Origin of the sequence: Winogradskya humida (genome assembly GCF_016862215.1) — a bacterium.
Lineage (GTDB): Bacteria > Actinomycetota > Actinomycetes > Mycobacteriales > Micromonosporaceae > Actinoplanes > Actinoplanes humidus.
The window spans coordinates 1-87,914 of the sequence record NZ_BOMN01000089.1 but is presented as its reverse complement, the minus strand read 5'-3'; the positions used below and the strand labels follow the sequence as shown (position 1 = coordinate 87,914).

Sequence of the window (87,914 nt, the reverse complement as noted above, 5' to 3'; positions counted from 1 at the left end):
CGGCAGGCCCGGCAGGCCCGGCAGGCCCGGCAGGCCCGGCAGGCCCGGCAGGCCCGGCAGGCCCGGCAGGCCCGGCGTGCCTGCCCGGCCCGGCACGCCCGGCGGCAGCCCAGGCTGGACAGGGCGACAGGTTGCCGAGCGGGGGAGTGGCAGATGCGGGAGTTGACGCTGGGGCACGACGGCTATTGACCGGCCGGCGCGGGCGTGTCTAGTGTGTGCGCGTTCACACATCTGACATCGATGTGTCAGCGCGCGGAAATGTGTGCACGTGCACACACGGCCAGAAGGACCTCCATGATCCGGCTCGGGTGCGATTACAACTACGAACAGTGGCCGGCGGATGTGTGGCGCGAGGATATGGCGCTCATGCGTACCGCGGGCATAGATCTTGTGGCTATCAATGTTTTTGGCTGGTCGAGCGTTCAGCCGCGGCCTGGCGATTTTGACTTCACCGCGCTCGACGAGATCGTGGGGCTGCTGCACGACAACGGGATCAAGATCAATATGGGTACGGGCACCGCGTCGCCGCCGCCCTGGTTGACGCATCGCCATCCTGAGGTGTTGCCGGTGACCGCGGACGGGACGACGCGGTTCCCGGGTGGGCGGCAGGCCTGGTGCCCGAGTTCGCCGGTGTTCCGCGAGCACGCGCTGAGCCTGGTCGAGCAGCTGGCCCGCCGCTACGGCAGCCATCCGGCTGTCGACCTGTGGCACATCTCGAACGAGCTGGGCTGCCACAACGCACTCTGCTACTGCGAGGATTCCGCGGCGGCGTTCCGGGAGTGGTTGTCGCAGAAGTACGGCACCGTCGAGAAGCTCAACGAAGCGTGGGGGACCGCGTTCTGGAGCCAGCGGTACAGCGACTTCGCCGAGGTCGGGCCGCCGAGGCTGACGCTATCCGCGCGGAACCCGGCGCAGCTCGTCGACTTTCAGCGGTTCTCCTCCGATGCGCTGCTGGACCACTACCGCGCCGAGGCCGGGGTGCTGCGCCGCCACTCCACCGTGCCGGTCACCACGAACTTCATGGTCACCGCGCACATCCGGAACCTGGACTACTGGTCGTGGGCGCCCGAGATGGACGTGATCGCCAACGACCACTACCTCGATCACCGGCTCGGGGACCCGGTCGCGGAGCTGTCGTTCGCCGCCGATCTGACCCGCGGGCTGGCGAAGGGGCGGCCGTGGATGCTGATGGAGCAGGCGACGAGCGCGGTCAACTGGCAGCCGTACAACGTGGCCAAGGAGCCGGGGCAGCTGCTGCGCAACTCGCTGACCCATGTGGCCCGCGGTGCCGACGCGCTCTGCTTCTTCCAGTGGCGGGCGTCGGCACAGGGCACCGAGAAGTTCCACTCCGCGATCGTGCCGCACGCCGGGACGGACACCGATCTGTGGCGTGAGGTGCTGGAACTGTCGGCCACCGTGGACCGGCTCGCCGACGTCGCCGGGACGACCGTCGAGGCGGACACCGCGCTGATCTTCAGCTGGGAATCCTGGTGGGCGACCGACACGGAGGCACGCCCGTCACAGGACGTCACGTACCTCGATCAGGTGCACACCGCGTACCGTGGCCTGCGCGATCTGGGTGTGACCACCGACGTGGTCGCGCCGGGCGCCGACCTCAGCCGCTATCGCACCGTCGTTGTGCCGTGCCTGCACATGGTCTCCGACGCCGAGGCGACCGCCATCACCGACTTCGTGCGGGCGGGCGGCAACGCGGTCGTCACGTTCTACAGCGGGATCGTCGATCAGGACGACCGGGTCCGGCTCGGCGGTTACCCCGGTGCGTTCCGGGAGCTGCTCGGCGTGGTCACCGAGGAGTTCCAGCCGCTCCTGCCCGGGCAGGAGATTCCCCTGCACGGCGGGGGCAAGGCCACCGTCTGGACCGAGCGCTTACGACTCACGACAGCCGAGCCCCTCCTCGCGTACGCCCAGAGTCCGCTGAAAGACGTCCCCGCCGTAACCAGAAACTCGTACGGCGCGGGCCGGGCCTGGTATGTCGCCACCCACCTCGACCCCGCCGACCTGCGCACGGTCCTGCGCGACGCCGTCGGGGCCACGGCCGAGGCGGGCGAGCTCGAAATCGTCCGGCGCGGGCCGTTCCGCTTCGTCATCAACCACGGCGCCAAGCCGGTCGAGCACCCGGTCACCGGTCACGAGCTCGTCACCGGCGAGCCCGTCGACGGGTCGCTGCTCGTGCCCGCCGGCGCCGTACGCGTCATCCGGCTCGGGGAAGTCGCATGAAGAGTCTCGGGGAAGTGTCATGAAGAACAGAGCCGTACCCATATTCGTCGTGCCCTTCGGGGCGCTCTTCATCGCGTTCTACCTGGTGCCGATCGGGTACGCGATCGTCCAGTCGCTCTACAAGGTCGAGCGCAGCGGCACGTTCGGGCCGGTCCGCGAGGTCTTCGGCGGTCTCGACCAGTACCAGCGGGTGTTCCAGGACGGCCCGTTCTGGGCGTCGCTCGGCCGGGTCGCCGCGTTCGGTGTGGTGCAGGTGCCCGTGATGCTCGGGGTCGCGCTGATCCTGGCGCTGCTGCTCGACTCCGGCCTCGTCAAGGGGCGACGCTTCTTCCGCCTCGCGTTCTTCGTTCCGTATGCGATCCCGGGTGTCATCGCGGCGATCATGTGGGGCTTCCTCTACTCGCCGAACCTGTCCCCGCTCAAGCCGGTCACCGGCGCGATCGACTTCCTCTCCGCCGACCTCGTGCTCTGGTCCATGGCGAACGTCGTGACCTGGGTCTACGTCGGCTACAACATGCTGATCATCTACTCGGCGCTGCTCGCCGTCCCGACCGAGGTCTACGAGGCGGCCCGGATGGACGGCGCCGGGCAGTTCCGGATCGCGTGGTCCATCAAGATCCCGCTGGTGCTGCCGGCGATCGTGCTGACCACGGTCTTCTCCATCATCGGCACCCTGCAGCTGCTCGCCGAGCCGCAGGTGTTCCGCAGCTTCAGCTCGGCGGTCACCAGCACGTACACGCCGAACCTGACCGTCTACTCCACCTCGTCGATCCCCAACTTCAACCTGGCCGCGGCGTTCTCGGTGGTGCTGGCCCTGACGACGTTCGTCCTCTCGTTCGCCTTCCTCAGGGCGACCCAGCGCCGGAGCGCCGAGCAGTGAAAAGTCGCGTCGGCGTCATGGCCGTCATGGGTCTGTGCACGATCTACTTCCTCGCCCCGATCTGGTGGCTGTTCGTCGGGGCCACCAAGAACAACGACCAGTTCACGGGTACGGCGCCCATGTGGTTCGCCGATTTCCATCTGGTCGACAACATCCGCGAGCTGGTGACGTATCGCGACGGCGTGTTCCTGCGCTGGATGCTCAACAGCATCGCGTACACCGGCGGAGCTGCCCTGCTCGGCACGGTGCTGGCAGCGATGTGCGGTTATGCGCTGGCCAAGTACCGGTTCCGCGGCCGGGAGCTGCTCTTCAACATCGTGCTCAGCGGGGTGCTCGTCCCGGCCACCGCGCTCGCACTGCCGCTCTTCCTCATCTTCAGCAAGGCGGGCGCGGCGAACACGTTCTGGGCGGTCTTCCTGCCCAGCCTCGTCAACCCGTTCGGCGTCTACCTGGCGCGGATCTACGCGGCGGCGAGCGTACCCGAGGAATTGCTGGAAGCGGCCCGCATAGATGGCTCCGGCGAGGTCCGGACGTTCTTCACGGTCTCGTCCCGGCTCATGTTCCCGGCCCTCGTCACCATTTTCCTCTTCCATTTCGTCGCGGTCTGGAACAACTTCCTGCTCCCGCTGATCATGCTCAGCGACGAGCGGCTGTTCCCGGTCACGCTCGGCCTCTACACCTGGAACACCCAGGTCAACCAGGTCCCCGAGCTCCGCGGCCTGGTGATCGTCGGCGCCCTGCTCTCGATCACCCCGCTCGTGGTCGCATTCCTTCTCCTCCAACGCTTCTGGCGCAACGGTCTCGGCGCCGGAGCTGTCAAATGAAAGGTGTATCCGTGCGTCGTCTACTCGCCTCGTTAATTGTTCCGGCCCTCTTCCTCACCGCCTGCTCGTCCACCGATTCCGATTCCGGCACCGACGCGTCTGCCGCGGCCTGCGCCCCGTCGTCCGCCGGCCCGGTCACACTGACCTACACGTCGTGGATCCCCGGGATCGAGGACGTCGTCAAGGTCTGGAACGCCAAGAACCCGAACATCCAGGTCAAGGTGCAGACCGGCCCGAACGGCAACGGCGGCACGTACCAGAACTTCTTCAACCAGCTCAAGGCCGGCAACGCCCCCGACCTGGGCCAGATCGAATACGACGCGCTGCCCAGCTTCCGGGTGCAGGACGGCCTGGTCGACGTCGGTGCCTGCGACAACGTGGCCAAGGCGAAGGACCAGTTCATCCCCTGGACGTGGAACCAGGTCAGCTTCGGCGACGCCAAGGGCGCCTGGGGCGTACCCCAGGATGCCGGTCCCATGGCGCTGTTCTACCGCGCCGACCTGTTCGAGAAGAACGGCATCGCGATCCCGACCACCTGGGACGAGTACGCCGCCGCGGCCGAGAAGGTCCGCGCCGCGGGCGGCTACATCACCAACTTCTCGCAGAGCGACATCAACCAGTTCGCCGGCCTCACCTGGCAGGCCGGCGGCCGCTGGTTCGCCAACGACGGCCAGAACTGGACGGTGAACCTCACCGACGACAAGACGAAGAAGGTTGCCGACTACTGGCAGAACCTGATCAGCAAGAAGCTCGTCTCGACCGTCCCGCCGTGGACCACCGAATGGGACAACGCCTACAACTCCAGCTCGGCCTGGACCTGGGTCTCCGCCGTCTGGGGCGCCAACTCCATCGCGAGCGGCGCGCCGAAGACCGCCGGCAAATGGCGCGTCGCCCCGATGCCGCAGTGGTCGGCGGGCGAGAAGTCCGCGGGCAACTGGGGAGGCTCGTCGACGGCGGTCTTCAAGGGCTCGAAGCACCCGTACGAGGCCGCGCAGTTCGCCCTCTGGCTCAACACGGACCAGGAAGCCCTCACCCTGCTCAACGAGAAGGCCAACCTCTACCCGGCCACGACCGCCGGCACGACGCTCCCGGCGCTGTCGAAGGGCGTCGCGTTCTACGGCGACCAGAAGATCTACGAGGTCTTCGCGCAGGCCTCCACCGAGGTCGCCCCCGACTTCACCTGGGGCCCGACCATGACCGCCACCTACGCCAACGCCTCGGACGGCTTCAAGGCCGCGGTGTCGGGCAAGGGCTCCCTCACCGAGGCACTCACGGCCGCCCAGGCCTCCACCATCCAGACCCTGAAGTCGCAGGCCATCCCCGTCAAGGAATAGCTCCTGCGCAACCGGCGGCCCGGCTCACTCCCCGGGCCGCCGGTGCAGCAACTCGCGCAACTCGCCTGTCAGCCGGCGCACCCGCTTATTCTCAGCGGCGGTCCGCTCGGCGTCAGGCCGGACGATGATGAAGTCACCGAAGTTGCGGCCACCGGAGTAGAGCTGGTCGAAGGCGAGACCGGCATACTTCAGCACCTCAGCCGGGTCGTCGTCGGTCTCCAGAATGTCGACCACCTGGCGCAACCGGTCGTACCAGGCCATCCGAAAGCCCCGCTCCGCCTCGCGCAGAACCAGCTCCCGCAGCTCAATCGCGATCGGCACAGCAACAGCTATGCGTTCCCGTGGTTCGAGTGGCGTCGTCATGGCAGGGGTGTGCTTCCGACCACGACGCCGCCGTTCCATGGTGACTCGATGTAGATCTGGTTGCCGCCGCCCACGTGCACCCCACCCATGGAGCCCACCGGCCCGACGTAGACCTTGGTTCCCGCTGGAATTCTGACCGCGAAGACCGAGTCGATCGGCGAGGCACCGTTCCAGCTCCCGTCAGCGTTGAGCCACTGGGGCTTGACTGCCGTGTCGATACGCACCTCCGCCACGCTCTGCGGCGGCTCGGTGGTGAACCACCGGCCGAACCCGTTACCTGTGCTGTCGCCGCCGCGATACAGAATACGGTCCTCGGCCAGGGTTACCTCGTCGTACCGGCCGCCGGCGAAGTTCGCCGCGGGAGGAGCATCGCCCTCGGCCAGAGGCCCAGGGTTCTCCACCATGTTGAACTCGTAGTCCTCGGGCTTCTTGGGCCCAAGGGGATCCTTGACCGGCTTGGGGGATACCGGGTCGGACTTCGCCAGCCGGCGCAGCAGATCGCGCAAGCCGGTGATGCCCTCGCCCAGCTTGTCGAGCATCGGGGACAACCGGCGCAGACTGCCGAGCAACGCCCGCACGAAATGCTGGATCTTGTTGACCCACTTCGCGACCAGTGCCGCTACCTGACCGACCACGACCGGTGTGGCGAGCCCGAGGGTGATGCCCTCCTCGGCCAGCCACTGCGGCAGCCTGGCGGCGAGCGTGCCGACAAAGTCGGCGATGAGATCCCGCACGATTCCGCGGACCAGGCCGACCAGAAGCCCGGCGCCTTCGACCGCGTACGAGATGCCCGACGCGGCGGTCGAGATGCCGTCGAGGGCCGAGAGATGAGCTTCGGCATGACCTCGGTACGCGTCGGCGGACGATCCGAACCACCCGGACACCTCCGTACGCAGCCGAGCGGCGAAATCCGACTGGGCCCGCGCCGTGAAAGTGGCGACGTTCTTCCACGTGGCGGCGTGCGCGGCGATCTCGTCGGCGTTGCCGGCCAGCCAGTCCAGCGCCTCCTTGAGCGGCTTGACATGCTCCATCAGCCACGACACACCCCAGGAGACCAACGTGCCGAGTGGGTCGACAACCATCGAGAGGATGTCGAGCGACGCGCCCACCCCGCCGAGCGTGCCGTCCACCCAGCTGTTGCTGTGGATTCCGTCGGCGACCTGGTGAACGTCGTCGACCAGACCGAGCCCGGTCGACCAGGTTGTGGAGTCCTGCGGGGCTACGACCAGCGCGTTGTCGCTCACAGTGGCAGCTCGATCGCGGGCGTCGCAGCGGAACCCGCGGCCCGGACCCGGATCGCGGTGCCCTGATCGGTGCTCTCGGTCTCGTCGGCGGCGGCACGCAACTTCGTGGCGGTCTCCTGCAGCGCGTCCGCACTCTCGTTCATCGCCTCGAGGGCGAGTCCGAACAGCGGCGAGAGCAGACCGGGCAGGAACTGGCACAACTGGCCGTACGCCCCGGTGTCCATGCTCACCTCGTGGACCGCGCTCCGTGCGGTCTCCACGTCCCCGGCTACCCGATCGACCGTCCCGGCATGCGTCCGCACCTCATCCACCGGAAACCGCACACTCTCGCCACTCATCGCCGACCGCCCCCCGATCCCCCGCAGACCGAGCACCCACGGTAAACGATCATGATTGGGCAGGCCACCCGCGTCCCGCTGCCGCCATGAATGCCTGTCTGGCGGCTACTTCATTGATCGCGAAACTTCGATATGTTGTGGGGACGTCACTCTCCGGAGGGGGTTCGATGACCGAGCACCGTGCGCCTGTGGATTTTCCGTTGCCGCCGCCGGGGTCGATTTTTCATCCGGGGGTTGAGCTCGCCGAGTTGCAGCGGGATCGGCCGGTGGCGGAGTTCCGGCTGGCTGATGGGTCGACCGGGTGGTTGGTGACGCGGTACGAGGATGTGCGGACCGTGCTGGTTGATCCGCGGTTCAGCCGGGCTGAGGCGAACAAGCCGGGCGTGCCCGATCCGGGGCTCGGGCAGGCGACCACCGACTCTATTCTTGGCATGGATCCGCCGGAGCACACGCGGCTGCGGCGGCTGGTGGCCGGGGCGTTCACCGTGCGGCGGGTGGAGGCGTTGCGGCCTCGGGTGGTGGAGATGGTTGACGAGTTGATCGATCGGCTGGTGAAGCTGGGGCAGCCCGCGGATCTGGTGGAGAATTTCTCTCTTCCGCTGCCTGTTCGGGTTATCTGCGAGCTGCTCGGGGTGCCGGCGGAGGATCGGCACGAGTTCCACGGCTGGTCCGATGTCGTGCTGAGCGATTCGACGGCGAAACCGGAGGAGATTCAGGCCGGGTTCGGGCACCTGTCGGCGTACTTTCAGAAGTTGATCGCGGTGAAGCGGGAGCGGCCCGCCGATGATCTGATGACCGCGTTGATCGCCGCCCGCGACGACCGGGACCGGCTCTCCGAGAGTGAGCTGGTGCGGCTGTGCCTGACCGTGCTGATCGCCGGGCATGAGACCACGGCAAACCAGATCAACATGTTTCTGCTTACCCTGCACCAGTTCCCGGACCAGCTGGCCCGGCTGCAGGAGCGACCGGAGAGCATCCCGCAGGCGGTCGAGGAGCTGATGCGGTTCGTGCAGCTCGGCGCGGGCGGCGTCGGCCTGATCCGGGTGGCGACCGAGGAGGTCGAACTGAGCGGCGTACGCCTGCCCGCAGGCTCCGCCATCCTGCCGGTGACCGCTATTGCCAACCGGGACCCCGCGCTGGTGTCCGATCCTGATCGTTTGGACGTGCTGCGGTCGAACGGCGCGCATCTCGGCTTCGGCGCGGGCGTCCACCATTGTCTCGGTGCGCAGCTGGCGCGCATGGAGTTGCAGGAGGCGTTGCGCGGGCTGCTCGGCAGGCTCCCTTCGCTGCGGATCGACGTGCCGGTCGACGAGCTCCACTTCAAGGAAGGCATGATCGTACGGAGCCTGCACGCGCTCCCCGTTCGTTGGTGAGGCTACGATCCCGGCGGTTTTCTCACCGTCCGAGGAGCGTCCACAGTAATGTCCTATGTAGTCTCCCGTCGCTGCGCCGCCGTAGTCGACTCGGCCTGGTTCAATCTCGCGGGCTTCGCCGTGATCGTGGTCAACGCCCTGCTGCTGGGCCTGGAAACCTACGACGGCGTGGTCGGCGCAGCCGGGTCTTTGCTTCAGCTGATTGAGCGTTTCTGCATAGTTCTGTTCGCGGTGGAGCTGCTGGTGCGCTTCGGTGCGCAGCTCGCCACCCCGGGCCGGTTCTTCCGGGACGGCTGGAATCTGTTCGACCTGGCGATCGTCGTGGCGCCGCTGCTGCCGGGCGTGCGCGAGAACGTCACGATCCTGCGGCTGCTGCGGCTGGCGCGCATCCTGCGTACGTTCCGGCTCTTCCCGAGCCTGCGGGTCATCCTGGTCGGCATCCGCAAGGCCCTGCCGGGTCTCGGCAGCTTCGTCCTGATCACGGTCCTGGTCATCTACGGGTACGCGATGCTGGGCTGGATGATGTTCGCGGACGCCTACCCGCAGCGCTACGGCACGGTCGGCCAGGCGATGCTGACGCTGTTCCTGCTGCTGTCACTGGACGGGATCACCGACACGCTGGAGGCCGGGCGCGAAGTCAGTGACTGGGCTGTCCTATACTACGTGTCCTATATGGTCGCCGCCTGCTATCTGCTGACCAATTTGCTTGTCGGACTGGTACTCACCGCCCTGCAGGAGGCGCACGAGGCTGAGCGATCCGGCGTGAAGGTCGCGCACGAGGGTGAGCGATCCGGTGTGCAGGTTGTGCACGAGGGTGGGCGATCTGGTGTGCAGGTCGCGCATGAGGGTGAGCGATCTGGTGTGCGGGTTGTGCACGAGAGTGAGCGATCCGGTGTGGGAGTCGCTGAAGGGGCTGCGCGGTTCGGTTCGGATGGTGCGCCTGAGGGTGAGCGGTTCGGTTCGGGTGCCGGGCGGGGGAGTGAGCGGTTCGGTTCGGATGTGCAGTATGAGTTCGGGCGCGCGCATGTGAATTCGGGGTTGGGGCCGAGCGGAGTGCGCGAGGTTGACCGGGCCGGGTTGAGTGTTGCCGGAGCGGGTGTCGCCGCGCCAGGGGTCGCTCTGTCAGGAGTCGTTCTGTCGGGGGTCGCGGTGCCGGCCGATGTCGCGTTGCCGGTTCGGCATCACATTGCCGAGCTTCGGGCCTCGCTCGACGCATTGGAGCAGCGGCTGGGCCAGGCAGAGGTTGAGCCGGAACGTATCTGAGCCGGACGGGCGACCGGGCCGCAATCCTGACCCGGGTCGGGCCTGGCCGTGACCGTGGCGTTGACTGGGTCGGGCCCCCTACCTGGGTCGGGGCCGAGCCTGGACAGACGCCGTGAGTAGTGACCATGAAAGAGCCGAATCCGTGGTCAGGCTGGGCCGTGACAAGACCGGGCCGTGGTCAGACCGGGCCGTGGTCAGACCGGGCCGTGACAAGAGGGGGCCGTGACAAGAGGGGGCCGTGTCCAGAGCGGGCCGTGTCCAGACCGGGGTCAGGCCGGAACCAGGGCCAGGGCTAGGGCCAGGGCCAGGGCCAGGGCCAGGGCCAGGATCGGGGCCACGGGCGGGATCGGGGGCACGGGCGGATCGGGGGCAGGACCAGGGCGGAGGCACCGGGGCCGAAAGGCCGGGACCGAGGCAGGGGCTGGTTTGGGTTAGCTTGCCGGGCTGAGCGCGGTGAGGGGCCGGGCTCGATCGCGGTGTCATAGCAAGGGCGACTGTCGGTAACACTTCCGTTGACTCGTGGTAACACATCGAGAATAATCACTGCCGTTGTTGTTAACGCTCACAACGGGAGGACACGGATGTCCCATGCCCGGCTGCTGATGACGGCGGCGACGGCGGTGCTGGTGGCCGTCGCGTTGACGGGTGCCGCCCCGGTTCAGGCTCGTGCGGTGGAAGCTGATTACACGATCACGGTGGATCCGCGGGCCAAGGGGCCCGCGATCAGTGATGACATGTATGGCGTCTTCTTCGAGGACATCAACTATGCGGCCGATGGCGGGTTGTACGCCGAGCTTGTGCGCAATCGCTCGTTTGAGTTTCTGCCCGCGGACAACGGGTCGTACAACGGGCTGACCGCCTGGACGCCCACAGCGGACAGTGGGGGCAGCGGGTCGGCGACGACGGTGAACGATGATGCGCGTTTGAATGAGCGTAATCGGACGTACCTCAAGCTTGATCTGACCGGAGTGGCCGGTGGACGGTACGGCGTGACGAATGCCGGGTACAACACCGGATTCGCGGTCAAGGCCGGTGCGCGTTACGACTTCTCCGTCTGGGCGCGTAGCGACAATCCCACCGGGACGGCGTTGACCGTCGGGCTTACCGGGGCGGCCGCGCGGACGCTCATCGTGCGCGGGGACAAGTGGCGGAAGTACAGCGTTTCGCTCAGCTCCGGGCGTACCGTTGATGATGGCAGGCTGTCCGTTCTTGCAGCCGGCGGCGGGACGCTGAGGCTTGATGAGGTTTCGCTCTTCCCGCGGGACACGTTCAAGGGGCGCGCGAACGGTTTGCGTAAGGATCTCGCGCAGAAGGTCGCGGCGCTCAATCCCGGCTTTGTGCGGTTCCCCGGTGGGTGCCTGGTCAATACCGGCAGCATGTACGGGTACGACGCGGCGAGTGGTTTCCCCCGTTCGCGTTCGTACCAGTGGAAGGACACCATCGGGCCGGTCGAGACGCGGGCGACGAACAGCAATTTCTGGGGTTATAACCAGTCCTACGGGCTCGGCTACTACGAGTACTTCCAGTTCGCGGAGGATGTCGGCGCGATGCCGCTGCCCGTGGTGCCGGCGCTGGTGACCGGGTGTGGGCAGAATCGCGCGACCGATGATCCCGCGCTGCTGCGGCGGCATATCCAGGACACGCTGGACCTTATCGAGTTCGCGAACGGGCCGGTCACCTCGACCTGGGGCAGGGTGCGCGCGAAAATGGGCCACCCTCGTCCGTTCGGGCTCACCTCGATCGCGGTCGGGAACGAGGAGAACCTGCCCGACGCCTACTGGGCCAATTTTGTGCAGTTCCGTGCGGCGATCGAGGCCGCGCATCCGGGCTTCACGGTGATCAGCAACTCGGGCCCGGATGACCAGGGGACCACCTTCGACAACCTGTGGGCGAAGAACCGCGCGGCCGGGGTGGCGATGGTGGATGAGCACTATTACAACAGCCCGAGCTGGTTCCTGCAGAACAACAACCGCTATGACACGTACGCCCGCAGCGGCCCGAAGGTCTTCCTGGGTGAATACGCCTCCCAGGACGCGAAACTGTTCAATTCGCTGTCCGAAGCGGCGTACATGACCGGCCTCGAGCGCAACGCCGACGTCGTGAAGATGGCGTCCTACGCCCCGCTGTTCGCGAACATCGACAATGTGCAGTGGCGCCCGGACATGATCTGGTTCGACAACGACGAGTCGTGGGGTTCGACCAGCTATCAGATGCAGAAGCTGTTCATGAACAACGTCGGCGACCGGGTCGTGCCGAGTACCGCCACCGGCGCGGTGGTGCAACCCCAGCCGATCACCGGCGCGATCGGGTTGTCCACATGGGCAACGTCGGCCCGCTACGACGATGTCCGGGTGACCCGTCCGGACGGCACGGTGCTGTACAGCGATGACTTCAACGACGGCGACGCCGACGGCTGGACGCCGGTGCAACCGCGCGGTTCGTGGTCCGTTGTCGACGGCGCCTATGTCCAAAGCGACACATCCGCGCAGGACACGATGGTCAAAGCGGCCACCATCGGCGAGACCGACTACGACCTGAGTGTCACGGCGACCAAATTCGCCGGAGCCGAGGGCTTCCTGGTGGCGTTCGGCGTGCAGGAGACCGGCCAGTTCTACTGGTGGAACCTCGGCGGCTGGAACAACACCCAGGGCGCTGTCGAGAAGGGTTTCACCAGCGCCAAGGAGCAACTGCTCACCAAACCCAACTCAGTGACCACGGGTACGCCGTACGACCTGCGCATCGAGGTTCGCGGCACGCACGTCCGGCTGGTCCTGAACGGCGAGGAATGGGGCAGCTTCGACGACGACAAGGTGACCGAGCCGTTCGCGCAGGTGGTCACGCGCGACGACCGTACCCGTGAACTGATTGTCAAGGTTGTCAACGCCCAGGACACGGCGGCGATCACGAAGGTGGACCTCGGCGGTCTGCGGGTCGCACCGGTCGGTGAGCAGACGGTTATCACCGGCGACCCGGGTGAACAGAACACGCGCACCGCCGAGCCGATCCAACCCGTGACCAGCACCGTGCGCGGGCTCGGGTCCACGTTCACCCGCACGTTCCCGCCGAACTCTGTCACCTTCCTGCGCCTGTCACTTCGTTAGGGGATCGCCATGACGCATCGCATAACCCGCCGCGGCCTCCTCAGCGGGGGCCTGGGTATCGCCGGAGTCGGTGTCCTGAAACTGCCCGTCGCCGCGAACCCGCCGCTGATCAGCCAGCGCGCGGACCCGTTCATCACCAGGCCGGTGGCCGGGCAGTACTACTTCACCGGTTCCGTCCCCGAGTACGACCGGATCATCGTCCGCGGCGCGCCCAGCATCGCGGGGCTCGGCGCGGCAACGGAATCCGTGGTGTGGCGCCGCCCCGGCTCCGGCCGGATGGGTGGGCACATCTGGGCGCCGGAACTGCATCGCATCGACGACAAGTGGTACATCTACTTCGCCGCCGGGGACAGCGATGACGTCTTCCGCGTACGCATGTATGTGCTGGAATCTGCTCTTGCCGACCCGCGCGACCCGGCGGGCTGGACCCTGCGCGGCCAGATCGCCACCGAATGGGACAGCTTCTCGCTGGACGCGACCACGTTCGCGCACCGCGGCCGCCGCTACCTGGTCTGGGCGCAGAGCGAACCGGAGATCGCGGTCAACTCGAGCCTCTACATCGCGGAGCTCAGCAACCCGTGGACCCTGCGCACCAAGCCGGTCCGCATCGCCACCCCGACGCGCAGCTGGGAGATCCAGGGCTACCGCGTCAACGAGGGGCCAGCGGTCATCGTACGCAACGGCAAGGTCTTCATCTCGTTCTCGGCCAGCGCCACCGATGCGCGTTACTGCATCGGCCTGATCTCGGCGAGCGCCACGGCGGACCTGCTCAAGAACGCGTCGTGGACCAAGACCCCGGACCCGATCTTCACCAGCAACCCCGCAACGGAACAGTACGGCCCCGGCCACAACTCGTTCACCGTCGGAGCGGACGGCGTCACCGACGTCCTCGTCTACCACGCCCGCGACTACCGCGACATCACCGGAGACCCCCTCTACGACCCCAACCGGCACACCCGCGTCCAGAAACTCACCTGGAACGCGGACGGCACCCCGCACTTCGGCATCCCCCAGGGTGGTGCCGGCCCGATCTAAGGTCTGCGTATGGCAAACCTCAGTCTGGCGGACGGCCGTACCCTCGAATATCTGGTAGCGGGTCCCGCGGACGGCATGCCCCTGGTTCTGCACAGCGGCACGCCGTCCGCGGCCCGGTTCCACGACCCGATGGTCGCCACCGCGACCAAGCACGGCCTGCGCACGATCGCGATCAGCCGCCCCGGCTACGCGGGATCAACGGCCCAGCCCGGCCGCACGGTCGGGTCGGCTGCGCTCGACGTCGCCGCCGTCCTCGACGCCATCGGCGCCTCGCAGTTCCTGACCGTCGGCTGGTCCGGCGGGGGCCCGCACGCCCTCGCCTGCGCGGCCCTGCTCCCGGAGCGCTGCCTCGGCGCCGCGACGGTCGCCGGCGTCGCCCCCTACACCGCGGCGGATCTCGACTGGCTCGCCGGCATGGGCGCGGAGAACATCGAGGAGTTCGGCGCGGCGGTGGCCGGATCAGTGCCGCTTGGCGACTACCTGACCGCGCAACTCCCCGCCCTGACCGACGTCACCGGCGACCAGGTCGCTGACTCGCTGGGCGACCTCATCTCCGACGTGGACCGCCGGGCGCTGACCGGTGACTTCGCCGATTTCATGGCAACGGCCTTCCGCGCCGCGGTCTCCACCGGCATCAACGGCTGGCGCGACGACGACCTGGCGTTCATCGAGGAATGGGGCTTCGACCTCACCGCCATCACCACCCCGGTGGCCGTCTGGCAGGGAGAACAGGACCGCATGGTTCCGTACGCCCACGGCCGCTGGCTCGCCACCCACGTCCCCGGAGCAACCGTCCACCTGGAGCCGGCCGAGGGCCATTTGTCGCTCATGCTCCTGGCCTTCGACGCCATCCTCGGCGAGCTGAAAGGCTGGGTCTCGAGCCGTTGACGTCCAGCCGGTTTCTTCTCGACCGCCTGCGGGGGGCGGGGATGCGCGATGTCGTCTCGGTGGAGCCGGTGACGGGTGGGCTGGCGGCGGTCGCGGGCATAGCGACCCGCCGGGATGCGCCATCGGTGTTCGTCAAGGCCTTCGCGGACGCACCGGACGACGGTGTCTTCGCCGCGGAGGCCGAAGGGCTGAAGGCTTTGCGGGAGCTCGGCGGCGTGGCGACACCCGACGTGATCCGGGCGGATCGGGACCTGCTCGTGTTGTCGGTGCTGGGACCCCGGCCGCCCAGTGAGAGCTTCTGGGAGCAGTTCGCGCATGAGCTGGCGCGGCTGCATCTGAGTACGGTCCACCCCCACTTCGGGTGGCACAGCGACAACTGGCTGGGCCGTCGGCGGCAGATCAATACGTGGGGTGAGGACGGGTTCGCGTTCTTCGCCGAGCATCGGTTGCTGCGGTGGCTCGGGGAGCCTCGCGTCGAGGCGGCACTCGACGCCGGTGACCGGGTGGCGCTGGAGCGGTTGTGCCGGCGTCTGCCCGAGCTGCTCCCGGATCGGCCGGCCTGCCTGACCCACGGTGACCTGTGGACCCAGAACGTCCTGGCCACCCCGGACGGCCGCCCGGCGCTGATCGATCCGGCGGTGTCGTACACGTGGGCCGAGGTCGATCTCGCTCACGTGTGGTCGACGTCGCCCCCGCCCGAGGCGCAGCGGTTCTTCGCCGTTTATGCCGAGCTGACGTCGCTCGACGCGGGCTGGCCGGCCCGGATGCCGATCGTTCAGCTGCGCCAGCACCTCGCGGTGCTGGCCCAGTTCGACGATGACTGGGGCGCGGCCGACCACATCCGGGCGACTCTTGCGCCGTTCCGGACGCCGGGCTGATTGGCGGGATTCCGTGGGAACGTGGCTCTCAGCGGCCTGTTCGCCGTGGATGTGGCGCTTCTAGGCTTCTCGCGCATTGTCGAATTCAGCGGGAAACGAGTGCCAGATGCTTCGCTATGTCATGCCGGTGGTCATCGGGGTCGTGTGGGTGGCGATCTTCTCGTTCGTCCCCGAACCGCATCGGCGCCGGATCAACGCGGTTGTTGTCGGGGGCGCCGGGGCGGCGTACATAAGTGGGGGCAGTTTCGGGTTTGGGGAACTTGCCTTCACCACGCTGATGACGGTCGTCGCCTATGTGGGGCTGCGGTCGTGGACGTTCATCGGGATCGGGTGGCTGCTGCACACGGTCTGGGACGTGCTGCATCATCGGCGTGGGGCGCCGCTGATCCCTTCGGTGCACGATTCGTCGTTCGGGTGCGCGTTGTGCGATCCGGTGATCGCCCTGTGGTGCTTCACGGGCGGGCGATCACCGTGGCGGAGACGTCAGGACCTGGATTTGGGGGTGTAGAGGGCGAGGGTTCCCTCTTTCATCCGCCAGATCTGCGTCCGGGTGTAGTCCTCGGTCAGCAGATCGCGCAGATCCGTACGCAATTCCAGCGGGTCGCCCTTGGCTTTGTTCGTGAAGAGCCAGAGGCGGGTGGCGGACTCGACGCGGTCGGGGGTGCCCGGCCATTCGGCGGCGTAGAGGCTGTCCACGTCGGCCGCGTCCTTGCGGATCAGGAGATCCTTCGGGGTGTACGGGGCGTCGGCCATGTAGTAGTAAACGCCGGGGCGCAGGATGCGGTTTCCGGGGGAGAAGAGCAGGCCGTCGCCCGGCTGCTGGCGCTTCTTGATGATTTTCGCAGCCGTACGGTAATCGGTGCCGTTCTTCACCGTCTTGCCGCGCACTTCCCACTGCGCCGGGTAGACCAGCGCGGCGATCAGGACAAGCACCGCCGCGATCCGGGCGTAACGACCCCAGGGGCGTGTCTCCGGCTGCGCGCCGGTCTGCGGCTGCACGCGCGTCTCAGGCTGCGCGCCGGTCTGCGGCTGCACGCGGGCCTCTGGCAGGGCGCGGACCAGGCCGACGCCGGCCAGGAGTACGGCGAACGGGAGGACGAACAGCACGTAGCGGGCCACCCAGAACGACGGGCCGTGCCACGAGACCAGGCACACCACGACGAGCGGAACGATCGCCGCGAGCGCGACCACCGCGACGTTGCGGGCGCGGACCCAGGCGGCCGTGACCGCGAGACCGATGATCAGCCAGGCGATCTCGGCCTGACCGGTGAGCCCGGTGGGCATGTAACGCACGGCCTTGACGGTCAGCGGCGGAACCCAGGTCAGCTGCGTGTCGTGCTGTCCCGAACCCATGATCACGATCGGCGCGATGCACGCCGCACCCACGGCGGCGGCTGCGGCCCACCACAGGAACAGTTTACGGCTCGACCAGGACTGCTCGGCCTTTTCCTTGTCCAGGTCGACCGGTGTCCGTTCGGGCTTCCAGACCCGCATCAGCACCACGAAGAAATGCGCGCCGACCGCCGTCAGGGCAATCAACTGCGCAACACCCAGACCCACAACAGATATGGCGTACGCGAGCCAGCGCACCCACCCGGGCTTGTCCAGCGCCATCAGAAGCAGGAGCAGGCTGAGCGCCGCAACGAAGACGGCGAACGCGTACGGGCGGGCCTCGGACGCGTACCGGGAAATGTTGGGAACGGAGCAGAGAATGAGCCCGCCCACGACCCCGGCCAGCGGGCTGAACAAGCGCCGGCCCAACTCCCCGGTCACCGCCGCCGCGGCAGCCATGGCCAGAATGGACGGCACCCGCACGGTGAGCACGGTCTGCCCGAAAACGGCGTCCCAGAAATGCAGGAACATGTAGTACGGACCGAACACACCGTCAACGTTGTTGATCAGATCCCAGATCTGCGGCACCGACCGCCGCGCCACATCAACACTCGCGATCTCATCCCAGCTCAGCACCGACCGCGTCGCACCGAGCAGACCGAGAACGAGCATCGTCAGGCCCGGAATGAGTGCGGGCAGCACACGTCGGACCGGGACAGCCCGGAGCGCTGAGATCATTCGCGGTAAACTACATCAGCTGCCGGACCGTTGTCGGGGCAGCCCCTCGCCGCCACCCGATCGAGCATCGCTCTCCGGCGGTACCCATGTTCTCCCTGTTACGGCCCTCGTGGCGCGCTTCGTGGGGTGCGGGTCTTTCGTCCTGTTTCGGGCGTGCTGGTGCACAGGTTCTTATGTTTTTCATAGAGATCGCCTGTGGGAACCCTTATTCACCGTCGGCAAGCTTGGAGCATCCGATCCCAGCCCCAGGATCCAGTGACAGGGATCCAGCTCCAGGGATCCAGCCCTAGGGATCCAGCTCAGGGATCCAGCCCTAGGGATCCAGCCCCATGATCCGATCGCCATGATCCGATCGCCAGAGGAGACGTTGTGAGCGACGAGAACACGCCGCGGGAAACACCGGCCCAGCATGGCGCCACGGCCCAGCCCAGCGTTCCGGTCGCCCCGGCCGGCGACGCGGCCACGCCCACGGAGCGCATTCCTGCCACCCCGGCAGCACACGACGCACCCACGGAACCGATCCCGCCGGACGCCGTGCCCGCCGCCAGCCCTGCCGCTCCCAGCCCTGCCGCTCCCAGCCCTGCCGCTCCCAGCCCTGCCGCTCCCAGCCCTGCCGCCGCCGGCCCGGGCGTTGGTCCGGCCGCGACTGCCGCTGGGACTGCCGCGCCTGCCGCTCAGACTGCCGCACCTGCTTCGGCAGTTGATGGCTCGGATGCTGCGCCTCATGGGGATGCCGCCCATGCCGCCGCGCCCGGTGGGTGGGCTGCGCCGGGTGGAGTCGCGTCGGGCGGGGGGCCTGGTTACGCGGGCGGTCCTGGTTATGCGGCAGGTCCTGGTTATGCGGCTGGTACGGGTGGTGGGCGGTGGGCTCGGGCGCGGCGTTCGCGGGTGCCGTTGTGGGTGGCTGGAGTGCTGCTGGTGGCGGGATGCCTGGTCGGGTGCGGTATCGCGGCGGTTGGTGCGGTTATCGGCCGGCATGACGGTGGTGGATCGCACCACAGGTTCGACCGGGACGGTGGGGACCGGAACGAGCGGTTCGGGCCGGGCGGGCGTGGGGACCGGGACGGCACCCGGGGTGACAACGGGGGCCGGCCCTTCACCGGTCCGGGCGGTATGAACCCCGGCCGTGGGCCTCGGGGCAACACCAACGGTGATCCCGCACCGAACGGGTCGGCGGCGCCTGCAGCCCCGCCCGCGCCCAACGCCTCGGCGGCCGTTCCCGGCGCACCGGTGCCGACCGCGTCGTCATGACGCGAGCGGCTCCGGCCGGTTCGTTCCAGCGCGGCCGGCCCCGGTCCCGCCTCGCGGCGACGCGGCCAGTATCGGGACCGCCTCGCGGCGACACGGCCGGGACCGCCTTACTGCGACGCGGCGGGTGCCGGGACGGTCTGGTCGTAACACGGGCGGCCGGTGACCGGACCGCATGGTCGCAACCCGGTTGGTCGTGATCCGGCTGGTCGTGATCCGGGCGGTGCCAGGGTCCGCTCGCAGAAGCGCGGCCGGTGCCGGGACAGGTGGGACGTGGTGCGGTCGGTGTACCGGGGCGGGTTCGGCGTGGAACTCTTGGGTGGGGGTGGTGGGCCGTGCGGGTGCTGGTGGTTGACGATGACGCGGCGGTGCGGGATTCGCTGGCTCGGACTTTGCGGTTCGAGGGGCATGAGGTGGAGACGGCGGGGGATGGGCGGGAGGCGTTGGAGCGGGTTCGGGGGCGGGAGCCTGACGCCGTGATCCTGGACGTGAGTATGCCGGTGCTGGATGGGCTTGAGACGTGCCGGGAGTTGCGGGGTGGCGGGGTTCTCGTGCCGATTTTGATGTTGACGGCGCGGGACAGTGTCGGGGACCGGGTGGCGGGGCTGGATGCCGGGGCCGATGACTATCTGGTGAAGCCGTTTGCGTTGCAGGAGTTGCAGGCGCGGTTGCGGGCGTTGCTGCGGCGGTCGTTGATCACGGCGGGGGCGCAGGAGACGGCGGTGGCGCCGGCGGGGGAGTTGCTCACGTTCGAGGATCTGCGGATGGATGCGGGGAGCCGGGAGGTGTGGCGGGGGGAGCGGGCGGTGCGGCTCACGCGTACGGAATTCGCCATTCTTGAGGTTTTTCTGCGGCATCCGCGGCAGGTGCTGTCGCGGGCGGCGCTGTTCGAGAACGTCTGGGGTTACGACTTCGGCGAGACGTCGAACAGCGTGCACGTCTACCTGGGGTATCTGCGGCGCAAGCTGGAGGAGGCGGGTGAGCCCCGGCTTCTGCACACCGTGCGCGGAGTGGGGTTCGTGCTGCGTAGCGAAGGGCCGTGAGAAGGGTGGGGACGTGGTGGGGGCGGCGTACGTTGCATGCCCGGTTGTCGTTGCTGGTGACCGGGGCGGTGGCGCTCGCCGTGCTGGTCGTCGCGGGGCTGGCGTGGGCGACCGTCGCGGAGATTCAGCATCGTCAGCTGCAGAACGATCTGACCTCCGATGCCACCACGATCGCCGCCGACCCGGCGCAATGGCTCGCCACGGGGCCCGTCGTGGAGGAGCACCGGGGTGGGCCTGGGCCGCCGCGACGGTTCCGGCGCGATGCCGGGCCGCGGTGGCAGATCCTTGATGCCCAGGGTGGCGTACGGAACAAAGCTGGCATTGCTCTTCCGGTGACCCCCGGGGCCCGGGAGGTCGCCGCCGGGCGCCGTGTCCGCGCCGAGGAGCAGGTCACCGTCGGGGCGGTCAGCTATCAGATGGTCACGGTGCCGATCGCCGGCGGGGGAGCGGTCCAGGTCGCCGTCAACCGCACCCCCGGGGACCGTACGCTCGTGGTGTTCGCCATCGCGCTGCTCGCCTGTTGCGCGGTCGGCATCGCCGGGGCAGCCGTGCTCGGCCGGACCGTGGCGCGGGCGGGTCTGCGGCCGGTGCAGCGGCTGACCGGCGCCGTCGAAGAGGTCGCGGTCACCATGGACCTGACCCGGCCCATCCCGATCAACGGTGCCGATGAGATCGCGCGGCTGGCCGGCTCGGTCAACACCTTGCTGACGGCGATCGACACCGCCCGGACCGCTCAGCGCACGCTGGTCGAGGACGCGGGGCATGAGCTGCGGACGCCGCTGACCAGCATCCGTACGAACATCGAACTGCTCCTCGAGGTGGAACGTCACCCCGAGCTCGCCCATCGGCTGCCGCCCGAGGATCGCACGAAACTCCTGCACGACCTCGACGCCCAGGTGACCGAGCTGGCCACCCTCACCACCGAACTGGTCGAGCTGGCCCGCGACGAGACCACCCGCGAGGACGTCGAACCCGTCGACCTGACGGCGGTGACGCAGGCTGCCCTGACCCGGGTGCGCATCCGGGCGCCCGGGCTGACGTTCACGACCTCGCTGACGCCGTGCACGGTGCAGGGGCGCCCCGGCGAGCTGGAACGCATGATCCTGAACGTCCTCGACAACGCGGCGAAGTGGAGTCCGGCGGGCGCGACCGTCCACACCGGGCTGCGTACCGACGAGACGGGCCGCTGCGAACTCACCGTGACCGACACCGGCCCCGGCATCGCCGAAGCGGACCGCCCGCACATCTTCGACCGGTTCTACCGCGCGACGGCGGCCCGCTCGATGCCCGGCTCCGGCCTGGGGCTCGCCATCGTCGCGCAGACGGCGGAGCAGCACGGCGGCACCGTCCAGGTCGAGCCGAACGTCCCGCACGGCACCAGGGTCGTGATCCGGTTGCCTGCCACCGACGGGACAGGAGACGCTATATCCTGACCAAGTGGGACAAAAAGGATTGACGTCGGCCCAGGTCGCGGCGCGGGTGCGGGCGGGGGAGGTCAACGTCGCCGCGGGCCGGAGCAGGGGATACGGCGCGATTCTGCGTACCAACGTGTTCTCGTTCTTCAATGTCATTCTGTTTGTCATCGGGGCGGCGCTGCTGGCGCTGGGGCGGTATTCCGACGCGCTGATCAGTGTCGGACTGGGGCTGATCAACGCGCTGATCAGTGCCGGTCAGGAGATCCGGGCCAAGCGCAAGCTCGACGGGCTGCAACTGCTCGACCGCGCCTTCGTACGCGTGATCCGCGACGGCCGCGAGACCGAGGTCGCCCCGGAGCGGGTGGTACGCGGTGACGTGCTGCGCGTCCGCGCCGGTGACCAGATCGTCGTGGACGGCCCGCTGCTCGACGGGGAGCGGGTCGAGGCGGACGAGTCCCTGCTCACCGGGGAGTCGGACCCGGTGGCGAAGGCGGCCGGGGACGAGCTGCGCTCCGGCAGCCTGTGCGTCGCCGGGGACGGGTATCAGCTCGCCCGCGACATCGGCGGGCACAGTTATGCGGGGCGGTTGACCGCGGAGGCTCGGCGGGTGACGACGGACCGCACCCCGCTGCAGCGGCGGATCGAGTTCGTGGTCCGGCTGGTCATGGTGCTGACCGTGCTGATGAGCGGGGCGATCGTCGCGCAGGCGCTGCTCGAGGGGTTCAGCCTGCTGCGGGTCGTGCAGATCACCGCGGTGCTGTCGGGGCTCGTGCCGTACGGGTTGTTCTTCCTCATCGCCGTCGCGTACACCGCCGGGGCCGCCACGCTCGCCGGGCGGGGTGCGCTCGTGCAGCAGGTCAACGCTGTCGAGTCGGTCAGCAATGTGGACGTGGTCTGCACCGACAAGACCGGGACGCTGACCACCGGGCGGCTCACCCTCGACGGGATCGAACCGCTCGGTGGCATGGACCTGGCCGAGGTACGCACGACGCTGGGCGCGCTCGCCCGCACCGCGACCACCCCGAACCTCACCACTACCGCGCTGCTGGAGAGCCTGCCCGGCAACGCGTGGACGGTCAGCGACGAGGTGCCGTTCACGTCCTCGCTGCGCTGGTCCGGCGTGACCACCCGCACCGACACCTGGATCCTCGGCGCCCCCGACGCGCTCACGATCGGCGACCTCCACCAGCGGGTGGCCGCGCACGCGGATCAAGGGCTGCGGGTGCTGCTGCTGGCCCGTTCCAGCGGCGCGCTTCGTGACGATGCCGGGCATCCCGCGCTGCCTCACCTGGAACCGGTGGCGCTGGTCGCGCTCGCCGACGAGCTCCGGCCCGGGGTGGCGCACAGCATCGGACGGTTCCACGCCGACGGCGTGACGATCAAGGTCCTGTCGGGCGATGATCCACGTACGGTCGCAGCGCTGGCCGCCCGCGCCGGCCTCGACGACGGCGGGGGCCCGGTGAGCGGGGCGGGCCTGGACCACCTCGACGACGCGGCGTTCGACGCGCTGGTCGGCCGGACGACGGTGTTCGGCCGGGTCGCCCCCGAGCAGAAGGAACGGATCGTCGCGTCGCTGCGCCGCCAGGGCCACTACGTCGCGATGATCGGCGACGGCGTGAACGACGCCCGCGCGCTCAAGGGCGCCCAGGTCGGCGTCGCGATGCGCAGCGGCAGCGCGGTCACCAGGGACGTCGCCGACATCGTGCTGGTCGACGACTCGTTCGCCGCGCTGCTGCCGGCCCAACGCGAGGGGCGCCGGATCATCGCCGGCATCGGCATCTCCATGTACGTCTTCCTGGCCCGCGTCGCCACCCAGGGACTGGTCATCCTGGCGGTCAGCATGCTCGGCCTCGGGTTCCCGTACTCGCCGACGCAGGTGGGGCTGACGCTGCTGACGGTCGGCGTGCCGACGTTCTTCCTGACGGTGTGGGCCGAGCCGCTGCCCCCGGACAAGCGCCTGCTGACCAATCTGGCGCGCTTCGTGCTCCCGGTGGCGGTGGTGACGGCGGGGTTCGGTACGGCGATCTACGCGTACCTCTACGAGACGGTGAGCCAGGGGTTCAACGACAGCACACCGGCCGAGGTCATCAGCCGGTTCGAGCGTTACACCGGCCTGAGCTACACCGACACCGACTTCACCGCGGCGGCGGCGACGATCGGCGCGCAGACCGGCCTGTCGACGTTCTTCTGCCTGGCGTCGTTCGTGCTCATTCTCTTCCTGGCGCCGCCGCTGCCGCTGTTCGCGGCGTGGACCGCACCGGTGCGCGACCGGCGACCGGCCGCGCTGGTGGGCGTACTCATAGCGGTCTTTGTCGCTGTGCTCTTCGTCCCCGTGCTGTCGGACTATTTCGGGCTGACCGGCCCGGCCGGACCCGTTTTCGAGGTGGTGCTGCCGGCACTGGTGCTGTGGTTCGCCGCGCTCACGGCGGCTTTCCGCTTCCGGCTGCTGGAGAAGGTCCTGGGACTGGGTTAATTCACGGCCATGATGTGCCGGAGACGCTGGTGGGGAACGCCCGCGGCGGCGAGCTGCGCGGCGATCCGGGCCGAGGAGTGGTCCAGGAAGACGACGACGTGATGGTCGTCGCCGAGCGCGCACGCCGCGGTCAGCGTGCCGAGGTTGATGGGGTCGAGCTCGGAGACGTCGTGCAGGTCCAGGATCAGGCGCAGGGGGCGGACGTGCCGGACGGTGTGCACGAGGACCTGACGGAGCTCGACGGCGTCCTCCGGTCCGATGTGGCCGTGCGGGCGCAGCTTGACACTTCCGTCGGGACACGTCTCGACGTCAACTGGCGAGTCGGACATCGGCTGACCTTCCGTAACCCAGGGTTGGTGGAGTCGTAAGGATAAGGTCGCACGCCGATCACGTCGATCGATGCCGGAAGAATTCATCTTCGAGGTGGTGACTTTTCTGACCGGCGCCGACGTTGCCCGGACCCGCCCCGTTTGCCATCCTGAAACGGATGCCGCAACGCGGACATCCCGGACGAGTGTGTGTCGTACCCGGCCTGCCAAGACGACCGCTGTCAAAAGGTGGGTTCGTCATGGCCTGGTTCGTTCTCGTGCTGTCCGGAATGCTGGAAACGGTGTGGGCGGCCGCCCTCGACCGCAGCGCCGGCCTCAGCCGCCCGCTGCCGACCGCTCTGTTCGGCGCCACGCTCGTGCTGAGCATGGCCGGTCTCGGCTATGCGCTGCGCACCATCCCGGTCGGCACCGGGTACGCCGTGTGGGTCGGCATCGGTGTCGTCGTCACCGCGGTCTACGGGATGGTGTCGCTCGGCGAGCCGGCCTCACTACCCCGGATCGTCTGCCTGCTCCTGGTGGTCACCGGGGTCGCCGGTCTCAAGTTCCTCTAGGGCGCGACGCGGCCGTGGGTCTCGAAGGCGGCGTGGGTCAGCGGCATCAGGGCTGCCCACTCCGCTTCCATCCGCTCCGCCACCATCTCGATCTCGCGCTGCGGGAACGACGGGACCTTCGCGTTGTCCCGCTTGGTGCGTAGCGACAGGAAATGCATCAGCGAGCGGGCGTTGCACGTCGCGTACATCGAGGAGAAAAGACCGACCGGGAGCACAGCCCGCGCCACTTCCCGGGCGATCCCCGCAGCCAGCATTTCCTGGTACGCCGCATAGCTGTGCCGGTACGCGGATTCCATCGCCGTGAGCGTCCGCTCGTGCTGCTCCGCGGTGCCCTCGGCGAACTCGTACTTTCCGGGACGCCCGAACTGCACGAGCGGGCGGTCCGCGGCCGGCGTGTAGAACACCGGCTCCAGCTCCCGGTAACGCCCGCTCTCCTCGTTGTAGGACCAGCCCGCGCGGTGCCGGTGGAACTCGCGGAACACGAAGATCGGCGCCTGGACGAGGAACGTCATCGAGTTGTGCTCGAACGGCGTACCGTGCCGATCCCGCATCAGGTAGTTGATCAGGCCCTTGGACTTCCCGGGGTCGGCGTCCAGCTCCGCCAGCGACGCCTCACCCGCGGTCGACACCCGCGCGGCGAACAGCACATCCGCGTCCGCCGCGGCACTCTTCACGAGGGTGACGCTCACGTCGTGGCGGAAGTCAGGCTCGGTCATTGCGGATACGTTACTTGCCCTCGACCCGGCCACCCGTCAGCGAATCGCGCGCGTCCCGCCACGCCTCGGCATCACCCAGAAGCGCATTCCGCAGGTACGCCGAAACGAGCCGGGCCACCGTGGCAACGCGCCCGGGATCCTCGTCGGTGGTCTCGGCCGCGTCGTACCCCGAAATGCCACCGAGGCCGTGCTCCGCTCCGGCCAGGACCACCAGATCTTTGGGCCCGGGCGCCAGCCGGTACGGGTCGGTGTGCCATTCCCAGCCCGCGGTCGTCAGGTGCGGGGAGGCATCCCGGTCACCGGCGACCACCAGCGCGGGCGTGGCCATCCCGGTGAAGTCGGTGGTCGAGAAGAAGGAGTAGTTCTTCGCCGCGAACTCGCTCAGCGCGTCCCCGCCACGACCCGGCGCGGCGAGCAGCACGCCGGCCTTGATCCGCAGCTCGGCCAGGTCGACCAGTCCGCCGTCGAGCGGGTCGGTCAGGCGCGCACCCAGTAGCAGGCTCGCGGTGTGCCCGCCGAGCGAGTGCCCGGCAACGGCGACGTTGTCCCGGTCCAGGCGCCCTTTCAGCTGCGGGACCGCTTCCTCGATCGTGTCGAGCCGGTCGAGGACGCGGGTCATGTCGAGCGCCCGGGTACGCCAGAACAGCGGCGCCTCGGCGTCATCGGGATCCACCTGCTTTGTCAGCGTTTTCGAGTCGAGGTGGGTCGGCTGGATCACGGCGAAACCCTGCTCGGCGAGGAGGGTGACCAGGGGTGCGTATCCGTTGAGTGATGACAGGTTGTTCGACGCGCCGTGACCGTGCGACACCAGAATGATCGGCAGGCGCTCACCGGTTGTCGGCGCGGTCACCTTGACCTGCAGCTCAACAGCGCGGCCGGGAGCCGCCAGAACGATCGGGCTGACCGAGAAGATCATGATGTGCCCTTCCTCAGGGTAAGTGGAACAGTGTTCCGTAATAATGTGGAACGCGGTTCCGCTTTGTCAAGTGTCAGGGAGGCTCTTGCTGGTGCACGCACTGGCGTTTCACCCGGCGTTGCCGCTACTGGCGGTGGGCGCGGGCAGGTACGACGGCGGCTACTTCTTCGAGGGTGACCTTCTGCTGCTGGACCTCGAGACGGGCTCCGGGGTGTCGATGTGGCCGGAGTTGGGCTGGGAGGTGCTGGCCCTGGAGTGGCTCAACGACGAGGAACTTCGCGTGGTGACCGCGCCGCCGAACGACTGGAAGGACAAAGCGGCCTGGACCGAAGGCCATGTGTCCGTGGTACGCCGCCCCGACTGGCGCGCCGTCACCGCCGAGTCGATCACCGGGGAAGACCTCGACGGCCCCCGTGTCCCGGCACCGCGGCCCGACGGACGTGCGGACGCTCGCCGGGCACTCTTTCCGGCACCGGTTCCGCGGCGGGACGTCCGCGCCGTTGAACAGCTCTCCGACGGGCGGATTCTCGCTGCGTCCGACGGGGTTCAGCTGGAGTCGTGGCTGCCCTCGGGAGAGCGGCAGTGGGCAGTTCCCACCGATCGGGGCGCCCGGGGCATCGTCGTCGCCGGGGACGAGCGGTCGGCGTGGGCTGACCAGATGCGGATCTCCCTCGACGACGGCGCGTGCCTCGACCGGTTCGAGGTCCACGGGCCGGTAGCGCTGGTGAGCTGCGCCGACGGCCTGCCCGCTGTCACGCCGGCCAGCGAATTCGGGCCGACTTTTCGCATCCGCCGTGGCAGCCGGATCTACACCCGGGAATTCGCCCGCAAGCGCGACGACGACCTCACACCGAGGTACGCGCGCATCGCGGCCGCCAATCTGCGGGTCCCGTCGGTCGGCGGCCGTCCCCGCCAACCGGGGAGGCGGCGCTTCCATCGGCTGATGCCGTTCTCGTGGGTCCGGGGTGAGACCCATCGTCCCGGCCCGGGCGTGGAGACCTTCGACGGTGATCTTGTGTACGCGGGAACCGTCCACCACGGCCACGGGCTGCAACCCGGCGGCTCGTTCGTGGTCCGGCGCCGGATGCCCGGTGGCGAGCCGCGATGGGTCTTCCGGACCGACCACGCGCCGACGGCCGTCGACGCCGGTCCCCGGACCGCCTACGTCACCTACGCCGACGGCGAGCTCGTGGCGCTCGACCTCGCGGACGGCGCCGTGCGGTGGCGAACCCACGTCACCGTGGCCGGGATCCCCGTCCTGCCCACCGCGGTGACGGTCGCCGCCCGGGGCCGGCTGCTCATCGGGACCAGCGACGGGCGGATCCTGGATTGTGGGGTCGGACTCGGGTGACCCGGGTCCCCGGGGCGCCCCAAAACCCATGGAGCAAGATGGGGTCAGTGGGACAGCACCAACCGGACGACGCCCCGGCGCCGGACCGCGCGATGAAAACGGACGACCGTACGCCACGGTCGCCCGCCGCCGCCCCTGCCCGCACCACGGACTTCGCCGCCCTCGGCCTCCCCGCCATGCCACCTGCCGCCGATCCCGGTGCCCGGGTCCCTGTCGTCCCCGCGCGTCCCGTCCCCGCGCGTTCGGATCTTTCGTCTACCGATCATGGCGCCGAGGGTGCTGATTCCGGGGGTTTTGACTCCGAGGTGCCGGCGGCTTCGGCCACTGATTCGGAAGATGCTGTGCCTCAGTCACCCGGACAGCTGGAGGGTTCTGCGGCGCGGCTTCCGCGGCGAGTTATGGCGGGGTCTCCCCGGCGGCCGGCGCGGGGCGGGCCGAGGGAACTGCAGCCGCATCGGATGGCGCTGGCGTTGGCGCTGGTGTCGGCGGGGCCGCCTTTGATCATTATCAACGGGCTGAAGGGCGTACCTGTCGCTGTTGCGGGTGTGCTCTATGCGGCCTGGCTGTTGATCGGTAAGAAGTTGCCGCGCCGGCGCCGGTGATCGTTCGTCACCGGGGCAGGTAGCCGAGGGCCTTCTCGGCGCAGGCGTCGACGGTTGTCCGGGCGTCCAGGCCGAGGCTCTCGATGGCGACCAGGGCGGTGAACACCACGTCGGCGAGTTCTCCGGCGACGTCCTCGCGGGTGTGGGTGATGCCCTTGCGGGGGTTCTGGCCGAGGACGCCGATCCAGGCCTGGACCGCCTCGCCGGCCTCCTCCGTGATCTTCGCGATCCGCAGCGTCAGCTCCAGATCCTCCGTCCCGTTCCGCTCGTCGAGCGCCGCCCGCCACGTCCGCGCCGCATCCCACACCGTCATGTCGTCATTAGCCATGCCGGTAATCTCGCATCCCGCAACGATCAATCCGGGACAGGGGTGTCATGGGCGCGAAGACAGCGCTGCTGGCTTTCACGCAAGGCGACCTGCGGCCGGTGCTGCTCGGAACCGGCGCGGCCGACCGGGTCAAGGCTGAGCACCTGGTGCGTGAGATCCATCCCGGGTACGCCGTGACGCCGATCGAGGACGGCGTCCTGGGGGACTGGTGCTACCCGCCCGACGATGTCACCTATGTGGCGATGCTGCCCGGTGCTGAGCTGCTGTGCGACCGGAGGCTGATCCTCGATCGCCCGTCCGAGCTGCCCGAAGAGCTGCTGCGGGCCGGTGCGGGGCGACGGATCATCGTGCACGGCATGCATTCGGTGAGTGACTGGCTCTGCTTCGCGGTGTGGGAGGACGGGGTGCTCGTGCGTTCGCTCAGCCTGTCGCCGGACGGCGGGATCGTGGAGAACATCGGCGAGCCGTACGACTTCGAGCGGCCCTACTGGGCGGGCGGGCACCCGGTCGGCTCGACGCTCACCGGGAGCCCGTACCCGCTGCCGTTCCATCCGTTGGAGCTGGGTGAGGACGCGTTGCGTGCCCTGTTCGGTTTCATCCTGGAGGGCCGGCGGGAACCGGATGATGTCGACCCGTTCGACGTGCCGGTGCACGGCTTCCGCGTCGAGGACCCGACGGGGGAGGAGCAGGCGGCCCGCGAGGCGCAGTTCGTGGCCTGGATGGAGGCAGCGGGTCCCCCGCGGACAGTGCGGTGGGGATCCGTTCAGGGGCAGTGAGGGCAGACGGTCGGGCATGGGGTCAGCGGGTCGCGTGCGGCGAGGCCGCTGGTGTGCAGGACGGTGGTGACGGTTTGCTCGAAGGTGCTGGATTCGGGGATGACTGTTTCGCCGGGGGTGGTGAGCAGGTCGCGGGGGGAGTACCAGTCGCGCATCTGGTCGGCGGTTACGGGGATCGGTTCGTCGCGGCGGAAGTGGCGGCGGACGGTTTCGTCGAAGGAGACGTCGAGGTAGTAGACGTGGGTGGGGCCGGGATGGGCGGTGATGAGGTTTTGCAGGGCTGTGGCGTAGCGGTCGGTGTGGAGGATTCCTTCGAGGATGACGTGGTAGCCGAGGTCGAGGGCGGTCCGGGCGGTGGCTGCGATGAACGCCGGGGCGACGGGGCCGATCTGGCCGCTGTCGTGTTCGCGGAGGATGACGCGGCGGAGGTGGTCCTGTTCGAGGAGGGCGCAGCCCCGGCCGTACCGCCGGCGAATCTCCCGCGCAGCAGTGGTTTTGCCGCTTCCCGAATTTCCGCGCATGACCACCAGCGTCGGTTCCTCTGCCATGGGAAACGGTAACAAGAGTCAGAGCCAGGTCGTGGCCAGCCACACCGCGACGGCGGCCAGGGCCAGGGCGCCGGTCCGGCCGTGGGCGGCGCCCCGGACCTGGCGCCGCCGCGAGCGGTTACTGGACCGTGATGCCGGTGGCGACGCAGGTCACGCCGTCCGGCTCGGTTGCGACCTTGGTGGGCTCGGCGCCCGTGTCGTTGCCTTCGAAGATCTCGCAGACGTGGGTGGCCCCGGGGAGGGTGACGTCGGTGATGGTGACCTTGTCGCCGAGGTTGCCGTTGACGCCGGCGAGGACCTTGCCGGTGCCGGTGGCGGTGACGTTCGAGATGGAGACCGTACGCGCGGCCTGCTCGTCGCAGTTGCCGCAGGAGCGGTAGAGCTTGCCGAAGTCGCTGACCGTGAAATTCTTGATGGTGACCGAGCCGCCGGCGAGCCGGTTGTCCTGGAAGACCTTGTCGGTGCCGAGCGCCGCCGAGCCGCCCTCGACCAGGACGGTCGCGTTCGTGCCGAGGAACGTCGCCGCGTCCTCGCCGACGTCCTCCCAGGTGACGTCGCGCAGGGTGCAGCTGCCGAGGCAGTGCACCCCGTCCGCGGCCGGGACGCCGAGGATCACGTTCGTCAGCGTGGCGCCGTCGGCCAGCTCGAACATCGCGTCCTGACCCTCGTCCTGGCCGCCGTCGCCGAGCGCGCCGTCCGCGATGAACCGCTTGCCCGCGCCGTCGAAGACCCCGTCGACCTGGATCGTGGCGGTGACGGTCTCCGCCGACTCGGCCGCCGAGGCGAACTGGGTGGTGACCGTCGCCGCCACGGCTGCCAGTGCGACGGCTCCGGCGGCGATGAGCCGGGTCGTTCTGCGCGATCGTTGTGCCATGTGCTGCCTCCCAGGGTCGGGGCGGTCCACGGAGAGGGGCCGCTGGGGCAGTACACGGGTAGATCGGCTCGGCGGATTAATTAGGACAATTGACTAATCCGCCGGCACTTCCGCGGGTTCGTCCGGGACGGCATCGGGGACCGGGTCGCTCAGCTGCTCGCGTACGTAGATCCAGAAGACCGCGATGAGCGCGGCGATCGGCACCGCCAGGAGGCTGCCCACGATGCCGGCGAGGCTACCGCCGAGCGTCACGGCCAGCAGAACCACCGCGGCGTGCAGGCCCAGGCCGCGGCTCTGCACCATCGGCTGGAAGACGTTGCCCTCGAGCTGCTGCACGGCCACGATGATGGCCAGCACGATCAGCGCGTCGGTCCAGCCGTTCGAGACCAATGCGATGAGTACGGCGACAAAGCCCGCGAACAGCGCCCCGACGATCGGCACGAACGCCGTGACGAACGTCAGCACTGCCAGGGGCAGCACCAGCGGGACACCCACGATCCACAGGCCGAGGCCGATGAAGACGGCGTCGAGCAGGCCGACGAAGGCCTGCGAGCGCACGAACGCGCCCAGCGTGTCCCAGCTGCGCCCGGCGACCGTGGGCACGTCGACGGCGAGCCGGCCGGGCAGCTGGCGGGCCAGCCACGGCAGGAACCGCGGGCCGTCCTTGAGGAAGAAGAACATCAGGAACAGCGCCAGGATGGCCGTGACCAGGCCATTTACGACGGTGCTGACACCGGTCACGGTGTAGTTGACGATGTCGCCGACGCTGTTCTGGATCCGGTCGAGGGCGGTGTCGAGCGCGCTGGTGACCTGATCGTCACCGATGTTCAGCGGCGGCCCCGACGCCCATTCGCGCAGGTGCTGGATGCCGTCGACGACCCCGCTGGCGAGCTCCGGCGACTGCGAGGCCACCGGCACCGCGATCAGCACCACGGTGCCCGCGAGCACGAGCAGGAAGAGCACGGTCACGAGCGCGGCCGCCAGCGCCGGTTTCCAGCCGTGCTTGCGCAGCCACCGTACGGGTGGCCAGGTCAGCGTGGTGAGCAGCAGCGCCACGACGAGCGGCCAGATCACCGACCACATCTGACCGAGGATCCACAGGACCACGCCTGTCATGAGCAGGACGAGCAGCGTCTCCAAGGAGATCCGTGCCGAGGTGCGCAACGCGGTGCGCGTCTTTACTGGGTTAAGCGAGCCGGCCATGTGATCACCCTATGAGCTAAGGCCTGTTTCACAACTGAGGCCGGGCTGCGGCGGGTCCAGTTATGAAACAGGCCTAGGAGCGTTCTTTGAGGTGGGACGCAGGTGCCCGTGAGGTTCGGCGGGCATGCTGCGCGGACATCGGTGGACAAATGTGGTGGAGAGGCTCTTGTGAGTGCGTTTCGCGTAACGGGTCGGCTCATCTTCTGGCGCTCCCCGGAGGGCCAGCCCGGCTGGGCACGCCCGGCGCTGCTGGGCATAGCCCTGGTCGCCGCGGTCCTCTACGGCCTGCGCATCCGCGACAGCGGCTACGCGCTCTACTACTCGGTCGCCGCCAAGAGCATGTCGGTGAGCTGGAAGGCGTTCTTCTACGGCGCCCTGGACCCCGGCGCGACGATCACCATCGACAAACTGGCCGGCTCGTTCGTCCCGCAGGCCCTCTCGGCGCGCATCTTCGGCTACCACGCGTGGTCCCTGACGCTGCCCCAGGTCATCGAGGGCGTCATCGCCGTCCTCGTGATGTACCGGATCGGGCGGCGCTTCGCCGGGCCCGCCGCCGGTCTGCTCGCCGCGGCCCTGTTCGGCTTCACGCCCATCATCGCCTCCATGTTCGGCCACCCGATGGAGGACGGCCTGCTCACCCTCTGCCTCGTCCTCGCCGCCGACGCGTTCCAGCTCGCGCTGATGTCGCGCCGGCTCGGCCCGCTGGTGCTCTCCGGGGTCTGGGTCGGCGTCGGCTTCCAGGCCAAGATGCTGCAGGCCTGGCTCATCCTGCCGGCCATGGGCATCACCTATCTGGTCGCCGCGCACGGCGGGTGGCGGCGCAGGCTCGGCAATCTCGCCGCCGCGGGCGCGGTCGCCCTGGCCGTCTCGATCTCCTGGGTCGCACTGTACGAGATCACGCCCGACTCCGACCGCCCCTATGTGGACGGCAGCACCAACAACACCGCCATCGCCATGGTCTTCGGCTACAACGGCATCGACCGCTTCGGCCTTCACGTCCCCGGCGCGGTCCGATCGATGTTCACCGGCGGCGGCAACCAAGGTCAAAATCCCGCTGCAGGTACGCCCGGAGCTGACCAGAGCAACCAAGCTGTCCCGGGCGGCCAGGGGCTCCCGGGCGGCCAGGGCTATCCGGGCGGCCAGGGGTATTCGGGCGGTGAGGGTGACTCGGCTGGTCAGGCTTATGCGGGTGGCCAGGGTTTCCCGGGTGGTCAGGGTTTCCCGGGCGGTCAGGGGGATTCGGGTGGCCGTGCTGAGCGGGGTGGTGCGGGTGGCGGTGGTGGGCCGGGCGGGGGCGGTGACGGGGCGTCCAAGCTGGTCGGCGAGCGCTACGGCGCGCAGATCGGGTGGCTGTACCCGCTGGCGCTGCTCGGACTGATCTTCGGGCTGATCGCCGCCGGCCGCGCACCCCGGACCGACGCGTCGCGCGCCAACTACCTGTTCTGGGGACTGTGGCTGGTCACGGTGGCGGCGGTGTTCAGCAAGATGTCGATCCCGCACACGGCGTACATGTCGTCGCTCGCCCCGGCTCTGGCCGCGCTGTCCGCCGCCGCGATCGTGCGGGCCTGGCGTGGGCTACGTGACGGCAGCGCGCGCTGGCAGCTTCCGGCCCTGGTGGTGGCGGAGCTCGCGTGGACGGTCTATCTGGCAGGCCAGTTCCCGGATTTCCTCCCGTGGCTGCGATGGACAGTGCTCGGGGTCGGCGTTGTGGCGCTGCTGGTCATGGCCGCGGTGCTCGTGCCGCGGCTGCCCCGGCCCGGCGGTCGCGTGCTGACCGTGGCGATGGCGCTCGCGGTCGCCGCGATGGTCACGGTGCCCAGCGTCTGGGCCGGATCGGTCCTGGACTCCCGCTACTCCGGCAGCGCCTTCGACGCCTCCGCGGGCCCGAGCAGCGGTGGCTTCGGCGGCGGCGGTGGTGGTGGTGGGTTCGGGGGCAGCAGACAGGCGAACGGTGGTGCCGCGAACGGTGGGGTCTTCCCAGGTGGTGGGGCAAGCGGTGGTGGTTTTCCCGGTGGAGGCGCGAACGGTGGAGGCGGGTTCCCCGGTGGGGGCGGTCGTGGTGGGCCGGGTGGGGACACGACGGCGACGCTGACCGCGGAGCAGCAGAAGCTCGACGACTACCTGACGGCGAACCAGGGCAAGGCCCGCTTCGTGGCGGCGACCGCCTCCTGGAACATCGCGTCGCCGTACATCCTGGCGACCGGGCACACGTACATGCCGATGGGTGGCTTCAGCGGCAGTGTGCCCCAGCCGACCCTCGCCGGCGTCCAGAAACTGGTCGGACAGGGCGACCTGCACTACTTCATGCTCGCGGCGTCCGGCGGCAGAGGCTTCGGCGGCCCGGGCGGCGGCAGTGGCGGCACCACCCAGGCCATCTCCGACTGGGTTACCGCCACCTGTGCTGCCGTGTCCGACCCGGCGGTGCCGGCGGATCAGCCGCTCTACCGCTGCGGCTGACCCGGCGCAGTCCGCTCGTTCCGAAGGCCATGATCAGGCCGGCCGGTGGGAACACCGGCCGGCCTGAACCGTGTGGGAACGCCTTCCCGGCGTGGACGGTCCGCCGGGAAGATCCCGTTCTGACTGCAAACAACCTGCAAACGGGTTTGTCTTCACATCGACATCCGTCTGTGTTGTTCTGGAAACAGGTAAGCGCTTGCTTCGGGCAAAGCGGGCGCGGGGATCAGCCCCGTCGGCAGTCATCGGCAGAGAGCCGACCGGTGCCCGGCCGCACGGACAAGGGCAAGGTCCCCTTTCAGGCAATTGAGCCGGCAGCGACTTACCTCCGGGCCGCGATCCCCCGCGCGGCAAAACAGAATCGCTAGGAGAACACCATGCGCAAGAAGATGCGCCATCTCGTGCTGGCCGCTTCCGCCGGTGCGACCGGTCTCGTCCTCATCGCGGCGGCCGGAACAGCGAACGCAGCCGACCGCCCCGCGGCCGGGACCGAAAAGGCCGCAACCGGGCAGGCCGCGGCCCCGCTCGCCGCGGTCGATCAGCTGGTCGGGTGGGCCACCCAGAACGGCGGCACCACCGGCGGCGGTAGTGCGGCGACCACGACCGTGACCAGTGCGTCCGCCCTGACGACCGCCGTCGGTGCGACCGCCGCGTCGGTCATCCGGGTGTCCGGGACGATCAGCTGCAGCGGCATGCTGCGGGTCCGCTCCAACAAGACGATCATCGGCAACGCGGGTTCTGCCATCGTCGGGTGTGGTCTGAACGTCAACGGTGACAAGAACGTCATCATCCGTAATCTGACATTCCGCGGGTGGGATGACGACGCGATCAACGTGCAGACGTCCGCGACGAACATCTGGATCGACCACAACACCTTCAGCGACGGGTACGACGGCGCGGTCGACATCAAGCGTGGGTCGGACTTCGTGACCGTGAGCTGGAACCACGTGTTCGATCACGACAAGTCCATGTTGCTCGGTCACAGTGACAGCAATGCCAGCCAGGACACCGGGCATCTGCGGGTGACCTATCACCACAACTGGTTCGACGCGTCCACCCAGCGTCATCCGCGGGTGCGGTTCGGCAACCCGGTGCACGTCTACAACAACTACTACTACAACAACAGTGGATACGGCGTCGCCTCGACCGAGGGCGCCGGTGTCCTGGTGGAGAACAACTCCTTCGAGGGTGTCGCCGACCCGTACCACCTGGGTGAGGCCGACTCCGGCCCGGGCACGCTGGTCGCGCGGGGCAACCTGCTGGTGAACTCCGGTGCGGGCCAGACGGGTGGCAGTGTCGCGAGTATCCCGTACAGCTACACGGCGGATGCCGCCGGCGCGGTGAAGTCGGCCGTCACGGCGAGCTCCGGCGCGGGGCGCATCACGCTCTGACCGGGATCGGGTGATCGACTGATCGATCGAACGCTGGACCGAGGTCTCCGCCGCACTGTCGCGGCGGGGACCTCCCGTGTCCAATACGCAATGACGTTCATCAATACATATTCGTCATGTGGCAGAAATCGCCGTGACATATTGCGAGGTGGGTTGTGAGCGGTAACAGTGCCTTGATGAGCAGACTCGCAGCATTGGCCGGTGCGGTCACCCTGGCGTTGATCACCACGGGTGCGACCCCGGCGCAGGCCCTGGCGGCCTATCCCAATCCCGGCGCGGTGACCGGCGACACGGGCATCCACGATCCGTCCATGGTGAAGACGCCGGCCGGGACCTACCTGGCCGCGTACACCGGGGCGAACATCCAGTTGAAGACCTCGGCCGACCGCACGGCCTTCCGCAATGCGGGCGCCGTCTTCCCGGGCGGCGCGTCGTGGACGACCGCGTACACCGGGGGCAGTAACAATCTGTGGGCGCCCGACATCTCGTACCGTAACGGCCGTTATTATCTCTACTACTCCGCGTCGACGTTCGGGTCCAACAAGTCGGCGATCTTCCTGGCGACCAGCACCACGGGCGCGTCCGGGAGCTGGACGAACAACGGCCTGGTGATCGAGACGTCGTCGGCGAACGACTACAACGCGATCGACCCGAACCTCTACGTCGACCCGTCGGGGAACTGGTGGCTGACGTTCGGATCGTTCTGGTCGGGCATCAAGATGGTCGCCCTGAACGCGTCCACCGGGAAACGTTCGGATTCGACCGTCCGTTCGCTGGCCGGGCGCGGTGGTGGTGCGATCGAGGCGCCGTACCTGGTCAAGCACGGCTCGTACTACTACCTGTGGGTGTCGTTCGACCGGTGCTGCGCGGGGGCTGCCAGCACCTACCGCATCATGGTCGGTCGTTCGACCAGCGTGACCGGGCCGTTCGTCGACCGTAACGGCACGGCCATGACGTCCGGCGGGGGCACCGAGATGCTCGCCTCGCACGGCTCGATCCACGGCCCCGGTCACCAGGCGGTCTTCACCGACACCGACGCGGATGTGCTCGTCTACCACTACTATGCGGACAGCGGCGCGTCATACCTGGGAATCAACCTGATCGGCTACGACTCGGCGGGATGGCCCTTTGTCTACTGAGGATCTGCGGGTCGGCGATGCGGGGATCGCCACCTACGTCACCGACCCGCCACTCGACATCAGGCTCGGCCCGCGCCCCTACCTGCACCCCGTCCGCACACTCGGCGGGGTGCCGGTCACCGAGGCACTGCCGTTCGATCATCCCTGGCACCTCGGCGCGTCCCTCGCGATGCAGGACGTCAACGGCGTCAACTTCTGGGGCGGGCGCACCTATGTGCGCGACCAGGGTTACACCTGGCTCGACGATCACGGCCGCATCGCCCCGGACGGCGCGGGCTTCCGGTGGCAGGACCAGGCCGGCACCACGCTGCTCACCGAGGAGCGCAAGGTCTCCGCGCGGGTCGCGCCCGGCGGTTGGGAGCTTTCTTTTCAGTACGCCCTGAGCGCACCCGCCACCCGCGACGTCACCCTCGGCAGCCCCGCCACGAACGGACGCCCCGGCGGCGCGGGCTACGGCGGCTTCTTCTGGCGGGCGGCGCCCGGCGACGCGGTGGCGTACACGCAGTCGGCGATCGGTGAGGAAGCGGTCAACGGCAGCGCGGACCCGTGGCTCGCGATCCGCGTAACCCCGGGCGAGGAGCAGCAAACGGCCGATGGCGTGCAGCGAGCGGCCGGCGCCTACACGTTGGTGTTCCGGGGATTGCGGGACGACGACCGGTGGTTCGTCCGCACGGGGGACTACATCGGGGTGTGTGCCGCGCTCGCCTTCGAGCGTCCGCTGGTCATCCCGGCGGGCACCGGCATCACCCGCGAGATCAGTGTTCTAGTGGCCGACGGTGTGGCGGGACCGCCCATGCCACCCCTGCTTCGAAGGGCAGTGCCGACTCCCGCGCGGCCCGCCGCAGCACCTCGTTGATGCCGAGAATGACCCGGACACCGCCGCGCGTCTCGACGTGCGGCGGCCCGAGCAGCGTGGGTGGCGGCAGGTCCGGGGCGGTCAGGGCCTCGATCAGACCCGTGAACGATTCCGTGCGCGACAGCGGCGCGATCAGGGGCACGGCGGGGTCGCTGCGATGCGCGATCAGGTTCTCCAGCAGACCGGTCCGGCCGTCGACCGCTACGAGGCAGGGCTCGCCGGGCAGCATCAGCCGGTCGGTCGGGTATTCGAGGACGGCCCGGCCCGCGCTGCCGTCGACGGTCACCTCACCCGCGATGAAGTCCTCACCCGCGAGCGTCACCGCGACGAGCAGCCGGAGCCCGGTCGCGAACGTGACCCGGGCGAACGCCGTGTCGTCGGCCTCGATCTCCCGGGTGCGGTAACGCTCCACCTCCAGCTCCGTCGCCGGCCCCGCCCCGGCGGCCTCCGCCGTCGCGAGGCACTGCATGAGCGCGTGCGCGAGCGGGTTGACCAGCACGCCGTCCACGACCGCCTGCCCGCCGACGCTGCGGCGCCCGGCCCACGGCGCCCGGGCGTAGTACGCGTCGTCGCGCTGCCAGGACGCCACCGCGGAAAGGCCGGTCACCTTCTCCTGCGCGACGCTGTCCCACAGCCGGGCGGCGGCCCGCGATCCGAGCGCCTGGAACCCGACCTGACAGGCCCGGCCGGTGGCACGCACGGTGCCGGCCAGCCGGCGGTGCTCGGCGAGGGTCCGGACGGGCGGCTTCTCCAGCAGCACATCGGCTCCGGCGTGCAGCGCGTCCTCGGCGATCGCCAGGTGCGTGTGCGGCGGCGTGCAGATGATGACCACGTCGGGTGCGGTCCGCTCCAGCAGCTCCCGGTGGCCGGTGAAAACCCGCGCGCCGTCCGGCACCGGAGGATCGGGCTCGATCGGCTGCGTGTCGGCCAGGCCCACCAGCGCGGTGCTGTCGAGGCCCGCCAGGTAGCGGCGGTGGTGGCGGCCGTGGCCGTTGGCGCCGATCAGCGCGACCCTCGTTGTCACACCGCACCCGCCACTGTTGCCTCCACACCGTGTTTGTCCAGCGTTGCCAGCCATTTCACCAGACCCGCCCGGACGGCGTCGTCCCCGGCCAGCTCCGCCGGGAACACCTCGCGCAGCCCGAGCAGCGAGTCGACCACTGCCTCGGGTGTCGAGCCGCCGTCGGCCAGGCGGGCACGGATCCGGCCGGCGAGGGGGTCGTCGAGCAGCAGGGGCCGGCCGTCGTCGGCGCTGCCCTGGACGAACCGCATCCACGCCGCCACCACGAGCAGCGCCCAGGCCGGCACCGCGCCCGCAGCCCGGCGGTCCTGGATCGTGTGCAGCACCCGCTGGGGGAGCTTCTGCGAGCCGTCCATCGCGACCTGCACCGTGCGGTGACCCATCGCGGGGTTCGCGAATCGTCCGAGCACCGACTCGCCGTACTCCGTCACCGTCACGCCCTCGGGCGGGGTGAGGCTCGGGGCGATGTCCTCGGCGATCAGCCGGCTCATCAGCTCGCGCATCCCGGGGATGGTGAGCGCGTCGGCGATGGTCTCCCGGCCCGCGAGGGCACCGAGATACGCCAGCGCGGAGTGCACGCCGTTGAGCGATCGCAGTTTGAGGCGCTCCCAGGGGCGGGCGTCATCGGTCATGACCGCCCCGGCGAGCTCCCACGCGGGACGCCCGCCCGGGAACGCGTCCTCGATGACCCACTGGCGGTAGGGCTCCGCGGAGACCGCTGCGAGGTCGTCCATGCCGAGGTTGGCTGCCGCCAGGGCCAGCGATCCGGGCGTGGCCGCCGGGACGATGCGGTCGACCATGGTGCCGGGGAAGCTCACCTGGGCGGCCAGCCACTCCCGGGCGCCCGGATCCACGATCCGCTCCATCACGGTGCGCAGATAGCGGCCGTTCGAGGGCAGGTTGTCGCACGTGACCAACGCGATCGGGCCGGCGTCCGCGCGGCACCGCGCGTGCAGGGCGCGAGCGAGCAGTGCCGGAACTGCCGCGCCCTGGGCGTACCCCTTCTCGGTGATCGTGAGGGTGACCACGCGCACGGCCGGGCTCGCGATCAGGGCGACCACGTCGTCCGGCCGGGAGTGAGCGTGCAGCAGGCCGGAGAGCGCGCCCACCACGCGGGTCTCGCTGCCGGCCGCGGACAGACTGGTGACGCTGAACAGGCCGTCCTGCTCGCGCAGGGCGTCGAGGACGCCGGTGGAGTGGGGCGCCACGCCGACCGTGCCCCAGTCGCCGCCGCCCTTCGCCATGGCCTCCTCGGTGTAGACGGCCTGATGCGCGCGATGAAAGGCCCCGAGCCCGAAGTGCACGATCCCGGTCCCGGCGTCACCCGGCGTGATCAGCGGTCGGGTCGCATCGGTGAGATCTGCCAGGCCCAGCCTCATCGCCACACCGGGCCGTCCGGGAAGCCGAACTCCACGATCGATTCCGGTCTCATGGTGGCGCTGTAGCCGGGCTCGGAAGGCAGGACGTATTTGCCGTCGTGGGTGCGGACCGGGTCGGTGAAGTGCTCGTGCAGGTGGTCGACGTACTCGACCATGCGGCCGTCGAGGCTGGTGCCCACGCGCAGATAGTCGAAGGCGAACAGGTGCTGGACCAGCTCGCACAGGCCGACACCGCCGGCGTGCGGGCAGACCGGGATGCCGAACTTGGCTGCCAGCAACAGCTCCGCGAGCACCTCGGGGACCCCGCCGACCCGGCAGGCGTCGATCTGCATGACCCGGACGGCGTCGGCCTGCAGCAGCTGCTTGAAGATGACGCGGTTGGCGGCCACCTCGCCGGTGGCGACCCGGATCGGGGCGACCGCGCGCTGGATCCGGGCGTGGCCCAGGATGTCGTCGGGGTGGGTGGGCTCCTCGATCCAGTACGGGTCGGCCCCGGCCAGCGCCTCCATCCGGGTGATCGCCTCGTCGACGTCCCAGATCTGGTTGGCGTCCATCATCAGCACGGCGTCCGGGCCGATCTCCTCGCGGATGATGCGGGCACGGCGCAGGTCGTCCTCCGGGTCACCGCCGACCTTCATCTTCATCGCGCGCCAGCCCTCGGCGTAGGCGGTCCGCGCCAGCTCCCGCACCTTGTCGTCGGGATACCCGAGCCACCCGACGCTGGTCGTGTATGACGGCAGCCCGTCCGCTTCGAGCTCGGCACGCCGCTCGTCGAGCCCGGTGAGCCCCTTGTCGAGGATCGCGGCCGCGTCCTGGGGCGTCAGCGCGTCGGTGATGTGGTGGAAGTCGACGCAGCCGATCAGCTTCTCGGTGGGCAGCTCGGCCAGGAAGCGCCACAACGGCTTGCCCGCCTCCTTGGCGTGCAGGTCCCAGACGGCGTTGACGATCGCCCCGGTCGCCATGTGGATGACGCCCTTCTCCGGCCCCAGCCACCGCAACTGGACGTCCACGCTCAGCGAACGGGCGAACGCCACCGGATCGGCCCACAGCTCCTCGAGCGTCCTGCCCCGCACGTGATGAGCGAGGGCACGCACGGCGGCGCAGGTGAGCTCGTTACCGCGCCCGTTGGTGAACGTGAACCCGGCGCCGGTGTGGGGGCCGTCGGTGCGCAGCTCGACGTACGTGGCCGAGTAGTCACCCTTGTTGATCGAGTCCGAGCCGTCCCCGGCCGCCGCGGTGGGGAACCGGACATCGTGCACGTCGACGCTGGTGATCGTGGTCATCGGGACTCCGCCTCTTCCGTGGGCTCTTCCGTGGGGGAACGCTGGGCATCCAGGCGGAAGACCCGTTTGGGCAGATGGTAAGCGAGGTCGGCGATCGTCTCCGCGGCCTCGTCGAAGGGCAGGCGGTCCTGGACGACCAGCGACGCCAGGTAGGCCGCGTCGACCCGGCGGGCGATGTCGTGGCGGACCGGGATCGAGCAGAACGCCCGGGTGTCGTCGACAAAACCGGCCGTGTTGTAGAACCCGGCGCTGTCCGTGACCGACTCCCGGAAGCGGCGCAGACCGTCCGGGGTGTCGAGGAACCACCAGGGGGCACCGAGGTAGAGCGCCGCGTATCCGCCGGCCAGCGGTGCCAGCTCGCGGCTGAACGCGGTCTCGTCGAGGGTGTAGAGCACGATCCGGAGCCGGGGATCGTTGCCGTGCAGGTCCAGGAGCGGCTGCAGGGCGCGTACGTAATCCGTTGCCTGCGGGATGTCGCCACCGACGTCGCGGCCGTGCGCGGCATGGAGCCAGGTGTTGTGGTTCCGGACCGCGCCGGGGTGCAGCTGCAGCACCAGACCGTCGTCGAGCGACATGCGCGCGAACTCGATCAGCATGTGCGCGCGGAACGTCTCGGCGTCGGCCGGCGAGGCCTCCCCGCGCAGGGCCCGGGTGAACAGCTCGTTCGCTTCGGTTTCGCTCAGGGCGACCGTACGCGCGGTGGGATGCCCGTGATCCGACGACGTCGCGCCCGCGGCGATGAAAGCCTCGCGCCGGGACCGCAGCGCGGCGAGGAACCCGGGGAACGTCGCAGTGTCCAGGCCGGTGATCTCCCCGAGCCGGGCGACCTTCCCCGCCCAGCCCGCGAACTCCATGTCCACGACCTCGTCCGGCCGGAACGTCGTGATCACCCGCCCGCCGGGCCCGCCCCACCCGTCGGCCTCGAGCTTCGAGTGCCGGGCGAGATCGTCGAGCGGTGACTCGGTGGTGGCCAGCACCTCGATCCCGAACTGCTCGAACAACGCCCGCGGCCGGAACGCGGGCTCGGCGAGGCGCGCCGCGATCGCGTCGTAGACCTCGTCGGCGGTCTCGGCCCGCAGCGGCGTGTCGATGCCGAACACGGTCGAGAACGTGCGCTCCAGCCACAGGCGGGACGGCGTACCCCGGAAAAGATGCCAGTTCGCGGCGAGCAGTCGCCAGATGGTCCGCCCGTCGCTCTCGACCCACTCACCCTCGGCGGACGGTACGCCCAGCCGCGCGGGCGTGATGCCCTGGGACAGCAGCATCCGGGTCACGTAGTGGTCCGGTACGACGAGCAGGCGCGCCGGATCGGGGAACGGCTCGTCGTCGGCCAGGATGCGCGGGTCGACGTGGCCGTGCGGGCAGATCAGCGGCAGCTCGCGAACCGAGGCGTGCAGCTCGGTGGCGATGTCACGCTGCCGTGGATCAATCGCGAAGACGGGACCGGTCACGATCACCCCTTTCGAGGATCGGGAAGGGAGAGCAGGTCGTCCACCCGTACGGGAGCGCCGGTCCGCAGGGACTCGTTGGCGGCGAGACCGGTGAGCAGCGCGAGTGCTCCGTCCCGGGCGGTGGCGGAGCGTTCGAGGGGGTCCACGGCGGTGCCGAGCAGCACCGAGGTCATCCGGGAATCCGCGCCCCCGTGCCCGCCTTTCTCGTACGCGGGGATGGGCACTTCCACGGGTGGCTCCCAGTAGGACCGCAGCGTGAGCGTTCGCCGGCCCTGCTCGGGATTCTCGACGACGCCGTGCACCGCCGCGCCCTTGAGCTCGCCGGCCGCGACGGGGCTGACGTGGTCGCTCTCCACGACCTCGAGCTCGAGGCGGCCCTTGCTGCCGTTGACCATCAGGCGGTAGCCCTCCCAGGGCGCGTACGCCGTCAGGTGGTACGTCATCGTGGCCCCGGTGTCGTACTTGACCAGGACCGCCATGTCGTCCTCGATGGTGACGCCGGGCGCGAACACGTTGCGGTCCCGCTGGTATCCGTCGTCCTTTTCGGCGTCGAGATACAGCGCCTGCAGCCGTGGGTTCGCGTCGAGGTGCAGCGCGAACGGGTCATCCGCGGCGGCGGGGCTGCCGTGCACCCGGTCGTACGGGCGGGCATAGCCGTGGCGGGCGCCGCCGGGGCCGTAGAAGAACAGCTGACCCGCGGCGAACACCGAGACCGGTGCCGCGCCGAGCCACCAGTTGACCAGGTCGAAGTGGTGGCCGGCCTTGTGGACGAGCAGGCCGCCGGAGTGCGCCTTCTCGCGGTGCCAGCGCCGGAAGTAGTCGGCGCCGTGCCGGACGTCGAGCAGCCACTCGAAGTGCACCGAGCCGATCTCACCGATCGCGCCCGAGGCGAGCAGGGACCGTACCTGTTCGTGCAGGGGGTTGAAGCGGTAGTTGAACGCGACGGAAACATTGCCGCCGGTGCGGTCCAGGGCGTCGAGGATGGCGCGGCAGCCGGCGACGTCGACCGTCATCGGCTTCTCCGTGATGACGTCGCAGCCCGCCTCGAGCGCGGTCACGATGTGCCCGGCGTGGGTGTCGTCCACGCTGGTCACGACCAGGGTGTCGACCTTCTCGCGGGCGAGCAGCTCCGGCAGTGACAGGTAGCCGGGCACGGGGGAGTGACCCGCCGCGCGAAGCCAGTCGTTGTGGACGTTCATGCGGTGCTGGTTGGGGTCGCTGATCGCCACCAGGTCGTGCGGTGAGGCGGTGATCGCGGTGACGAACATTTCCGCTCGGGCCCCGGTTCCTACGAGGGCGAAGCGTCGAGGCATGTGGTCCTCCGCTACAAACGTTTGCAGGAAAGTTAGACACGTCGATGTGGCTCGGTCAACGCCAGATCCCATTTGCCCAGAAATAGACGGGATGGGAGCGCGTCCAGTTACGCAGATGAAACAAACTGGCATTGACAGCACTGCAACCGCTTGCATTAATGGCTCACACAGTGACGGACGTCACTATGTCGATCATGAATGGAACAGGGAGGTGCCGACAGTGCCGTCCACCATCCGTGACGTCGCCCGGGCCTCGGGGGTGCACATCTCCACGGTGTCCCGGACCTTCTCCGCCCCGCACCTGGTCAACGTGGAGACCCGCAGCCGCGTGCTGGCCTGCGCCGAGCAGCTCGGCTACCGGCCCAACCGTGCGGCCAGGGCCCTGATCACCGGTCGTACCTGCAACATCGGCCTGATCGTCGCCGACATCGCGAACCCGTTCTTCCCACCCCTGATCAAGGCCGCCGAGGCCCAGGCGCGCCGGCACGACAACCACATCTTCGTCGCGGACACCAACGAGGACGCGATCGTCGAGGAGGAGCTGGTCCGGGCCCTCGCCAAGCAGGTCGACGGCGTGCTGCTGTGCAGCCCCCGGATGAGCAACAGCCTCATCGAGCAGCTGAGCCGCGAGGTGCCGCTCGTCGTCGTCAACCGGCAGATCACCGGCCTGCCCGCGGTGGTCATGGACGTGGCGCAGGGCGCGCGTCTCGCCATGGAGCACCTGATCGGGCTCGGGCACCGCAGGATCGCCCTCGCGGCCGGCCCGCGCGGCTCCTGGACCAGCAAGGAGATCCGGCGCGCCGCGATGCTGGCGGTGCGGGGGCCCGGCCGGGAGCTCGTCATCACCGGCCCCAACGCGCCCACCGAGAACGGCGGTCTCGCCGTCGCCGACCAGATCCAGAAGTCGGGCGCCACCGCGGTGCTCGCCTACAACGACCTCATGGCCATCGGCCTCATCGAGGGGCTCCACACCCGCGGGATCCGGGTGCCGCAGGACATCAGCATCGTCGGCATCGACGACATCACGCTGAGCCGGCTCACCCGCCCCAAGCTGACCACCGTGGCGACCCCCACCGCCGCCGCGGGCCGCGCCGCCGTCGACATGTTGCTCGCCTACGGCGACGACCGGCGTACCACCGCACTCATCAACCTGCAGACCGAACTCGTCATCCGCGACTCCACCGCGCCGCTCTCTTCACAGGGGAGTGGCGCGGCACCCGCAGTTACGCCGAGCACGACCGAAACGCCGAGCTGAAGCTTAGGAGCGATCTGTCATGACAGGCCATATCTCCCGCCGCAAGCTACTCGCCGCCGCCGTGGCGGTCCCCGTCCTGATGGGAACCGCCGCCGCCTGCGGTGACGACGAGGGCGGGGACGACGGCAACGTCGAGCTCTCCGTCTTCTGGTGGGGTGCCGAGGCCCGCGCCGCCCTCACCGAGAAGGCCCTCGCGCTCTACACCAGCAAGCACCCGACCGTGACGTTCAAGAAGACGTGGCAGGCCAACCAGGGCTACTTCGACAAGCTCGCGACGCTCACCGCGGGCGGCAACCCGCCCGACCTGTTCCAGATCGACGACAACTACATCGCCGAGTACGCGTCCCGCAACGTCACCCTCGACCTGACCCCCTACAAGGACGACGGCCGGCTCGACGTGTCGAAGTTCCCCGAGAGTCTCTGGAAGTACGGCGAGGTCGACGGCAAACTCGCCGGGCTCGCGTTCGGGGAGAACACCCAGGGCCTCGTGTTCAACAAGTCGCTGCTCGACAAGTTCCAGCTGCCCTCACCGACGACCGGGATGACCTGGGAACAGCACATCGCCTGGGCCGTCACCGTGTCGAAGACGGCCAAGGTGCCGGGCACGATGGACCCCAGCGGCAGCTACCAGGCGTTCTGGGTGTGGCTGCGCCAGCAGGGCAAGGACCTCTACAACGGCAAGGAACTGGGGTTCACCGCCCAGGACGTGACCGCCTGGTTCGAGCTGTGGAAGGGCGCCCGGGACAAGGGCGCGACCCCACCCGCCGACGTCATCCACGAGGGCAACGTCACCGACATCAGCAAGCAGCTCGTGGTCACGGGCAAGGCCGCCACCTCGTGGGTGTGGGCCAACCAGATGCCGGAGCTGAAGAAGAACACCAAGGACGAGCTCGGCGTGGTCGCCTTCCCCGGTGACCCCAGCGCCCAGTGGGCCCGCGCCTCCATGTACTTCTCGGTGTTCCGCGGCAGCAAGCACAAGGACACCGCGGTCGACGTCGCCAACTTCCTCGCCAACGACCCCGAGGCCGGCAAGATCCTGGGGACCGACCGCGGGCTTCCTTCCAATCTCGATGTACGCAAGGTGGTCGCCGATTCCGTCACCGACCCGGCCATGAAGCAGTCCATCGCGGTCGAGGCGGAGCTGGTGCCCAAGTTCGGGCCGGCGCCCGCGGTGCCGCTGCCGGGGCACAGCAAGGTGAAGACGGAGCTGGTCAAGGCCGCCGAGGAGGCCCAGTACGGGCGGCAGACCCCGGCCCAGGCCGCCGAGGCGTACGTCACCGCCGCCAAGTCCGCGATCGGGCAGGGCTGATCCGTCGTGGCCGTCATGAGTCCCGCACCGCCCAAGGAGCCCGCCGTCGTCCGGCGGGCCCCCGGGCGGCCCCGCCGGCGCGAGAACCTGCCCGGATATCTGTTCCTCAGCCCGTGGCTGCTCGGGCTCGCCGCGATCACGGCGATCCCGATGCTGCTGTCGCTCTACCTGAGCTTCACCGATTACGACGTGCTCACCCCGTTCACCGAGGCGACCTGGGTGGGCTGGGACAACTACCAGCGGATGTTCACCGCTGACCCGTCGTTCTGGCACTCGGTACGCGTGACGGTGACGTTCGCGCTCATCGCCGTACCGTTGAAATTGGCAGCCGCACTGGGGGTTGCCCTGCTGTTGAACCGGGTCTTCCGCGGGGTCGGCATCTTCCGGGGGTTGTTCTACCTGCCGTCGCTGCTGGGCGGCAGCGTCGCGGTGGCGATCGTCTGGGTCAGCATGTTCAACCGGGGCGGCGCGTTCAACTCCCTGCTCGCGGTCTTCGGCATCGAGGGCGCGCCGTGGGTGAGCGACCCGAAGTACGCCCTGCAAACCCTGATGCTGCTGGCGATCTGGCAGTTCGGTGCCCCGATGGTGATCTTCCTGGCGGGGCTCAAGCAGGTGCCCGTCGAGCTGTACGAGGCCGCGTCCGTCGACGGCGCCGGTAAGTGGCGGCAGTTCAAGCACATCACGCTGCCGATGCTCTCCCCGGTCATCTTCTTCAACCTGGTGCTGGAGACCATCCACGGTTTCCAGGGCTTCACCTCCGCCTTCGTGCTGAGCAACGGCACGGGCGGCCCGGTCGACTCTACCCTGATGTACACGCTGAACCTCTACATCAACGGCTTCGTCCAGCTCGACATGGGTTACGCGTCCGCGATGGCCTGGGTGTTCCTGGTCGCGATCGGCTTCATCACCGTCGTGCTGTTCCGCACCGGCCGGTTCTGGGTCCACTACTCCGACAGCGAGGGCGGCTGATGCGCACCTGGATCCGTCCCACGGCCCTGGTCCTGATCGTGGTCGTGGTGCTATACCCGCTCTTCTGGATGGTGGGCACCGCCTTCAAGTCCCCCGAGGAGATCGTCAGCAACATCGGCCTGCTCCCCGAGCACTTCACCCCGTCGAACTTCAGCAGCGGGTGGTCCAAGTTCGACGTCGGCTTCGGCCGCTTCTTCCTCAACAGCGCCATGGTCGCCGGGCTGACGGTCATCGGCAACGTGGTGTCGTGCCTGCTCGCCGCCTACGCCCTGGGCCGGCTCCGCTTCCGGCTGCGCGGCATGTGGTTCGCCGTGATGATCGGGACGCTGCTCCTGCCCGGGCACGTACTGATCATCCCGCAGTACATCCTGTTCCGCAGCCTCGGCTGGGTCGGCGGCGAATGGCCGTACCTCCCGCTGCTCGTGCCGCACTTCCTGGCCACCGAGGCGTTCTTCGTCTTCCTCATGGTGCAGTTCATGCGGGGCATCCCGCGCGAACTGGACGAGGCGGCAACCATCGACGGTGCGTCCCCGTACAGGATCTTCCAGCACGTGATCCTGCCGCTGAGCCGCCCCGCCCTGGTCACCACCGCGATCTTCTCGTTCATCTGGACCTGGAACGACTTCTTCCGCCAGCTCGTCTACCTGTCCGACCTCAAGGACTACACGGTCCCGGTGGCACTGACCCTGTTCATCGACTCGACCAGCGAAACCGCCGTCGGCCCGATGTTCGCCATGAGCCTGCTGTCACTGATCCCGGTGTTCCTGTTCTTCGTCGCCTTCCAGCGCATGCTCGTCGAGGGCATCAACACCAGCGGCCTGAAGGGATAAGCATGGATCCCCGCACCTGGCGCGACACGGCCCGCGCCGCCGCCGACCTCGCCGTACTGGGCTTTCTGGTAACGGGGGCGGCGCTCCCGGTGGTGACCGCGGGCGCGGCGATCACCACCGGAAGCGCCGCGATCCGCCACCACCTCGAGACGGACTCCTGGCCGCCGGCCCGGTCACTGTGGGCGACCTTCCGCCGCTCGCTGCTCCCGGGCCTCGCGGCGACGCTGGTGCTCCTGGCGGTGGCCGGGCTGGTGACTGCGGACGTCTTCGCCGTACGCGCGGGAGTGGTCCCGGGCGGCGTACCGCTGGCTGTGCTCCTGGTTCTGCTCGCTGTGGTGGCGGTCGGCTTCACCGGCCTGCTCGCGGTCGCCGCGCCACAACACCAGCCGATCGCCCGGGCGCGCGCCCTCGCCCGCCGCCCGGGCCGCCTGGCCGCAGCCGCCGGCATCGTCATCCTCGCGACCGCCCTGGCCCTGATGGTCCACCCGGTCCTCGCCCCGGTCATGGTCGGCTACGCCCTCTTCGCCCTCCACGTCGTCGCGAACCGCGAGCGGGTAGAAAGGAGCGGTGCCAGGGAACTCACGAATGAGAGCTGAACCGGTCACCGAGGACACGATTGCCCGGACCCGGTTGCTGGCGCGGGAACAGCCGGGTGCCGGTCTGCCTGAGTTGGGGCGGTGTCTGCTGCGGTTCGGGTGGCAGGTCGATCGGGAGCAGGCGGGGCGGCGTCTCGCGTACTTCGAGGAAGCCTGTGCGATCTACCGGGACCTTGTTGCCGGCGGGGCTGAGGAGCATCTCGATGCTGCCGCGCATGCGGTCTCGTCGCTCGGGTTGCAGTACTCGCTCACCCATGCCGATGATCTTGCTCTGGCTGCACGCCATGAGGCCGCGGCGTTTGCGCGGCGGGTGAATCTCGGCAGGGATGCCGCGCGCAAGGAAACCAAGATCCTCATGGACCTGGCGCACGGGCTTGCCGAGGCCGGACGGTTCGGCGAAGCGGTGACGGTGCAGCTCGAGATCGTGGATCTCTATCGCGCGTCCGGGTCACCGGGCAACTATCCCCTGCCCGACAATGTGGCGTGGTCGCTGCTGGACCTTGCGATCTACCTCGATCTGGCCGGGCGGACCGAGGCGAGCCTGGAGATCGAGCAGGAGATCCTGACGCTGCAGCGCCGCACAGCCGAAGCGGAGCCGCGCCGCGTGACCGGAATGGTGATCTGGATGGCCGGGGCCGCGCTCCGGTTTCTCGACATCGGCGACGGGCTGTCGGCGCGAGGTCTTCTCCGGGAGGCCGTGGCCGCGTGCGATCAGCTTCCGGCCGAGGGCGGCATCGCCAACTTCGGCTTTCATCAGGGTGTCCAAGCCGTTCTCTTCGCTCGATCCGGCAGCCGGGACGAGCGACCCGAAGGCGGCCGGCCTGCCCCGGTCGGCGTCGACCCGGGCCGGAGCCGCCAACCGGTGGCCGGTCGGAGCCTGCATCATTGGGCCTTCAGCGTGCGTGAGGACTACCGCGCCGGGCTCGATGCGATCAATCAAGCGATTGTGGATGCCGGACCAGTCCCGCGCGACCCGGCCGGGTTCGGCACTCTGCTGCGTCGTCGTGCCATCCGTCGGTCGGTGCTCTGCCTTGGTCCGCAGGACTTCACGGAGGAGATCATCCCGGCGCTGGCGAAGGGCGTCGACGTCGAGCGGCGGCTCCTCGACGCTGAGCGGCTGAGCCGGGCGTTGATCGATCAAGCCCTCGGGCACCTCGTCGCCGGTGCCAGCGCCCGGGCTGCCGGTGCTCTGCGTGAGGCGGGTCAGGCGGTGTAGAACGGGGTGGTGTTGGCGAGCATCCAGGCGGTGAGGGGGTCGTTCTCGTCGCGGAGGACGACCGTGTCGACCGGGTAGGGGACGGGGGAGAGCTGGGTCGCGGTGCGGGCCGCGTCGGCGACCGTGCGGGCGATCGACTCGTCCTGGGTGCGGATGCCGATCAGGAGGGCCGGGGGCTCGTCGCCGACCTGGGCGAGCGCGCGGCGGGCCTCGGTCACCGCGGGGATCGCGGTGAACGCGGTGGCGATGGCGGCCAGGAGGTCGGTGGGTTCCTCGACGGGGTCGCCGAGGCGCATGCGGCGGCCGGCGGGGACCTGGCGGGACTCGCCGCGCAGGACGTCGACGCCAGCCGGGTGGATCGGGAGGCCGATCTCGCCGCCGGGGTTGACCGCGAGGCCGAGCTGGGGTGCCATCAGGGCGGCCAGTTCGCGGCCGGTGAGGACCATGTGCGCGGTGTCGGCGGCGGCGCGGGTGAGTTGTTCCGCAGAGGTGTACGCCGCGACGTACGGGCTCTCCTCGATGACCAGCACGGGCAGCTGGGTGTTGCCCTGTGCGTCGGTGCCGCCCGGCAGGGGGACCCACAGCTGGTTGTCGCGCAGGGCGTGCAGAAGCTGGTCGGGGGTGGCGGCACCGGAGCGCGCGCCGGCGAGCACCGATTCGAGCGGGTTGGTGGGGAACTGCATCACGAGATCCTATCCGCCGACGGCTTTCCAGAGGGTGTCCTGCGTGGCGCTGAACCGGCCGGGCGGATCGTCCGGGTCGTCGTTCATCAGGTAGAACTCCGCGAAGCTGTCGCGCGGGGCGGAGTACAGGAAGTCGACGTGCTGCTTGCCGACGGTGAGCGTGTCCTCCGCGGGCCGGTCGGTGCGGGTCAGGTCGGCCTCGAGGTCGAGGAGCCTGGGCAGCCAGAACGCGCCGCGGCGGCCCTCGCCCCGCACGTCGGCGACGAGCTGGGCGACGGCCGCGCGGGCCGTTTCCAGGCGGTCGGTGGGGGACTGGGTCATGGCAGGGGCTCCGATCCGACTACCTTCACCTTGGGTCTGATGTCCCACGGGGTGGGGACGAAGATCTGGTTGCCGCCGCCGACGTAGACGCCGCCCATGTTGCCGACCGGGCCGGGGTAGACCTTGGTGCCGGCCGGGATCTCCACGGCGTACACCGTATTGATGTCCGAGACGCCTGTCAGCAGCTGGGTCTGCGGGTCCACCCATTGGGCCTTGACCGCGCTGTCGATCCGGACGTGCGCGACGCTGTCCGGCGGGTCCGTGGTGAACCACTGGCCCAGCGGGTTGGTCTCGTCGCCGGCACGGTAGAGCACCCTGCTCTCGGGCAGCGTCACCTCGTCGTAGCGGCCGCCGGCGTAGTTCGCCGCCGGGGTGCCCCTGAGGTCGGCGAGCGGGCCGGGGTTCTCCACCATGTTGAACGTGTAGTCGCCGGGGACCTTCGGGGCGAGCGGGTCGACGTCGGCCGCCTTCGCCGCGCGCGGGAGCTTGTTCTTCAGCGAGGTCAGGATCTCGCCCAGCTTGTCGATCATCGGGCTGAGCCGCTTGAGGCTGTTGAGCAGGCCGCGCACGAAATGCTCGATCTTCGCGACCCACTTGGCGACCAGCGAGCTGACCTGACCGATGACGACAGGGGTGGCGAGACCCAGGGTCAGGCCCTCTTCGGCCAGCCACTCCGGCAGCCGGACCGCGAGGGTGGCCACGAAGTCGGCGATCAGGTCGCGGACGATGCCGCGGACCAGCCCGACGAGCAGGCCGGCGCCCTGGACGGCGTACGAGATGCCCTGTGACGAGGTGGCGATGCCTTCGAGCGCGGTCAGGTGGGCCGAGGCGTGCTCGCGGTACGCGTCACCGGACGCGCCGAACCAGCCCGACACCTCCGAGCTGAGCCGGGACGCGTACTCCGCGCGGGCCGAGTCGGTGAACTTGCTGACGTTCGACCAGGTGGCGGCCTGCGCGGCGACCGCGTCGGCGTTGCCGGCCAGCCAGTCGAGGGCCTCCTTGAGCGGTTTGACGTGCTCCATCAGCCAGCCCACGCCCCACGACACCAGGGCGCCGAGCGGGTCCAGGGCCGCGGACAGCAGGTCCAGCGCGCCGCCGACCCCGCCGAGGGTGACGTCGACCCAGCTGTCGTTCTGGATGCCGGTGGTGATCTGGTACGCGTCCTCGACCAGCCCGAGCCCGGTCGACCAGTTCGTCGAGTCCTGCGTCGCGACGACCAGCGGGTTGGCGCTCACAGGGGCAGCTTCAGCGTGGAGCCGACCGACTTCGCGGTGTTCTCATCGGTGACCGACGCGCCGTTGGCGGTGGCCCGCAGCCCGTCGGCCGTCTCGTGCAGCGCGTCGATGCTGCCGTCGAGCGCGTCGACGACCATGCCGAACACGGGCGACAGGATCGCGGGCAGGAACTGGCACAACTGCCCGAACGCCCCCGTATCCATGGTCACCTCGTGCACGGCCCCGCGGGCCTGCTCCATCGCGGCGCCGACGTTGTCGACCGTGGCGGCGTGCCCGCGGACGGCGTCGATCGGCATCTGCACCCCGTCAGCGGCCATCGCGGCGCACCTCGTCCGGCTCCGGCTCCTCCGGGAAGCGGCGGCTGAACGAGTCGACGACCGCGCGCCCGGTCTCGGTGTCGGTGCCGACGGTCTCGCGCACCTGCTCGGCGACCTCCTCGGTCAGCCGGGTCTGCGCTGCCCGCATGACTTTCAGGATCTCCGCGCTGAGCTCGGCGCCGTTGCGGCGCTCGGCAGCCCGGTCGTCCAGGTCGAGACCGACGATCTGCCCCGACGCACCGACCGTCACCGTGATCGTGCCGTCGTCGCTGCGAGCCTTCGCGCTCAGCGCTGCCACCTGCCGGGCCAGCTGCGCGGTCCGTTCGGCCTGGGTGTTGACCCCGGCCACCCAGGAATCCAGCCAGTCCTCCGCCGCGTCCACGTCTCGCACGTCAGCAAACCCCCCGTTGGTCCGTGTGGCAGGTTAGGAGACCGGCCGTTACCTGTGCAACCCCGCTATCCGGCCCGGAGGGCACCCGTACGGCCGCATAGGCTTGCGGCGTGCCGAGGCTGGTTGATCACGAGGAGCGCCGGGCTGAACTGCTGGCGGCGGCGTGGCGGGTGGTGCGCAGCCGCGGCGTCGAGGGGACCACGACCCGGGCGATCGCTGACGAGGCCGGTTGTTCGCTGAGCGTGCTCGCGCACTTCCTAGGTGGCAAGGACGACATTCTGGTGGCGGCACAGACGGCGGTCTACGACCGGATCGTCGCGCGGGCGTTCCTGCTCGGCGGGGAGCTGTCGGGGCTGGCGGCGCTGCGGGCGGCCCTGGACGCGGTGCTGCCCGCGGATGCCGAGCGGGCGGCGGACGCGCACGTCAACGTCGCGTTCGCGGGGGCCGCGCTGTCGCATCCGCGGCTGGCCGAGTCGCGGCGGGCCTCCCACGTGCGGATCCGCGAATTGCTGCGGGTCTGCCTGCGTGAGGCCCGGGAGCTCGACGAGCTGCGCCCCGGTGTCGACGATGACGCTGCGATCGACGACTTCCTCATCCTCGTCGAGGGCAGCACCCTGCTCAGCCTCGTCGACGGCTGGGCGGGCGGGGCCGGGCGCGGCGACCGCCTGGACCGCCTCGCCACGGCCTACATCGACCAGCTGCGGAAGTGATCAGCTCCGTGCGCGTTCCTGACTGATCAGGTCGCGGTACCAGTACCAGGAGTCCTTGCGGGTGCGGGCGAGGGTGTCCGGGTCGACGTACACCAGGCCGAATCGTTCCTGATAGCCCGCGGCCCATTCGAGGTTGTCGAGGGCCGACCACACGTAGTAGCCACGGACGTCGACGCCGTTGGCGATGGCGGTGGCGACCGCTCGGAGGTGGCCGTCGAGGTAGGCGATGCGGCGGGGGTCGTGGACGCGGCCGTCCGGGCCGGGAGGCGAGTCGTGGAACGAGGCGCCGTTCTCCGTGATGATGATCGGGGGGAGGTTGGGGTAGCGCTCGCGGAGGGTGCCGAGGATCTCGGTGAGGGCGGCGGGGACGATGGCCCAGCCGAAGTCGGTGCGGTCGTCGCTGGGGACGGGGACGGGCGAGAACGGCAGTCCTTCGGGTACGTCCACCTCGAGCACGCCGTGGTAGTCCTTGCCCTCGCGGGGTGCCTCGATCATCGTCGGCTCGTAGAAGTTGACGCCGTAGAAGTCGAGGGGCGCGCTGATCAGCTCAAGGTCGGTGGCGAGCGTGTCGTCGTCGACGCCGAGGCCCGCCCGGATCAGGTCGTCGGGGTAGACGCCGCGCAGGATCGGGTCGGAGAACGTCCAGTTGGTGAGGTTGGCGAAGAGCCCGGCTGCTGCCACGTCGGTGGGGTCGTCGCTGGCCGGGTGGACCGGGAAGTGCTGGCCCGCCACGCCGATCGAGCGGGCTCCGAACGCGCGTAGCACCTGGGTCGCGAGGCCGTGGGCGCGCAGCTGGTTGTGGGCTGCGGGCAGCGCCCCGAGGCCGAGGTTGCGGGCGGGGGCGTGGGAGCTCAGGCCGTACCCATAGAGGGTCTGGACGTTCATCTCGTTCATGGTGATCCAGTCGTGGACCCGGTCGCCGAGGCGGGACACGAGCACCGCCGTGTAGTCGGCGAGCGCTGCCGCGGTGTCCCGGTCGAGCCAGCCGCCCTTGTCCTCCAGGGCCTGCGGCAGGTCCCAGTGGTAGAGCGTGGGCACCGGGCGTACGCCCTTGGCCAGCAGTTCGTCGACGAGCCGGTCGTAGAAGTCGAGGCCGCGTTTGTTGACCGGGCCGCGCCCCGACGGCACGACGCGGGGCCAGCTGAACGAGAAGCGGTAGTCGTGGGTGCCGGCGTCGGCGATGTGCGTGACGTCCTCGGCGTACCGGTGGTAGTGGTCGATACCGTCGCGCTGGTCGGTGAAGGTGTCCCAGATGCTCGGGCCCTTGCCGTCGAGCTCGGCCGCGCCCTCGATCTGGAACGCCGAGGTGGCCATGCCGAACCGGAATCCGGGCGGGAACGAGGGCAGGGACACGGATGCAACCTCCTAGGTGACGGATCCGCGCAGGCGCGGCAGACAGGCGAGCCCGAGCAGCGCCACGGCGGCGGTGATCAGGTAGAGCACGGGGTAGCCGCCGGCCCGGGTGACCACGACGCCGGCGATGACCGGGGCGATCAGCTGGGGCAGGGCGGCGGCGATGTTGGCGACGCCGAGCATGGTGGCGCGGGACTCGGCGTCGGGCAGGACGCCGGTGATCACGGCCAGGTCGACGGCGACGAACAGGCCCCAGCCACAGCCGAGCAGCCCCGAAGCGACCAGGACCGCCGGGACCGTGGGGACCAGGGCGAGGACCACGAACCCGGTGGCCAGCAGGACCGCGCCGGCGGCGATGAAGATCCGGCGGCGCCGGTGGCGGTCGGAGAGGATGCCCCCGATCGTGGCGGCGACCGCGGTGAACGCGACGTTGATCAGCGTGGCGATCAGGACCAGGGTGCCCGGGTCGGCGACGCCCACCCGGTCGTCGAGATAGTAGAAGAGGTAGACGAGCAGCAGCGCGTTGGCGAGGTTGAGCAGGAAACGGATCAGCCACGCCCAGCCGAAGACGCGGGTGAAGCGGGGCCGCGCCCAGGTCGTGGTGCTCACGACCGTCTCGCGATGGCTGATCACCAGGCTCGCGATCAGGGCGGGGACCGCAACGACCAGGGCGAGATACCCGATGCGTACGTCACCGGCGGCTACCGCGACGGCCGTGCCGAGAACCACGCCCACGATCTGGGCCACGCCGAAGAGGGCGCCGACCGTGCCGCGCTGCTCCTCGGGGACCCGGTCGCCGAGCATTGCGGCGAGGGCGGCGAGGGGGCCGTTGAGACCGGCCTGCACGAGCACCCACCCGAGGACCATGACCGCGGGCGACTCGGCGGCCGCCAGCACCGCGAGGCCCGCGACGCCCGTGACCGTGCCGGCGATCATGATGGGACGCCGCTTGCCCAGCCGATCCGAGGCCGCACCCCAGATCGGGTTGGCGATCAGGGAGGCCGCCGCGCCTATGCCGCTGACCAGGGACAGCAGCGCTTCCTTGCTCAGGCTGCCGGACGCCGCGATGTCCGAGGCCTGTGACGGCAGCAGGATCTGGATCGGGCCGAACCACCCGGCGGCGACGCCGACCATGGCCAGGACGTAGGCAACGATCCAGCCCCGCCCCACCCTGGCCGGCGCCACCACCGGTGATGTCACGACTGAGCCATCTTTGTCATGCCCTCATGGCCCTCACCGGCAAGGCCGTTGTCGGCTTGTGGTGAGTGAGGTTCGGTGCAATCAGTCATGACCGAGCCCGCTCCCACATGGCGGTGTAGGACTCAGCACCGTTCATCAACTGCGAGCGCAGTGCGGGGCCGTCGGAGCCGGCCTGGCCGATCAGGTCGTTGACCCAGTCGGCGTAGAGGCCGTACTGCGCGACGCCGTCGGTGTTGATGTCGAACGTGCGGGTGCCCATCACCTGTTTACTGACGGACGTGCCGTTCGGGGCGGTGAACGGGTAGGCGAACGGCTGGGTGGTGGCCGTGAGCCGGGGCTGCGGCTGCTGGGCGAACCCGTTGACGTCGGTGCCGACGCCGTAGCCCGTCATCCCGGTGGCGTGCGGCAGCGCCTTGTTGGCCCGCCACTCGGCGAGGAAGTTGGGCTGGCCGTTGCCGGAGTCGGTGACGGAGAAGCCGTAGGTCGCGACGAAGCCGCCCAGCGCGAGGATCCGGTCGACGATCGCGCGGTCCGACCAGGTGTGCACGGAGACAACGCCGGGATAGTGGGCGGCCTCGGCGCGGTCCAGCACGGCCGCGGCCGTCTTCACCCCCATGTGGTCGATGTGGATGACCAGGCCACGCTCCATCATCCGATCGATGAGGTACGCGCCAAGCGTCGTCAATCCCCTGGTGTTGCAGATCGGCCCGCTGGGATACACCGGCAGGATCGTGCCCGGGGGCAGGTTCAGCTCACCGAGCGCCAGAAGCCGGGCGATGTCATCGCTGACCAGGGGCTGCTCGTTGTCGTGAGCGCCGGTGCAGGAGGTCGCGGTCCACCAGTGCCCGGTCGACACGACGTTGCCGATGTTGACCGCGGCACCCGTCAGGCCCTCGTCGAAGCGGGTGCCGCCGAACGCGTTGTCGAACTTGTGCACCGGGTAGAGGCCGCTGACGCCCATCGCCTGGAGCTCGTCGAGGCCCGCGTCGATGTCGCCGGTGGTGCACTGCGGCACGTTGGAGATCTCGCGGCAGCCGAACAGCTCGGAGATCTCGACGCCGATGGTGACGGCGAGCTTGCCTTCGGCGGCGATCCTGCGTACATCCGCGGGGGTCTTCGCCAACCGGAACCAGCCGCGGCCGGGACCGCCGCTCTGCGCGTCGATGTAGTCCTGCATGGAGGTGAGGTAGCGGTACTGGACGCGCACCCCGTCCATCTCGTCGCAGGGGGTGTCCCGCAGCGGGTACAGCTCGCAGATGACCCGGTTGCCGACCAGCAGCGCGTTGAGCACGCGTTCGCCGGAGCGCCAGGTCCGTTCGATGCTGCGATAGTACGACTGCTCGTGCAGCAGGCTCTCGGGCTGCGGCCAGTCACCGAACGTCGGCCAGCCGTCCTCGGCCGAGTTGATCGGGTCGGTGCCGCCGATGATGGCCTCGAAGATCGCGCCGACGCCGAGCGTGGCGTGCGACGGGCAGCCCGCCTGGGCGACGGTGACGCCGCCCGGGTCCCAGGCCTCGCCGCAGTGCATCTGGCCGCCGAACGCCGCACCCGCGGTGATGTGCGCGTGCGCGTCCATCCAGCCGTTGAGCTTGCCCGCGGAGGTGACGCCGGGGGCGGCGGTGCCGGTGACGCCGGTCGCGACGTCGGGGGTCGCCGAGCAGCCGGTGGCGGTGGCCGTCGCGAGGGTGGCCGAGCCGGCGCCGACGCTGCCGAGGTACGACCCGAGCTGCTGCCCGGTCAGCGTGGAGACCAGCCGGTAGCGCCCGTCGGCGTAGCTCGCCGTCCAGTCCGCGCGATCGCCGTAGGAGCTTCCGGCCATGATGAAACCGATGATGCTCTGGTACGCGTACCCGCCGGTGGAGTCGCGCACCGTGAACCGGCTGAGCTGCGTCGCCTCGAAGCGGAACGGCTCGGCGGCGGACTTCGTGGCCGTGAAGCCGTAGCCACCGGCGCCGTTGCGGTTGACGTAGCCGAGCGAGGTCGTGCCGTTGAACGCCTGCAGCGTCACGCAGGCGTTGTCGAGGTCGTAGGTGGGCGCCCAGGCGGTGGCGGCCTGGGCGCTCGCGGGGATCGTCAGGGTGGCACCTGCGAGCACGGTCGTGAGCAGGGCACGGAGGGGGGAAGAAGGCAGGGGCATGGGGGCACCTTCCTTTTGGTGGATCAATTGATCGACCAAGGGCCCTCAGGATAGGGATCGGCCTATGTGACTGGCAACACTTCGGGGGAGAACCGATCGCCGTACCGTCCGGCCAGCGCGCGGGCCCGCCCGGCGAAATCGGCGTGTTGCCGGGCGAAGCGGATCGCGCCGCCGGTCCACGCGGGGAAACCGATGCCGAGCAGTGACCCGATGTCACCGTCCGCCTCGGAGCGCAGCACCCCCTCGTCGAGACAGCGCAACGCGTCGAGGGACTCGGCGAACAGCATCCGGTCCTGCAGATCCTCGAACGGCACCCGGTCCCCGCCCGCCATCGCCGCCAGGCCGCTCCACAGCCGGCCCCGGCGACCGTCCACGTAGTCGTAGAAGCCGCGGCCCGCCGCACGTCCGGGCCGGTCGTGGGTGGTGAGCAGAGTGTCTATGACGGCGTGCGAGGGCCGGACCGCGAACGTGGGGTCGGCTGCCTCGTACTGTCCGCGGATGTGCCGCAGCAGGCTGAGCGAGACCTCGTCGGCGAGCGCGAGGGGGCCGGTGGGGTAGCCCGCGGCGAGCGCGGCCCGCTCGATCGACGGTGCCGGCACACCCTCGGCCAGCATCCCGATGGCCTCGTCGATGAACTTCCCGATGACCCGGCTGGTGAAGAAGCCGCGCCCGTCGTTGACCACGATCGGGGTCTTGCGGATCAGCCGGGCCAGGTCGAACGCGCGCGCGACGGCCGAGTCGCTCGTTTCCACGCCGACGACGATCTCCAGCAGCGGCATCTTCGCAACCGGCGAGAAGAAGTGCATCCCGATGAAATCACCCGGCCGGGTGACGCCGTGTGCCAGTTCGGTGATGGGCAGCGTCGACGTGTTCGAGGCGAGCAGGGCGCCCGATGCGAGCAGCGGCTCCACCTCGGAGAAGACTGTGTGCTTGAGCCCGGCGTCCTCGAAGACCGCCTCGATCACCACGTCGCAGCCTTGGAGGGCCGCGATGCCGGCGGTGGTCGTGATGCGCGGGTGGGTGGCGGCCCGGGCGGCGGCCTCCTCGGTGACGTCCCGGACCACGACGTCCAGGCCGGCGCGGGCGCAGGCGTGCGCGATCCCGGCGCCCATCATCCCGGCGCCGAGGACCGCGACCCGGCGTGCGGGCGGCACCTCGACGGCGGGCCGGTTCGCGCCGCCGTTGACCGCGCGCAGGTCGAAGAAGAACGCGCCGATCATGTTCTTGGCGATCTGCCCGGTCAGCAGCGACACCAGGTAGCGGGTCTCGATGTCGAGCGCGGTGTCGACGTCGACGTGCAGGCCCTCGACGGCGGCGGCGAGGATCGCTTCGGGTGCGGGCAACCGGTTGCCCTTCAGTCGCTGCCGCAACACCGCCGGGTACGCGAGCAGCTGCTTGTCCGGGCGCGGTTCTCCCCAGGGCTGCACGGCGTCCGGGTGGGCCGCGATCCAGTCGCGCGCCCGGCCCAGCATGGCATCGGGCGTGGGTACCAGGTCGTCGACGAGCCCGGCCTCGAGCGCGTCGGCGGGCCGCACCTGCTTACCGCTGAGCAGGAACGCCTCCAGGGCTTTCCGCAGGCCGAACATCCGCACCGTACGGGTGACACCGCCCGCGCCCGGCAGCAGCCCGAGGGTCACCTCGGGGAAGCCGAACCGCGACTCCGGCACGTCGAGCGCGATCCGGTGGTGACAGGCCAGGGCGATCTCGAGGCCACCGCCGAGCGCCGAGCCGTTGAGCGCCGCGACGACCGGCACGCCGAGGGTTTCGAGGCGGCGCAGGTCGCGCTTGACGGTGGTGAGCAGCTCGGTCAGCGCGGGGGCGTCGGCCGGCGTCGCCTTGATCATCTCGGGCAGGTCCCCGCCGGCGAAGAACGTGGACTTCGCGCTGGTGACGATCACCCCGGTGAGCGTGTCCCGCTCCGCTTCGAGCCCGTCGAGTGCGGCGGTCATGGCCTTCGCGTACGCGCGGCTCATCGTGTTCGCGGACTGCCCCGGGGCGTCGAGGGTGAGGACGGCGACGCCGTCGTCGCCTCGTTCGTAGGAAACAGGCATCAGCAGCGCTCCAGGATCGTGGCGACGCCCATGCCGCCGCCGACGCAGAGGGTGATCAGGGCACGACGCAGGCCGCGGCGTTCCAGCTCGTCGAGCGCGGTGCCGATCAGCATTGCCCCGGTGGCGCCGAGCGGGTGCCCGTACGCGATGGCCCCGCCCGTGACGTTGACCTTCTCCGGGTCGAGCCCGAACTCGGCGATGTAAGTGAGCACCACCGCCGCGAACGCCTCGTTGACCTCGAACAGGTCGATGTCGTCGACGGTCAGCCCGGCCCTGGCCAGGACCTTGCGGGTGGCGGGGATCGGCCCGGTCAGCATCAGCGTCGGGTCCGTGCCTGTGCTGGCCGCCGCGACGATCCGCGCCCGCGGCGTCAGCCCGGCGGTCTCGTTACCGATCAGCACCAGCGCGGCGCCGTCGACGACGCCCGAGGAGTTGCCCGCGTGGTGGACGTGGTCGATCTCCTCCAGCCAGTGGAATTTCTGCAGCGCCACGTCGTCGAACGGCGTACCCGCGAACGACGGGCTGAGTTTTCCCAGCTCGGCGGCACTGGTTCCGGGCCGCGGGTGCTCATCGGTGGCGAGCAGCACCAGGCCGTTGCGATCGCGGACCGGCACGATGCTCGCTCTCAGCGCGGCGTTCGCCCGCTGTTGGGAATCGACGGCCGCGGCGCCTGCGCGTTGCTGGGAGCGGACTGCCCAGGCGTCGACGTCGTCGCGGGTGAAGCCGCGCAGGGTCGCGAGGAGATCGGCGCTGATGCCCTGCGGGACGAACGACGTGGCGAGGGCGGTCTCCGGGTCCATCGCCCAGGCGCCGCCGTCGGAGCCCATCGGCACCCGGGACATCGACTCGACGCCGCCGGCGAGGATCAGGTCGTCCCAGCCGGAGCGGACCTTCGCCGCCGCGATGTTGACCGCTTCCAGCCCGGACGAGCAGAAGCGGTTGAGCTGCATCCCGCCGACGCTCTCCGGCAGCCCGACGAGCAGGGCCGCGGCGCGGGGCAGGTCCCCGCCCTGCTCACCGACCGGCGTCACGATCCCCATGATCAGGTCGTCGACGGCGTCCAGCGGAAAATGCTCCCTCAGTGCGGTGATCAGACCGGTTACCAGGGAGATCGGCTTGACGCCGTGCAACGCGCCGGTCGCCTTGCCCCGGCCGCGGGGAGTACGCACCGCGGCGTACACATAGGCTTCAGAAGGCACGGGGGCCTCAGAGGGCACGGGCGATCAGCTCCTTCATGATCTCGTTGGTGCCGCCGTAGATCTTCTGGGCGCGGGCGTCGGTGTACATCTGGGCTATCGGGTATTCGGTCGTGTAGCCGTAGCCGCCGAACAGCTGCAGGCAGCGGTCGACGACCTCGCACTGGCCGTCGGTGAGCCACCACTTCGCCATCGAGGCCGTCGCGGTGTCGAGCTCGCCACGGGCGTGCCGGGCGATGCAGTCGTCCAGGAAGACGCGGCTCACCCGGGCCCGGGTCGCGCATTCGGCGAGGACCATGCGGGTGTTCTGATGGCCGATCAGGGGCTTGCCGAACGCGTGCCGCTCTTTTGCGTACGCCGTGGCCAGCGAAACCGCGCGCTCCATCGCGGCGACGGCTCCGATCCCGATCACCAGGCGTTCCTGCGGCAGGCTGCCCATGAGCTGTGCGAAGCCCCGCCCCTCGGCGCCGCCGAGCAGGTCGGCCGCGGGCACCCGGAAACCGTCGAAGAACAGCTCGGCGGTGTCGTTGCCGCGCAGCCCGATCTTGGAGAGCAGCCGCCCGCGCCGGAAACCGTCCGGGTCGCCGGCGACGTCGGCGATCAGCAGCGACACCCCGGCGGCGCGCGCGTCCGGGTCGGTCTTCGCGGCCACCAGCACCACGTCGGCCAGCCCGCCGTTGCTGATGAACGTCTTCGCGCCGTGCACCTCGTAGTGGTCGCCGTCGCGGACCGCGCGGGTGCGCATGGCCTGCAGGTCGGAGCCGCCGCCGGGCTCGGTCATCGCGATCGCGCCGATCAGGTCGCCGCTGCACAGACCGGGCAGCCAGCGCCGTTTCTGCTCCTCGGTGCCGAACGCGACGAGGTATCCGGTGACGATGCCGCTGTGCACGGCCAGGCCGAGGCTGGTGTCACCGGCGTACGCCTGCTCGTGCAGCAGCACCGCCTCGTGGGTGAAGTCACCGCCCCCGCCGCCGTACTGCTCGGGCACGGACAGGCCGAGCAGCCCCAGCTTCCCGGCGCCGCGGTAGTGCTCCCGATCGGGGTGGCCCTGGGCGAGGATCCGGTCGGCGTGCGGCAGCACCTCCCTGGTGAAGAAGTCGCGGACCAGCTCGGCGAGATCGTCGTGCTCCACTGACATCCGTCCACGATGGCCCCGCTATTGGCGCACTGTCAACAGCTCGGCGCAGCGGCGCGGATCGTCGGGGAACGGCACGTGCCCGCAGCCGTCCAGGGCCACGTGCCGGGCCCCGGGGAGGAGGTCCCGGGCGCGTCTGGCCTGCGTACGGTAGGGGAGGATGGCATCTCGCGTACCCCACGCGATCGTGACCGGAAGCCCGTCCAGAGCCGGCGGGTGCCAACGGCCCATCGCGTTGCGGGTGGTGACGAAGCCCGGCCACGCACTCAGCGCGCGGGCATCCTCCAGGCAGGTCCGCGGCGCCACCCGCACCGGGTCGCCGAAGAACAACCCGCACAGGACCGACCGACCGGGCCGGGTGTCCAGCAGCCTGGGCAGCAGGGGCCGCAGCGCGATCGCTCCACCACGCGCGGCGGTGACCGCGCTCTGGCACCAGAGCCGCCCGGGCGTACGCCAGAAGCCGATCGGGGAGAAGGCGGTGACCGCGCTGACCAGGCCCCGGCGGGCGAGTTCCAGCGCGATGCCGCCACCGAGCGAGTTGCCGGCGACCTCGGGCCGGTCGATGCCATGCTCCTGGAGGAACCCGGCGACCCGGTCCGCGAACTCACCGACCGTCCCGGGACCCGGCAGGGTCAGCCCGATCACCTCGCGGTGCCGCGACACCTCGGGCACCACCGGCGCCCAGGCCTGCCGGCGACTGCCGAGACCGTGCAGCAGGATGAGCGGGGGACCGTCGCCGCGCCTTTCGTAAGCGATCACGTTGACACTCTGCCAACAGCGGTGTCACGTTGTCCCATGGACCACGACTACGACGTACTGATCGTCGGATCAGGGTTTGGCGGTTCGGTCAGTGCGCTCCGGCTGACCGAGAAGGGTTACCGGGTCGGGGTGCTCGAGGCGGGCCGCCGGTTCGCCGATGATCAGTTCGCGCGCACGTCGTGGCGGTTGCGGCAGTATCTGTGGGCGCCGGCGCTGGGCTGTTACGGGATTCTGCGGCTCACGCTGCTGCGGGATGCGCTCGTGATGTCCGGTGCCGGGGTGGGCGGGGGATCGCTCGGTTATGCGAACACGCTCTACGAGCCGCCGGACGCGTTCTACGCCGATCCGCAGTGGGCGTCGATCGCCGACTGGAAGAGCGAGCTCGCGCCGTTCTACGACCAGGCGTCGCGGATGCTCGGGGTCGTCACTAATCCGCTGGGGACGCGCGCGGACGACGTACTGCGGGAGGTCGCCGAGGATTTGGGGGTCGGAGGGACCTTTCGGCGTACCCCGGTCGGGGTCTATTTCGGACCGCAGGCGGCCGACCCCTTCTTCGGGGGAGCGGGTCCCGCCCGGCAGTCGTGCACCGCGTGCGGCGCGTGCATGACCGGGTGCCGGGTCGGGGCGAAGAACACCCTGGTCAAGAACTATCTCTACCTCGCCGAGGCGGCGGGGGCCGTGGTGCATCCGCTGACCACGGTGACCGAGGTCCGGCCGGGGCCGGGTGAGGGTTACACGGTGCGGACCCGGGCCACCGGCGGGCTGCGCCGGCGTGACCTCACCGCCCGGCAGGTGATCTTCTCCGCCGGGGCGCTCGGCACCCAGCGGCTGTTGCTGCGGATGCGGGACCGGGGGCGGCTGCCGGGCATCTCCGCGCGGCTCGGCGAGCTGAGCCGCACCAACTCCGAGTCCATCCTCGGTGCCCGGTCCCGGCGCCGCGACCACGACTTCAGCCGGGGCATCGCGATCACCTCGTCGATCCACCCGGACCCGGTCACCCACGTCGAGCCGGTCCGCTACGGGCCGGGGAGCAACCTGCTCGCGCTGCTGTCGACCGTGCTCGTCGACGACACCGGTGGCCGGTCCCGCGTGCTGGCCGGGCTGCGTCAGCTGGTGCGGGCGGGTCGTGACCTGCGGCTCTACCTCTCGCCGCGGCGCTGGTCGCAGGAGACGATCGTGCTGCTGGCGATGCAGCCCCTCGACAACTCGATCACGCTGTTCCGCCGGCGGGGGCGGCTGACCAGCCGGCCCGGGGTCGGTGAGCCCAGCCCGGTCTGGGTGCCGGCCGCGCACGACGCCGCCCGGCGGGTCGCGGAGAAGATCGACGGCGTGCCGCTGGGTGCCGCCACCGAGCTGGTCGGACGGCCGGTGACCGGGCACTTCATCGGTGGGTGCGCTATCGGGTCCGATCCGGCGACCGGGGTGGTCGATGCCTACCTGCGCCTGTACGGGCACCGCGGCCTGCACGTCGTCGACGGCTCGGTCCTCGCGGCGAACCCCGGCGTCAACCCGTCGCTGACCATCACCGCGCTCGCCGAACGGGCCATGGCGTACTGGCCGGACGCGAGATCCTCCGATGTATACGCCCGCGGCCCCCGCGTCGCGCCCACCCATCCCGTCGTGCCGCCTGGTTCGCCTGGGGAGTTTAGGCTCCAGGAGTGAATCTTGAAGCGGTCGGTGGGCGCAGGCGGCTCGAACCGGACGTGCGGCGCGGCGAGATCCTCAGCTGCGCGGTCCGGCTGTTCGGCGAGCGCCCGTACGCCGAGGTGTCGGCGACCGACATCGCCCGCGCGGCCGGCGTGGCCCGGGGCCTGATCAACCATTACTTCGGCACCAAGAAGGACCTCTACCTGGAGGTCATCCGGGTGATGGTGACGATCCCCGAGGTTGCCGTCGAGCGGCTGCCCGAGGGTGACCTGGCGACCCGGGTGGACGCCAGCGTCACCTGGTTCCTCGACGTGGTTTCGCGCCACAGCACGTCGTGGCTCGCCGCGATCAACGCGGCCGGGCCGGGCCGGGACGCCGACGTGGACCGGGTGCTGGCGCAGGCCGAGGACGTCGCCGCCGACAGTGTGCTGGTCGCCGTGGGTCTCGCGGATGCGGCCGGGCATCGCGAGGAGCTGCGCGGCATGATCCGCGCCTATGTGGCCCTGGCCCGCGCGACGGCCGGGGAGTGGTTGCAGCGTGGTGTGCTCACCCGCCCGCAGGTGCATCTGCTGCTGGTGACGACGCTGCTGGCGATCGTGGAACGCGTCGTACCCGAGGCTATTGGCAACCTGCCAACAGATTGCTAACGTTCCGCAGCATGACGGCCACCCATGGTGGTGCTGCCACCCTCTGCGCCGCGTTTCAGGCCACCGTCGCCCGGACCCCGGACGCCGTTGCCCTGCGAACCGCCGGCGGCGGCACCACCCTCACCTGGTCCCAGTACGCCGCCCGCGTCCGCGAGATCGCGTCCGGTCTCCGCGCCCTCGGGGTCGGCCCCGGGGACACCGTCGCCCTGCTGCTCACCAACCGCCCCGAGTTCCACCTCGTCGACACCGCCGTCCAGCATCTCGGTGCCGTCCCGTTCTCCTGTTACCACAGCTCGTCGCCCGAGCAGGTCGGCTATCTGCTGACGGCGTCCGGCGCCCGCACGGTGATCACCGAGAGCCGCCTCGCGCCACTGCTGCACGGCCGCGCGCTCGACCACCTCATCTCCGTGGACGGCGCCCCCGGCGTCAGCCTCGACGCCGTGATCGCCGCGGGGGACCCGGACTTCGACCTGGAAGAGGCCGCCGCCCGGATCACCCCCGATCACCTGCTCACGATCGTCTACACCTCCGGCACCACCGGAGCACCCAAGGGCGTGGAGATCACCCACGCGAACATGACCGCGATGTGCCGGATCAGCGCGACGGCGCTCGGCATGGTCGCGGGTGACCGGCTGATCTCGTTCCTGCCGTCGGCCCACATCGCCGACCGCTGGGCCAACCACTACCTGCACAGCTGGTGCGGCACCGAGCTGACCACGCTCGCCGACCCGCGCGAGATCGTCGGGGCGCTGCTCGACGTCCGGCCCACGCTGTTCGGCGCGGTGCCGCAGGTGTGGCAGCGGATCGCGGGTGGCCTGCAGCGACTTCCGCGCGAGGTGCCCGACCCGCTCGCCAGGCTCGGCCTCGACCAGGTACGGCTCGCGATCACGTCAGCAGCCCCGACACCGCCCGCTGTGGTCGCATACTTGACCTCGGCGGGCGTGCCGCTGAGTGAGGGCTGGGGGATGTCGGAGCTGGCCGGAATGGCGACGATGAACCCGCCGGGCGCGGTCCGGCCCGGCACCGTCGGGCTGCCGCTGCCCGGCGTCGAGACCCGGCTCGAGGCGGACGGCGAGCTGCTGGTCCGCGGCCCGATGGTGATGCGCGGATACCGGGACCGGCCCGACGAGACCAGGGCGGTCCTCGACGACGACGGCTGGCTGCACACCGGCGACATCGCGACGGCCGACGCCGACGGGTACCTCACGATCGTCGACCGCAAGAAGGAGCTGCTCATCACCGCGGGCGGCGAGAACATCGCCCCGGCGCCGATCGAGCAGGCGCTCCTGACCCACTGCCCGACGGTGTCGCACGTCGTGGTGGCGGGGGACGGGCGGCCGTACCTGGTCGCGCTCCTGGTGTCGGACTCCGCGCCCGGTGATCTCGAGGCGGGGATCGCCGCCGCGAACGCCACCTTCCCGTCTTTCTCGAGGATCCGTGCCTTCGCTGTCGTGACCGACCAGTGGGACCCGGGAGGCGGCCTGCTGACACCGACCATGAAGGTACGGCGGCGGCCGGTGCTGCGGGCGTACGCCGATCGCATCGAAGCCCTCTACCCGGACGCCTGAATGCCGCGCGTCGCGATCATCGGGGCCGGCTTCGGGGGCATCGCGGCCGCTGCGGCGCTGTTCGAGGCCGGCTTGCGTGACGTGGTGCTGCTGGAAAAGGCGGACCGGCTCGGCGGCGTGTGGCGCGACAACGAGTACCCGGGGTGCGCGTGCGATGTGCCGGCGCCGCTGTACTCGTACTCCTTCGCACCGAACCGGGACTGGTCGCGGCGCTTCCCCCCGCACCAGGAGATCCTGTCCTACCTGCAACGCTGCGCCGACGACCTGGGCATCACCGCGGCGATCCGGTTCGGTACGGAGGTCGAGGCCGCCGCCTGGGACGACGACGCCCACCACTGGCGGCTGCGTCTCGCGGACGGCTCGGAGCTGATCGCCGACGTCCTCGTCCCCGCCGTCGGGCAACTCTCCCGCCCCGCGATCCCGGACCTGCCCGGCGCGGACCGGTTCGCGGGCATCGCGCTGCACACCGCCCGCTGGGATCCGGCTCTTTCCCTTGCCAGCAAAAGGGTCGCGGTGATCGGCACCGGCGCCAGCGCGATCCAGCTCGTCCCCGCGATCGCCGGGACCGCTCGCAGCGTCACGGTTTTCCAGCGCAGCGCGCCCTGGACCCTGCCGAAACCCGACCGCCGCTACGGCGGTCTCCACCGGCGCTTCCCCGCACTCATGCGCCTCGCCCGCGCGGGCACCTGGGCGATGACCGTGTTCACCGGCGCGGCGCTGCTCGGCAACCGCCCGGCGGCCTGGTTCCTGCAGACGGTCTCCGCGGCGCAACGCCGCTGGCAGGTGCGCGATCCCGTGTTGCGGGCACAGGTCACCCCGGCAGAGCCGATGGGCTGCAAACGGGTCCTGTTCACCAGCACCTGGCTTCCCGCGCTCACCCGCCCGGACGTCGACCTGGTCACCACCCCGATCGACACCCTCACCCCGCACGGCGTACGCACGACCGACGGCACCGAGCACCCCTGCGACATCCTCGTCTACGGCACCGGCTTCGCGGCCACCGAATTCCTGGTGCCCCTGGACGTCTCGGGCCGCGGAGGCCGCAAACTCGCCGACGTATGGCGCGACGGCGCTCACGCGTACCTGGGAATGACCGTCCCCGGCTTCCCCAGCCTGTTCCTGATCTACGGCCCCAACACCAACACCGGCAACACCTCGGTCCTCTACTTCCACGAGACCCAGGCCCGCTACCTCACCCAGGCGGTCCGCCGGCTCACCCCTTTGGACGTACGCCCGGAAGTGGCCGATTCCTACGACGAGGAGCTCCAGCGCCGCCTCGCGGGCAGCGTCTGGACGGCGTGCCGCAGCTGGTACCGCACCGCAACCGGCCGCGTCGTCACCAACTGGCCCGGCTCGGCCGCCGAATACCGCCGCCGCGCCGTCTTCCGGCGCACCGATTTCCGTTGAGGACACCATGGGACCCCTGCACGGACTGAAAGTCCTCGAACTCGCCGGCATCGGCCCCGGCCCGTTCGCCGCGATGCTCCTCGCCGACCTCGGCGCCGACGTCGTCCGCGTGGACCGCCCCGGCCGCCCGTCACCCCTCGAGGTCGACCCCCGCCACGACCTGCTCAACCGCGGCAAACGCTCCCTGCGCGCCGACCTGAAGAACGCCGAGGACCGCGAACTCGTCCTCTCCCTGGCCGGGAAGGCGGACGCCCTGATCGAAGGCTTCCGCCCCGGCGTCGCCGAACGTCTCGGCGTCGGCCCGAAACCCGCGATGGCCCGCAACCCGGCCCTCGTCTACGGCCGGATGACCGGCTGGGGCCAGGACGGCCCCCTCGCGGGAACGGCCGGCCACGACATCACCTACCTCGCCCTCAGCGGCGCCCTGCACACCATCGGCCGCGCGGGCGGACCGCCCCAGGTCCCGGTCAACCTGCTCGGCGACTTCGCCGGCGGCTCCCTCTATCTCGTCGTAGGCCTGCTCGCCGCCCTGCGCGAAGCCGCCCGGACCGGCTGCGGCCAGATCGTCGACGCCGCGGTCGTCGACGGAGCCACCCACCTCACCACCCTGCTGTACGGCCTCGAAGCAGCCGGCTCCTGGACGGACGAGCGCGGCGTCAACCTCCTCGACACCGGCGCACCCTTCTACGACGTCTACGCGGCCGCAGGCGGCGGCTACCTCGCCGTCGGCGCCCTGGAACCCCAGTTCTACGCCGAGTTCATCCGCCTGCTCGGCGTCCCCGGACCCCTGCCCCGCCAGCACGACCGGGCACGCTGGCCGGAGCTGCGAACCCGCATCGCCGAAGCGTTCCTGACCCGCACCCGCGACGACTGGGCCACCGTCTTCGAAGGCACCGACGCCTGCGTCACCCCGGTCCTGTCCCGCACCGAAGCGTCCCAGCACCCCCACATGGTCCGCCGCGCCACCATCGAACACCGCCGCGGCACCGCCCAGCCCGCCCCGGCCCCCCGATTCTCCGAAACCCCGCCCGCCCCACCCGGCCCGCCCGCCCTCCCCGGCGAACACACCGACAAAGTCATCACCGACTGGCTCGGCTGACCCTGATCACAGGCCGGCCTCGGTGAGCAGGCGGGTCATTTCGGCGATCGGGAGCGACGGATTGGCGGCGGCGTCCTCACCCACGTGCTCGTCGGCCAGCAGGGTGATCAGCGACGCGACGGGCAGGTTCGGGTGGCGGCCGATCTCGCGGCGGACGGTGATGTCCGGGTCGGCGGCCAGCCGGGCGGCGAGCTCGGGTGGCAGGTCCGGGTCGCGGGGTGCGAGGCGGCGCATGCGAGGGTCGGTGTCGCTCGCGAGGCGGCGCAGAACCTCCGGCGGGAACGTGACGAGGTCGGCCGGGCGCCACTCCGTCCGTTTCTCCGGCTGGAACGTGCGGTCGATACGTTCCGCGGTGGCGACGTCGACCAGGTGCGGCGCCGTCCCGGCCATGGTCGTGCGCACGATGCTCTGCTCGTCGGCGAGCAGTTGCGCCACCGCGCCGGGCGGAAGTTCCGGGCTCCGGGCCGCGGAGACGCGGAAACAGACGTAGGGCGATGACAGGTGGGGCAGGGGGTCCGCGGTGACCCAGGGCAGGCTGAGCTCCTCCAGTTCGCCGGCGGCCATGGTGGCCTCGACGCGATGGAGAAGGGCGTCGTCGTCCAGGTCCAGGTCCAGGTCGATCGGGCCGGACCGGTCGGTGACCCAGGAGTGGATGGCCTGACGCATCGGGCCGGGGGTGTCGGCGCGGGCGAAGACCCCGATCCGTACGGCCGGATGGGGATCATCCGCCAGCCGCGCCCGGACCTGCGGGGGAAGTCCGGGGTGTTCCGCCACCTGACGGCGCACCTGCTCGTCCGGATCGCCGGCCAACTCCTCACGGAACGTCGCGTGCCGGACCGCGCCCGCCCGGGTGAGCGGATCGGCGAGCAGCGCCTCGACCAGGTCCGCGGGCGGCACAGGGTACGGCCGCCGGGCGTAGTAGAGAGCGCACGCGTGGGCCCGGACCTCGCCGGACGGATCGGTCAGCAGGATCCGCCGCACGTCCTCCGGCGCCCGCGTCCACCACCGGGCGAGCACGGCGCGCACCTCGGGCGCCGGGTCATGAGCCAGGCGTGCGCGCAGCTCGGCGGGCATCCTGTCGTTCTTGGCAAGCTCCTCGCGAACCCTCGGCTCCGGGTCGTCGACCAGCCGGGAAAACAGCTCACGGCTCGCCGGGTCCAGGCCCTCGGGCAGCCGGCCGGGCGGCTTGCGGATTGCCGGGGCCGGGCCGTCGGACAGGTTGCGGATTGCCGGGGGCGGGCCGTGGGGCAGGGTGCGGATCGCCAGGGGCGGGCCGGGGGACAGTTTTCGGGTGACGTCGCGGGCGAGGCCGGTGCGGACGCTGGGGTCCGGGTGGGCGGTGAGGCGGAGGCGGACGGCTGGGAGCACGTGGGGATTGCGGGCCAGGGAGAACAGGAGCCGCTCGTCGTCCGTGGCGATGATGGCATCGATCAGGGTGGCGGTCAGGTCCGGGCGGCCGGCGAGCTCGCCGCGGCCGCCTCGGTGTGCCAGGAGCCGGCGCGCGAGGGCTTCCGGGAGGGCGGGGTTCCCGGCGAGACCGTCCAGGGTGGGCATTCGACCAGCATGGCGTACCCGATCAAACGAAATGTCTGCTCAGTGCATTCCCCGGGCTCGGCTTGCGCGGCCCTGGCTTTACCAGGCTCGGCCCTGGCTCTACCCGGCTCGGCCCTGGCTCTACCCGGTTAGGACCGCGCCGCCCGTCGCGTCGATGTCCTGGCCGGTGAGCCAGCGGGCGTCCGGGGACACCACCATGGCCACGAGGTCGGCGACGTCGGCGGGCTGCCCGATCCGGTTCATCGGGGAGTACGCCGCCGCGCGTTGCTGCGCCTGCGGATCGTCGCGTAGCCAGCCGGCATTCGCGTCGGTGTCGATGACCCCGGGCGACACGGAATTCACCGTGATCCCACGGCCGCCGACCGCCTGGGCCAGGGTGAACGAGAACGTGTCGAGAGCGCCCTTGGTCATCGAATACGCGAGGATCCCCGGCGACGCCACCCGCGTCACCCCGGACGAGATGTTCACGATGCGGCCGTGGTCACGCATCCGGTCCAGGCCCGCGCGGACGAGGAAGAACGGCGCCTTGACGTTGACCGCGAAGATCTCGTCGAACTGCTCCGGGGTGATCTCGGCGAGGCCGGGGGAGTGCGGGATGCCGGCGTTGTTCACCAGGATGTCCAGGCCGGGGACGGCGCCGAGCTCTGCCAGCCCCCGATCGAAGCCCGCCCACAGCCGCTCGGCGTCACCGGGCTCGCCCAGCCGCGCCGCGACCGGGAACGCGGCACCGCCGGCGGCACGGATCTGCGCGACGGTCTGCTCGGCGCCGGCCCGGCTGCTGCCGTAGTGCACGCCGACCAGTGCGCCGTCCGCCGCCAGCCGCACGGCGATCGCCCGGCCGATGCCCCGGCCCGCCCCCGTGACCAGTGCGGTCTTTCCCTCCAGCATGCCCATGGAATCCCTTTCCGTAGCGACCACTATGGAATGAGACCGTAGTAGCACTTCCGTAGTGCGCGCTATAGAATGCTGGGGTGACACCGACCCTGGGACGACCGCGCGGCTTCGACCGGGAGGCGGCATTGCGCGCGGCCCTGATGACATTCTGGGAGCACGGCTTCGACGCGGCCTCCGTCGCCCGGCTCACGGGGGCGATGGGCATCACCCCACCCAGCCTGTACGCCGCGTTCGGTGACAAGAAGGCGCTCTTCCGCGAGGTTGTCGCCCTTTATCAGGTGACGTGGGGCGCCTATTTCGGCGACGCCCTCGACGAGGAACCGACGGCATACGGCGGGATCGCGCTGGCCCTGCACCGTGCCGCCGCCGCGTTCACCGCCGACGCCCACCCGCGCGGCTGCCTGGTCATCAGCAGCGCCGTCCACTGCTCGCCCGACGCGGCCGACATCGCCGACGAACTGCGCGACATCCGCAACGGCAATCTGCTGTCGATTGAGGAGCGGTTACGCGCGGACGGCGAGCCGGCACCCGCGACCCGGGCGCGTTACGCGGGAACGATCCTCCAGGGGATGTCCCAGCAGGCCCGCGACGGCGCGACCCGGGCCGAGCTGGAAGCGGTCGCCGCACTCGCCTGGCCGCCCGGCTCGCTCGTCTAGTCCTGCCCGCTCGGCCCTGCTCGCGCCGCTCGGCCTGCTCGCGCGCGACCGGACTCGGCCCTGCTCGTGCCGCTCGGCCTGCTCGCGCGCGACCGGAAAGCTCTCAGAAGGGGAACTGTTTCGGGCGTTGCTGGAGGGTGATCCAGCGGAGGTCGGTGAAGGCCTCTACGCCGGCGCGGCCCCCGAAACGGCCATAACCCGATTCGCCGACGCCGCCGAACGGGGCGGTCGGGTCGTCGTCGACGGACTGGTCGTTGACGTGGGCGATGCCGGTGCGCAGGCGGCGGGCGACGCGGAGGCCGCGGGCGAGGTCGCGGGTCAGGATGCCGGCGGTCAGGCCGTACGGGCTGTCGTTGGCGACCGACACCGCTTCGTCCTCGTCCGCGACGGTGAGGACCGTGCACACCGGGCCGAACAGTTCCTCGGTGTGGATGCGCATCGACGGTGTTACGCCGGCGACCACGGTGGCGGGATAGTGGGCACCTGTGGGCGTACCGCCGCCTGCAAGGATCCTGGCGCCCTGGGCCGCGGCCTCGTCGACCAGACCGGCCACGCGCCCGGCTGCCGCGGGGTTGATCAACGGCCCGATCACCGTGTGCGGATCGGCCGGGTCGCCGGACGGCAGGCCTTTCGCCTTCTCCGCGAGCCGCGCCGCGAACTCGTCCGCGACCGCGCGGTGCACCAGGACACGGTCGGCGGACATGCAGATCTGACCCGAGTTGAGGTAGGCGCCGAACGCGACGGCGTTGACCGCGTATTCCAGGTCCGCGTCGTCGAGGACGAGCACCGCGTTCTTGCCGCCCAGCTCCAGGACCGCGGGCTTGAGGTGGTGCGCGGCGAGCTCACCGATGCGGCGGCCGACCCTGGTCGAACCGGTGAAGTTCACCCGGCGTACCCGGGGATCGGAGATCAAGGTCTCGGCGACGGCTGCGGCATCTGCCGGGTCGTTCGTGATGACGTTGAGTACGCCCGGAGCCAAGCCGGCATCACGCAACAGATCCGCCAGGAACAGCGCGCAGGCCAGGGGCGCATCCTCGCTGGCCTTGACCACCACCGTGTTACCGGCCGCCAGCGGTGCGGCGATCGCCCGCGCGCCGAGGATGAGCGGCGCGTTCCAGGGCGCGAACGCCGCGACCACCCCGGCCGGTTGCCGGATCGCGAGCGACAGCGCGTCGGGGTTGTCGCCGGCGAGAACCTCACCGATCGGCAGGGTGGTCAGCGCGGCGGCCTCCCGCAGCATCGACGAGGCCAGGCCCACGTTGAACATCGACCAGCCGAGCGTACCGCCGGTCTCGCTCGCCATCAGCGCGGCGGCGTCGGCGGCGCGTTCCTCGAGGAGGTCACCGGCGCGGTTCAGGATCTTGCGGCGATGCGCGGGCGGGGCCTCGGACCAGCCGGGGAACGCTGAGGCTGCGGCGTCGACGGCGCGGGTGACATCGGCCGGTCCCGCGGCGGCCACGTGCGCGATGACCTGGCCGGTGTGCGGGTTGCGGTCCTCGGTGGTGCGCCCGTCGGCGGCCGGGACGTCCTCGCCGCCGATGAGCAGTGCCCTATCCATCACGCCACCTCCGCTGTTCGCTATGCGAACGTGTGTTCGCCGCGCAACACGCCGGAAACGGTAATGCGGTGATGTCCATTTGTCGAGAGAGCGGGCTTGCGAGAGGGCGGCCCGGTCGTACCCGCCGACAGCGAGCTCGGGTACGGCCGGGCCGCGTCCTGCGGCGCTCAGACGTCGAGCGCGGCCTCGATGCGTTTGAGCTGGTGGCGGGCCATCGCGAGGTTGGCCCGGGTCTTGGTGAGCGCCAGGTACAGGAACAGGCCCTCCCCGGAGCGGCCCTTCAGCGGGCGGATCATGTGGTACTGGTTGTCCAGCGTGATCAGGATGTCCTCGATCTGCTCACGGATGCCGAGCATCTCCATGGCCCGCAACTTCGACCGCACCACATCGGTGTTGCCCGCCGCGGCCACGGCGAGGTCGAAGTCCTTGCTGCCGCCGGCGATACCCAGCGCCATCCCACTGGTGTAATCCACGAGCGCGACGCCGATCGCGCCGTCGATCTGCATCGCGTCTTTGAGGGCGACGTCCATCTCGGGCATGTGCGAGTACCTCCACCGGTCTGTTCTGTTCTTGTTTATGAACGACCATCACGTTGGAGATGAGCATCGGGCTGAACGCGACCGATCGGTCGCACTGGATGTGCGACCGATCGGCATGGCATACGTGACCCTGGTCGGTTTGCCCGCTTAGCGCCAGGTGTCGGCCCATGTCGCGGAGCAGGGCGTGGCAGAGGGCGTGGTCCGCGTACGGTTCGGGTCGCTCTCCCAGACCACCGTGGAGCCCTCCTTCTTGATGTACTTGTACTGCACCGCGGTGTTTCCGGGCAGCGTCACGGTCGCCTTCCACACCGGGTAGGCCGCCGACGACAGCGCCACGGCGCTCGCGGGGTCCCAGTTGCCGAGCGCCGCGGTGTTCCCGGTGACGAAGACGTTCTGGCCGAACGTGGTCGTGGTGTTCGACTCGAACGCGATCGCCGCGGTGGTGCACCCGGTCGGGGGGTTGGTCGATCCGCTTCCCCGCGCGTTGATGTGCAGCGCCAGCGCCGCGCTGGCCGCCACGGTCGCCGTGAACTGCCCGCTGCTGTCCACCGTGTACGCCGTACCCGTGCAAGCACCGTTGGTGAAGTCACCGGCCATCACGTCGCAGTAGGTGCCGGCGGGCAGCGAGGTCTGGAACGTGCGGCTGAGCGCCGATCCGGACCGGTTGAACGCCACATACGCCGCGCTGCCCCGCCCGAACGCGATCTGGTTGGACCCGTTGCTCCACCAGTTGCTCACCGCGGTGCCGGTCGCCGCGTTGCGCAGCGCCACCATGTTCGCCGTGGTGCGCGCCCGGTGCTCGCACTGCCAGCCGTTGCCACAGCTCACGGCGGAGGTGGTGCCGTTGCTCGCGGCGGGCGGCCCGGCATCATTGTTGGAGAAGGTGAAGCTCGACATCACCTGAGGTACGCCGTACGGGTACGCGATCATGAAAGCCTCACTCAGCGCGTAGCTCGTGCCGTCCTTGTAGGTCAGCTTCGCCCGGCCGTTGCGCTGCGTGTCATGGTTGTCGATGAAAGCCACCGCGTCACCGCTGCCCAGCCGCATCGACCCCGCCAGGTTGTTCAGGTTCGACAGGTTGCCATCCTTGAACGCGGTCCCCACCACATCGCCGTAACGGAATTCCGTCACATCGCCGATCCCCGTGTACTCCTCCGGCGTCGGCTCACCCGACCCACCCTCGATGACCTCCGAGAACACATACGGATCCCCGTTCACCGGGTCGAGAAACGCGGCCATATCAGCGGCCGGCATGTGCTTCGCGGCATCAACCCGGAAACCGTCCACCCCCAGACCCACCAGATCATTGAGGTACGCCGTGAGCTTCCCCCGCACGTACGACGACTCGGTCTTCAGGTCGGAAAGATCAACCAGCTCGCAGTTCTGAACCTCCCACCGGTCCCCGTAGTTCGCGATGTCATCGTTCCCGTTGCGCCCACAATGATGGAAGTCGTCCGTCCCGTAAGCCACCGACGGGTACGCATAATGGCTGTACGCCGAGCCACCGCTCCCCGTACCCGAAGAAGCCCCACCGGCCATGTGGTTGACAACCGCGTCCACATAGATCTTCACGCCCGCCGCGTGGCACGTCGACACCATGCTCGCAAACGCATTCCGGTCACCCCGCCGCGTCGAAAGCTGGTAACTCACCGGCTGATAGTCCTGCCACCACGGATAACCCTGGCCCGGCAGCACCACATGCTCCTGAGGCGGCGACACCTGCACCCCACCGAACCCCTTAGGGCCCAGCACCGAGGTGCACTCATTCGCCACCGACGACCACGGCCACTCAAAGAGATGAACGATCACATCTTTGGCACCGGGCGACGCCGGCGACGCCTCGGAAGCCGTCGCATTGATTACGCCGACGGCAAATCCGGTAGCCGCGATGAGCGCGGTCGCCGCGGCAGCCAACAACTTACGGGTACGCATGGGGAGCCTCCTGGGGACGGGGTTCCTGGTCCTTGCCCGGTTTCTGGGGGACCGGGCTGAACCTGGGGCGAGGGGGACGGGACTGATCTCGGCGCCGGTGGCGGCTGGACTTGAGCCTGGCGCTAGTGGTGGCGGGGCTTGGGCTTGGCCCGACGGTGGCTGGGCTTGAGCTTGGGCTTGGGCCGACGGTGGCGGGGCTTGGGCTTGGGCTGACGGTGGCTGGGCTTGAGCTTGGCGCCGGTGGCAGCCGGGCCTTAGCTCGGCGCTTGTGGCAACCGGGCTGCGCTTGGCACCAACGGTGGCCGGGCTGAGCTTGGTGGTGGTGGCCGGGCTGAGCTTGGTGGTAGTGGTGGCTGGACTGAGCTTGGCGCCCAGTAATGGCCTGGGCTGAGCTTCGTGCGACTGAGGATCGGACTGAACTTCTTGCGCAGGGGACCGGCTGAAACTTCTTGCGCAAGTCCCCGAAAAGTTATCAAGGTGTTTCCGCCCGGTAAAGCGACGCCGCTCGATGTCACGGCGGTGTTTGTCCTGTATGTCGCCCCGAATTTGCAGGAAGCTTTGCTAACTACTCGCGTCCGTCGCCCATGGCCGCTGGTCGGGCGTCTGCCCGCCACCCGCAGCACCCGCAAGAACTTTCAAAGATCAACTTAACAATTCCCGCCCGGCATACCCGAACACGATCGCCCCCGGCAACCCCTGATCCAGGCCCATCCGCATCTCAGCGTGCACCGTGAACCCCGCGTCGCGCATCCACGCCGCCACCCGCTCCGGCCGCCGCCGATGAACATGAACCTTCATCGGATGCCCGCCATACCCCTGCGTCTTCACCCTCGACCCGTCCCCGACATGAAACCCGACCATGATCGGCCCCCCATCCCGCACCACCCGCCGGAACTGCCGAAACACCCCAGGAACCCCCTCATCCGGAACATGAATCAACGACCAGAACGCCACCACCCCCGCCACCGACCCATCCCCCAAAGCAAGCTCCGTCATAGACCCCACCTCAAACCGAACCCCCGGATTCTCCCGCCGAGCCACCTCCACCATCCCCGGCGAAAGATCAACCCCAAAAGCCTCAACCCCAAGCCCCCGCAAGTACGCCGTCACATGCCCCGGCCCACACCCCACATCAGCCACAGCCCCGCCACCAGCACTACCAACCTGCCCAGCAAACAGTCCCAACGCCGCCCGCAGAAACGGCTGCCCCTCCAACGCCCTGCCCACCAGCTCCGCGTAGCTCTCCGCAACCGTGTCGTAGGAAGCGCGAGTATCCGCCAGCCACTCATCCCCATCCATGGTCGGCCACATTAGACCCTCCCCTCTCCGCCCTGGCCCCGCCGAGTGCCACCTCCGCACCGGGGGCGGGGGCTGATATCGGCAGTCATGCAGCCCGGCGGGCTATTGACGCAACCGCTGCCCGCTGCCCGCTGCCCTCGACACCCAGCCAATCGGTGTCACCGCCGCCGACACCACTGCCATCGCCATCGCCATCACCATCAGCGTCGCGCAACGGTCGTCGTCGTCGCAGCCAACATCGCTGTCGCTGTTGCTGTCGCAGTCAGCGTCGCGCAACGGTCGCCATCGCCATCGCCGCCGCCATCGCCGCCGCCGCCGCCGCCGTCGCCGTCGCCGTCGCCGTCGCCGTCATCGTCGCCACCGGCGTCGCTGTCGCTGTCGCTGTCGCGCAGACTTTCCCAGTCCGCCAGGAGGCCTCGGCGCTGTTCGCGCATGGTGTTCGCGGCCTTGTGCGTTCTTGTGCTCGGCGATGTTCTGCGTAGTTGTGCATGCCCGCGCGTAGCGGATTTGCGGTCTGGCGCAGGAATGATGTGCAGCAAGGCTTTACGACGGTGCCTGAGTCGGCGCCCGGCTGGTTTTGCTTCTCATTCTGTCGTCGTGCGCTGAGGCGATCACGGGGCGGCGGTCACGGGGCGGCGGTCACGCGGCGGGTGATTTCGGAGGCACTGCCCGGTCTCGTGGTGCTCAGGCTATGGAGGAGGCGACGCTTTCGGTTCCGCGTCCGGCGCTTTCCGTGGCGTGGCCGGTTGGTTCCGTGTCGTGGGCGGTGCGCTCGGCGGTGCGCCTGGCGGGTTCGATGTCGTGGGTGGGGCTGTCTGTGAGGCGCCTGGTGGGCTCCGCGTCGTGGGTGGGGCTGTCTGTGAGGCGCCTGGTCGGCTCCGCGTTGTGGGTGGGGCCGTCTGTTGGGTGCCTCGCGGGATCCGCGTTGTGGGCGGTGCGCTCGGTGGGACGGCCGGATGGTTCCGCGTCAGGGGTGGTGCTGTCTGTAGGGCGGCTGGGTTTTGATGTGGTGCGGCCGGCTTTGTTGATGGCTGTTGAGCCGCGGACCACCAGCTCCGGCGAGAATACGTACTCGGAGCGGGGGGCTCCGTGGCCGTTGATCTCGTCGACGAGCTGGCGGATCGCGGCGTTGCCCATGGCGGCTACCGGTTGGCGCAGGGTTGTCAGGGGTGGGTCGGTGAAGGCGATCAGGGGCGAGTCGTCGAACCCGACCACCGAGACGTCCCGGGGCACGGACAGGCTGCGGCGGCGGGCCGCTCGGATCGCGCCCAGGGCCATCAGGTCGGAGCCGCAGACGATGGCCGTTGCCCCGCGGGCGATGAGTTGCCCGGCTGCCACCTCGCCGCCCTCCACCCCGAAGAGGGTGAGCGCTACGAGATCGTCCAGCTCCTTGTCTCGTACGCCCAATTCTCGGCGCATCGCCGTGCGGTAGCCCTCGAGTTTTCGCTGCACGTTGAGGAACCGGTGGGGGCCGGAGACGAACCCGATCCGTTCGTGGCCCAGCGCGACGAGATGGTTGACCGCCAGCTCGCCGGCGAGCCGGTCGTCGCAGGAGATGAAGGGGGCGTCGAGGCCGTCGGCGTACCCGTTGATCAGCACGATGGGCAGTGGCCGGTCCACCAGGCGGCGGTAGCGGTCGTGGTCGGCCGTCGTGTCGGCGTGCAGCCCGGAGACGAAGACGATGCCGGAGACCTGACGGTCGAGCAGCATCTCGACATACTCGTCCTCGGTGACGCCGCCGGGGGTCTGCGTGCAGAGCACCGGGGTGAAGCCCGACTGCGACAGCGCTGACTCGATGGTCTGCGCGAAAGCCGGGAAAATCGGATTCTCCAGCTCGGGCACGACCAGGCCGACGAGCCCGGCACTGCGTTTGCGCAGCCGCTCCGGCCGCTCGTAGCCGAGGACGTCGAGCGCCGTGAGCACCGCCTGACGGGTGTCGGCGGACACGCCGGGCCGGTCGTTGAGCACCCGCGACACCGTCGCCTCGCTGACCTCGGCCTGGCGCGCGATGTCAGAGAGTCGTGCGCGCATGGGCGTCACTGTAGACCCTGGAACTTTTTGCGGAAGCCATGCAAACACTTCCATGGATCGAAACACCTTGCTCCGGCCCACCAGAGCCTGGCCCCAGCAGGCGAGGACGGCGATCAAGGCTGTTGCGAATATCCCGGTCGTGACCCACTCGATTTTTGTCATGGGTTCAGCCTTGCGTCTCCCCTAAGGGGAGACGCAAGGCTCATGGCATGTCAGTTGAAATTGGCCGGGTGAGGCCCGGTCCTCAAGTTCCGCTCCAGGCCGTTGACCTGGGCCAACTCGTCCTCGGTCAGGGTGAAGTCGAAGACCGCGAGGTTCTCCCTGATCCGCGAGGGCGTCACCGACTTCGGGATCGCGATCCGGCCCTGCTGCAGGTGCCAGCGGAGCACGATCTGTGCCGGGCTGCGGCCGTGTGCGGCGGCGATGGCCGTGATCACCGGCTCCTTCAGGACGGCTGCCTGGGCGAGCGGGCTCCATGCCTCGGTCGCGATTCCCAGGGCGGCGTTCGCCTCCTGGATGTCGCGCTGCTGCAGGGCCGGGTGCAGCTCGACCTGGTTCACGGCCGGGATGACGCCGCCGAGTTCGGCGAGGCGGCGCAGGTGCTCGGGCAGGAAGTTGGAGACCCCGATCGCCCGCACCCGCCCGTCCGCGTAGAGCTTGGTGAGCGCTCGCCACGATTCCACGTAACGGTCCTGGACCGGGGTCGGCCAGTGGATCAGGTAGAGGTCGAGATAGTCGAGGCCGAGACGGTCGAGGCTCGCGTCGAAGGCGTGCAGGGTCGAGTCGTGGCCCTGGTCGCTGTTCCACAACTTGGTGGTGATGAACAGCTCCGAGCGGGGCACGCCGCTCGCCTTCAGCGCGTCGCCGACCCCGGCCTCGTTGCGATACACGGCAGCGGTGTCGATGTGGCGGTAACCGGCGCCGAGGGCGGTGGTGACGGCCTCGGCGGTCTCCGGTGGCGGCACCTGGAAGACGCCGAAACCGAGCTGCGGGATGTCGATGCCGTTGTTGAGCAGCAAAGCGGAGCCTTTCATGAGACTGCGGGGGACAGGCCTCGGGAGCGGGCCGAGGTGTATGCGAAGGCCATGACGACAAGCCCGGCGAGGGTAATAACGGCTCCGGCCCACAGCGGTGATGTGTATCCGAGGCCGGCCGTGATGGTGGCGCCGCCGGCCCAGGCGCCGAAAGCGTTGCCGAGATTGAAGGCGGCGATGTTCGCACCCGAGGCGAGCGTGGGTGCCTCGTCGGCCCAGTGCATGACCCGGGTCTGCAGGGCCGGCACCGTTGCGAATCCGAATCCGCCCATCAGCACCAGGGCCACGATGGTCGCCGGTCGGCTCGAGGCGGTCAGGGCGAAGGCGGCGAGCACCACGGTCAGACCGGCCAGCACCGCCAGCAGGGTGCCGTCGACCGAACGGTCGGCGAGCCGGCCGCCGATCAGGTTGCCGACGAAGAGTCCGGCGCCGAAGAGGACGAGGAGCCAGGGCACGGCTCCAGCGGAGAAACCAGAAACTTCCGTGAGGGTGTACGCGATGTAGGTGAACGCGCCGAACATGCCCCCGAACCCGAGAACCGTCACCAGCACCGACAACCAGACCTGCCCCGAGCGGAAGGCGCGCAGCTCATGGCGTACACCGGAAGAAGGTGGAGCGGCTACGGCCGGGACCATCGCGAGAATGCCGAACCATGCGATCACGCCGACCGCGGTGATCGCCCAGAATGTGGAGCGCCAGCCGAACTGCTGACCGAGCAGCGTGCCGAACGGGACCCCGAGCACGTTGGCCACGGTCAGGCCGGTGAACATGAGGGCCACGGCGCCGGCCCGGCGTTGCGGGGCGACCAGTCCCGCGGCGACCACCGCACCGATGCCGAAGAAGGCGCCGTGGCAGAGCGCCGCGATGATCCGGCCCACAAGCATGACGCCGTAGGTGGGCGCGATCGCGGAGACCAGATTGCCGGCGATGAAGAGCGCGAGCAGTCCGAGCAGTACGGGTTTGCGGGGGAGCCGGGTGGTGGCCGCGGTCAGGCCGAGCGCCCCGGCCACCACCGCCAGGGCATATCCGCTGATCAACCAGCCTGCGGTGGCCTCGCTGACGGTGAAGTCGGCAGCGACCTGGGGCAGCAGGCCCGCGATCACGAACTCCGTGAGCCCGATGCCGAACGCTCCGACGGCCAGAGCGAGCAAGCCGAGCGGCATGGGGTGACCCCTCTCGTTAAGATAGTTGCAGACGCGGCATACCGAAGAGTTGCACGCGCCGATATACCGCGCAAGCAACTATCGGGTGGGAGAGAGGAGCGCCACAGTGGGAATCGCCGACGACGCCGTGGAGGTGCGCGCCCAGGGCTGGCGGCTGCTGGCGGCCCTGCACGGGCATCTGGAGACCGCACTCGAGAAGGCGCTGACCAGCGCCGTGTCCCTCTCGGTGGTGGAATACACGGTGATGGACGCGCTGCGCCGCCAGGACGGCTGGCACATGCGGATGCAGCAGCTCAGCCGGGCCGCGGCGCTCAGCGCCAGCGCCACCACCCGGCTCGTCAACCGGCTGGAGGACCGTGGCCTGCTGACCCGGGTGCTCTGCGCCGACGACCGGCGTGGCGTCTACACCGAGCTGACGCCGGCGGGGCACGCCCTGTTGACCGAGGCCACGCCGGTGCACGACACGGCGCTCGCCGAGGCGTTGAACGAGGCCGAGCGGCTTCCCGAGCTGGCCGACCTGGTGGATCAGGTGCGAGGCGCCGCCAAGGTGTAGCCCGTCCGCCGGCGGTCACCCTCGAGGTCCCGGGCGGACATCGAAATGTTTCACTCGCCGTGGCGTGTCCCCGCACGTGGCCGATCCCGGTTGCCGTGGATACTCATGGCCTCCGACCTCAGACCCAGGGGGATTTCACCATGGCCGATAGGCCGCCGCGCTTCCGATCATGGACGTTGCGCAGCCGCGTCATGGCACTGTGTGGCGCCCTGGGTTTTCTGCTGGCCGCCCTCGGTGTTGCGGCGGTCGTGATCGCCTCCGACAGCAACGACCGCATCGACGTTCTCACCAACAAGACCGGGCCGATGCGGACCGCCGGGCAGTCGCTGGACGCGGCCTTCGTGGATCAGGAGACAGGCGTACGAGGCTTCCTGCTCAGCGGTGAGGAGGAGAACCTCGCACCGTACGACCGGGGGCGGGCCGCCGAGACTCAACTGATCGACCAGATCACCAGGCTCAACACCTCCGGCGACTCCGACGCGTCGATCGATGCCGACCTCGCCCTCGTCCGCGAGCGCGCTGCCGAATGGCGCTCGGCCATCGCTGACCCGGCGATCGCCGCGGTGCGGAGCGGTGGTCCGGCGGCCGGTCAGGCGGTGAACGGGGCATCCAGCACCGCGCAGTTCGACGCCGTCCGAGCCTCGGTCGCGCATCTGCAGAGTGACATCGCCGTCGTCCGCAACGCCGCGGTACAGGCGGCCAAGCAGACCGGCAGCACCCTCGTCGCGCTGGAGATCATCGCTGCGGCCGCGGTCATCGTCGCCGGAGCGGCGCTGATGCTGCTGCTCGATCGCCTGGTCAACCGGCCGGTCCTCGCGCTCGCCGCCCAGATCCGCGCCGTGGCGGCCGGTGACTACGACCGTGACATCGCGGGTCGCGGCGCTCCGGAGCTGCTGCGGCTCGCTCAGGACGTGGACGCCATGCGCCGCAAGATCGCGTCGGAGCTGCGCGAGGTGCAGGAGGCCCGGGCCCAGATCGAGTGGGGAAATGCCCAGCTCAAGGTGCAGGCCGAGGAGCTGACCCGGTCCAACCGCGACCTCGAGCAGTTCGCGTACGTCGCCTCGCACGACCTGCAGGAGCCGTTGCGCAAGGTGGCGAGCTTCTGCCAGCTGTTGCAGCGGCGCTACTCGGGCCAGCTGGACGCGCGGGCAGACCAGTACATCGCGTTCGCCGTCGACGGTGCGGAACGCATGCAGCGGCTGATCAACGACCTGCTGGCGTTCTCCCGCATCGGTCGGCTCACGGCGGGATTCACCCAGGTCGACCTGGACCGTGTGCTGACCGTGGTGCGTTCACAACTCGGGGAACGCGGGGGTCCGGACGCCGAGATCACCTGGGCTGACCTCCCCGCCGTGCGAGGTGAGGAACCTCTGCTCACCACGCTCTTCATGAACCTGGTCGGCAACTCCCTCAAGTTCCGCCGCCCCGACGTCCCACCCAAGATCCACGTGACGGCCGAGCGCGCCGGTGATGAATGGCGCCTGCACGTCCGCGACAACGGCATCGGCATCGAAGCCGAATTCGCCGACAAGATCTTCGTCATCTTCCAGCGCCTCCACCCTCGCGAGAGCTACGAGGGCACCGGCATCGGCCTCGCCATCGTCAAGAAGATCGTCGAATACCACGGCGGTGCCATCACCCTGGACACCGAGGCGACCGAGGGCACGGCCTTCACCATCACCCTCCCTATCCCGAAGCCCGACCCCGGCACGGAGCCGGGCGGGGGATCGGGTGCCAGGGAGGACTGCGTGTCTGCGGTTGTCCCGGATTCTGGAGCAGAAGCCACATCCGTTCCCGATGCAGGAAGCGGAGCGGGGGAAGCGCCGGATCAGAGGCCGGAGGCGGAGCAGAGATGACTCAGCAGAGATGACTCAGCAGAGATGACTCAGCAGAGATGACTCAGCGAATTGATCCAGCCGAGATGACTCAGCCGCTCGACGCACTCCGAGCCGAATGCGCGGCGCTGAGCGCAGCGATGTTCACCGTTACGGCTGACGACTGGACACGACCGACCGGCTGCCCGCCCTGGGATGTCGCCGGGCTTCTCGGCCATGTGGATGTCATTCTTGCGTGGCTCCCGGGGATGCTCGGGACCACGGGCCCATCGCCGGGTGCGGGCGGCAATCGAAGCCGCGCCCGGGATGCCGACGCCGCACCTCCGCTGCCGGAAGACGGTGGCGGAGCACCCGGAAAATCCCGGGAAGGCGTTTCCGCGGTGGGGTATTACCGGGCGGATGAACGGTTCTCTGTAGCGACCAGTGCGAAGCGGATCGAGCTGGGGCAGGGACGCGTCGGCTCGGCGGGCATCGATGCGTTGCCGGCGGTGTTCGAGCGGACGTGGCGGCAGGTCGTACGGCTCTGCGAGCACGAGCCGGAGGACCGGGTCGTGGTGACCCGGCACGGTGATTCGATGCTGCTGAGCGACTTCCTCGCGACGCGGGTTGTCGAGGTCGGGGTGCACGGGCTCGACCTGGCGGCCGCACTGGACCGGGATGCGTGGCTGACACCGGCGGCGTCCGAGCTGCTCGTGGGGCTTTTCGGGCCGGACCTCGTGGCGGGGCGCGACGACCTCACCTTTATCCGGACTGCCACGGGGCGGCTTCCGCTTGCGACCGGCGAGCTGCCCGGGCCGAACTGGCCGTTTCTCGGGTAACCGTGGATGCCCCGGTAACCGTGGATGCCCCGGGGCCGAAGAAGAGTCCAGCGCCTTCCGCGAACGTGGCGGCCAGGGTGATCTTGCGGAACTCGTCATCTGCGGGGCCCGGCCGGCGACTGGGTCCTGATCCGCATGTGGCGCGGTTTCGTTCTGACGTCGGGGGAGCGGGGGTGTTGCGGTGATCGAGGCGCTGCGGGTGCGGGATTTCCGGTTGTTGTGGGTGGCTCGGTTCGTGAGTCTGCTCGGGACGTGGTTGCTGGTTGTGGGGGTTCCTGCTCAGGTATTTGAGCTGACCGGGTCGGTGGCGGCTACGGGGTTCACCGTTGCCGTTCAGTTTCTGCCGCCGGTGGTGCTCGGGCCGTTTGCCGGGGTGCTGGCCGATCGGTGGGACCGGCGGCGGGTCATGATCGGGGCGGACCTGCTGCGGGGCGGAGCCGTGGTGTTGCTTCTGCTGGCGCGGGAGCCCGGGGATGTCTGGCTGGTTTATGTGGCGTTGCTCGTGGAGAGCGTCGGCACTGTGGTGTTCCGCCCTGCCGCGCAGGCGCACACGCCGGCGGTGGTGGGTACGGGGACGGCGTTGAGCAGCGCGAACTCGTTGAACGCGGTGAGTGATGGCATTGTGCGGCTCGTCGGGGCGCCGGCGGGTGGGGTGCTGTTCGCCTGGGCGGGGTTCGAATTGCTCGTGTGGCTCGATGCGGTGACCTACGTGGTGTCCGCTGTTGCTGTCCTGATGACGGCCCGTCTTGTTGCGCCTGCCACCCGTCGGGCCCGGGGTGGCATTCGGGAGGGGCTTCGGTTTCTCTTCGCCGAACCTACTGCTCGGGCCCTGCTGCTCGTGACGACGGTGTTTCTGGGTGCCAACGCGGTGCTGAGTGCGCTGCTTGTCCCGTACGGGATGACTGTCCTGGGTGGTAGTGCCGCGACCGGGCTGGTGATGTCGGCTCTGGGGGTGGGGTTTCTGCTCGGTGCGCCGCTGATCCGGGTGCTGGTCGAGAGGGTCGCGCCGGGGTGGCTGCTCGGCGGAGCGCTCGGGGTGACCGGGTGCGGGTTCGTGTTGTTCTTCTCCGGTGGGGCGACCGGGCTGGTTGTCGTGGTTGTGGCTGCGGTTCTGATCGGGGTGGCGGGGTCCACGGCTCTTGGCGTTACCCAGACGACGCTGCAACGGGTTACGCCGGATGAGGTGCTCGGGCGGACGAGCGCTGCGATGTTCACCGGGGAGGCGGCTGCCACGTTCGCGGGGGCGCTCGCCGGGCCGGGGCTTGCGGCGGCGTTGTCGGTGAGCAAAGCGGCCTACATCGCCGGTGGGGCTACTGCCGCGGCGGGCGTACTCGCCGTGGTGCTGATCCCGAGGCGGCCGGCGGAGGCCGCCCACGTTGACGAGCCCGGCCACCCCGCGAAACGGGGCCGGTCGGCGATGCCGGGAGAACCCGCGAATCCTGGCCCGCGGGCGAATCCCGGCGGGCCCCCAATTCCCGGCGGGCCCCCAATTCCCGGCGGGCTCGCGAATCCCGGCGGGCCCCCAATT

The 87,914-nt window shown here is 69.8% G+C and carries 78 protein-coding genes, 1 pseudogene and 1 riboswitch; of the genes and pseudogenes, 40 read left to right on the top strand and 39 right to left on the bottom strand.

Translation table 11 applies throughout. The features are described 5' to 3' along the window. The 5 genes from Ahu01nite_RS32170 to Ahu01nite_RS32150 form a co-directional block, all read left to right on the top strand. Positions 1-189: hypothetical protein (locus tag Ahu01nite_RS32170; RefSeq protein ID WP_203840448.1), on the top strand; the 189-nt coding region annotated here is incomplete at its 5' end. Between the two features lie 105 nt (positions 190-294). Continuing rightward, a complete protein-coding gene (locus Ahu01nite_RS32165; RefSeq protein ID WP_203840447.1) occupies positions 295-2,238 on the top strand; it encodes a beta-galactosidase in 1,944 nt (647 codons plus the stop codon). A gap of 19 nt (positions 2,239-2,257) precedes the next feature. Further along, positions 2,258-3,118 carry a carbohydrate ABC transporter permease gene (locus Ahu01nite_RS32160; RefSeq protein WP_203840446.1) on the top strand — a complete coding sequence of 287 codons (861 nt, stop codon included), beginning with the start codon at positions 2,258-2,260 and terminating at the stop codon, positions 3,116-3,118. A gap of 17 nt (positions 3,119-3,135) precedes the next feature. Beyond that, entirely contained in the window at positions 3,136-3,942 is an 807-nt protein-coding gene (locus Ahu01nite_RS32155) for a carbohydrate ABC transporter permease (RefSeq protein ID WP_203840445.1), read from the top strand. An 11-nt stretch (positions 3,943-3,953) separates the two neighbouring features. Then, positions 3,954-5,276 carry an ABC transporter substrate-binding protein gene (locus Ahu01nite_RS32150; RefSeq protein ID WP_203840444.1) on the top strand — a complete coding sequence of 441 codons (1,323 nt, stop codon included), beginning with the start codon at positions 3,954-3,956 and terminating at the stop codon, positions 5,274-5,276. 24 nt (positions 5,277-5,300) lie between these two features. Here Ahu01nite_RS32150 and Ahu01nite_RS32145 read toward each other — a convergent pair whose 3' ends face one another. The 3 genes from Ahu01nite_RS32145 to Ahu01nite_RS32135 are packed head-to-tail and all read right to left on the bottom strand — an operon-like array spanning position 5,301 to position 7,194. Then, complete coding sequence (locus tag Ahu01nite_RS32145; protein ID WP_203840443.1) at positions 5,301-5,639, bottom strand: hypothetical protein; 339 nt, start codon at positions 5,637-5,639, stop codon at positions 5,301-5,303. Next, positions 5,636-6,883: a WXG100 family type VII secretion target gene (locus tag Ahu01nite_RS32140; RefSeq protein WP_203840442.1), complete on the bottom strand. Its 1,248-nt coding sequence runs from the start codon at positions 6,881-6,883 to the stop codon at positions 5,636-5,638. Before Ahu01nite_RS32140 ends, Ahu01nite_RS32145 begins: the two co-directional genes overlap by 4 nt. Next, complete coding sequence (locus tag Ahu01nite_RS32135) at positions 6,880-7,194, bottom strand: type VII secretion target (protein WP_203840441.1); 315 nt, start codon at positions 7,192-7,194, stop codon at positions 6,880-6,882. The genes Ahu01nite_RS32140 and Ahu01nite_RS32135 overlap by 4 nt, the downstream gene beginning before the upstream one ends. A 194-nt stretch (positions 7,195-7,388) precedes the next feature. Here Ahu01nite_RS32135 and Ahu01nite_RS32130 point away from each other — a divergent pair, with 194 nt between their 5' ends. From Ahu01nite_RS32130 to Ahu01nite_RS32100, 7 genes are all read left to right on the top strand, one after another. After that, positions 7,389-8,594: a cytochrome P450 gene (locus Ahu01nite_RS32130; RefSeq protein WP_203840440.1), complete on the top strand. Its 1,206-nt coding sequence runs from the start codon at positions 7,389-7,391 to the stop codon at positions 8,592-8,594. Positions 8,595-8,642: 48 nt separating this feature from the next. Continuing rightward, on the top strand, positions 8,643-9,857 hold the full coding sequence (locus tag Ahu01nite_RS32125) for an ion transporter (RefSeq protein ID WP_203840439.1): 1,215 nt from the start codon (positions 8,643-8,645) through the stop codon (positions 9,855-9,857). A gap of 581 nt (positions 9,858-10,438) precedes the next feature. Further along, positions 10,439-12,958, top strand: a complete 2,520-nt coding sequence (locus Ahu01nite_RS32120; protein ID WP_203840438.1) for an alpha-L-arabinofuranosidase family protein — start codon at positions 10,439-10,441, stop codon at positions 12,956-12,958. Positions 12,959-12,967: 9 nt separating this feature from the next. After that, positions 12,968-13,993: a glycoside hydrolase family 43 protein gene (locus Ahu01nite_RS32115; RefSeq protein ID WP_203840437.1), complete on the top strand. Its 1,026-nt coding sequence runs from the start codon at positions 12,968-12,970 to the stop codon at positions 13,991-13,993. 9 nt (positions 13,994-14,002) lie between these two features. After that, positions 14,003-14,881: an alpha/beta fold hydrolase gene (locus tag Ahu01nite_RS32110; RefSeq protein ID WP_203840436.1), complete on the top strand. Its 879-nt coding sequence runs from the start codon at positions 14,003-14,005 to the stop codon at positions 14,879-14,881. Positions 14,882-14,922: 41 nt separating this feature from the next. Continuing rightward, the gene (locus Ahu01nite_RS32105) at positions 14,923-15,759 is read left to right on the top strand and encodes a fructosamine kinase family protein (protein WP_203840435.1); all 837 of its coding nucleotides are present in this window, start codon (positions 14,923-14,925) and stop codon (positions 15,757-15,759) included. A 106-nt stretch (positions 15,760-15,865) separates the two neighbouring features. Next, the gene (locus Ahu01nite_RS32100) at positions 15,866-16,267 is read left to right on the top strand and encodes a DUF6010 family protein (protein ID WP_203840434.1); all 402 of its coding nucleotides are present in this window, start codon (positions 15,866-15,868) and stop codon (positions 16,265-16,267) included. Here the strand turns inward: Ahu01nite_RS32100 and Ahu01nite_RS32095 are convergent. Continuing rightward, positions 16,243-17,829 carry a glycosyltransferase family 39 protein gene (locus Ahu01nite_RS32095; RefSeq protein WP_203840433.1) on the bottom strand — a complete coding sequence of 529 codons (1,587 nt, stop codon included), beginning with the start codon at positions 17,827-17,829 and terminating at the stop codon, positions 16,243-16,245. The genes Ahu01nite_RS32100 and Ahu01nite_RS32095 overlap by 25 nt on opposite strands. Positions 17,830-19,412: 1,583 nt before the next feature. Here Ahu01nite_RS32095 and Ahu01nite_RS32090 point away from each other — a divergent pair. Genes Ahu01nite_RS32090 through Ahu01nite_RS32080 form a run of 3 tightly spaced genes read left to right on the top strand, consistent with a single transcriptional unit; the run spans position 19,413 to position 24,008 of the window. After that, positions 19,413-20,120, top strand: coding sequence for a response regulator transcription factor (locus Ahu01nite_RS32090; RefSeq protein WP_203840432.1), 708 nt, complete (start codon positions 19,413-19,415; stop codon positions 20,118-20,120). Then, positions 20,117-21,553 carry a sensor histidine kinase gene (locus Ahu01nite_RS32085; RefSeq protein WP_239159310.1) on the top strand — a complete coding sequence of 479 codons (1,437 nt, stop codon included), beginning with the start codon at positions 20,117-20,119 and terminating at the stop codon, positions 21,551-21,553. The genes Ahu01nite_RS32090 and Ahu01nite_RS32085 overlap by 4 nt, the downstream gene beginning before the upstream one ends. A gap of 4 nt (positions 21,554-21,557) precedes the next feature. Beyond that, entirely contained in the window at positions 21,558-24,008 is a 2,451-nt protein-coding gene (locus tag Ahu01nite_RS32080; protein ID WP_203840431.1) for an HAD-IC family P-type ATPase, read from the top strand. On the opposite strand, the gene Ahu01nite_RS32075 is transcribed toward Ahu01nite_RS32080, so the two are convergent. Beyond that, positions 24,005-24,337 (bottom strand): hypothetical protein, encoded by a 333-nt coding sequence (locus Ahu01nite_RS32075; RefSeq protein WP_203840430.1) that lies wholly within the window; start codon positions 24,335-24,337, stop codon positions 24,005-24,007. The genes Ahu01nite_RS32080 and Ahu01nite_RS32075 overlap by 4 nt on opposite strands. Before the next feature lie 154 nt (positions 24,338-24,491). Beyond that, positions 24,492-24,559, top strand: a riboswitch (guanidine-III (ykkC-III) riboswitch). Between the two features lie 17 nt (positions 24,560-24,576). On the opposite strand from Ahu01nite_RS32075, the gene Ahu01nite_RS32070 reads away from it, so the two are divergent. Continuing rightward, on the top strand, positions 24,577-24,888 hold the full coding sequence (locus tag Ahu01nite_RS32070) for a DMT family transporter (RefSeq protein WP_203840429.1): 312 nt from the start codon (positions 24,577-24,579) through the stop codon (positions 24,886-24,888). Here Ahu01nite_RS32070 and thyX read toward each other — a convergent pair. Beyond that, positions 24,885-25,604 carry an FAD-dependent thymidylate synthase gene (gene thyX / locus Ahu01nite_RS32065; protein ID WP_203840428.1) on the bottom strand — a complete coding sequence of 240 codons (720 nt, stop codon included), beginning with the start codon at positions 25,602-25,604 and terminating at the stop codon, positions 24,885-24,887. The genes Ahu01nite_RS32070 and thyX overlap by 4 nt on opposite strands. 10 nt (positions 25,605-25,614) lie before the next feature. Next, the gene (locus Ahu01nite_RS32060; protein ID WP_203840427.1) at positions 25,615-26,520 is read right to left on the bottom strand and encodes an alpha/beta hydrolase family protein; all 906 of its coding nucleotides are present in this window, start codon (positions 26,518-26,520) and stop codon (positions 25,615-25,617) included. 91 nt (positions 26,521-26,611) lie between these two features. On the opposite strand from Ahu01nite_RS32060, the gene Ahu01nite_RS32055 reads away from it, so the two are divergent. Beyond that, positions 26,612-27,871, top strand: coding sequence for a PQQ-binding-like beta-propeller repeat protein (locus Ahu01nite_RS32055; protein ID WP_203840426.1), 1,260 nt, complete (start codon positions 26,612-26,614; stop codon positions 27,869-27,871). A 458-nt stretch (positions 27,872-28,329) separates the two neighbouring features. Continuing rightward, positions 28,330-28,473, top strand: a complete 144-nt coding sequence (locus Ahu01nite_RS32050) for a hypothetical protein (protein WP_203840425.1) — start codon at positions 28,330-28,332, stop codon at positions 28,471-28,473. A gap of 7 nt (positions 28,474-28,480) precedes the next feature. Here Ahu01nite_RS32050 and Ahu01nite_RS32045 read toward each other — a convergent pair whose 3' ends face one another. Further along, complete coding sequence (locus Ahu01nite_RS32045) at positions 28,481-28,801, bottom strand: MazG-like family protein (protein WP_239159309.1); 321 nt, start codon at positions 28,799-28,801, stop codon at positions 28,481-28,483. A 47-nt stretch (positions 28,802-28,848) separates the two neighbouring features. Between Ahu01nite_RS32045 and Ahu01nite_RS32040 the strand changes: the two genes are divergently transcribed. Continuing rightward, positions 28,849-29,577: a DUF6928 family protein gene (locus Ahu01nite_RS32040; RefSeq protein ID WP_239159308.1), complete on the top strand. Its 729-nt coding sequence runs from the start codon at positions 28,849-28,851 to the stop codon at positions 29,575-29,577. On the opposite strand, the gene Ahu01nite_RS32035 is transcribed toward Ahu01nite_RS32040, so the two are convergent. The 3 genes from Ahu01nite_RS32035 to Ahu01nite_RS32025 form a co-directional block, all read right to left on the bottom strand. Beyond that, a complete protein-coding gene (locus tag Ahu01nite_RS32035) occupies positions 29,565-30,125 on the bottom strand; it encodes an AAA family ATPase (protein WP_203840424.1) in 561 nt (186 codons plus the stop codon). The genes Ahu01nite_RS32040 and Ahu01nite_RS32035 overlap by 13 nt on opposite strands. Positions 30,126-30,243: 118 nt before the next feature. Further along, on the bottom strand, positions 30,244-30,999 hold the full coding sequence (locus tag Ahu01nite_RS32030; RefSeq protein WP_203840423.1) for a pectate lyase: 756 nt from the start codon (positions 30,997-30,999) through the stop codon (positions 30,244-30,246). 93 nt (positions 31,000-31,092) lie between these two features. Beyond that, entirely contained in the window at positions 31,093-32,202 is a 1,110-nt protein-coding gene (locus Ahu01nite_RS32025; protein WP_203840422.1) for an AI-2E family transporter, read from the bottom strand. Positions 32,203-32,370: 168 nt separating this feature from the next. On the opposite strand from Ahu01nite_RS32025, the gene Ahu01nite_RS32020 reads away from it, so the two are divergent. The 4 genes from Ahu01nite_RS32020 (at position 32,371) to Ahu01nite_RS32005 (ending at position 38,042) form a co-directional block, all read left to right on the top strand. Beyond that, positions 32,371-34,659: an ArnT family glycosyltransferase gene (locus tag Ahu01nite_RS32020; protein WP_203840421.1), complete on the top strand. Its 2,289-nt coding sequence runs from the start codon at positions 32,371-32,373 to the stop codon at positions 34,657-34,659. Positions 34,660-35,033: 374 nt separating this feature from the next. Beyond that, positions 35,034-36,047: a pectate lyase family protein gene (locus tag Ahu01nite_RS32015; RefSeq protein ID WP_239159307.1), complete on the top strand. Its 1,014-nt coding sequence runs from the start codon at positions 35,034-35,036 to the stop codon at positions 36,045-36,047. A 176-nt stretch (positions 36,048-36,223) separates the two neighbouring features. After that, on the top strand, positions 36,224-37,186 hold the full coding sequence (locus tag Ahu01nite_RS32010; RefSeq protein ID WP_203840420.1) for an arabinan endo-1,5-alpha-L-arabinosidase: 963 nt from the start codon (positions 36,224-36,226) through the stop codon (positions 37,184-37,186). After that, positions 37,176-38,042 (top strand): DUF6807 domain-containing protein, encoded by an 867-nt coding sequence (locus tag Ahu01nite_RS32005; protein WP_203840419.1) that lies wholly within the window; start codon positions 37,176-37,178, stop codon positions 38,040-38,042. Before Ahu01nite_RS32010 ends, Ahu01nite_RS32005 begins: the two co-directional genes overlap by 11 nt. Here the strand turns inward: Ahu01nite_RS32005 and Ahu01nite_RS32000 are convergent. Genes Ahu01nite_RS32000 through Ahu01nite_RS31980 form a run of 5 tightly spaced genes read right to left on the bottom strand, consistent with a single transcriptional unit; the run spans position 37,942 to position 44,489 of the window. Next, positions 37,942-39,066: a Gfo/Idh/MocA family protein gene (locus Ahu01nite_RS32000; RefSeq protein ID WP_239159306.1), complete on the bottom strand. Its 1,125-nt coding sequence runs from the start codon at positions 39,064-39,066 to the stop codon at positions 37,942-37,944. The two genes, Ahu01nite_RS32005 and Ahu01nite_RS32000, sit on opposite strands and share 101 nt — an antisense overlap. Next, complete coding sequence (locus Ahu01nite_RS31995) at positions 39,063-40,442, bottom strand: mannitol dehydrogenase family protein (RefSeq protein ID WP_203840417.1); 1,380 nt, start codon at positions 40,440-40,442, stop codon at positions 39,063-39,065. Before Ahu01nite_RS31995 ends, Ahu01nite_RS32000 begins: the two co-directional genes overlap by 4 nt. Then, positions 40,439-41,725: an enolase C-terminal domain-like protein gene (locus Ahu01nite_RS31990; RefSeq protein ID WP_203840416.1), complete on the bottom strand. Its 1,287-nt coding sequence runs from the start codon at positions 41,723-41,725 to the stop codon at positions 40,439-40,441. Before Ahu01nite_RS31990 ends, Ahu01nite_RS31995 begins: the two co-directional genes overlap by 4 nt. Further along, entirely contained in the window at positions 41,722-43,176 is a 1,455-nt protein-coding gene (uxaC, locus tag Ahu01nite_RS31985; protein WP_203840415.1) for a glucuronate isomerase, read from the bottom strand. The genes Ahu01nite_RS31990 and uxaC overlap by 4 nt, the downstream gene beginning before the upstream one ends. Before the next feature lie 2 nt (positions 43,177-43,178). Beyond that, the gene (locus Ahu01nite_RS31980) at positions 43,179-44,489 is read right to left on the bottom strand and encodes a Gfo/Idh/MocA family protein (protein WP_203840414.1); all 1,311 of its coding nucleotides are present in this window, start codon (positions 44,487-44,489) and stop codon (positions 43,179-43,181) included. A gap of 220 nt (positions 44,490-44,709) precedes the next feature. On the opposite strand from Ahu01nite_RS31980, the gene Ahu01nite_RS31975 reads away from it, so the two are divergent. Genes Ahu01nite_RS31975 through Ahu01nite_RS31955 form a run of 5 tightly spaced genes read left to right on the top strand, consistent with a single transcriptional unit; the run spans position 44,710 to position 49,448 of the window. Beyond that, entirely contained in the window at positions 44,710-45,744 is a 1,035-nt protein-coding gene (locus tag Ahu01nite_RS31975) for a LacI family DNA-binding transcriptional regulator (protein WP_203840413.1), read from the top strand. A gap of 19 nt (positions 45,745-45,763) precedes the next feature. Beyond that, positions 45,764-47,053 carry an ABC transporter substrate-binding protein gene (locus Ahu01nite_RS31970; protein ID WP_203840412.1) on the top strand — a complete coding sequence of 430 codons (1,290 nt, stop codon included), beginning with the start codon at positions 45,764-45,766 and terminating at the stop codon, positions 47,051-47,053. Between the two features lie 15 nt (positions 47,054-47,068). Further along, complete coding sequence (locus Ahu01nite_RS31965; RefSeq protein ID WP_203840411.1) at positions 47,069-48,022, top strand: carbohydrate ABC transporter permease; 954 nt, start codon at positions 47,069-47,071, stop codon at positions 48,020-48,022. After that, complete coding sequence (locus tag Ahu01nite_RS31960; RefSeq protein ID WP_203840410.1) at positions 48,022-48,852, top strand: carbohydrate ABC transporter permease; 831 nt, start codon at positions 48,022-48,024, stop codon at positions 48,850-48,852. Before Ahu01nite_RS31965 ends, Ahu01nite_RS31960 begins: the two co-directional genes overlap by 1 nt. Positions 48,853-48,854: 2 nt before the next feature. Then, positions 48,855-49,448 (top strand): DUF624 domain-containing protein, encoded by a 594-nt coding sequence (locus Ahu01nite_RS31955; protein WP_203840409.1) that lies wholly within the window; start codon positions 48,855-48,857, stop codon positions 49,446-49,448. Here the strand turns inward: Ahu01nite_RS31955 and Ahu01nite_RS31950 are convergent. Beyond that, complete coding sequence (locus Ahu01nite_RS31950; RefSeq protein ID WP_203840408.1) at positions 49,432-49,665, bottom strand: hypothetical protein; 234 nt, start codon at positions 49,663-49,665, stop codon at positions 49,432-49,434. The two genes, Ahu01nite_RS31955 and Ahu01nite_RS31950, sit on opposite strands and share 17 nt — an antisense overlap. An 18-nt stretch (positions 49,666-49,683) precedes the next feature. Here Ahu01nite_RS31950 and Ahu01nite_RS31945 point away from each other — a divergent pair, with 18 nt between their 5' ends. Further along, positions 49,684-50,664, top strand: coding sequence for a tetratricopeptide repeat protein (locus tag Ahu01nite_RS31945; RefSeq protein ID WP_203840407.1), 981 nt, complete (start codon positions 49,684-49,686; stop codon positions 50,662-50,664). Here the strand turns inward: Ahu01nite_RS31945 and Ahu01nite_RS31940 are convergent. The 5 genes from Ahu01nite_RS31940 to Ahu01nite_RS31920 are packed head-to-tail and all read right to left on the bottom strand — an operon-like array spanning position 50,652 to position 53,611. Beyond that, positions 50,652-51,347: an enhanced serine sensitivity protein SseB C-terminal domain-containing protein gene (locus Ahu01nite_RS31940; protein ID WP_203840406.1), complete on the bottom strand. Its 696-nt coding sequence runs from the start codon at positions 51,345-51,347 to the stop codon at positions 50,652-50,654. The genes Ahu01nite_RS31945 and Ahu01nite_RS31940 overlap by 13 nt on opposite strands. A gap of 9 nt (positions 51,348-51,356) precedes the next feature. Then, entirely contained in the window at positions 51,357-51,668 is a 312-nt protein-coding gene (locus Ahu01nite_RS31935) for a hypothetical protein (protein WP_203840405.1), read from the bottom strand. Further along, on the bottom strand, positions 51,665-52,903 hold the full coding sequence (locus Ahu01nite_RS31930; RefSeq protein WP_203840404.1) for a hypothetical protein: 1,239 nt from the start codon (positions 52,901-52,903) through the stop codon (positions 51,665-51,667). Before Ahu01nite_RS31930 ends, Ahu01nite_RS31935 begins: the two co-directional genes overlap by 4 nt. Continuing rightward, a complete protein-coding gene (locus Ahu01nite_RS31925) occupies positions 52,900-53,220 on the bottom strand; it encodes a hypothetical protein (protein WP_203840403.1) in 321 nt (106 codons plus the stop codon). The genes Ahu01nite_RS31930 and Ahu01nite_RS31925 overlap by 4 nt, the downstream gene beginning before the upstream one ends. Further along, positions 53,210-53,611, bottom strand: coding sequence for a YbaB/EbfC family nucleoid-associated protein (locus Ahu01nite_RS31920; protein WP_203840402.1), 402 nt, complete (start codon positions 53,609-53,611; stop codon positions 53,210-53,212). Before Ahu01nite_RS31920 ends, Ahu01nite_RS31925 begins: the two co-directional genes overlap by 11 nt. Before the next feature lie 110 nt (positions 53,612-53,721). Here Ahu01nite_RS31920 and Ahu01nite_RS31915 point away from each other — a divergent pair, with 110 nt between their 5' ends. Continuing rightward, complete coding sequence (locus tag Ahu01nite_RS31915; protein WP_203840401.1) at positions 53,722-54,321, top strand: TetR/AcrR family transcriptional regulator; 600 nt, start codon at positions 53,722-53,724, stop codon at positions 54,319-54,321. Here Ahu01nite_RS31915 and Ahu01nite_RS31910 read toward each other — a convergent pair whose 3' ends face one another. The 7 genes from Ahu01nite_RS31910 to Ahu01nite_RS31880 form a co-directional block, all read right to left on the bottom strand. Next, positions 54,322-55,674, bottom strand: a complete 1,353-nt coding sequence (locus tag Ahu01nite_RS31910; RefSeq protein ID WP_203840400.1) for a GH1 family beta-glucosidase — start codon at positions 55,672-55,674, stop codon at positions 54,322-54,324. Between the two features lie 12 nt (positions 55,675-55,686). Next, positions 55,687-56,874, bottom strand: a complete 1,188-nt coding sequence (locus Ahu01nite_RS31905) for an MFS transporter (RefSeq protein WP_239159305.1) — start codon at positions 56,872-56,874, stop codon at positions 55,687-55,689. Between the two features lie 85 nt (positions 56,875-56,959). Then, positions 56,960-59,011 carry a hypothetical protein gene (locus Ahu01nite_RS31900; protein ID WP_239159304.1) on the bottom strand — a complete coding sequence of 684 codons (2,052 nt, stop codon included), beginning with the start codon at positions 59,009-59,011 and terminating at the stop codon, positions 56,960-56,962. Between the two features lie 62 nt (positions 59,012-59,073). Further along, positions 59,074-61,062, bottom strand: a complete 1,989-nt coding sequence (locus Ahu01nite_RS31895) for a 3-hydroxyacyl-CoA dehydrogenase NAD-binding domain-containing protein (protein WP_203840399.1) — start codon at positions 61,060-61,062, stop codon at positions 59,074-59,076. After that, positions 61,062-62,261, bottom strand: a complete 1,200-nt coding sequence (locus Ahu01nite_RS31890; protein WP_203840398.1) for an acetyl-CoA C-acetyltransferase — start codon at positions 62,259-62,261, stop codon at positions 61,062-61,064. The genes Ahu01nite_RS31895 and Ahu01nite_RS31890 overlap by 1 nt, the downstream gene beginning before the upstream one ends. A gap of 7 nt (positions 62,262-62,268) precedes the next feature. Next, a complete protein-coding gene (locus Ahu01nite_RS31885; protein ID WP_203840397.1) occupies positions 62,269-63,396 on the bottom strand; it encodes an acyl-CoA dehydrogenase family protein in 1,128 nt (375 codons plus the stop codon). 18 nt (positions 63,397-63,414) lie between these two features. Continuing rightward, a complete protein-coding gene (locus Ahu01nite_RS31880; RefSeq protein ID WP_239159303.1) occupies positions 63,415-64,152 on the bottom strand; it encodes an alpha/beta fold hydrolase in 738 nt (245 codons plus the stop codon). A 36-nt stretch (positions 64,153-64,188) separates the two neighbouring features. Here Ahu01nite_RS31880 and Ahu01nite_RS31875 point away from each other — a divergent pair, with 36 nt between their 5' ends. Genes Ahu01nite_RS31875 through Ahu01nite_RS31855 form a run of 5 tightly spaced genes read left to right on the top strand, consistent with a single transcriptional unit; the run spans position 64,189 to position 70,520 of the window. Further along, positions 64,189-65,814, top strand: a complete 1,626-nt coding sequence (locus tag Ahu01nite_RS31875) for an FAD-dependent oxidoreductase (protein WP_203840396.1) — start codon at positions 64,189-64,191, stop codon at positions 65,812-65,814. After that, on the top strand, positions 65,811-66,446 hold the full coding sequence (locus Ahu01nite_RS31870) for a TetR/AcrR family transcriptional regulator (RefSeq protein ID WP_203840395.1): 636 nt from the start codon (positions 65,811-65,813) through the stop codon (positions 66,444-66,446). Before Ahu01nite_RS31875 ends, Ahu01nite_RS31870 begins: the two co-directional genes overlap by 4 nt. 11 nt (positions 66,447-66,457) lie before the next feature. Further along, complete coding sequence (locus tag Ahu01nite_RS31865; protein WP_203840394.1) at positions 66,458-68,014, top strand: AMP-dependent synthetase/ligase; 1,557 nt, start codon at positions 66,458-66,460, stop codon at positions 68,012-68,014. Next, the gene (locus Ahu01nite_RS31860) at positions 68,015-69,421 is read left to right on the top strand and encodes a flavin-containing monooxygenase (protein ID WP_203840393.1); all 1,407 of its coding nucleotides are present in this window, start codon (positions 68,015-68,017) and stop codon (positions 69,419-69,421) included. It begins immediately after the preceding gene. A gap of 7 nt (positions 69,422-69,428) precedes the next feature. After that, the gene (locus Ahu01nite_RS31855; RefSeq protein WP_203840392.1) at positions 69,429-70,520 is read left to right on the top strand and encodes a CaiB/BaiF CoA transferase family protein; all 1,092 of its coding nucleotides are present in this window, start codon (positions 69,429-69,431) and stop codon (positions 70,518-70,520) included. Between the two features lie 6 nt (positions 70,521-70,526). Here the strand turns inward: Ahu01nite_RS31855 and Ahu01nite_RS31850 are convergent, their stop codons facing one another. Together Ahu01nite_RS31850 and Ahu01nite_RS31845 are read right to left on the bottom strand one after the other, a co-directional pair. Continuing rightward, positions 70,527-72,074: a hypothetical protein gene (locus tag Ahu01nite_RS31850; RefSeq protein ID WP_203840391.1), complete on the bottom strand. Its 1,548-nt coding sequence runs from the start codon at positions 72,072-72,074 to the stop codon at positions 70,527-70,529. 120 nt (positions 72,075-72,194) lie between these two features. Continuing rightward, a complete protein-coding gene (locus Ahu01nite_RS31845) occupies positions 72,195-72,968 on the bottom strand; it encodes an SDR family oxidoreductase (protein ID WP_203840390.1) in 774 nt (257 codons plus the stop codon). 77 nt (positions 72,969-73,045) lie between these two features. On the opposite strand from Ahu01nite_RS31845, the gene Ahu01nite_RS31840 reads away from it, so the two are divergent. Further along, positions 73,046-73,624, top strand: a complete 579-nt coding sequence (locus tag Ahu01nite_RS31840) for a TetR/AcrR family transcriptional regulator (protein ID WP_203840389.1) — start codon at positions 73,046-73,048, stop codon at positions 73,622-73,624. 103 nt (positions 73,625-73,727) lie between these two features. Here Ahu01nite_RS31840 and Ahu01nite_RS31835 read toward each other — a convergent pair whose 3' ends face one another. The 8 genes and pseudogenes from Ahu01nite_RS31835 to Ahu01nite_RS31800 form a co-directional block, all read right to left on the bottom strand. Beyond that, a complete protein-coding gene (locus Ahu01nite_RS31835; protein WP_203840388.1) occupies positions 73,728-75,182 on the bottom strand; it encodes an aldehyde dehydrogenase family protein in 1,455 nt (484 codons plus the stop codon). 167 nt (positions 75,183-75,349) lie between these two features. After that, positions 75,350-75,721 carry a hypothetical protein gene (locus Ahu01nite_RS31830; RefSeq protein ID WP_203840387.1) on the bottom strand — a complete coding sequence of 124 codons (372 nt, stop codon included), beginning with the start codon at positions 75,719-75,721 and terminating at the stop codon, positions 75,350-75,352. Positions 75,722-75,868: 147 nt separating this feature from the next. Continuing rightward, complete coding sequence (locus Ahu01nite_RS31825) at positions 75,869-77,653, bottom strand: carbohydrate-binding module family 20 domain-containing protein (RefSeq protein WP_203840386.1); 1,785 nt, start codon at positions 77,651-77,653, stop codon at positions 75,869-75,871. A 642-nt stretch (positions 77,654-78,295) separates the two neighbouring features. Beyond that, positions 78,296-78,952 carry a class I SAM-dependent DNA methyltransferase gene (locus Ahu01nite_RS31820; RefSeq protein ID WP_203840385.1) on the bottom strand — a complete coding sequence of 219 codons (657 nt, stop codon included), beginning with the start codon at positions 78,950-78,952 and terminating at the stop codon, positions 78,296-78,298. A gap of 200 nt (positions 78,953-79,152) precedes the next feature. Beyond that, positions 79,153-79,491 (bottom strand): hypothetical protein, encoded by a 339-nt coding sequence (locus Ahu01nite_RS31815; RefSeq protein ID WP_203840384.1) that lies wholly within the window; start codon positions 79,489-79,491, stop codon positions 79,153-79,155. A gap of 478 nt (positions 79,492-79,969) precedes the next feature. After that, positions 79,970-80,983, bottom strand: a pseudogene (locus Ahu01nite_RS31810) (LacI family DNA-binding transcriptional regulator); the annotation flags it as partial. A 212-nt stretch (positions 80,984-81,195) separates the two neighbouring features. Further along, positions 81,196-82,017 (bottom strand): aldo/keto reductase, encoded by an 822-nt coding sequence (locus Ahu01nite_RS31805; protein WP_203840383.1) that lies wholly within the window; start codon positions 82,015-82,017, stop codon positions 81,196-81,198. Then, positions 82,014-83,180, bottom strand: coding sequence for an MFS transporter (locus Ahu01nite_RS31800; protein WP_203840382.1), 1,167 nt, complete (start codon positions 83,178-83,180; stop codon positions 82,014-82,016). Before Ahu01nite_RS31800 ends, Ahu01nite_RS31805 begins: the two co-directional genes overlap by 4 nt. Positions 83,181-83,286: 106 nt before the next feature. Between Ahu01nite_RS31800 and Ahu01nite_RS31795 the strand changes: the two genes are divergently transcribed. The 4 genes from Ahu01nite_RS31795 to Ahu01nite_RS31780 all read left to right on the top strand — a co-directional run. Further along, positions 83,287-83,733 carry a MarR family winged helix-turn-helix transcriptional regulator gene (locus Ahu01nite_RS31795; protein ID WP_203840381.1) on the top strand — a complete coding sequence of 149 codons (447 nt, stop codon included), beginning with the start codon at positions 83,287-83,289 and terminating at the stop codon, positions 83,731-83,733. 140 nt (positions 83,734-83,873) lie between these two features. Next, positions 83,874-85,589, top strand: coding sequence for a sensor histidine kinase (locus Ahu01nite_RS31790; RefSeq protein WP_239159302.1), 1,716 nt, complete (start codon positions 83,874-83,876; stop codon positions 85,587-85,589). 65 nt (positions 85,590-85,654) lie between these two features. Beyond that, a complete protein-coding gene (locus Ahu01nite_RS31785; RefSeq protein ID WP_239159301.1) occupies positions 85,655-86,386 on the top strand; it encodes a maleylpyruvate isomerase N-terminal domain-containing protein in 732 nt (243 codons plus the stop codon). Between the two features lie 181 nt (positions 86,387-86,567). Beyond that, positions 86,568-87,914 (top strand): MFS transporter (locus Ahu01nite_RS31780; protein ID WP_203840379.1); only part of this gene is annotated, 1,347 nt, incomplete at its 3' end.

Excerpts from the sequence above, each read along its gene's own strand:
- Ahu01nite_RS32035 (WP_203840424.1), bottom strand. The coding sequence starts at position 30,125 with ATGGCAGAGGAACCGACGCTGGTGGTCATGCGCGGAAATTCGGGAAGC.
- Ahu01nite_RS31885 (WP_203840397.1), bottom strand. The coding sequence starts at position 63,396 with ATGTCAGTGGAGCACGACGATCTCGCCGAGCTGGTCCGCGACTTCTTC.
- Ahu01nite_RS31800 (WP_203840382.1), bottom strand. The coding sequence starts at position 83,180 with ATGCCGCTCGGCTTGCTCGCTCTGGCCGTCGGAGCGTTCGGCATCGGG.
- Ahu01nite_RS31820 (WP_203840385.1), bottom strand. The coding sequence starts at position 78,952 with ATGGATGGGGATGAGTGGCTGGCGGATACTCGCGCTTCCTACGACACG.
- Ahu01nite_RS31855 (WP_203840392.1), top strand. The coding sequence starts at position 69,429 with ATGGGACCCCTGCACGGACTGAAAGTCCTCGAACTCGCCGGCATCGGC.
- Ahu01nite_RS32030 (WP_203840423.1), bottom strand. The coding sequence starts at position 30,999 with ATGGCACAACGATCGCGCAGAACGACCCGGCTCATCGCCGCCGGAGCC.
- Ahu01nite_RS32120 (WP_203840438.1), top strand. The coding sequence starts at position 10,439 with ATGTCCCATGCCCGGCTGCTGATGACGGCGGCGACGGCGGTGCTGGTG.
- Ahu01nite_RS32095 (WP_203840433.1), bottom strand. The coding sequence starts at position 17,829 with ATGATCTCAGCGCTCCGGGCTGTCCCGGTCCGACGTGTGCTGCCCGCA.
- Ahu01nite_RS32110 (WP_203840436.1), top strand. The coding sequence starts at position 14,003 with ATGGCAAACCTCAGTCTGGCGGACGGCCGTACCCTCGAATATCTGGTA.
- Ahu01nite_RS32040 (WP_239159308.1), top strand. The coding sequence starts at position 28,849 with ATGGGCGCGAAGACAGCGCTGCTGGCTTTCACGCAAGGCGACCTGCGG.
- Ahu01nite_RS31980 (WP_203840414.1), bottom strand. The coding sequence starts at position 44,489 with ATGCCTCGACGCTTCGCCCTCGTAGGAACCGGGGCCCGAGCGGAAATG.
- Ahu01nite_RS32015 (WP_239159307.1), top strand. The coding sequence starts at position 35,034 with ATGCGCAAGAAGATGCGCCATCTCGTGCTGGCCGCTTCCGCCGGTGCG.
- Ahu01nite_RS31790 (WP_239159302.1), top strand. The coding sequence starts at position 83,874 with ATGGCCGATAGGCCGCCGCGCTTCCGATCATGGACGTTGCGCAGCCGC.
- Ahu01nite_RS32160 (WP_203840446.1), top strand. The coding sequence starts at position 2,258 with ATGAAGAACAGAGCCGTACCCATATTCGTCGTGCCCTTCGGGGCGCTC.
- Ahu01nite_RS32045 (WP_239159309.1), bottom strand. The coding sequence starts at position 28,801 with ATGGCTAATGACGACATGACGGTGTGGGATGCGGCGCGGACGTGGCGG.
- Ahu01nite_RS31940 (WP_203840406.1), bottom strand. The coding sequence starts at position 51,347 with ATGCAGTTCCCCACCAACCCGCTCGAATCGGTGCTCGCCGGCGCGCGC.
- Ahu01nite_RS31785 (WP_239159301.1), top strand. The coding sequence starts at position 85,655 with ATGACTCAGCCGCTCGACGCACTCCGAGCCGAATGCGCGGCGCTGAGC.
- Ahu01nite_RS31970 (WP_203840412.1), top strand. The coding sequence starts at position 45,764 with ATGACAGGCCATATCTCCCGCCGCAAGCTACTCGCCGCCGCCGTGGCG.
- Ahu01nite_RS31895 (WP_203840399.1), bottom strand. The coding sequence starts at position 61,062 with ATGCCTGTTTCCTACGAACGAGGCGACGACGGCGTCGCCGTCCTCACC.
- Ahu01nite_RS32060 (WP_203840427.1), bottom strand. The coding sequence starts at position 26,520 with ATGATCTTCTCGGTCAGCCCGATCGTTCTGGCGGCTCCCGGCCGCGCT.
- Ahu01nite_RS31995 (WP_203840417.1), bottom strand. The coding sequence starts at position 40,442 with ATGAGGCTGGGCCTGGCAGATCTCACCGATGCGACCCGACCGCTGATC.
- Ahu01nite_RS31845 (WP_203840390.1), bottom strand. The coding sequence starts at position 72,968 with ATGGGCATGCTGGAGGGAAAGACCGCACTGGTCACGGGGGCGGGCCGG.
- Ahu01nite_RS32105 (WP_203840435.1), top strand. The coding sequence starts at position 14,923 with ATGCGCGATGTCGTCTCGGTGGAGCCGGTGACGGGTGGGCTGGCGGCG.
- Ahu01nite_RS31835 (WP_203840388.1), bottom strand. The coding sequence starts at position 75,182 with ATGGATAGGGCACTGCTCATCGGCGGCGAGGACGTCCCGGCCGCCGAC.
- Ahu01nite_RS31990 (WP_203840416.1), bottom strand. The coding sequence starts at position 41,725 with ATGACCACGATCACCAGCGTCGACGTGCACGATGTCCGGTTCCCCACC.
- Ahu01nite_RS32155 (WP_203840445.1), top strand. The coding sequence starts at position 3,136 with ATGGCCGTCATGGGTCTGTGCACGATCTACTTCCTCGCCCCGATCTGG.
- Ahu01nite_RS32130 (WP_203840440.1), top strand. The coding sequence starts at position 7,389 with ATGACCGAGCACCGTGCGCCTGTGGATTTTCCGTTGCCGCCGCCGGGG.
- Ahu01nite_RS31955 (WP_203840409.1), top strand. The coding sequence starts at position 48,855 with ATGGATCCCCGCACCTGGCGCGACACGGCCCGCGCCGCCGCCGACCTC.
- thyX (WP_203840428.1), bottom strand. The coding sequence starts at position 25,604 with ATGACCGAGCCTGACTTCCGCCACGACGTGAGCGTCACCCTCGTGAAG.
- Ahu01nite_RS32145 (WP_203840443.1), bottom strand. The coding sequence starts at position 5,639 with ATGACGACGCCACTCGAACCACGGGAACGCATAGCTGTTGCTGTGCCG.
- Ahu01nite_RS31865 (WP_203840394.1), top strand. The coding sequence starts at position 66,458 with ATGACGGCCACCCATGGTGGTGCTGCCACCCTCTGCGCCGCGTTTCAG.
- Ahu01nite_RS31825 (WP_203840386.1), bottom strand. The coding sequence starts at position 77,653 with ATGCGTACCCGTAAGTTGTTGGCTGCCGCGGCGACCGCGCTCATCGCG.
- Ahu01nite_RS31960 (WP_203840410.1), top strand. The coding sequence starts at position 48,022 with ATGCGCACCTGGATCCGTCCCACGGCCCTGGTCCTGATCGTGGTCGTG.
- Ahu01nite_RS32025 (WP_203840422.1), bottom strand. The coding sequence starts at position 32,202 with ATGGCCGGCTCGCTTAACCCAGTAAAGACGCGCACCGCGTTGCGCACC.
- Ahu01nite_RS31935 (WP_203840405.1), bottom strand. The coding sequence starts at position 51,668 with ATGACCCAGTCCCCCACCGACCGCCTGGAAACGGCCCGCGCGGCCGTC.
- Ahu01nite_RS32115 (WP_203840437.1), top strand. The coding sequence starts at position 12,968 with ATGACGCATCGCATAACCCGCCGCGGCCTCCTCAGCGGGGGCCTGGGT.
- Ahu01nite_RS32075 (WP_203840430.1), bottom strand. The coding sequence starts at position 24,337 with ATGTCCGACTCGCCAGTTGACGTCGAGACGTGTCCCGACGGAAGTGTC.
- Ahu01nite_RS31900 (WP_239159304.1), bottom strand. The coding sequence starts at position 59,011 with ATGCCCCTGCCTTCTTCCCCCCTCCGTGCCCTGCTCACGACCGTGCTC.
- Ahu01nite_RS32010 (WP_203840420.1), top strand. The coding sequence starts at position 36,224 with ATGAGCAGACTCGCAGCATTGGCCGGTGCGGTCACCCTGGCGTTGATC.
- Ahu01nite_RS31850 (WP_203840391.1), bottom strand. The coding sequence starts at position 72,074 with ATGCCCACCCTGGACGGTCTCGCCGGGAACCCCGCCCTCCCGGAAGCC.
- Ahu01nite_RS32125 (WP_203840439.1), top strand. The coding sequence starts at position 8,643 with ATGTCCTATGTAGTCTCCCGTCGCTGCGCCGCCGTAGTCGACTCGGCC.
- Ahu01nite_RS31925 (WP_203840403.1), bottom strand. The coding sequence starts at position 53,220 with ATGGCCGCTGACGGGGTGCAGATGCCGATCGACGCCGTCCGCGGGCAC.
- Ahu01nite_RS32165 (WP_203840447.1), top strand. The coding sequence starts at position 295 with ATGATCCGGCTCGGGTGCGATTACAACTACGAACAGTGGCCGGCGGAT.
- Ahu01nite_RS31805 (WP_203840383.1), bottom strand. The coding sequence starts at position 82,017 with ATGAAAGGCTCCGCTTTGCTGCTCAACAACGGCATCGACATCCCGCAG.
- Ahu01nite_RS32070 (WP_203840429.1), top strand. The coding sequence starts at position 24,577 with ATGGCCTGGTTCGTTCTCGTGCTGTCCGGAATGCTGGAAACGGTGTGG.
- Ahu01nite_RS31830 (WP_203840387.1), bottom strand. The coding sequence starts at position 75,721 with ATGCCCGAGATGGACGTCGCCCTCAAAGACGCGATGCAGATCGACGGC.
- Ahu01nite_RS32050 (WP_203840425.1), top strand. The coding sequence starts at position 28,330 with ATGGCGCTGGCGTTGGCGCTGGTGTCGGCGGGGCCGCCTTTGATCATT.
- Ahu01nite_RS31950 (WP_203840408.1), bottom strand. The coding sequence starts at position 49,665 with ATGCGCGGCAGCATCGAGATGCTCCTCAGCCCCGCCGGCAACAAGGTC.
- Ahu01nite_RS31860 (WP_203840393.1), top strand. The coding sequence starts at position 68,015 with ATGCCGCGCGTCGCGATCATCGGGGCCGGCTTCGGGGGCATCGCGGCC.
- Ahu01nite_RS31965 (WP_203840411.1), top strand. The coding sequence starts at position 47,069 with ATGAGTCCCGCACCGCCCAAGGAGCCCGCCGTCGTCCGGCGGGCCCCC.
- Ahu01nite_RS32100 (WP_203840434.1), top strand. The coding sequence starts at position 15,866 with ATGCTTCGCTATGTCATGCCGGTGGTCATCGGGGTCGTGTGGGTGGCG.
- Ahu01nite_RS31875 (WP_203840396.1), top strand. The coding sequence starts at position 64,189 with ATGGACCACGACTACGACGTACTGATCGTCGGATCAGGGTTTGGCGGT.